The 115,343-nt window shown below is 69.0% G+C and carries 71 protein-coding genes and 1 pseudogene (1 of these 72 running past the window's edge); 49 read left to right on the plus strand and 23 right to left on the minus strand.

The window, feature by feature from the left end; translation table 11 throughout:
• Nucleotides 1–23: 23 nt before the first annotated feature.
• Nucleotides 24–653 (minus strand): hypothetical protein, encoded by a 630-nt coding sequence (locus tag ACFTZB_RS00005; protein WP_378429517.1) that lies wholly within the window; start codon nucleotides 651–653, stop codon nucleotides 24–26.
• Between the two features lie 87 nt (nucleotides 654–740).
• Entirely contained in the window at nucleotides 741–1,292 is a 552-nt protein-coding gene (locus ACFTZB_RS00010; protein ID WP_378429518.1) for a DinB family protein, read from the minus strand.
• 184 nt (nucleotides 1,293–1,476) lie between these two features.
• Between ACFTZB_RS00010 and treS the strand changes: the two genes are divergently transcribed.
• Together treS and ACFTZB_RS00020 are read left to right on the plus strand one after the other, a co-directional pair.
• Nucleotides 1,477–3,333 (plus strand): maltose alpha-D-glucosyltransferase, encoded by a 1,857-nt coding sequence (treS, locus tag ACFTZB_RS00015; protein WP_378429519.1) that lies wholly within the window; start codon nucleotides 1,477–1,479, stop codon nucleotides 3,331–3,333.
• The gene (locus ACFTZB_RS00020) at nucleotides 3,330–4,733 is read left to right on the plus strand and encodes a hypothetical protein (RefSeq protein ID WP_378429520.1); all 1,404 of its coding nucleotides are present in this window, start codon (nucleotides 3,330–3,332) and stop codon (nucleotides 4,731–4,733) included. The genes treS and ACFTZB_RS00020 overlap by 4 nt, the downstream gene beginning before the upstream one ends.
• Here the strand turns inward: ACFTZB_RS00020 and ACFTZB_RS00025 are convergent.
• The 5 genes and pseudogenes from ACFTZB_RS00025 to ACFTZB_RS00045 all read right to left on the minus strand — a co-directional run bounded on the left by ACFTZB_RS00025 (nucleotide 4,714) and on the right by ACFTZB_RS00045 (nucleotide 10,338).
• Nucleotides 4,714–6,612: an ABC transporter ATP-binding protein gene (locus ACFTZB_RS00025; RefSeq protein ID WP_378429521.1), complete on the minus strand. Its 1,899-nt coding sequence runs from the start codon at nucleotides 6,610–6,612 to the stop codon at nucleotides 4,714–4,716. The genes ACFTZB_RS00020 and ACFTZB_RS00025 overlap by 20 nt on opposite strands.
• 102 nt (nucleotides 6,613–6,714) lie before the next feature.
• Entirely contained in the window at nucleotides 6,715–7,317 is a 603-nt protein-coding gene (locus tag ACFTZB_RS00030) for a hypothetical protein (RefSeq protein ID WP_378429522.1), read from the minus strand.
• Between the two features lie 24 nt (nucleotides 7,318–7,341).
• Nucleotides 7,342–7,770 (minus strand): YchJ family protein, encoded by a 429-nt coding sequence (locus tag ACFTZB_RS00035; protein ID WP_378429523.1) that lies wholly within the window; start codon nucleotides 7,768–7,770, stop codon nucleotides 7,342–7,344.
• Nucleotides 7,767–9,329: a long-chain-fatty-acid--CoA ligase gene (locus ACFTZB_RS00040; RefSeq protein WP_378429524.1), complete on the minus strand. Its 1,563-nt coding sequence runs from the start codon at nucleotides 9,327–9,329 to the stop codon at nucleotides 7,767–7,769. Before ACFTZB_RS00040 ends, ACFTZB_RS00035 begins: the two co-directional genes overlap by 4 nt.
• 72 nt (nucleotides 9,330–9,401) lie before the next feature.
• Nucleotides 9,402–10,338 (minus strand): annotated as a pseudogene (locus ACFTZB_RS00045) (hypothetical protein).
• 124 nt (nucleotides 10,339–10,462) lie between these two features.
• On the opposite strand from ACFTZB_RS00045, the gene ACFTZB_RS00050 reads away from it, so the two are divergent.
• The 4 genes from ACFTZB_RS00050 (at nucleotide 10,463) to ACFTZB_RS00065 (ending at nucleotide 15,831) form a co-directional block, all read left to right on the plus strand.
• Nucleotides 10,463–11,236, plus strand: a complete 774-nt coding sequence (locus ACFTZB_RS00050; RefSeq protein WP_378429525.1) for an ABC transporter ATP-binding protein — start codon at nucleotides 10,463–10,465, stop codon at nucleotides 11,234–11,236.
• A gap of 4 nt (nucleotides 11,237–11,240) precedes the next feature.
• Nucleotides 11,241–13,772 carry an ABC transporter permease gene (locus ACFTZB_RS00055; RefSeq protein ID WP_378429526.1) on the plus strand — a complete coding sequence of 844 codons (2,532 nt, stop codon included), beginning with the start codon at nucleotides 11,241–11,243 and terminating at the stop codon, nucleotides 13,770–13,772.
• 71 nt (nucleotides 13,773–13,843) lie between these two features.
• Nucleotides 13,844–15,025: an NAD(P)/FAD-dependent oxidoreductase gene (locus tag ACFTZB_RS00060; RefSeq protein ID WP_378429527.1), complete on the plus strand. Its 1,182-nt coding sequence runs from the start codon at nucleotides 13,844–13,846 to the stop codon at nucleotides 15,023–15,025.
• A gap of 32 nt (nucleotides 15,026–15,057) precedes the next feature.
• The gene (locus ACFTZB_RS00065; protein ID WP_378429528.1) at nucleotides 15,058–15,831 is read left to right on the plus strand and encodes a glutamate racemase; all 774 of its coding nucleotides are present in this window, start codon (nucleotides 15,058–15,060) and stop codon (nucleotides 15,829–15,831) included.
• Here the strand turns inward: ACFTZB_RS00065 and ACFTZB_RS00070 are convergent.
• Both ACFTZB_RS00070 and ACFTZB_RS00075 read right to left on the minus strand, forming a co-directional pair.
• Nucleotides 15,819–16,472, minus strand: a complete 654-nt coding sequence (locus ACFTZB_RS00070) for a TetR/AcrR family transcriptional regulator (RefSeq protein ID WP_378429529.1) — start codon at nucleotides 16,470–16,472, stop codon at nucleotides 15,819–15,821. The genes ACFTZB_RS00065 and ACFTZB_RS00070 overlap by 13 nt on opposite strands.
• 86 nt (nucleotides 16,473–16,558) lie before the next feature.
• Nucleotides 16,559–16,924 (minus strand): SPW repeat protein, encoded by a 366-nt coding sequence (locus ACFTZB_RS00075; RefSeq protein WP_378429530.1) that lies wholly within the window; start codon nucleotides 16,922–16,924, stop codon nucleotides 16,559–16,561.
• A gap of 161 nt (nucleotides 16,925–17,085) precedes the next feature.
• On the opposite strand from ACFTZB_RS00075, the gene ACFTZB_RS00080 reads away from it, so the two are divergent.
• Together ACFTZB_RS00080 and ACFTZB_RS00085 are read left to right on the plus strand one after the other, a co-directional pair.
• Nucleotides 17,086–17,814, plus strand: a complete 729-nt coding sequence (locus ACFTZB_RS00080) for a DNA alkylation repair protein (RefSeq protein ID WP_378429531.1) — start codon at nucleotides 17,086–17,088, stop codon at nucleotides 17,812–17,814.
• A 25-nt stretch (nucleotides 17,815–17,839) separates the two neighbouring features.
• Nucleotides 17,840–18,436, plus strand: coding sequence for a CHAP domain-containing protein (locus ACFTZB_RS00085; protein ID WP_378429532.1), 597 nt, complete (start codon nucleotides 17,840–17,842; stop codon nucleotides 18,434–18,436).
• Between the two features lie 8 nt (nucleotides 18,437–18,444).
• Here the strand turns inward: ACFTZB_RS00085 and ACFTZB_RS00090 are convergent, their stop codons facing one another.
• Complete coding sequence (locus tag ACFTZB_RS00090; RefSeq protein WP_378429533.1) at nucleotides 18,445–19,500, minus strand: 2Fe-2S iron-sulfur cluster-binding protein; 1,056 nt, start codon at nucleotides 19,498–19,500, stop codon at nucleotides 18,445–18,447.
• Nucleotides 19,501–19,821: 321 nt separating this feature from the next.
• On the opposite strand from ACFTZB_RS00090, the gene mdo reads away from it, so the two are divergent.
• The 9 genes from mdo (at nucleotide 19,822) to ACFTZB_RS00135 (ending at nucleotide 31,422) form a co-directional block, all read left to right on the plus strand.
• Entirely contained in the window at nucleotides 19,822–21,093 is a 1,272-nt protein-coding gene (gene mdo, locus ACFTZB_RS00095; protein ID WP_072948386.1) for an NDMA-dependent methanol dehydrogenase, read from the plus strand.
• 103 nt (nucleotides 21,094–21,196) lie between these two features.
• The gene (locus ACFTZB_RS00100; RefSeq protein WP_378429534.1) at nucleotides 21,197–22,303 is read left to right on the plus strand and encodes an AAA family ATPase; all 1,107 of its coding nucleotides are present in this window, start codon (nucleotides 21,197–21,199) and stop codon (nucleotides 22,301–22,303) included.
• Between the two features lie 2 nt (nucleotides 22,304–22,305).
• Nucleotides 22,306–23,841 carry a VWA domain-containing protein gene (locus tag ACFTZB_RS00105; protein ID WP_378429535.1) on the plus strand — a complete coding sequence of 512 codons (1,536 nt, stop codon included), beginning with the start codon at nucleotides 22,306–22,308 and terminating at the stop codon, nucleotides 23,839–23,841.
• Nucleotides 23,842–23,972: 131 nt separating this feature from the next.
• Complete coding sequence (locus ACFTZB_RS00110; RefSeq protein WP_378429536.1) at nucleotides 23,973–25,160, plus strand: iron-containing alcohol dehydrogenase; 1,188 nt, start codon at nucleotides 23,973–23,975, stop codon at nucleotides 25,158–25,160.
• A gap of 4 nt (nucleotides 25,161–25,164) precedes the next feature.
• On the plus strand, nucleotides 25,165–26,505 hold the full coding sequence (locus ACFTZB_RS00115; RefSeq protein WP_378429537.1) for a histidine kinase: 1,341 nt from the start codon (nucleotides 25,165–25,167) through the stop codon (nucleotides 26,503–26,505).
• Nucleotides 26,502–27,188 carry a response regulator transcription factor gene (locus ACFTZB_RS00120; RefSeq protein WP_276135876.1) on the plus strand — a complete coding sequence of 229 codons (687 nt, stop codon included), beginning with the start codon at nucleotides 26,502–26,504 and terminating at the stop codon, nucleotides 27,186–27,188. The genes ACFTZB_RS00115 and ACFTZB_RS00120 overlap by 4 nt, the downstream gene beginning before the upstream one ends.
• A 71-nt stretch (nucleotides 27,189–27,259) precedes the next feature.
• Nucleotides 27,260–28,195, plus strand: a complete 936-nt coding sequence (locus ACFTZB_RS00125) for an ATP-binding cassette domain-containing protein (protein ID WP_378429538.1) — start codon at nucleotides 27,260–27,262, stop codon at nucleotides 28,193–28,195.
• A complete protein-coding gene (locus ACFTZB_RS00130) occupies nucleotides 28,192–29,856 on the plus strand; it encodes an ABC transporter permease (RefSeq protein ID WP_378429539.1) in 1,665 nt (554 codons plus the stop codon). Before ACFTZB_RS00125 ends, ACFTZB_RS00130 begins: the two co-directional genes overlap by 4 nt.
• 243 nt (nucleotides 29,857–30,099) lie before the next feature.
• Complete coding sequence (locus ACFTZB_RS00135) at nucleotides 30,100–31,422, plus strand: HNH endonuclease (RefSeq protein ID WP_378429540.1); 1,323 nt, start codon at nucleotides 30,100–30,102, stop codon at nucleotides 31,420–31,422.
• Between the two features lie 5 nt (nucleotides 31,423–31,427).
• Here ACFTZB_RS00135 and mftM read toward each other — a convergent pair whose 3' ends face one another.
• The gene (gene mftM, locus ACFTZB_RS00140) at nucleotides 31,428–32,252 is read right to left on the minus strand and encodes a mycofactocin oligosaccharide methyltransferase MftM (RefSeq protein WP_378429541.1); all 825 of its coding nucleotides are present in this window, start codon (nucleotides 32,250–32,252) and stop codon (nucleotides 31,428–31,430) included.
• 38 nt (nucleotides 32,253–32,290) lie between these two features.
• The gene (gene mftR, locus ACFTZB_RS00145) at nucleotides 32,291–32,914 is read right to left on the minus strand and encodes a mycofactocin system transcriptional regulator (protein WP_378429542.1); all 624 of its coding nucleotides are present in this window, start codon (nucleotides 32,912–32,914) and stop codon (nucleotides 32,291–32,293) included.
• A 133-nt stretch (nucleotides 32,915–33,047) separates the two neighbouring features.
• Between mftR and mftA the strand changes: the two genes are divergently transcribed.
• The 19 genes from mftA (at nucleotide 33,048) to ACFTZB_RS00240 (ending at nucleotide 55,611) form a co-directional block, all read left to right on the plus strand.
• A complete protein-coding gene (gene mftA, locus ACFTZB_RS00150) occupies nucleotides 33,048–33,143 on the plus strand; it encodes a mycofactocin precursor MftA (RefSeq protein WP_005573048.1) in 96 nt (31 codons plus the stop codon).
• A 2-nt stretch (nucleotides 33,144–33,145) separates the two neighbouring features.
• Nucleotides 33,146–33,448: a mycofactocin biosynthesis chaperone MftB gene (mftB, locus tag ACFTZB_RS00155; protein WP_167372162.1), complete on the plus strand. Its 303-nt coding sequence runs from the start codon at nucleotides 33,146–33,148 to the stop codon at nucleotides 33,446–33,448.
• 35 nt (nucleotides 33,449–33,483) lie between these two features.
• The gene (mftC, locus tag ACFTZB_RS00160) at nucleotides 33,484–34,701 is read left to right on the plus strand and encodes a mycofactocin radical SAM maturase (RefSeq protein ID WP_087558512.1); all 1,218 of its coding nucleotides are present in this window, start codon (nucleotides 33,484–33,486) and stop codon (nucleotides 34,699–34,701) included.
• Between the two features lie 30 nt (nucleotides 34,702–34,731).
• Nucleotides 34,732–35,913 (plus strand): pre-mycofactocin synthase MftD, encoded by a 1,182-nt coding sequence (gene mftD / locus ACFTZB_RS00165; protein ID WP_378429543.1) that lies wholly within the window; start codon nucleotides 34,732–34,734, stop codon nucleotides 35,911–35,913.
• Nucleotides 35,914–35,929: 16 nt separating this feature from the next.
• A complete protein-coding gene (locus ACFTZB_RS00170; RefSeq protein ID WP_378429544.1) occupies nucleotides 35,930–37,891 on the plus strand; it encodes a mycofactocin system FadH/OYE family oxidoreductase 1 in 1,962 nt (653 codons plus the stop codon).
• Nucleotides 37,892–37,899: 8 nt separating this feature from the next.
• Complete coding sequence (locus ACFTZB_RS00175; RefSeq protein ID WP_378429545.1) at nucleotides 37,900–38,712, plus strand: mycofactocin-coupled SDR family oxidoreductase; 813 nt, start codon at nucleotides 37,900–37,902, stop codon at nucleotides 38,710–38,712.
• Nucleotides 38,709–40,670: a mycofactocin system FadH/OYE family oxidoreductase 2 gene (locus ACFTZB_RS00180; RefSeq protein ID WP_378429546.1), complete on the plus strand. Its 1,962-nt coding sequence runs from the start codon at nucleotides 38,709–38,711 to the stop codon at nucleotides 40,668–40,670. Before ACFTZB_RS00175 ends, ACFTZB_RS00180 begins: the two co-directional genes overlap by 4 nt.
• A gap of 50 nt (nucleotides 40,671–40,720) precedes the next feature.
• Nucleotides 40,721–41,443 (plus strand): mycofactocin biosynthesis peptidyl-dipeptidase MftE, encoded by a 723-nt coding sequence (gene mftE, locus ACFTZB_RS00185; RefSeq protein WP_378429547.1) that lies wholly within the window; start codon nucleotides 40,721–40,723, stop codon nucleotides 41,441–41,443.
• A 106-nt stretch (nucleotides 41,444–41,549) separates the two neighbouring features.
• Nucleotides 41,550–42,950, plus strand: coding sequence for a mycofactocin biosynthesis glycosyltransferase MftF (gene mftF / locus ACFTZB_RS00190; RefSeq protein WP_378429548.1), 1,401 nt, complete (start codon nucleotides 41,550–41,552; stop codon nucleotides 42,948–42,950).
• A complete protein-coding gene (gene mftG / locus ACFTZB_RS00195) occupies nucleotides 42,950–44,422 on the plus strand; it encodes a mycofactocin system GMC family oxidoreductase MftG (protein ID WP_378429549.1) in 1,473 nt (490 codons plus the stop codon). The genes mftF and mftG overlap by 1 nt, the downstream gene beginning before the upstream one ends.
• Nucleotides 44,423–44,487: 65 nt before the next feature.
• On the plus strand, nucleotides 44,488–45,804 hold the full coding sequence (locus ACFTZB_RS00200) for a transcriptional regulator (RefSeq protein WP_378429550.1): 1,317 nt from the start codon (nucleotides 44,488–44,490) through the stop codon (nucleotides 45,802–45,804).
• Nucleotides 45,805–45,882: 78 nt separating this feature from the next.
• The gene (gene adh, locus ACFTZB_RS00205) at nucleotides 45,883–47,406 is read left to right on the plus strand and encodes an aldehyde dehydrogenase (protein ID WP_015889872.1); all 1,524 of its coding nucleotides are present in this window, start codon (nucleotides 45,883–45,885) and stop codon (nucleotides 47,404–47,406) included.
• The gene (locus ACFTZB_RS00210; RefSeq protein WP_015889873.1) at nucleotides 47,406–47,948 is read left to right on the plus strand and encodes a DUF779 domain-containing protein; all 543 of its coding nucleotides are present in this window, start codon (nucleotides 47,406–47,408) and stop codon (nucleotides 47,946–47,948) included. Before adh ends, ACFTZB_RS00210 begins: the two co-directional genes overlap by 1 nt.
• Nucleotides 47,949–48,101: 153 nt before the next feature.
• Nucleotides 48,102–49,556, plus strand: coding sequence for an ethanolamine permease (gene eat / locus ACFTZB_RS00215; RefSeq protein ID WP_378429551.1), 1,455 nt, complete (start codon nucleotides 48,102–48,104; stop codon nucleotides 49,554–49,556).
• Nucleotides 49,553–50,965: an ethanolamine ammonia-lyase subunit EutB gene (locus ACFTZB_RS00220; RefSeq protein ID WP_378429552.1), complete on the plus strand. Its 1,413-nt coding sequence runs from the start codon at nucleotides 49,553–49,555 to the stop codon at nucleotides 50,963–50,965. The genes eat and ACFTZB_RS00220 overlap by 4 nt, the downstream gene beginning before the upstream one ends.
• Nucleotides 50,962–51,729 carry an ethanolamine ammonia-lyase subunit EutC gene (gene eutC / locus ACFTZB_RS00225; RefSeq protein WP_378429553.1) on the plus strand — a complete coding sequence of 256 codons (768 nt, stop codon included), beginning with the start codon at nucleotides 50,962–50,964 and terminating at the stop codon, nucleotides 51,727–51,729. Before ACFTZB_RS00220 ends, eutC begins: the two co-directional genes overlap by 4 nt.
• A 78-nt stretch (nucleotides 51,730–51,807) precedes the next feature.
• Nucleotides 51,808–52,353: a hypothetical protein gene (locus tag ACFTZB_RS00230; protein ID WP_378429554.1), complete on the plus strand. Its 546-nt coding sequence runs from the start codon at nucleotides 51,808–51,810 to the stop codon at nucleotides 52,351–52,353.
• 119 nt (nucleotides 52,354–52,472) lie between these two features.
• Nucleotides 52,473–53,813 carry an MFS transporter gene (locus ACFTZB_RS00235; RefSeq protein WP_378429555.1) on the plus strand — a complete coding sequence of 447 codons (1,341 nt, stop codon included), beginning with the start codon at nucleotides 52,473–52,475 and terminating at the stop codon, nucleotides 53,811–53,813.
• Between the two features lie 160 nt (nucleotides 53,814–53,973).
• Nucleotides 53,974–55,611: an AMP-binding protein gene (locus ACFTZB_RS00240; RefSeq protein ID WP_378429556.1), complete on the plus strand. Its 1,638-nt coding sequence runs from the start codon at nucleotides 53,974–53,976 to the stop codon at nucleotides 55,609–55,611.
• An 11-nt stretch (nucleotides 55,612–55,622) separates the two neighbouring features.
• Here the strand turns inward: ACFTZB_RS00240 and ACFTZB_RS00245 are convergent, their stop codons facing one another.
• Complete coding sequence (locus ACFTZB_RS00245; protein WP_378429557.1) at nucleotides 55,623–56,120, minus strand: ankyrin repeat domain-containing protein; 498 nt, start codon at nucleotides 56,118–56,120, stop codon at nucleotides 55,623–55,625.
• A 12-nt stretch (nucleotides 56,121–56,132) separates the two neighbouring features.
• The gene (locus ACFTZB_RS00250; protein WP_378429558.1) at nucleotides 56,133–56,717 is read right to left on the minus strand and encodes a heme-binding protein; all 585 of its coding nucleotides are present in this window, start codon (nucleotides 56,715–56,717) and stop codon (nucleotides 56,133–56,135) included.
• A 164-nt stretch (nucleotides 56,718–56,881) separates the two neighbouring features.
• Here ACFTZB_RS00250 and ACFTZB_RS00255 point away from each other — a divergent pair, with 164 nt between their 5' ends.
• The 3 genes from ACFTZB_RS00255 (at nucleotide 56,882) to ACFTZB_RS00265 (ending at nucleotide 59,123) form a co-directional block, all read left to right on the plus strand.
• Nucleotides 56,882–58,084: a sensor histidine kinase gene (locus ACFTZB_RS00255; RefSeq protein WP_378429559.1), complete on the plus strand. Its 1,203-nt coding sequence runs from the start codon at nucleotides 56,882–56,884 to the stop codon at nucleotides 58,082–58,084.
• Nucleotides 58,081–58,707 carry a response regulator gene (locus tag ACFTZB_RS00260; protein WP_378429560.1) on the plus strand — a complete coding sequence of 209 codons (627 nt, stop codon included), beginning with the start codon at nucleotides 58,081–58,083 and terminating at the stop codon, nucleotides 58,705–58,707. Before ACFTZB_RS00255 ends, ACFTZB_RS00260 begins: the two co-directional genes overlap by 4 nt.
• Before the next feature lie 146 nt (nucleotides 58,708–58,853).
• Nucleotides 58,854–59,123 (plus strand): GlsB/YeaQ/YmgE family stress response membrane protein, encoded by a 270-nt coding sequence (locus tag ACFTZB_RS00265; protein WP_378429561.1) that lies wholly within the window; start codon nucleotides 58,854–58,856, stop codon nucleotides 59,121–59,123.
• Nucleotides 59,124–59,173: 50 nt separating this feature from the next.
• Here the strand turns inward: ACFTZB_RS00265 and ACFTZB_RS00270 are convergent, their stop codons facing one another.
• On the minus strand, nucleotides 59,174–59,791 hold the full coding sequence (locus tag ACFTZB_RS00270; protein ID WP_378429562.1) for a TetR/AcrR family transcriptional regulator: 618 nt from the start codon (nucleotides 59,789–59,791) through the stop codon (nucleotides 59,174–59,176).
• Between the two features lie 116 nt (nucleotides 59,792–59,907).
• Between ACFTZB_RS00270 and ACFTZB_RS00275 the strand changes: the two genes are divergently transcribed.
• The 7 genes from ACFTZB_RS00275 to ACFTZB_RS00305 all read left to right on the plus strand — a co-directional run bounded on the left by ACFTZB_RS00275 (nucleotide 59,908) and on the right by ACFTZB_RS00305 (nucleotide 103,034).
• Nucleotides 59,908–61,497 carry a carboxyl transferase domain-containing protein gene (locus ACFTZB_RS00275; RefSeq protein ID WP_378429563.1) on the plus strand — a complete coding sequence of 530 codons (1,590 nt, stop codon included), beginning with the start codon at nucleotides 59,908–59,910 and terminating at the stop codon, nucleotides 61,495–61,497.
• A 14-nt stretch (nucleotides 61,498–61,511) separates the two neighbouring features.
• A complete protein-coding gene (locus ACFTZB_RS00280; RefSeq protein ID WP_378429591.1) occupies nucleotides 61,512–63,512 on the plus strand; it encodes a biotin carboxylase N-terminal domain-containing protein in 2,001 nt (666 codons plus the stop codon).
• The gene (locus ACFTZB_RS00285; RefSeq protein WP_378429564.1) at nucleotides 63,509–64,669 is read left to right on the plus strand and encodes an acyl-CoA dehydrogenase family protein; all 1,161 of its coding nucleotides are present in this window, start codon (nucleotides 63,509–63,511) and stop codon (nucleotides 64,667–64,669) included. Before ACFTZB_RS00280 ends, ACFTZB_RS00285 begins: the two co-directional genes overlap by 4 nt.
• A complete protein-coding gene (locus ACFTZB_RS00290) occupies nucleotides 64,666–65,151 on the plus strand; it encodes a MaoC family dehydratase (protein WP_378429565.1) in 486 nt (161 codons plus the stop codon). The genes ACFTZB_RS00285 and ACFTZB_RS00290 overlap by 4 nt, the downstream gene beginning before the upstream one ends.
• Complete coding sequence (locus ACFTZB_RS00295; protein ID WP_378429566.1) at nucleotides 65,148–65,981, plus strand: HpcH/HpaI aldolase/citrate lyase family protein; 834 nt, start codon at nucleotides 65,148–65,150, stop codon at nucleotides 65,979–65,981. Before ACFTZB_RS00290 ends, ACFTZB_RS00295 begins: the two co-directional genes overlap by 4 nt.
• A 60-nt stretch (nucleotides 65,982–66,041) precedes the next feature.
• Complete coding sequence (locus ACFTZB_RS00300; RefSeq protein ID WP_378429567.1) at nucleotides 66,042–67,982, plus strand: acetoacetate--CoA ligase; 1,941 nt, start codon at nucleotides 66,042–66,044, stop codon at nucleotides 67,980–67,982.
• 1,335 nt (nucleotides 67,983–69,317) lie between these two features.
• Complete coding sequence (locus tag ACFTZB_RS00305; protein ID WP_378429592.1) at nucleotides 69,318–103,034, plus strand: non-ribosomal peptide synthase/polyketide synthase; 33,717 nt, start codon at nucleotides 69,318–69,320, stop codon at nucleotides 103,032–103,034.
• Nucleotides 103,035–103,104: 70 nt separating this feature from the next.
• Here the strand turns inward: ACFTZB_RS00305 and ACFTZB_RS00310 are convergent, their stop codons facing one another.
• The 5 genes from ACFTZB_RS00310 to ACFTZB_RS00330 form a co-directional block, all read right to left on the minus strand.
• Nucleotides 103,105–104,040, minus strand: coding sequence for an RNA polymerase sigma-70 factor (locus ACFTZB_RS00310; protein WP_378429568.1), 936 nt, complete (start codon nucleotides 104,038–104,040; stop codon nucleotides 103,105–103,107).
• Between the two features lie 107 nt (nucleotides 104,041–104,147).
• On the minus strand, nucleotides 104,148–105,107 hold the full coding sequence (locus ACFTZB_RS00315) for a diiron oxygenase (protein ID WP_378429569.1): 960 nt from the start codon (nucleotides 105,105–105,107) through the stop codon (nucleotides 104,148–104,150).
• Complete coding sequence (locus ACFTZB_RS00320) at nucleotides 105,104–106,024, minus strand: prephenate dehydrogenase/arogenate dehydrogenase family protein (protein ID WP_378429570.1); 921 nt, start codon at nucleotides 106,022–106,024, stop codon at nucleotides 105,104–105,106. The genes ACFTZB_RS00315 and ACFTZB_RS00320 overlap by 4 nt, the downstream gene beginning before the upstream one ends.
• Nucleotides 106,021–108,093: an aminodeoxychorismate synthase component I gene (gene pabB, locus ACFTZB_RS00325; RefSeq protein ID WP_378429571.1), complete on the minus strand. Its 2,073-nt coding sequence runs from the start codon at nucleotides 108,091–108,093 to the stop codon at nucleotides 106,021–106,023. The genes ACFTZB_RS00320 and pabB overlap by 4 nt, the downstream gene beginning before the upstream one ends.
• Complete coding sequence (locus tag ACFTZB_RS00330) at nucleotides 108,093–108,536, minus strand: chorismate mutase family protein (RefSeq protein WP_378429572.1); 444 nt, start codon at nucleotides 108,534–108,536, stop codon at nucleotides 108,093–108,095. The genes pabB and ACFTZB_RS00330 overlap by 1 nt, the downstream gene beginning before the upstream one ends.
• A gap of 229 nt (nucleotides 108,537–108,765) precedes the next feature.
• Here ACFTZB_RS00330 and ACFTZB_RS00335 point away from each other — a divergent pair, with 229 nt between their 5' ends.
• A complete protein-coding gene (locus tag ACFTZB_RS00335; RefSeq protein ID WP_378429573.1) occupies nucleotides 108,766–109,701 on the plus strand; it encodes an esterase/lipase family protein in 936 nt (311 codons plus the stop codon).
• 27 nt (nucleotides 109,702–109,728) lie between these two features.
• On the opposite strand, the gene ACFTZB_RS00340 is transcribed toward ACFTZB_RS00335, so the two are convergent.
• Together ACFTZB_RS00340 and ACFTZB_RS00345 are read right to left on the minus strand one after the other, a co-directional pair.
• Complete coding sequence (locus ACFTZB_RS00340) at nucleotides 109,729–110,424, minus strand: GntR family transcriptional regulator (protein ID WP_378429574.1); 696 nt, start codon at nucleotides 110,422–110,424, stop codon at nucleotides 109,729–109,731.
• Between the two features lie 47 nt (nucleotides 110,425–110,471).
• Nucleotides 110,472–111,614, minus strand: coding sequence for an acyl-CoA dehydrogenase family protein (locus ACFTZB_RS00345; RefSeq protein ID WP_276135839.1), 1,143 nt, complete (start codon nucleotides 111,612–111,614; stop codon nucleotides 110,472–110,474).
• A 158-nt stretch (nucleotides 111,615–111,772) separates the two neighbouring features.
• On the opposite strand from ACFTZB_RS00345, the gene ACFTZB_RS00350 reads away from it, so the two are divergent.
• Nucleotides 111,773–113,314 (plus strand): aldehyde dehydrogenase family protein, encoded by a 1,542-nt coding sequence (locus ACFTZB_RS00350; RefSeq protein WP_378429575.1) that lies wholly within the window; start codon nucleotides 111,773–111,775, stop codon nucleotides 113,312–113,314.
• 18 nt (nucleotides 113,315–113,332) lie between these two features.
• A complete protein-coding gene (locus ACFTZB_RS00355; protein ID WP_378429576.1) occupies nucleotides 113,333–114,247 on the plus strand; it encodes an oxygenase MpaB family protein in 915 nt (304 codons plus the stop codon).
• Nucleotides 114,248–114,284: 37 nt separating this feature from the next.
• Here ACFTZB_RS00355 and ACFTZB_RS00360 read toward each other — a convergent pair whose 3' ends face one another.
• Nucleotides 114,285–115,343 carry the 3' portion of a TetR/AcrR family transcriptional regulator gene (locus tag ACFTZB_RS00360; RefSeq protein WP_378429577.1) on the minus strand. 180 nt of this gene lie beyond the right edge of the window, so the window shows 1,059 of its 1,239 coding nt (coding positions 181–1,239); its start codon lies off the right edge, out of view — the gene reads right to left on this strand; the stop codon is at nucleotides 114,285–114,287.

Here is a 115,343-nt window from a genome sequence, read left to right on the forward strand (position 1 = left end):
GCCCTGACCGGGGTCTCCGGCGGTTACGCCGGGGGAGCGGGAGCCGGGGCGGGGTGTGCCGCCTCGGCAGGAAGCGGGCCCTCCTCGGGAACGAAGAACGAACCGACGGTCGGCAGCACGTAGCAGGTGGCGTTGGTGTAGCCGACGGTCCCGAAGATCGATGCGACGACGGTGCCCGCGCCCGTCGTCACGATCTTGTTGAGCGCGGGGTAGCCGCCTTCCGTGAGCCCGTCGAGGGGCAGGATTCCGCTGGCGCCGGTGCTGGTGTTGATCCACGCGACGTTCAGACCCGACGACTTCACGACACCGGGGTAGGCGGAGAGCGCCTGGAAGCTGATCTCGTTCGCCTTCACCGCGGCGGTCGGGCCGGTGGTGCCCGACGCCAGCGTCAGCGTGACCGGTGCGACGGTGCCACATCCCACGGTGGGTGCGGTGTACAGGAACGGCGTGTACTCGCCCGCGACGTCACGCAGCACGGTCGACGTGGCCAGCGCCTCGACCGCGGCCTTCTCCTCGGGACCCACGGCCTGGGTGCGGAGTTCGGCGAGTCCGGGGACGTCGGGGGTGGCCGGGTCTGCCGCTGCCGTGCCCGCGAGGCCGAAAGCCGCGATACCGACCGTTGCCACCGCGATCGTGCGTCGCATCACGCTCATACCGTCCACCTGAACTCCTCGTTGTCTCGTTCGGGCAGCTCTGCAGCGCCGCCCGAGCGGAGAATTTACCCGAGAGCGGGGATTCGGTCAGGACCAGCTGCCGCCGCCGGCCAGCGTATCGGCCCGCGCGCCGTCGAGGGACTGCCGAATGACGTCGGCGTGACCGGCGTGCCGCGCGAGTTCCTCGATCTGGTGCAACAGCATGTAGCGGACCGTGAACACGACCCCGGACGCCATCCACTGCGCGACGTCGGCGGGCAGGTCGACGTCGCGGTCCAGGTCGGTTTCGGCGGCGACCGCGGCCTCGGTGGCGCGCTGCGCGGCGTCGAAGCGGGCGAGGAGGACGTCGACGGTCTCGTCCTCGGCGACGTTCCATGCCGCCATCCACGCGGCCACCGGATCGTCGCCGACACTGCGCGGGGTCCCGGTGATGCGAGCGGTCATCGCCTCCTCGCCGTCGATCACGTGTTTGAGGACGGACGCCAGACTCATTTCGCTGGCGCTGGGCACGCTGCGGACCTGTTCCTCCGTGAGGCCGGACACCGCATTGCGGAACGCGGTGCGCTGGTTGTCCAGCATGAGGAGCAGGAGGCCGCGCTCGTCGGATATGGGGGCCGGGGTGCTGGGTGTCTCGTTCATGTAGTCAGTGTCGCGCGAATAGCGGACACCTACTGTCCTCGATCGGGAAGTTGCCGGGATCTTCGATGGGCGGCGTGCCCGGCTGGGCGCGTTCCCAGCGGTCCGGGCAGGACCGACCTACGATCGAGGCACGTGTCCGGGGAACGTCCCTGTTCCTGTGATCGAGTCGCGAACCGAGGTGCTTATGCCCCTGGAAGATTCGTCGTCCGCCCACGTCGACCCGTCCCGCGCGGGTGCCGTCGCGCCGGAGCACGACCTGGAAGGCCACATCATCGAGGCCCGGTCCGAGGACTTCTTCCACGCCAGAGAACTGCAGGTCGACAACGAGTGGTTCAAGACCGCGGTGTTCTACGAGGTGCTGGTGCGCGCGTTCTTCGATTCCTCGGGGGACGGCACGGGCGATCTCCGGGGTCTGACGTCCAAACTCGACTACCTGTCCTGGCTCGGCGTCGACTGCCTGTGGTTGCCGCCGTTCTACGACTCGCCGTTGCGCGACGGCGGCTACGACATCCGCGACTTCCGTGCCGTGCTGCCGGAATTCGGGACGGTCGAGGATTTCGTCCAGCTCTTCGATCAGGCGCATCGCCGCGGCATCAGGGTCATCACCGACCTGGTCATGAACCACACGTCCGACACGCACGCCTGGTTCCAGGAGTCGCGCAACGACCCCGACGGTCCGTACGGCGACTTCTACGTCTGGTCGGACCGCGACGAACGGTATCCGGACGCGCGGATCATCTTCGTCGATACGGAGACGTCCAACTGGACGTGGGATCCGGTGCGCAAGCAGTACTACTGGCACCGCTTCTTCTCCCATCAGCCGGACCTGAACTACGACAATCCCGACGTCCAGGACGCGATGATCGACGTGCTGCGGTTCTGGCTGGACCTCGGAATCGACGGATTTCGGCTCGACGCGGTGCCCTACCTGTTCGAACGGGAGGGCACCAACTGCGAGAACCTGCCCGAGACCCACGCGTTCCTCAAGCGGTGCAGGGCCGTCATGGACGCCGAGTACCCGGGGCGGGCGCTGCTCGCCGAAGCGAACCAGTGGCCGTCGGACGTCGTGGAGTACTTCGGGGAGCCGGACGTCGGCGACGAATGCCACATGGCGTTCCACTTTCCGCTGATGCCGCGCATCTTCATGGCGGTGCGGCGGCAGAACAGGTTTCCGATCTCCGAGATCCTCGCGCAGACCCCGCCGATTCCGAGTTCGTGCCAATGGGGCATCTTCCTTCGGAACCACGACGAGCTGACGCTCGAAATGGTGTCGGACGAGGAGCGCGACTACATGTATTCCGAGTACGCGCAGGACCCGCGGATGAAGGCGAACATCGGCATCCGGCGGCGCCTCGCGCCGCTGCTCGAGAACGACCGCAATCAGCTCGAGCTGTTCACCGCGCTGCTGCTGAGCCTGCCGGGTTCGCCCGTCCTCTACTACGGCGACGAGATCGGGATGGGCGACAACATCTGGCTCGGCGACCGGGACTCGGTGCGGACGCCGATGCAGTGGACGCCCGACCGCAACGCCGGATTCTCCCGTGCCGACCCGGCGCGAATGTATCTGCCGGTCATCATGGATCCCACGTACGGCTATCAGTCGGTGAACGTCGAATCGCAGATGAACTCGACCAACTCGTTGCTGCACTGGACCCGCCGGCTGATCCAGGTCCGCAAACAGCACCCGGCGTTCGGGACGGCCTCGTTCACGGAACTCGGCAGCGCGAACCCGGCCGTCCTGTCTTATGTGCGGGAGACCCCGCCGAACCAGGAACGCCCGTACAGTGACGTCATCCTGTGCGTGAACAACCTGTCCCGGTTCCCGCAGGCGGTGATCCTGGACCTCACCCCGTTCGCCGGCCGAATCCCCGTGGAGCTCACCGGCTCCGTTCCCTTTCCCGTGATCGGGGACGACGGGTACATGATCACACTGCCCGGTCACGGCTTCTTCTGGTTCGCGCTGCAACCGGACCCGAAGGCCGACGGCGCGGTGAGCGGACACCCGGTCAGCAGTGAAGCGGAACAGGCGGTGCAGCAGTGAACGAACCCACCAGTGGACGCATTCCCGACGAGACCCTCGAGCGGCAACTCGTCCGGTGGTTGCCGGATCGGCGGTGGTTCGCCGCCAAGGGCAACACCATTTCGGCGGTGCGGATCCTGCTCCGCCACGAGCTGACGTCGGTCTCCGGGTTCTCCGCCGAGCACCTGCTGGTGTCGGTGGAATTCGAGGTGGGCCCGGCGCAGGTGTACCAGGTGCCGCTGGGGTACCGCAGTCATCTGCCCGAGGACCTCGAACCGTGGGCGTTGCCGGGCGGCGACGGCAACGCCGTGATCGCGTACGACGGCCTGCACGACGCCGAGGTCATCACGCTGTACGCGGATCTGCTGGCCGAGGCGCAGGGTTCCGGGCCGGTGCAGTTGAAGACCGTGCCGGGCACGGTGATCGAGCCGGGGCTGCGTGGGCGGACTTTGGGCGCGGAGCAGTCGAACACGTCGGTGGTGCTGGGGGAGAAGTTGCTGATGAAGATCTTCCGCCTGGTCACTCCCGGGGTGAATCCGGACGTGGAACTCCATCTGGCGCTCGCCGGCGCGGGCAGTGAATACGTGGCCACGCTGCGGGCGTGGATGGAGACCGATGTGTCCGGGATTCTCACCACGCTCGCGATGGTGCAGGACTTCGAGGCCAACTCGGCGGACGGGTGGAGCATGGCGCTCGGCAGCGTCCGCGACCTTCTGATGGAGGCAGATCTCCATGCCGCGGAGTTGGGGACCGACTTCGCCGGGGAGTCCCATCGCATGGGCGCCGCGGTCGCCGAGGTGCACTCCACGCTGGCGGACGCGCTGGGTGCGGAGCAGCGGCAGGTGGCGTCGACGACGGTGGAGGCGATGACCCGCAGGCTGGACGCCGCCACCGCGGTCGTTCCCGAGCTGGGGGAGGTGGCCGCCGCCGTGCGGGACAAATTCGCCGAGGCGGAAGCGCTGGGCGCCACCGCCGTCCAGCGGATACACGGGGACCTGCACCTCGGTCAGGTGCTGCGGACGCCGGAGCGGTGGCTACTCATCGACTTCGAGGGCGAGCCCGCCAAGACGCTCGACGAGCGCCGGGAACGGGACAGTCCGTTGCGGGACGTCGCCGGGATGCTGCGGTCCTTCGACTACGCCGCCCACCACCTGCTGGCCGATTCGGTGCCGATGGGGGCGACGGGAGCGGCGTCGCAACGGGACTTCCGGGCGCGGGAGTGGGCCCAGCGCAACGCCGACGCCTTCTGCGAGGGCTACGCCTCGGTGTCGGGCACCGACCCGCGGGAGGCGGCGGCGTTGCTCCGGGCCTATGAACTCGACAAGGCGGTGTACGAGACGGTGTACGAGGCGAGGAACCGCCCGAACTGGATCGGGCTGCCCCTCTCCGCCATTCGCCGACTCACCGCAGCACCTCGGTGAGGGCCGGGAGCGGGATCGTGCCCGTGTCGAACTGAGTGCGGTACAGCTCCTCGTACCGGCCGCCCGCGGCGAGCAGTTCGGAGTGGGTGCCGCGTTCGACGATGCGCCCGGCCTCGACCACGAGGATCAGATCGGCTGCGCGCACGGTCGACAACCGGTGGGCGATCACCACGGCGGTGCGGCCGGTGAGGGCCTCGCCCAGCGCTTCCTGGACGGCGGCCTCGGACGTGGAATCGAGGTGAGCCGTCGCCTCGTCGAGGATGACCACCCGCGGATGCGCGAGCAACAGTCGCGCGATGGTCAGCCGCTGGCGTTCGCCGCCGGACAGTCGGTAGCCGCGTTCACCGACCACCGTGTCGAGGCCGTCAGGAAGGGCGGCGACGAGGTCGGTGAGCCGGGCGCGGTCCAGGACCTCCGCGAGTTCCGCCGGCGTGGCGCCGGGCCGGGCGAGCAGGAGGTTGGCCCGCACGGTGTCGTGGAAGAGGTGCCCGTCCTGGGTCACCATTCCGACGGTGGCCCGCAGGGAGTCGGCGGTCAGGTCCCGCACGTCGATCCCGCCGAGTTTCACCGAGCCCGCGTCCGCGTCGTAGAGCCGGGGAACCAGTTGGGCGATGGTGGACTTGCCGGCCCCGGACGATCCCACCAGGGCGACCATCTGCCCGGGTTCGGCGCGGAACGACAGTCGGTGCAGCACGTCGACGCCGCCGCGGGTGTCGAGGGTCGCGACCTCTTCGAGCGACGCCAGCGACACCTTGTCGGCCGACGGGTACGCGAACTCCACCGAATCGAACTCGACGGACACGGGGCCGTTGGGCACCGCGACCGCGTCGGGCTTCTCGGCGATCAGCGGTTTCAGGTCGAGGACCTCGAAGACGCGCTCGAAGCTCACCAGCGCGCTCATCACGTCCATGCGTGCGCTGGCCAGCGCGGTGAGGGGCGAGTACAGGCGGGTGAGCAGCATCGCCATCGCGACGACGGCGCCCGCGTCGAGTTGCCCGCGCAGTGCGTAGAACCCGCCCAGTCCGTAGACGAGGGCCAGTGCGAGCGCCGAGACGAGCGTGAGCGCGGTGACGAACACCGACTGCAGCATGGCGGTGCGGACGCCGATGTTCCGCACTCGCCGCGCGCGGACCGCGAACTCGGCGGACTCCTCGGACGGACGGCCGAACAGCTTGACGAGCGTGGCACCCGGCGCCGAGAACCGCTCCGTCATCTGGGTGCTCATCACCGAGTTGTGGTTGGCCGCCTCACGATTGAGTTGCGCGAGCCGCGCGCCCATCGTCCGGGCGGGCAGGACGAAGATCGGCAGCAGCAGCAGTGCGCACAGCGTGATCTGCCAGGAGATCCCGATCATGACGATCAGCGTGATGCCGAGCGTGACCAGATTGGACACCACTCCCGACAAGGTGTCGCTGAACGCGCGCTGCGCGCCGATCACGTCGTTGTTGAGGCGGCTGACCAGCGCGCCGGTGCGGGTGCGGGTGAAGAAGGCGATCGGCATCCGCTGCACGTGGTCGAACACGGCGGTGCGCAGGTCGAGGATCAGGTCCTCGCCGATGCTCGCCGACAACCACCGCGTCCACAGCGCGAGCGCGGATTCGAGGACGGCGATGACCGCGATGAGCGCCGCGAGACGCACGATCACGGACACCGCGTCGCCGCCGACGATGGCGTTCACGACGCGGCCCGCCAGCACCGGCGTGGCCACGGCCAGTGCGGCGGTGACGACGCTGAGCAGCAGGTACCACGCGAGATTGCGGCGGTGCGGCCGGGCGAAACGGGCGATCCGCCGCAACGTCGTCCGGGAGAAGGGGCGTCGATCTTCCTGGGCGTGCATCGCGTTGTACATCGCGTTCCACGCCGTGACTTCCATGCTCATGCCGGCGGCCTCCTGTCGCTGTCCCCCCACGGTAGAGCCGGGGTATGACACGACGGTAGAACCTCAACTTAACTCGAGGTCAAGTCGCGGGCGAGGGAAGTGTCACTGCGCGACGTCGACGACCACCCGCGTCGGATCGGTCAGCGTGGACACCGTGAACGGACGGCCGGGTGCGGTCACGCCGATGAACGACTGGGTGACGCCTTCGAACACGAGCGCACCGTTGACCTCGGTCACCGTGCCGCCGGGGACACCGGGCACCGGGTTGGGGCCCGAGTAGCCCTCCACGTCGCTGTCGAACGGGTACGCCGAGCCGTCGATCTGCACCTGCAGGATGCCGTTGCCCGACACGGGGATCGTCTTGCCGCTGCCGTCCTGTACGGCCTGGTCCACGTATTCGACCCGCCAGCCCGGGGTGCCCTTGCCGCCGAGTTCGTACACCACGCGGTCGAATCCCTCGTGCCCGCCGACGCGGACGTCGGTGACGGTGAGCTTCGCCGACTCGGACGCCGCGGACGACTTCGGCGCCGCGTCCGTCGGGATCGGTGCCGACTCGGATTCGAGTGCACTGCTGGTGGTGGCCGCGGCAGCAGGCGACGTCGCCGCGACACTGCTGGCGGAGTTCGACTCCGAGCATCCGGTGAGCGTCAGGGCCAGCGCGCAGGCGGCGAACGCGGCGAGGGGACCGATCCGGTGGTTGATCATGATCCGATCGTAAGCCGGGGCCGATCAGAGACGCGGGAGCCCCGGGCGTGGCGTCGCGATCGCGTCCAGGTACAGCCAGTTGCCGTCCTCACGGACGAATCGGCTGTTCTCGTGCAGCGATTCGCGGCGGCCCTCCAGAACATAGTGGGCACGGAACTCGACGGTGCCGGTGGTGTCGAGCAGACCGCCGCCGGTCGTCCCCAGGATGTCGAGTCGGGTCCAGCGCTGCTCCGGATCGAGGTCCAGATCCGCGGGCCGCGTACTCGGATGCCACGTCGCGAGGAGATAACCGGCGTCCAGCACCGCGAACGCGCTGAACCGGGATCGCATCAGGCGCTCGGCCGTGGGCGCCGTCGCCTCGCCGCGGTGATACCTCCCGCAGCACTCGTCGTACGGTTCACCGAGCAGGCAGGGGCATCGACCGGTCACGGTCCCAGTATGGACGGCGGTCACACGAGCTTGTGGGTGCGGTCCTTCCAGTACGGCGCGCGCAGTTCCCGCTTGAGGATCTTGCCGGTCGGGTTGCGCGGCAGCAGGTCGACGACGTCGACCGTCGTCGGGCACTTGAACTTCGCCAGGCGCTGACGGGTGTAGTGGATCAGTTCGTCCGGCTCGATGCTGATTCCGGTCACCGGCACCACGACGGCCTTGACCGTCTCACCCCAGTGCTCGTCGGGCACGCCGATCACCGCGACCTCCGCCACCGCCGGGTGCTCGACGAGGACCCGTTCGATCTCGGGGGAGTACACGTTCTCGCCGCCGGTGATGATCATGTCCTTCAGCCGGTCCTCGATAAACACGAAACCGTCGGCGTCCGCGCGGCCCATGTCGCCGCTGCGCAACCACCCGTCGGCGGTGATCGCCTCCGCCGTCGCCTCGGGTTTGCCGAGATAACCGGGCGTGCGCTGGTCCGACCGCCACCACAACTCCCCGGTCTCACCGGTGGCGACGTCCTCGGCGGTGGCCGGATCCACGATGCGCATCTCCACCCCCGGAATGGGCCGTCCCGCCGACGCCATCCTCGCCTCCTGCGACGGGTCGCGATGCACGTCCGGCAGCAGTGCGGTGACCACACCCGCGCATTCGGTCATTCCGTACACCTGCACGAACTCCGCCTCCGGCCAGGCGGCGAGCGCGCTGCGCAGCAACGGCAGCGGCATCGGGGCGGCGCCGTACGTGATGCGGTGCAGCGAGCCGAACGCGGCCACGGCTTGCTCGCCCGCGGCGAGCACCCCGGCGATCACCGGCGGCACGAGGAACGCGATATTCGCACCGGCCGCGAGCGCACCGAACAGCGACGGCGCGTCGGCTTCCCTCGTGAAATGGCAGCGGGCGCCGGCGTGCACACCCATGATCGCGTAGCAACTGCCGCCGACGTGGAACAGTGGCATGGCGACGAGCAGACAGTCGTCGTGCCGTGCGGGCAGGATGTCGAGCACCGCGGCGCTGTGGGCGATCAGGTTGCGGTGCGTCAGCTGAACACCTTTGGGCCTGCCGGTGGTTCCCGAGCTGTACAGGATCAGCGCGGTGGCCTCCGCGGCCACGTCGGGCCTCGACGGCAAGACGGCCGCCTCGGCGAGCCACGGCTCGAACTCGTCGTGCTCCCCGCCGACGGTGACGATCTGCTCGATGCCGGTCAGCCGGTCCCGCAACGCCATGACCTGCTGGAGAAACTCGTTGCCCACGAACAGGATCCGGGCCCGGCAGTCGTTGATCACGTAGTCGAGTTCCTCGCCGGCCAGTCGCCAGTTCGGTACCGCGGCGGCAGCGCCGAGGAGGGAGGCGGCGTACGTGACCTCGAGGCAGGACAGGTGGTTCTTGTCGACGAACGCGACCGTGTCGCCCGCCCCGATTCCGCTTTCCGCCAACGCGCCCGCGATGTGCAGGATCCGGTCGTGCCACCCGGACCACGTGTACTCGGCGTCCTGGAATTGCACGGCGACGTCGTCCGGTCGGACCTGCGCCCAGTGCGCGAGTCGGTCGAAGATGATCTCGTTCTCGGCGTCCGACATGCGCCCACCTCTCGTCTGTGACGTCAGTCACATCAGGCTAGTAGCCGGTGCTCCGATCAGTGACGTTTTGCCTCATGCGGTCGAACTGCTGCGGCTCTGCGCGCCCGCGCGTCGCAACGCGGCGCTCCCGACGGCGCCGACCACGATCAGCGTGATGCCCAGCCAGTCGGGGTCGTTGTCGGTGACGAGCATCGCGATCCCCACGCCGATCACGTACGGCGGCAGGAAGTCGAACAGCTTGACGAGCGGCGGTGCCACCTCCTCCGGCTCCCCGGGTTCCCGCGGAGCCTGCGCGCTCGCGACGTCCGGGTACCACTCGGTGAAGGACAGCGCGAACAGCAACGCCCCGATCGGAATGATCCAGCCCGTCCAGAAATTGTCCGGCTGGTCGAGGACGAGGTCGCCGTACAGTCCGGATGCCGCCGACACCGTGAAGGACAGCGCCCACACCAGGGTGATGAGCTGATTCACCTTCAGGAACAGTGGCGAGGTCCAATACTCCTCGGGGGTGGTCTCTTTCGCGTACGGCAGGGTGAACGGATTGCGCAGCAACAGCGAGCCGAACGCGAACGCGACGAGCGCCAGACTCGACATCTCGCCCGACCACTTCTCCAGCCAGGTGATCAGGTCGTCGGAGGCGAACAGTCCGATCACAGCGAGGCAGCCGAAATAGACGATGTCGAACACTTCCATGGGTTTGAGGCTTCCGCCGCGGCGGTGGCTGAGGAACAGGAACAGGATCGACAACCCGAGAGCGGTGGCGACCGATTCCTCGAACCGCCCGGGGCCGGACAGCAGCGACATCACGATCCACGGCGCCAGGCCGGCGAACGGTGATTGGAGGAACGCGTCGAGGAAACGCGATCCCGCCCGGGGTGTGGGGGGTTCGATGGCCATGAGGGCTCTCCTTCGCACCGGCGATACCGGAATTCTCCCAGGTCGGCACATCCGTTGTGGGCGTTTCCGGCCGGTCGCCGTGTCCGGGATCACGTCCCGGCTCACCGAAGATCAGGGTGGTCCCTGATGGCGAGCCGGTGCGGGTGTCGACAAGATGGAGGAGTGCGCCGCGCGTGCACCGTCCCGGCCCGTCACCACGGGGCCGGACCGCCACGAGAGAATGACGAAAGGCGATCATGAGCACGCATGCCCCCGCTGTCGCTGCCCGTGCTGTCGAGCTGTCCAAGACGTACGGCACCGGCGACACCCAGGTCCACGCGCTCAGCGCGGTATCCGCGGAGTTCGCCCGTGGTGAGTTCACCGCGATCATGGGACCGTCCGGCTCCGGCAAGTCGACGCTGATGCACTGCCTGGCCGGGCTCGACGCGGCCAGTTCGGGTTCCGTCCTCATCGGCGACACCGAGCTGACGACACTGACCGACAAGCAGATGACCCAGCTGCGACGCGACCGCATCGGCTTCGTGTTCCAGGCGTTCAACCTGGTGCCGACGCTGACGGCGCTGGAGAACATCACCCTTCCGCTGGACATCGCGGGCCGCAAGCCGGACGCCGCGTGGCTCGAGAACGTGCTGACCACACTCGGGCTGCAGGATCGTCTCGAGCACCGCCCCGGCGAGTTGTCCGGAGGTCAGCAGCAGCGCGTCGCGTGTGCCCGCGCCCTCGCCGGGCAGCCGGAGATCATCTTCGGCGACGAGCCCACCGGCAACCTCGACTCGAAGTCCTCGGGCGAGGTGCTGTCGATCCTGCGGGCCGCGGTGGACGAATTCCACCAGACCGTCGTCATCGTCACGCACGACCCCCGCGCGGCCGCCTACGCCGACCGGGTGGTCTTCCTCGCCGACGGCAAGATCGTCGACGAACTGCGTGACCCGACGGCCGATTCGGTCCTCGACACCATGAAGCGACTCGACGAGCCCGCTCACGCCCTCGCGTCCGACGCGGCGGTCTGACCGCATGGCGTCCACATCCAGTGCCCCGATGCGCAAGGTGTCGCTGCGCAACCTGGCGGCACACAAGGTCCGGCTGGCACTGACGGTGCTGTCCGTGGTGCTCGGCACCGCGTTCGTCGCCGGTTCCTTCGTCTTCACCGACACCCTCCAGAAGACGTTCGACTCGATCTTCGAGAACACCGCGCAGGGCGTCGACGTCCGGGTGTCGAGCGAGGAACGCAACTCCAGCGGGGTGCCCCTCGAGAACCTCGACACCATCGCGGCTCTGGACGGGGTACGCGCGGTGGCACCGGCGGTCAGCGGGCAGATCGTCCTCATCGACTCCGACGGCGCCGCCGTCCAGACGGGCGGTGCGCCGAGCATCGGCGAGTCGTACCTGCCGCCGGGTCAGGCGCTCGGTGAACCCGACGAGTACGTGCAGGGAACCCCGCCCGCCCAGGCGGGTCAGATCGCCGTCAACGCCAGTGCCGCCGAACGCGCGCAACTCGCGGTCGGCGACACCACCAAGGTCCTCGTGCCCGCCCGCGGCATGATCGACGTCACCGTGTCCGGCATCTACGACACCGGCAACGAGACCGGGGGATTCATCGGTGCCACGTTCGTCGACTCGCAGGCCCGCGAACTGTTCACCGACGGCAAGCACGTCGAGTACATCGACGTCGCCGGGACGGGTGTGTCGCAGGGCGACCTGCGCGACGAGATCGCCGCGGCGCTCCCCGACGCGAAGGTCCAGACCGGCGACGAGGTACGCGAGGAGACCAAGGCGCAGGTGACGGAGGCGCTGAGCTTCATCAACTACTTCCTGCTCGCATTCGGGGCGATCGCGCTGCTCGTCGGCACGTTCATCATCTACAACACGTTCTCGATGATCGTCGCCCAGCGCCTGCGTGAACTCGCGCTGCTCCGTGCCATCGGCGCGAGCCGCAAGCAGGTGGGGCGTTCCGTGGTCTTCGAGGCCCTCGTCGTCGGCGTCATCGGCAGCGCGATCGGAATCGCCGCCGGTGTCGGCCTGGCCTACGGACTACGCACCCTGCTGAACACGTTCGACGTCGGACTGCCCGAGGGGCCCCTGCAGGTGGGTCCGCGCACGATCCTCATCGCTCTGGTGGTCGGCGTCCTCGTCACGACGGTCAGCGCGTACGCGCCCGCCCGGCGCGCCTCCACGGTGCCGCCCGTCGCGGCGATGCGCGAGGAATTCGCGTCCACCGGCGACTCACTGCACGTGCGCACCATCGCCGGTGCGGTCCTCGGTGTCCTCGGTGTCGTGGGACTCGTGATCGGTTCACGGGGAACCGGTGGCGGTGCGGCCGCCGTCGTCGGCGCAGGCGCGCTCGGTCTGATCCTGGCCGTGCTGTTCGCCGCCCCCGCGTTGTCCCGGCCGATCGTCGGGGCGCTCGGAGCGGTACTGGCCAAGCCGTTCGGCCCGGTGGGGCGTCTGGCCCGCACCAACGCCGTCCGCAATCCCCGACGCACCGCCGCCACCGCGTTCGCGCTGACACTCGGACTGATGCTCGTATCCGTCATCGGGGTGTTCGGCGCGTCCGCGAAGGCCAGCGTCAACAAGCTCGTCGACTCGGGGGTGTCGGCCGACTACGTGCTCACCGGACCCAACCAGATCGGTGTGCCCAGCGGCGCGGCCAGGGCTGTGCGGAACCTCGACGACGTCCAGAGCGCCGTCGCCCTGCACCCGGTGTCCGTGACGGTCGACGACGAGCGGGAGCAGGGTGCGTCGCTGGACGGCCCCCTGGACGGAGTCCTCGACTACACGCTCGTCGAGGGCGGCGCCGACCTCACCGGCAACCACCTCGTCGTGTCCCAGACCACGGCCGCGCAGAAGGGCTGGACGCTGGGGACGACGGTCCCGATGACGAGCGCCGACGGGAAGGTCGTCGACGCCGAGGTCACCGGTGTCTTCGAGGACAACCAGCTGGTCGGCGACTGGCTGGTGTCGGACGACGTGTACCGGCAGGTCATGCCCGCCGCGACCATCCCCGATCTGGCGGTGCTCATCGACGCGAAGCCGGGTGCGGACCTGACGCAGCTGCGCGCCGACCTCGAATCCGCGACCAAGCAGTTCGTCGTGGTCCAGGTGCAGGACCGCGAACAGTTCAAGGGAACGCAGGGACAGCAGATCGACACGCTCCTCGCCATCCTCTACGGGCTGCTCGCACTCGCCGTCGTGATCGCGATTCTCGGCATCATCAACACGCTCGCGCTGTCGGTGGTCGAGCGCAGGCGGGAGATCGGCATGCTCCGCGCGGTCGGAATGCAGAGGTCCCAGATGCGCCGCACGATCTACCTGGAGTCGATGCTGATCGCGGTGTTCGGTGCGGCCGTCGGGGTGCTGCTCGGCATCGCGTTCGGCTGGGGCTTCGTGAGCACACTGAAGGACCAGGGTCTCGATCAGGTGACGGTGCCGTGGGGGCAGGTGGTCGCGATGCTCCTCGGGTCCGGTGTGGTGGGTGTGCTGGCCGCGCTGTGGCCGGCGAGCCGGGCCGCCCGCACCCGTCCGCTGGAGGCCATCGCCGATCTCTGACCCGTGAGTACTTGTCAGCCGCCCGCGGTTGAGAAGTACTCACGGGCGCGCGCAGCGCCTAATGTGTTGGCGTGCAGAAAATTGTGATCGTCGGGGCGGGTCTGTCGGGCCTGCGCACCGCGGAGGAACTCCGGCGGGCCGGATACGAGGGTGATCTGATTCTTCTCGGAGGTGAACCGCACCTTCCCTACGACCGCCCGCCGCTGTCGAAGGAAGTGATGCGCGGGGAGAAGAGCGACACCACGCTCAAGCCGCGTGAGTTCTTCGACGAGAAGAACATCGAACTGCGGCTGGGGGTCGAGGCGGTCTCGGTGGACACCGAATCCCGCATCCTGAGACTCGCCGACGGCAGCGCACTCGGCTACGACGAACTCGTGATCGCCACCGGTCTCGTGCCGCGGCGGATCCCGGGACTGCCGGACCTCGCGGGCGTTCACGTTCTCCGGTCCATCGATGAGAGCCTGGCGTTGCGCGCGGACCTCGCCGAGGGCAGGCGGGCACTGATCGTCGGGGCGGGGTTCATCGGCTGCGAACTGGCGGCGAGCATGCGAGCCGGCGGGCTCGACGTGGTGCTGGTCGAGCCGCAGCCGACGCCGCTCGCGTCCGTGCTCGGGGAAAAGATCGGGGGGCTCGTCGCCCGGTTGCACACAAACGAGGGAGTCGACCTGCGCGCCGGTGTCGGGCTCACCTCACTGGTGGGCACCGACCGGGTCACCGGGGCCGTCCTCGGTGACGGAAGCGAGGTGGACGTCGACGTCGTGGCGATCGGGGTCGGCTCGGTCCCGGTCACCGCGTGGCTCGACGGGTCGGGTGTCGAACTGGACAACGGTGTGGTGTGCGACGGCGTCGGACGCACGGCGGTCCCGCACGTGTGGGCGGTCGGCGACGTGGCCGCGTGGCAGCTGCAGGTGGGCGGCCGCCGGCGGGTCGAGCACTGGAGCAACGCCGGGGAGCAGGCGAAGATCCTCGCCGGGGCGCTGACCGGCACCGGCGACGAGAACGCCGCAGCTCAGGTGCCGTACTTCTGGAGCGACCAGTACGACGTCAAGATCCAGGCCCTGGGCACGGTGGCGCCCACCGACGAGGTGCACGTGATCAAGGACGACGGCCGCAAGTTCCTCGCCTACTACGAGCGGGACGGCATCCTCGCCGGCGTCGTCGGCGGCGGGATGGCGGGCGGTGTCATGAAGATGCGGGCCGAGATCGCGGCGGGAACTCCGATCGGTGAGGTCCTCGAGGCCGCGTCGGCGTGAGAGCCGGGGCGGGAGCGCGATAGATTCTCCAGGTGATTGTTGCGCTCATCGACTCGGGTCTCGGCATGCTGCCGACGGCGGCGTGGCTGCGCAAGTTGCGACCCGAACTGGATCTGATCCTCGCCCTCGACCCGGACGGGGCCCCGTGGGGTCCCAAACCGGAGCAGTGGGTGATCGACCGTGTTCTCGCGACCGCGCAGCGCAGCGTCGACCGCGGCGCCGAGGTGATCGTGCTGCCGTGCAACACGGCGAGCGTCACCGCGCTCGACCACGTCCGGGAGCTCGTCGGACCGCAGGTTCCGGTCGTCGGGACGGTGCCGGCGATCAAACCGGCCGCCGCGGCGTTCGGGTCCGTCGCCGTCTGGGCGACCGCCGCGACGACGGCGAGCCGGTATCAGGCCGATCTGATCGAGAAGTTCGGGAACGGGAGTTCGGTGGTGGGGGTGGCGTGCCACGGGCTCGCGGAGGCCATCGACCGGGGTGAGCGGGAGGCCGCGATCGCCGCCATAGCGTCGGCCGTGGAGCGGACGCCCGGCGACGTCGGCGGGGTGGTGCTGGGCTGCACCCACTATCCGCTGATGGTCGACGAGATCGCGGCGCGGCTGCCGGCCGGGGTGCAGTTGTTCGACAGCGCCGAGGCGGTGGCGGCGCAGACGCTGCGCCGCATCGACGCGCTGAACCGGCCGGGCACGGGGGAGGGCACCGTCGAGGTGTTCCTCAGCGGCAGGCCCGGACGGCTGCCCGCGAGCGCGGAGGCGTTCCCCGCCGGTCAGCTGCTGGCCGCGGGAACATCTCAGCCCAGCTGAACCATCCCGGCCGCCACCACCCGTGCGACGCTGCCGAGTTCCTCGCCGTGTTGCCGCGGCAGGTCGTCGAGGTCGTGCAGGCGGTCGTTGCCCGCGACGGAGAACATTGCGGCCACCCACGCCGTCGCGCAGGCCCGCAGCGTCCCGGGTTGCACGGGGTACGGCGAACTGGCCTGCAGCAGTCGCTCGGTGATGTCGCTGAGGTAGTCGCGGAACCGCCTCAGGTGGGCGCGGACGTCCGGGTGGGTCTCGGCCTCGCGCCAGATGATCACCCGCATCACCGACGAGTGGTGATCGTGCAGATTCAGTGCGGTGTCGAGGTTGACGAGGCTGGCGGCGGGGTCACCCGGAGTCACCAGGGGGCCCACGTCGCCGAAGGGTTCGGTCGGCAGTCTCTCGGACAGCAGGGCCAGGAGGATGTCGGTCTTGGAGGGGAAGTAGTAGAACACCAGTCCTTTCGGGACGTGCGCGGCAGAGGCGATCGATGCGGTGGACGTGGCATCGAATCCGTGTACGGCGATGAGGGATTCGGCGGCGTCGAGGATCAGTTCCCGGGCGTCGCCGTCGATCTTCGCGCTGCGCCGCCGCCGGCCTTTCCGCGGTTGGGGGCCACCGGACTTACCGAGATGGGGTGCTGGCATGGGCCTTTCCCGACGTGAACGGCGGGACGCAGGCCGTAAGCCTGCGCCCCGCCCGAATCGATGTTCTCGGTGCTGTGGTTCACAGATCAGTGATGTGCTGCCAGCCCTCCGTGTCCGTGCATCCGGGAACTCATCACCGGCATCCCCGTGACAGCCACGACGACTGCCAGGACACCGACCACCCATGCGGTCCACGATGCGCCCGTGAATGCGTCGAAGTTCATCACCCACGGGGAGAGGAACAACAGCACTCCGAAGACGGCCATCGCGTACTCGGCCACAGTCATCTCCGGGCGGGCCATGTGGACGAGACCGGAGAGGGCTACGAGTACACCGAGGACGATGAGTGACCACATCGCGGCGTTGTTGGTGTCGAGCCACAACGGCGAGAGTGCCGCGAAGGCTCCGATCACGATCGCCACCACATCTTGCATACGACTCCACGATCTCATGTCCGGCCTCCTCGAAATGGATTGTGTCCACTTCGAGTACACGCCTGATTGACCGCCCGATCAATACCCGACCCGTTGCATTCGGATAACGCGAACCCCAGGTCGGAGCATGTTTCGTGATCTCCGCTCCGGCTGTCGGTGAGGTGTGCGACAGTGCCTTCGTGACTTCGACCGCAGACGATGTGAAGCGCGCTCTCGACGAGGTGTCGGACGAGGCCGACGCCGTCACTCTGGCACGGTTCTTCAAGACCGGTCCGGGGGAGTACGGGGAGGGCGACGTCTTCATCGGCGTGCGGGTTCCCGGGACGCGCAGTGTGGTTCGTGCTCACGCCGATCTGGACCTGCCGGAGGTGACGGTGCTGCTCGACAGTCCGGTGCACGAGCACCGACTGGCGGGGCTGCTGGTTCTCGTCACGCAGTTCGACCGGGCGACGAAGGCGGGCGACGACGCCCTGCGCGAGAAGATCGCGGCGTTCTACCTCGACCTGGTGATGCGGGGACGGGTGAACAACTGGGATCTGGTGGACTCGTCCGCCGACCGGATCCTGGGCGCGTGGCTGTTCGACCGGCCGCGGGACCCGGTGTACGAGCTGGCCGCGGACCACGACCTCTGGCGGCGCCGCGTCGCGCTGCTCACCACGTTCGGGTTCATCCGGCGGGGTGATGCGTCCACGACGCTCGAGGTCGCGGAGTCCGTCCTCGGTGATCGCCGCGACCTCACCCAGAAGGCGACGGGATGGATGCTGCGCGAGGTCGGCAAGCGGGTGGACCGCGCCCAGCTGACCGGTTTCCTCGACCGGAACGCCGCGGCGATGGGACGCACGGCCCTGACGTACGCGTGTGAGCACCTCACCGCCGAGGAGCGTGCGGGTTACCGCGCGATGCGCTGACCGGATTCCCGCTACATTCGGTGGCATGACTGCTCCCGCGCCCACGCGCCGCCGCCGCCGTACCGGGCCGATCCTCGCCGTGGTCGTCGCGGTGGCGGCCGTCGTGGCGGGAGGGGTGCTGTGGCTGGCCCCGGACCGCTACCTGCCGTGGGACACCGCCGAGTTCCCGGGCATCGACACGACCGCGCTGTCGCCGCGGCAGGCGCGGATCGTCGGGCTGCTGGAGGCCGAGCACGGCACGCAGCGGCCGGGGACGTTCTACTCCGAAGGGGTCGAGGAGCCCTGGTGCGCGGACTTCGTCAGCTGGATCATGCGGGAAGCGGGCCTGCCGCTGTCGAATCCGAACTCCGGGCACTGGCGGATCCCGGGTGTGTACACGTTGCAGGAGTACTACGAGTCGCAGTCGCGGTTCGAGGAGATCGGCGACGGGTACCGCCCGGCCGTCGGGGACGTGGTGCTCTACGACAACAGCAGCTGGGTCGGCCAGCACACGAACATCGTCGTCGCCGTCGACGGCGACACCGCTACGACGGTCGGCGGCAACGAGTTCGGCCGGATCCGCGTGCACACGGTGGACTGGGCGAGCGACTCCGCCGTCGTCGGTTTCGGCCGGATCGGCTGAGCGGCCCTTCAGAATTCGATCTTGAGGTGGTCGGTGACCGGCCGGGCCTGGCAGCCCAGGATGTAGCCGCTCTCGATGTCCTCGGGGTCGAGGATTTCGCTGTTCTCCATCTCGACCTTGCCTTCGAGCACGGTGCACGCGCACGACCCGCACTCGCCCTCCTGGCAGGAGTAGGGCACGTCGATTCCCTCGGCCAGCATGATGTCGACGAGGGTCTGCTTGCGGGGCCAGCTCAGAGTGTGGATCTCGCCGTCGAGTTCCACCTCCACGGTGGCGGCGTCGGCGGCCTCGTCCTCGGTGACCTCGACGACGTCGGCGTCACGGAACGGGTCGCCGGCCAGCGAGTTGAACACTTCGGCATGTACCTGGGTGCGCGGCATGCCGGCGTCGGCGAGGGCCTTGTGGATGGTGTCCATGAACGGCGCGGGTCCGCACATGAACGCCTCGTGCCCGAGGTATGGGGCGACGGCGGAGGCGAGTTGGTCGACGCCGGGCAGTCCCTGGACCGTCTCGAGCCAGTGGATGGACACGAGCCGTGACGGATACCGGCTCGCGAGTGTGCGCAGTTCCTCCGCGAAGATGACCGACTTCTCGTCGCGGTTGGCGTAGAAGAGGACGACCTTGCCGGACCCCTCGGTGAGGGCGGACTTGAGGATCGAGATCACCGGGGTGATGCCGCTGCCCGCCGCGAACAGCAGGAAGTCGTGGTCGAGTGACTTGGGGGTGAACACTCCCGACGGGGGGAGGACCTCGAGGGTGTCGCCGACGGCGACGTTGTCGCAGAGCCAGTTGGACCCGTACCCGTCGGCGGTCCGCTTGACGGTCACCTTGGGTGCGTCGTCGGTGAACGGCGAGCTGGCCAGCGAGTAGCACCGGGCGACCGATCCCGTGCGGTCGCTCGGGATGCGGAGGGTGAGGAACTGGCCCGGCTTGTAGGCGAACTTGCCTGCGAGGTCGGCAGGGACGTCGAAGACCAGTGACCGGGAATCGGGGGTTTCCTCGACCACGCCCGACACGGTGAGCACCACCGATCGTGAGCTGTGCGGCACCTCGACAGTCGTCATCGTGTGTGCAGTCCTTCCGTACTTCGCAGCGCGGGAACGCTCGCTTGCCTGTCCCAAGAATAGAACAGGTTCTAGTTTTTGCCTAGCTGTCCACTCCGGGCGGAGTGGACAGCCTATCGAGTGCCCACCTCTCCGGCTCTGCCCGGCCGCACCTGCCCGATCGGGCAGTTTGTCCGCCGCGGTCGGACGGTTCGGGCTCGCAGGCCTGTAACCGGGGCTCGAACTAGGTCACAGTGGATTCCAGGTGAGACGCCAATCACATCTACTGCGTCCCCTTCCCCAACGCTTCAGATCCGACATCGACTAATCGAGGAGACGGCCATGGCCATCGAGCTCAACCAGATCTGGGACTTCCCCATCAAGGAATTCCACCCGTTCCCGCGGGCACTGATGGGAGTGGGCGCCCACGACATCATCGGCGTCGAGGCGAAGAACCTCGGATTCAAGAGGACCCTGCTCATGACCACCGGCCTGCGTGGCTCGGGCATCATCGAGGAACTGGTCGGCAAGATCGAGTACCAGGGCGTCGAGGTCGTGCTCTACGACAAGGTCGAGTCCAACCCCAAGGACTACAACGTCATGGAAGCGGCCGCGCTCTACCAGAAGGAGAAGTGCGACTCGATCATCTCCGTCGGCGGCGGTTCGAGCCACGACGCCGCGAAGGGCGCCCGCGTCGTGGTCGCGCACGACGGCCGCAACATCAACGAGTTCGAGGGATTCGCGAAGTCCACCAACAAGGAGAACCCGCCTCACATCGCCGTATCCACCACGGCCGGTACGGGTTCGGAGACCTCGTGGGCGTACGTCATCACCGACACGTCGGACATGAACAACCCACACAAGTGGGTGGGATTCGACGAGGCGACCATCGTGACCCTCGCGATCGACGACCCGCTGCTCTACTACACCTGCCCCCAGCACTTCACCGCGTACTGCGGATTCGACGTCCTCGCGCACGGCAGTGAGCCGTACGTGTCGCGCCTCGACTTCGCGCCTTCTCTCGGGAACGCCCTGTACTCGGTGGAACTCGTCGCGAAGAACCTGCGGGAGGCCGTGTTCGAGCCGCGCAACCTCAAGGCCCGCGAGGGAATGATGAACGCGCAGTACATCGCCGGGCAGGCCTTCAACTCCGGTGGCCTCGGCATCGTGCACTCCATCTCGCACGCGGTCAGCGCGTTCTTCGACAGCCACCACGGCCTGAACAACGCCATCGCCCTGCCCCGCGTCTGGGAGTACAACCTGCCGTCGCGGTACGAGCGCTACGCCCAGCTGGCCGGCGCGCTGGGGGTCGACACCCGCAACCTCACCACGGTGCAGGCCGCGGACGCGGCGGTCGAGGCCGCCATCCGCCTGGCGAAGGACGTCGGCATTCCCGACAACTTCGGTCAGGTGCGCACCGACTCGTACGAGAAGAACCAGATGAACACGAAGAAGTACGAGGGTCGCGGCGACACCATCCGCGGTGACGAGAAGACCGTGCGCGCCATCTCCGAGCACATCCAGGGCGACTGGTGCACACCGGGCAACCCGCGCGAGGTGACGGTCGAGTCGATGATCCCCGTGGTCGATCACGCGATCAACAGCGCGTACTGACCGCCTGAAAACTCGCGTCCGGGGCGGGCGCCTCACCCCAGCCCGGCCCCGCCCCGGATGCGTTCCCACCACCACCTGCTGACGAAGGACGGATGCCCCGATCATGACTGCACCGCACACAGCCCCGGAACCGGAGGACGTCCGCTTCGCCGACGGCGCGGAACTGAAGGAGGCGTTGCGCGAGGTCGACTACATCGCCGACGACGAGTTCGCGGTGGTCGTCCACCTGGCGACCGCGCTCGAACGCCCGCTGCTGCTGGAGGGGCCTGCCGGCGTCGGCAAGACGGAACTGGCGAAGTCGCTGGCCGAGGCGTCGGGGCGCAAGCTCGTCCGGCTGCAGTGCTACGAAGGTCTCGACGACAACCGGGCGCTGTACGAGTGGGACTACGCGAAACAGCTTCTGCACGTGCAGATGCTGCGCGACCGCATCGGGGAGAAGCTGGCCGCGTTCGACGACATCGCCGACGCGTCGAAATTCCTGGCAGCCCAGGATTTCGGGCTGTACTCGGAGCACTTCCTGTCGGTGCGCCCCCTGCTCGAGGCGATCCTGTCGCCGGAACCGGTGGTGCTGCTCGTCGACGAGGTGGACCGCACCGAGGAGTCGATGGAGGCGTTGCTCCTCGAGGTTCTCGCCGAGGGGCAGATCACCATTCCCGAAGTGGGGACGTTTACCGCCCGTTCGGCGCCGTGGGTGATCCTGACGTCCAACGACACTCGCGAACTGTCGCCGGCACTCAAGCGTCGCTGCCTGCACTACCACCTCGGCTATCCGACGCCTCAGCGTGAGCGGGACATCGTGACGGCCAGGGCCCCCGAGGTCGAGGACGCCGTCGCGGCGGACGTGGTGGATCTGGCGCGCACGCTGCGGGAGTTGCCGCTCCGTAAGAGTCCGTCCATCGCGGAAGTCATCGACGCGGCCCGTGCGGCCGTGGTCCTGAAGTCGACCGGGGTGGCCGTGAGCGCGCAGGCCGCGGTCCGGGACATCCTGCTCACCGCCCTGCTCAAGTACACCAGCGACGTCGAATTGGCCCGCACCCGGCTGTCCGGCGAACAGCCGCTCTCGCCGGACGACGCGGACACCGCTCCGGCCGGGCCCGCGGAACGGGTGACGGTCGCATCGCGGCCGGCCAACACGACCACCGCCGTGTTCCGCGGACACGGTGGCCGCGACCGCGGCGGCATCGGCGCGGGCCGCCAGGGCAGGCGCTGACGATGCTCCACCCGGCCCCCGATCCCTCCCCGTCCCTTCCCTCGCAACTCCTCGACGTGCTGGCGGCGGCGTTCGGAAAGGTGTTGCGCCGCTACGGCGTCGCCGCGTCCCCCGCCGAGGTCATCGAGGTTCGCCGGGTCTTCGGGCTGGTCGAGGGCCGGGACACGGCCACCCTGCGGGCGTCGCTGCGCGCGGTGTGCGCGAAGTACACGTACGAACAGCAGGGTTTCGACCGTGCCTTCGACGTGTTCTTCGGGTCGGTCGCCGACGCGGCCCCCGGCGCGAGGCCGCCGTCCCGGGCCGAGTTCGCGGAGGGCCTGCCGTCCGCGCTGGAGGTGGCGGACAACGCGGAGACCGCCCGGTACGCGGAGTACAACGAGCGCGCCGCCGAGGTGGGCGATCACTTCGACACCCCCGAGGCGCAGAAGGGGTTCAATCCCCACAAGGACGACGACGACGTCAGCATGACGTCGAGCGACGCAGACCTGTCCGTCGATTCGGAGGCCGAGTCCGGACGCCGCGGTGTCACGTACACGGTCGAGGTCGAGCGTGCGGCGAGTACCGCCGTCGGTGACCTGGCGTCGTCGACGAGCGGAGCCGTCGTCGGATCGCTGTCCTGGGACGATCCGGAGTCGATTCTCGCGTGGCTCGACGCCTACGACCCGAGCAAGGTCTACGCCGATTCCGGCGGGGCCGAACCCCTCAGCGCGGCCCAGCTGAACCGGTTGGCGGAGGCGGTGGAGGCGTTCGTCGGTGCGCTGGCGGACGCCCGGGACCTGTCTGCCGGACCCGCAGATGCACCGGTGACCGCGAGCGGTCCGGTGGCGGCCACGTCGCGCGCCGAGGTGAATCAGGCGTGCTACGAGGTGCTTCGGCGGATGCGCGGGCCGTCACGTCCCCGCCCGCGCGAACTGGCCCGGGGCCGCCTCGACATGCGCCGCACGGTCCGCGCGAGCCTGCGCACCGAAGGCGTCCCGTTCCACCTGATGGTGAAGGCGCCGCGGCCGGACCGGGTGCGGGTGCTGATCCTCGCGGACGTGTCGCTGTCGGTGCGCCCCGTCACCGCGTTCACGCTCCGGCTGGCGCAGGCCATGCACCGCCGGGCGAGCCGCTGTCAGGTGCTGGCGTTCGTGGACCGGCCCGTCGACGTCACGGACACTCTCCTCGCCGGCACCGACGACGACGCGCTGGCCTCGGTGCTCGCCGACCCGCGCATCGATCTGGAGGCGAGCAGCGACTACGGTCGGGTCTTCTCCGACGTCCTGACCGAGTTCGGCACCGACGTGAACACCCGCACCTCGGTGATCGTCGTCGGCGACGGGCGGTGCAACGGACTGCCGCCGGGCGTCGACGAGTTCGCCGAACTGCGACGCAAGGTGCACCGGCTGGCCTGGATCACGCCGGAACCCGAGCGGTACTGGAACCAGGCGTCGTGCGCGATGCCGGAGTACGCGGAGATCTGCGACCGCGTCGTCGTCGCGCGCGATGCCGCGCAGCTGATGTCCCGCGCCGCCGAACTGGGACACGCGCTGCGGTGAGTACCTACCCGATCGGGTAGGTACCGTGCCTGTCCTTCGGTGGGTGTGAAGCCCTCTCCCGGTCCGTAGGGTCGAGTCCAAGGTCTTGTAATCTGGATCACATGCACACAGGTGTCGGGAGGAGTGTCGACTTGTCCGTGTCCTATCCGTCCACCCGCACCACCGCCCCCGGCAGGCTGGTGAAATTCCACGCACCCGAGATCGTGTTCGGTATCGGGTCGATGGTCGAGGCCGCGCACGCGGTCCTGCGCCTCGGCGGGGCACGGCCGATGCTCGTCACCGATCCGGGTCTGATCGAAGCGGGCTGGGCGTCGGAACTCGAGGGTCAGCTCCGCGAACAGGGCCTCACCCCGGTCGTGTGGAGTGCGTTGACACCCAACCCCAAGGACCACGAGATCGCGGCCGGACACGACGCGTACCGCGAGGGCGAATGCGACGTTCTGGTCGCCCTCGGCGGCGGCTCGGTCATCGACGCGACGAAGGGCATCGCGGTGCTCGCCGCGAACGGGGGCAACATCCTCGACTACGAGGGCGTGGACCAGGCGACCAGTCCGATCCCGCCGCTGGTGATGGTGCCGTCGACGTCGGGCACGGGCGCCGACGTGTCGCAGTTCTGCATCGTCACCGACACGAGGCGGGGCACCAAGATCACCATCATCGGCCGCGCGCTCGTCCCGGACGTGACCGTCATCGACCCTCGGCTGCTCACTACCATGCCGGAGTGGCTCAACGCCGCGACCGGACTCGACGCCCTCACCCACGGCATCGAGGCGTTCGTGTCGCTGGCCCACAACCCGCTCACCGACCACCATGCGCTCCGGGCGGTCGGGCTGGTCACCGACACCCTCGTCCGCACCATCGAGGAACCGATGGAGATGGAATCGCGGGCCGTCATGGCGCAGGCCAGCCTCGAGGCCGGCCTCGCGTTCACCAACGCCATCCTCGGTGCCGCGCACGCGATGAGCCATCAGGTCGGGGGATTGCTCGACCTGCCGCACGGAGTCATCAACGGCATCCTGCTCCCGCACGTGATCCGGTTCAACGCCACCGACGACGCCACACCCTTCGTCGCCATCGCCGCCGCCCTCGGTCTCGAGGAACGCCGCGGAACACCCGAGGAAGCCGCCCTGGCCGTGGCAGACCGGGTCGAACGCCTCGCCCGGGAGGTCGGGGTTCCGAAAGGTCTGGGACAGTTGGGTGTTCGCGAAACCGATCTGTCCCGGCTGGCCGAGTTCGCGCTCCGCGACGCGTGCATGTCCACCAACCCGCGCACGGCGACGCAGGAACAGATGGTGGCACTGTTCCGGACGGCGCTGTGAGCAGATGAACGCCCCGGACCTGTCGACGCTCACCGGACTGCGGTCCGGCAAACCGACGTTCTACCCCCAGTACCGTGGCGCCGCGGAACGCCTCGAACGTGTCGTCCACGCACTCGAACTCATCTCGCGGGCCCTCGTCCGCACCGTCGAAGGGCCCGAAACGCTCATCTGCGCCGTCGCCGAGGCGGCACGGGCGCACCTGGACGCGCGGTGGATCGCATTCGCCCTCGCCGACGGCATGCTGCCCGACGCAGGCCCGCGCCGGCTGGTGCTGGGGCCGGACGCGACGCCGTTCCTCGTCGACAACGTCGAGGGCCCACCGCTGCCGGACGAGGTGGTGACGTGCCTGGCCGACATCCGGTCCGCGCGCACCGGCGGCGCTCCCGTCATCGACGCGCACCACGCGTTCGTGCCGATCGTCCTCGAAGGCGGTGTCGTGGGAGCGTTCGCGGCCTGGACGGGTGAGCACCGCACCCTCGACACCACCGACGGCGCGGTCCTCAGCATCCTGGCGAGTCAGACCGCCGTGGCACTGCAGAATTCGGCGCTGTACCAGCGCGGCCAACTGCTGCTCGAGCGGGCCGAGCACGCGTACTCGGAGGCCCGCCGCACCGCGTCCGACCTCGCGGTGCGCAACGCCGAACTCGAAGCCACCCAGCGACAACTCGGGGCGGCCCACCGGCACCAGGTGCTCGACGAGGAACGGCACCGGATCGCCCGCGAACTCCACGACAGCGTCACGCAGGCGGTGCTGTCGGCGGGCATGCAGATCGAGGTGTGCCGGAGCGGCGTCCCGGACGAGGAGCGCAGCGAGAGGCTCGATCTCGCGAAAGAATTGACGCGTCGCGCGGTGGAGCAGTTGCGTTCGGCCATCTACGCGCTCAATCACTCCGGCGGTTCCGACCGGACGTCGCTTCCCGAGATGCTCGAACAACTCGGGGTGGTGCACATGCCCGACGAACTCGCGGTCACCGTCCGTGTCGGCGGCACACCCGCCGAGCTGTCCAGTGAACGGGAACACGCGCTGCTGCGGATCGCCGGCGAGGCGCTGTTCAACGCGGCCGTCCACGCCAACGCGACGCGCGCCGTCCTGCGGCTGACGTACGCGGCCGATTCGGTACTGCTCTCCGTGGCCGACGACGGGAACGGAGACCCCAAGCGGATGCGCCTGATGCTGCGGATGGCGGCGAACAACGACCTCGACGGGCACCACCGCGGGTTGGCGAACATGCAGGCCCGGGCAGCGGAGTTGGGCGGGACACTCGAGGTGGCGCGGGCCAGGATCGGCGGAGTCCGGGTGGCTGCCCGCATCCCGTTACATTCCGACAGTGAGGTGGACCGATGACCCTACGAACCTCGGTGCGTGACCAGACCGGGTCCGCCCGCCCCACGTCGGTGGTGAAGCTCGTGCTCGTCGACGACCACGCGATTCTCCGGCAGGGCCTGCGCTCCGTTCTCGAACGGGAACCGGATCTCGAGGTGGTCGGCGAGGCCTCGTCCAGTCAGGAGGCGCTGGCCGTCGTCGGTGACGTCGCCCCCGACGTCGTGCTGATGGATCTGAAACTGTCGGCGGCCTCCGACTACGAGGGGCTGGCGCTGTGCGCGCAGCTGTCCGCCGCGGACGGCACGATGGGGTTGCTCGTGCTCACCACGTTCCTCGACGAACAACTCGTCGTCCGCGCCATTCACGCCGGCGCCCGTGGATACGTCGTCAAGGACGTCGACACCACCGAACTGGTGCGTGCCATCCGCGCCGTGTCCCGCGGCGAGAGTGCCTTCGACTCCCGCAGCGCCTCCGCGGTGATCCGCTCGCTCAACGGTCAGACGACACCACGCGAAGGGCTCACCGAGCGCGAACTCGAGGTCCTGCAACTCCTGGCCAAGGGGTTGTCGAACGCGAAAATCGGGGAGAGGCTGTTCATCTCGGCCACGACGGTGAAATTCCACGTCAGCAACATCATGCGCAAACTCGACGTCGGCCGGCGCGCCGAGGCCGTTTACGAGGCAGGGAAGCTCGGTCTGATCTGATCCGGCACCGCCGCGGCCGCGACCGCGGAAACCCGTCGTGACCACCCGCGAACCGGCGTAGCGTCCCCACCATGGCTGCGATCTCGGTGGAGAATCTCGTCAAGACGTTCGGTCCGACCCGCGCACTCGACGGCCTCGACCTCGAGGTGGGAACGGGGCAGGTGCACGGATTCCTCGGGCCCAACGGGTCCGGCAAGTCGACGACCATCCGGGTACTGCTCGGCCTGCTGCGCGCCGATTCGGGCACCGCCACCCTCCTGGGCGGCGACCCGTGGCACGACTCGGTGGCGTTGCACCGGCGGCTCGCCTACGTACCCGGAGACGTGAACCTGTGGCCCAACCTCACCGGCGGTGAGGCGATCGACCTCCTCGCCGGGTTGCGTGGCGGGCTGGACGAGCCCCGGCGCGCGGAACTGCTCGAGCGGTTCGAACTCGATCCGACGAAGAAGGCGCGGACGTACTCGAAGGGCAACCGGCAGAAGGTGGCGCTGGTGGCCGCGTTCGCATCGGACGTCGAACTGTACGTCCTCGACGAACCGACGTCGGGGCTGGATCCGTTGATGGAGTCGGTGTTCCAGGATTGCGTCGAGGAGATGTCCGACGCAGGGAGGACGGTCCTGTTGTCGAGTCACATCCTCGCGGAGGTCGAGGCGCTGTGCGACCGGGTGAGCATCATCCGTGAGGGCCGCACCGTGGAGACCGGCACGCTCGCGGAACTGCGTCACCTCACGCGCACGTCGATCACCGCCGAGACGCAGCGTCCGGTGACGGGATTGGACGCCGTCGAGGGCGTGCACGATGTACGCGTCGACGGCCTGCACACCCGGTGCGAGGCGGACACCAGTGCGATCGAGGGCGTGCTGCGCCACCTGCTGTCGTTCGGGGTTGCGTCGCTGACGTCGACGCCACCGACACTGGAAGAGTTGTTCCTGCGCCATTACGGGGACGAACTGGCCCGGGAGGGCGAGAACCACCGGCGAGCCGAATCCGGGACACGGACGCGATGAGCACCGTGACGGCGCCGGAGGCCACCGGGCGCGGCCAGTACGCGGGAACCCCACGGCTCGTCCGGCTCGCCCTGCGCCGCGACCGCATCCAGCTTCCGGTGTGGTTGCTCGCTCTCGCGGCACTGCAGGCATTCTCGGCGTCCAGTGTGCTCGGCCTGTATCCGACGGAACCCGATCTGCGCAGTTTCGCGATGGCCACTGCGGCGTCGCCGGTCGCGCTGGCCACCAACGGTCTCGTGTCGGGGTACAGCGCCGGCGCCGTGCTCGCCTGCCAGATCGTCATGCCGATGTCGCTGGCGGCTTGCCTGATGACCACCCTGCTGGTGGTGCGGCACACCCGTCAGAACGAGGAGACCGGCCGCGCCGAACTCGTCGAGGCGGCCGTCGTGGGCCGGAAGGCGCTGCTCACCGCCGCGCTGGTCGTCGCGGTCGGCGCCAACCTGATCCTCTCTCTGCTCAACGTGGTGGTGCTGGTGGCGGCGGGGCTGCCGCTGGACGGGTCGGTGGCGCTCGGCGCGGCGATCGCGGGTGCCGGCATCGCGTTCGCGGCGATCGCCGCGGTGACCGCGCAGGTGACGGACAGTGCCCGCACCGCCAACGGACTGGCCGGGGCCGCCCTGGGCATCGCATTTCTGCTGCGCGCCGTCGGCGACATGACGGGCACGGTGACGGAAAACGGCACCCGCGTCGTCAGTGGCTGGCCGACGTGGCTGTCACCGATCGGCTGGGCCGAACAGATCCGCCCCTACGACGACAACGCGTGGTGGGTGCTGGCGTTGCCCGCCGTTTTCGCGATGGTGGTCGGTTCCGTCGGGTTCGCACTCACCGAACGCAGGGACGTCGGCTCCGGTCTCGTGCCGACCCGCCCCGGCCCTGCCCGCGCGTCCCGCTCGCTGCCGACGGCGATCGGATCGGCGTGGCGCATGCAACGGGCGATCCTGTTCTGGTGGGCATTCGGGATCGCCGTGCTCGCCGTCGTGTACGGCGCGATCGCCGACCAGATCGACGACTTCCTCGGCGAGGGGCAGCAGGTCGCCGACATGATGGAACAACTCGGTGGCGGCACCACCGACATGGTCGACGCCTACTTCGCCGCCATCTTCGGGATGATGGCGATCGCGGTGGCCGGCTACGCCGTGCAGGCGCTGCTCCGGATGCGCGGTGAGGAAACGGCAGGACGGCTCGAACCCGTTCTCGCGACGGCGGTCTCGCGTCCCCGGTGGATGCTGGCGCACGTCGGGCTGGTCACGACGGGCATTGTCGTCCTGCAGGTTCTGACCGGCGCGGCGACCGGCCTCGCGTACGGGCTCGTCACCGACGACGTGCCGGGGAAGGTCGTGAGCCTCGCGGGTGCGGCCCTCGTCTTCGTGCCGGCGATCGGGGTGGTCGCAGCATTGGCGGTGCTGGCGTTCGGCGGCGTGCCCGCCTGGTCGGCCGGGTTGTCCTGGGGCGTGCTCGCGCTCTGCCTGATCTTCGGATACCTCGGATCGCTGCTCGGGCTGCCGCAGATGGTCCGCGACCTGTCGCCGTTTACTCACGTCCCCGCACTGCCGGCCGCGGAAGTCACGGCCGCTCCGCTGATCTCGCTCGCGGTGATCGCCGTCGTGGTGGGTGCGGTCGGAGTGTTGCTGTTCCGGCGGCGAGACCTCACGAATTCCTAGCGACCGGGTGTTGGGGATCTGCGATCCGGCGCCACGGCAAGGTGTACGTCGTGATGCTCCGTTTGCCTACCCTTCCGAGCCAAGATCACAGCGCTCCACCGCTATTGGTTCGACACCGGCATCCCACTCGTCATCCCACTCGGACGCCACTGAGAGCACGACGCCGCGCGCGACGATTGTGCGAGGCGTGGTCGACTGCTAGAGTCGAACAAAGTTTCGAACAACCTCGGGGGAGGGCTGGTCGTGGGGGATGTGGTGGCACCGGATCTGGAGGAGTTGCGGGCGTTCACGGCGCGGTTGCGGTGTGTCGGGCCGTGTGGTGATGCGGGGGTGGGGATCGAGTGGCTCGATGCGGTGGAGTCGTTGAAGTCGGTGGGGTGTGCGGTGCAGGCGGTGGTGACCGCCGATGTCGCCACCTGTGTGCGGGAGGATCGGAAGGTTCGGGGGTTGCCGCGGGCGGAGTGGGGTCGGGGTATCGGGTCGCAGATTGCGTTGGCGCGCAGGGAGTCCCCGAACCGTGGTGGTAGGCATCTGGGGTTCGCGCAGGCGCTGGTGCACGAGATGCCGCACACGTTGGCGTTGTTGCGGTCGGGGCGGTTGAACGAATGGCGGGCGACCCTGCTGGTGCGGGAGACGGCGTGTCTGTCGGCTCAGGATCGGGCGGTGGTGGATCGCCGGTTGTGTTCGGACCCGGCTGTTCTCGACGGGGTCGGGGACCGCGGGCTGGTCGCGAAGGCGAAGGCCCTCGCGGTGGAACTCGACGCGGCCGCGGTCGTCCGGCGGCATCGCAAGGCCGTCTCGGAGCGGCGGGTGACGACGCGGCCGGCGCCGGATTCGATGGCGTACCTGAGTGTGCTGCTGCCGGTGGAACAGGCAGTGTGTTTGCAGGCGACGCTGGGTAGGGATGCGGACAGCCTGATCGCGACCGGGGAGGGTGGTGGCCGGACCCGGAATCAGCTGATGGCGGACTTGTTGTTCGACCGCGGCACCGGGGCCTCGGTCGCCGATGGTGTGCCGGTCGCGGTGAATCTGGTGATCTCCGACGAGACCATGTTGGCGGGTGAGGGTGAGGCGGCGCAGCTTCAGGGGTTCGGGCCGGTGCCGGCGGGGATCGCCCGGCAACTGGTCGCCGACGCCCTTGATGGTGATACCGCGGTGACCTTACGAAACGTGTACTCGTGCCCGGTGTCGGGGTCGTTGACGGCGATGCAGTCGCAGTCGCGGACGTTCCCGAAGAGCTTGCGAAAGTTGATCGATCTGCGGGATCGGACGTGCCGCACCCCGTGGTGTGATGCCCCGATCCGCCATCATGATCACATTCTCTCGCGCCGCAGCAAGGGTGCCACCACGGCTCATAACGGGGCGGGGTTGTGTGCGGCGTGCAATTGCGCGAAGGAGGGCGACGGCTGGACGGCCCGCCCGGTGCGTCGGCCCGATCGCCGTCACGTTCTCGATCTCCGCACCCCGACCGGGCACCACTACCGGTCCGTGGCCCCACGATTGCCGTCCGCGGCGCGGCGGTCGGAGATCGAGGCGATCCTCATCGCACACCTCCGAGCGTCATGAGGAGATCAGCAGTCGATGACGAGCCAGCCGCCGTGGTGCTCGAACACCTTGAACGGGCGTCCCGTCGATTCGCCGAGTTCGGTGAGCGACGGGGTGTCGAAGGTGCGGATGTGCCCGTGGCAGGCCGTTGCCTCGTCCTCGTAGGGGACGGCGACGACAACCCGCTCGCGGGCGACCCGGAGGGACTCGGATATCACTGCGGCGCCGATGTTTTCGTCGACGTGCTCGAGGAGGTGGATGGCGGTGACGGTGTCTGCGCTGTCGTCGGGGACCGGCACGTGCGCGGCGTCGCACACGAGGGTGCGCAGTTCGAGTCCGAGTTCCGGTGCCACGGCGTCGAGGAGGGTCATGGTGCCGGGGAGGATGTCGGTTGCCGTGACGGACCGACCGGCGCGGGCGAGTCGCAGCGGGAGGAAGCCGAAGCACGACCCGAGGTCGAGGACGGAGCCGCGAACCAGTTGTTCCGCCTTCTCGTGAATCGGTGCGAAGTCGGCGGTGCCGTCGAGCAGTTCGTTCAGGGAGTTGCGGTAGTAGACGGTCCACGCGTCGAGTGCACCGTCGACCGTGGAGCGCACCAGTCCGACCATGGTCGATTCGAACTCGCCCTGACCGAAGTCGGCGTCCTCGATGGACGCGGTGACCGAGGCGACGAGTCTCTCACTCAGATCCGCGGGCGTCAGGGCGTGCGTGACTCGCAACCGGTCGCCGTCTCGGGTGAGGGTGAGCGGCCCGTCCGCGACCCGCTCGACCGTGACGTGCCCGTGTGACCACAGCCCGGGTTCACACGGAGCGAGAGAGTCGAACGCGGGTGTGTCGAAAGTGGAAGTCATTCGAAGCAACCTTGCCGAGAGGTGATGGCGGGAGTGGGTCAGGTCCGGGTGTCGGGCTCGCCGAGGGAACTCAGCCCATCGTAGAGCGATTGCATTCCGCTGGCGAGTAGTTCGTGCAGTTCGAGCGAATCGTCGTCGAGCCATTGTTCGTACGCCGACATCGCAACGCCGAGTAGAAGATAGCCGACGGTCCGCGGAACGTGGTCGGTCGGGGAGATTCCGAGCCGGCTCGCGACGTACTCGGCGATGACGTTGCGCCACCCTTCGTACATCACCACCGAATACGCCTGCAGCGCGGGCACGCGCAGGATCAGTCCCATGCGTTTGCGGTGGTTGACTTCCTCGCTCTCGGGAAACGCGTTGAACTGCAGGAGTGCTGCGGTGAGTCCGTCGACGATCGGGATGTCGCCGGGTTGCGCGGCGAGTTGGGCGCGCATCTCGGCGAGATGGGCGTCGAAGTCGCCCCACGGGATCGCGTTCTTGGACGGGAAGTAGCGGAACAGGGTGCGGCGGGCGATGCCGGACGCTTCGGCGACTTCGTCGACGCTGGTGGCGTCGAACCCCTGTTCCGTGAACAACTCGATCCCGACGGTGCTGATCCGATCCTGCGTCGTGGACGGGCGTCGCCCTATCCGACTGGATGGTTTTCGACGACTTCTCAACTTTCGTTCCCTCCCGAGCTGTCATTCTGCACTCGATGCCATTACAGTGGTGAGGCGAGTCACAGGAATGGTCACCTATGACGGGGAACATCCCTCCGGCTCGCGCCGTATCACCGAACAGTAGGAGGAAATCATGTCGGATCGCGACAACAACGTGCTGGAAAACGACTTGGTCGAGGAATCCCTGGTGGAAGAGGTCTCGATCGACGGCATGTGCGGCGTGTACTGATCATGTCCGCTCCAGCATCTGCTTCAGTGACCGGCAACGCCGGTATCGATCTCGATGTGGGCTGGAAGCTTCATCCGCAGGTGGCGCTGCGTCCCGAACCTTTCGGGGCGCTGCTCTACCACTTCGGGACCCGCAAGCTGTCGTTCCTGAAGAACCGCACGATCGTCGCGGTGGTCGAATCGCTTCCCTCACACGCCGACGCCCGGTCCGCACTGCGGGCGCAGGGTATCGGGGACGACGCCGCGGCGCAGTACGCGCGAGCGCTCGGCACGTTGGCCGAGTCGCACATGATCGTCCCCGCCTGACCAGCTCTCTTCCCCCGTACCAGAGGACACAGCCCATGACCTCCATGCTCGAAAGGCCTTCCGCCCCGGTCGGCCGCCTCGTCGACCAGTTCGAACTCGGTCTCGACGCCCCGATCTGCCTGACCTGGGAGTTGACCTACGCGTGCAACCTGTCGTGTGTGCACTGTCTGTCCTCGTCGGGCCGGCGTGATCCGCGGGAGCTGAGCACCGAGCAGTGCAAGTCGATCATCGACGAACTGCAGCGTATGCAGGTGTTCTACGTGAACATCGGTGGCGGTGAGCCGACGGTTCGCTCGGACTTCTGGGAGCTGGTCGACTACGCGACCGCCCACCAGGTGGGGGTGAAGTTCTCCACGAACGGGGTGAAGATCGACAAGAAGGTCGCCGCCCGGCTCGCGGCGAGCGACTACGTGGACGTGCAGATCTCCCTCGACGGTGCGACGGCCGAGGTCAACGACGCCGTCCGTGGTCCGGGTTCGTTCGCGATGGCGGTGCGGGCGCTCGAGAATCTGTCGGAGGCCGGTTTCAAGGACGCGAAGATCTCCGTGGTGGTCACCCGGCACAACGTGTCCCAGCTCGACGATTTCAAGGCGCTGGCCGACAAGTACGGCGCCACCCTGCGCATCACCCGGCTGCGACCGTCGGGGCGCGGCGCGGACGTGTGGGACGAACTGCATCCGACGCAGGCGCAGCAGCGGGAGCTGTACAACTGGCTGGTCGCCAACGGCGAGGGTGTGCTCACCGGTGACTCCTTCTTCCACCTGTCCGCCTACGGCGACGCGTTGCCCGGCCTGAACTTGTGTGGTGCCGGACGGGTTGTGTGCCTGATCGACCCGATCGGCGACGTCTACGCGTGCCCGTTCGCGATCCACGACCAGTTCCTCGCCGGAAACATCGTGGCGGACGGCGGTTTCCAGCAGGTGTGGCAGACGTCGGAGCTCTTCCAGGAGCTGCGGTCGCCGCAGACCGGCGGTGCGTGCAGCAAGTGCAACCATTACGACTCCTGCCGCGGCGGGTGCATGGCCGCGAAGTTCTTCACCGGCCTGCCGATGGACGGCCCGGACCCCGAATGTGTGATCGGCAACGGCGAACTGGCGTTGGCTGCCGCGGGGGAGATCCCGAAATCCAGTGTCGACCACTCCCGCACCGGCCAGCGCCGGACTCCGCGGGCGCCGGTTCCGTTGACGCTGATGGTGCGTCCGCCGGCAAAGATTTGTGACGAGAATCCGCTTGCGGGCATGGACCAGACGTAACGACGTCTGCCGGGTACGAGAGGTATTTCCATGGGTAAGAATCCGTTCTTCGAGACGGTGGCCGAGGCTCAGCGACGCGCGAAGAAGCGCCTGCCGAAGTCGGTGTACGCGGCGCTGATCGCCGGGTCCGAGCGGGGCGTGACGGTCGACGACAACATCGCGGCGTTCGGTGAACTGGGGTTCGCCCCGCACGTCGTGGGGCTGTCCGACAAGCGTGAGCTGTCCACGACCGTGATGGGACAGCCGATTTCGCTGCCCGTCATCATCTCCCCGACCGGTGTGCAGGCCGTGCATCCCGACGGCGAGGTCGCTGTCGCGCGTGCGGCGGCGGCACGGGGAACGGCGATCGGTCTGAGCTCGTTCGCGAGCAAGTCGATCGAGGACGTCACTGCGGCCAACCCTCAGACGTTCTTCCAGATGTACTGGGTCGGCAGCCGGGAGGTGCTGATCCAGCGGATGGAACGGGCCCGCGCCGCCGGGGCGACCGGACTGATCATCACCACCGACTGGTCGTTCTCGTACGGTCGTGACTGGGGTAGCCCGGCCATCCCCGAGAAGATGGATCTGAAGGCGATGCTCCAGTTCGCGCCGGAGGGAATCACCCGGCCGAAGTGGTTGTACGAGTTCGCGAAGACCCGCAAGATCCCGGATCTGACCACCCCGAACCTGGCGCAGCCCGGTCAGGAACCGCCGACGTTCTTCGGTGCCTACGGCGAGTGGATGCAGACGCCGCTGCCGACGTGGGACGACATCGCATGGCTGCGTGAGCAGTGGGGCGGGCCGTTCATGCTCAAGGGCGTCATGCGGGTCGACGACGCCAAGCGGGCCGTCGACGCCGGCGTCACCGCGATCTCCGTGTCGAATCACGGTGGCAACAACCTCGACGGCACCCCGGCGCCGATCCGCGCGCTGCCCGCCATCGCGGAGGCCGTGGGCGACCAGGTCGAGGTGCTCCTCGACGGCGGCATCCGCCGCGGTAGCGACGTCGTGAAGGCCGTCGCGCTCGGCGCGCGGGCGGTGATGATCGGCCGCGCGTACCTGTGGGGCCTCTCGGCGAACGGTCAGGCCGGCGTCGAGAACGTCCTCGACGTCCTGCGTGGCGGTATCGATTCGGCGCTGCTCGGGCTGGGCCACTCGAACATCCACGACCTCACCCCCTCCGACGTCGTGATCCCGCCCGGATTCGCTCGCGTACTCGGCGCCGAATCCTGAACCACGAACGGCGTAGATGTCTGCGCAACTGACAGACCCGATCACCCTGGCCGGACGCCACGCCCGGTCCAGGGTGCTTCTGGGTCCGCACCCCACCAATCTCGGTGCCGGGAGAACGCTGTCGCCGCGTCACGTCGCGTATTACGAGCGCCGGGCGCGGGGCGGTGCGGGGATCGTCGTCACCGAGGTGGCGTCGGTCCATGCCTCCGACTGGCCGTACGAGCGGGCTCCGCTGGCGTCCGACTGCGTCGCCGGGTGGCGGGACGTGGTCGCGGCCTGCCGCCCGCACGGCACGCTGGTGCTGGCCGGGTTGGGGCACACCGGACTGCAAGGGTCGAGCGCCTACTCGCAGTCGGTGCTGTGGGGACCGTCGGGGATCGCCGACGTGGTTTCCCGTGAGATGCCGATGCAGATGGAGCGGGCGGAGATCGACGGCCTCGTCGAGGGCTTCCGGGCCGGGGCCGCCGCGGCCGTCGCGGCGGACGTGGACGGTGTCGAACTCGATGCTGGGCCGAGAGCGCTGCTGCGGCAGTTCCTTTCGGACCTCACCAACGTGCGCGAAGACGAGTACGGCACCGACCCGCTCCGGCTCATGCGCGAGGTCCTCACCGCCGTCCGCGAAGAGCTGGGACCAGGCCGGGTTCTGTCGCTGCGCCTGAGTTGCGACGAGGAGACGTCCTGGGCGGGGATCACGCCGTCGATCGCCGCCGGACACGCACGGGCCCTGGCCGGCGCACTCGATCTGCTCGTGGTGGTCCGGGGCGGGCCGCTGTCGCCGAACGCGTACCGCCCCGACTTCCACCGGCCACCTGCGTTCAACACCGAACTCTGCCGCCGCATCCGCACGGCGGTCGCCGGCGCGGTCCCGGTCGTTCTGCAGGGCAGCGTCGTCGATCCGGCCGACGCCCGGCGGGCGCTCGGCGACGGTGTCGCCGACGTCGTCGAGATGACGCGTGCCCAGATCGCCGATCCCGATCTCGTCGTCAAGATTCGCCGCGGTGCGGTGCCGCGGCCGTGCGTCCTGTGCAACCAGACGTGCCAGGTGCTCGACCCCCGCAATCCCGTCGTCACGTGCGTCGGAAATCCCACTGCCGGGCACGAGACCGTCGATCCCACCGAGGACGCCGCTGCGGCCGCCGGCACGGCACTGGTGGTCGGTGGTGGCCCGGCCGGGCTCGAGGCGGCGAGGGTGCTTTCGCTGCGGGGTCACCGGGTCACCGTGGCGGAGACGTCGGCACGGCTCGGCGGAATGGTGCGGGCCGCCGTCGGGGCACCGCACCTCCGGGCGCTGACCGACTGGCTGGAGAACGAATGCCGCGGTCTCGGAGTCGAATTCCGTCTCGGCGCCACGGTGTCCGAAGCCGAACTCGACGCCGCGGAACGAGACGGCGTGACGGTGGTCCTCGCGACCGGCAGCACGCCCCGGCCGCTGCCGTTCCCCGTCGGGGGACGTGTCCGGTGTCTCGGCGTCGCGGATCTGCGGGACGGTGACGTGCCTGCGGAGGGGCCCCACGTCGTGTTCGACCCGGTCGGCGGACCGGTCGGCGTGGCGGTCGCCGAATGGCTCGCGGCGCGGGGACGGGACGTGAGCATCGTGACCCAGGATTCCGTGGCCGGCTCGCGACTCGGTATGACCGGCGACCTCGCCGACGCCAACACCCGCCTGCAACGGGCCGGTGTGACGCGGCACCTCGACAGCCGCATCGTGTCGATCGACGGCGACGGAATGCGGTTGCGCAACCGGTACACCGCCGAGGAGTCGGTGGTGCGGTGCGCCGTGCTCATCGACTGTTCGCCTCGTCTCCCCGAGGACACGCTCGGCTCGACCCGCCCGGACGCGGTGCGGGCCGGCGACTGCGTGGCCCCCCGCACACTGCTCGAGGCGGTCCGCGAGGGCCGCACCGAGGCGCTGGCCGCGACCGCCCACCTGCGGTCCGAGTTCGATCACCATCCGTTCACCCTCGTCACCGAGAGATAGGACATTTCATGGGACAGTTCGACGACAAGGTCGCATTCATCACCGGGGCTGCCCGTGGTCAGGGGCGAACGCATGCGGTGCGGCTGGCGCGCGAAGGTGCGGCGATCATCGCCGTTGACATCTGTGGGCCGGTGTCGGAGTACAACAGCTACGAACCGGCGACGGCGGACGACCTCGCCGAGACGGTGCGGCTCGTGGAATCGGAGGGCGGCAAGATCCTCGCCGAGCAGGCGGATGTGCGGGACAGCGCGCAACTGAAGGCTGTCGTCGACAGGGGAGTCGAACAGTTCGGCCGTCTCGACATCGTGATCGCGAACGCCGGGATCTGCAATTGGAACCGTTTCTGGGAGATGCCCGACGAGCAGTGGGAGACGCTGATCGACGTCAACCTCACCGGCGCGTGGAAGACGCTGAAGGCTGCGGTCCCGGCGCTGATCGAGTGTGGCCGCGGGGGGTCGATCATCGTGATCAGCTCCGTCGCGGGCATCAAACCGCTCCCGGGGCAGGCCAATTACGCCGCCTCCAAGTTCGGGCTCGTGGGACTCACCCAGACCGCGGCCAAGGAACTGGGCGAGTACGACATCCGGGTCAACTCCATTCACCCGTACGGAGTGAAGACCCCGATGGGCACCGATCCGGGCAGCCTCGTGATTCTCGAGAAGCACCCTCACTACCTGTCGAGCTTCGGCACCATCCTCACCGAACACCCGTTGGCCGACACCGACGACATCACCGACGCCGTGCTGTGGCTGGCCGGTGACGGGTCGAAGCGGGTCACGGGCAGTCAGGTCGCCGTCGACATGGGCAACACCAAGGTGTGAGCACCTCCGCGCACCGCCACCTGTTCACCCCGCTGCGCCTGGGACCTCTGACTCTGCGCAATCGGGTGGTCTTCTCGGCGCACCTCACGGGGTACGCCGTCGACGGTCTCCCCACTGCCCAGCACGCCGCCTACTATGCGGCGCGCGCGAAGGGCGGTGCGGGCCTGATCATCTCCGAAGAGCACGCCACCCACCCGGGTGACTGGCCGTACGAGAAGGTGATCGCCGGTTACCGGCCGGAAGTCGTCCCGGGATACCGGCGGATCACCGACGCGGTCCACGCACACGGAGTCCCGATCCTCGCTCAGGTCAACCACAACGGCGGCCAGGGATCGAGCATGTATTCGCGGCGGCCACTGTGGGCGCCGAGCGCCGTCCCCGACCCCCTGTTCCGCGAAGTCCCCAAGGCGGTCGATCAGCGGGAGATCCGGGCCCTCGTCGACGGGTACGCGCGCGTCGCCGAGCACTGTGTCCGAGGCGGATTCGACGGCATCGAACTGCAGTGCTCGCACTCGTCGCTGGTGCGCAGTTTCCTCGCCCCTGCCACGAATCAGCGCACGGACCGCTACGGCGGGTCGCTGGCCAACCGTTCCCGGTTCCTCCTCGAGGTCGTCGAAGCGGTGCGCGCGGCGATCGGCCCGGACCGCGCGCTCGGGGTGAGGCTCGCGGGGGAGGACCTGTTCGACGGTGGCGTACACCTCGACGAGGCGGTGGAGGTGGCCGCTCTGCTGGAGGCGGACGGGCGGGTCGACTACCTCAACACGTCCATCGGGATGGCCACCGAGACGCTGCACATGATCGAGGCGTCCATGGCCGTCCCGCGTGGGTACGCACTGTTCGTTCCGAATGCCATCCGGCAACGGGTCGGACTTCCGGTGGTCGGTGTCGGCCGGTTCTCAGATCCGCATCAAGCCGACCGGGCTCTCGACGAGGGGCATTGCGACCTGATCGGGGTGGTGCGCGGCCAGATCGCGGACCCGGATTTCGCGGCGAAGGCACTGGCCGGCGAAGAAGGAACCATCCGATCGTGCCTGGCGTGCAATCAGGAATGCATCGGACGCATGGGTCTGGGCCGGTGGCTCGGCTGCGTCGTCAACCCGCGCGCGGGCAGGGAATCGGTTCTGCTGCCCGAACCCGCCGTCCGCGGCAGACGGGTCGTGGTGGTCGGCGGCGGACCTGCCGGGCTGAAGGCCGCCGCGACCGCCGCGCAGCGGGGACACCGGGTGACGCTGTTCGAACGCAACACCGTCCTCGGTGGTCAGGTGCGGACGGCCGCCGTCGTCCCGGGGCGCCGCGAGTTCCTCGATCTCGTCGTCGACCTGGAAGCGGAGTGCGTCCGGCGCGGCGTGGACGTGCGGACCGGCACCGAGGCGACCGCCGAGGCGCTCGCGCAGGGACGTCCCGACGTGGTGGTGCTCGCGACCGGAGCGCGTCCGCACCGTCCGCGCTGGGCGGGTGCGTCGGACCGGGTGGTCGATGTGCGCGACGTGCTGGAGGGTCGCGCGCATCCGTCCGGGACGGTGCTGGTGGTCGACGAACTGGGATTCCACCAGGGCACGTCCGTCGCCGAATTCGTCGCCGACGCCGGGTGTGCCGTCACGATCTGCACGCCGGGGATGATCGTCGGCCAGGATCTCGGGATCACACTGGATCTCGAGGGATGGAATCGGCGGGCGCACGGCAAGGGCATCACGCAGGTGACGGACGTGGTGCCGACCGGGTGCGACGACGCCGGCGGGGGCCGGATCGCCGTCACGCTCCTGCACCACCCGACCGGCGTGTCCCGCCGGCTCACTGTCGACTGGGTGGTGTCGTCAGCGCACCAGCAATCGGAGGACGAGCTCTGGAAACAACTGGCCGACAGCGGCATCGAGGTCCATCGCATCGGCGACGCCCTGGCTCCGCGCCGCGCGCATTCCGCCGTCATCGAGGGGGAGCGGGTCGCGCTCGCGCTCTGACGCAGGCAGTCACGGCCCGGGTCGAATCCGCGGTCGCCTAGCATCGGAGGATGCCCCATTCCGGACACCTCGACGACGCGGTGTGGCCCGACCTCGTGTCCCACGTGTCGACGGTCGTGGTGCCCGTCGGCTCCCTCGAACAGCACGGACCGCATCTGCCGCTCGACACCGACACCACCATCGCTGACGCCGTGTCCCGCGCGCTGCCGCACGTGCTCGTCGCGCCCCCGCTCGCGTACGGCGCGAGCGGTGAGCACGAGGGGTTTCCCGGGACCGTCTCGCTGGGGGCGGAGGCCCTCGAAACGGTGCTCGTCGAATACGGCAGGTCCGTGTGCCGGTGGGCGGACCGCGTGCTGTTCGTCAACGGGCACGGAGGAAACGGACCCGCATTGGTCAAGGCTGTCGCCTTGCTTCGATACGAGGCCCGCGACGTGGCCTGGGTGCCGTGCGCAGTCCCCGGTGCCGACGCCCATGCCGGACGTACGGAAACGTCCTTGTTGCTACACCTTTCACCCGGTCGAGTGAGGTTGTCCAGGGCCGAGCCCGGTAATACGGAACTTGTCGCGAGGTTGATGCCAAGACTGCGTGAAGGCGGTATGGTCGCCGTGTCGGCCAATGGGGTGCTCGGTGACCCGACGGGTGCAACGGCCGCGGAGGGGGCGCAGATCTTCGGCGTGCTCGTCCACACAGTCACCAAGGCACTGGCCCGGTGGGAACCGGGCCCCGATGGACGGCTCCGGTGCGAACCGGGCGCCGATGGGAGGCTCCAATGACCCGCACGGGCGCCCTCGAGTTGCCGAGGGCGGATTTTCGGCACATCCTTGCGGCTGATTTCCGGCATGCCCTGCCGGCGCTGTCCGATCCGCATACGATCGACTGATGCGCCAAGCTCGACTTCCCGATGGATTCGGGATCCGAATCGACCCCAAGGTACGCGCATATTCCGGAGGCCGAGTGCTCATCGGCGGTTCGCCGACCCGGATGCTGAAGCTGGCGCCCACCGCGGCGGCCATGATCGGAGACGGCTACCTCGAGGTCGTCGATCCGCAGTCCGCCGTCGTCGCCCGCCGGCTCCTCGACTCGGGGGTCGCCAACCCGCGCCCCATGAGCACGCCGTCCCCGCAGGACGTCACCGTCGTCATTCCGGTGAAGAACAACGCGTCCGGGCTGCACCGGGTGCTGGCCGCGCTCCGCGGACTCGAGGTGGTCGTCGTCGACGACGGCTCCGACGTCCCGATCGTCGCCCCCGCGCTGCGGAACGGGTGCGGCGGCCGCGTCACCGTGCTGCGCCACGAGACGGCCAAGGGGCCTGCCGCGGCCCGCAACACCGGTCTGCGTTACGCCGCAACTCCGTTCGTGGCGTTCCTCGACTCCGACGTCCTGCCGCGCACCGGGTGGATCGAGGTCATGCTCGGCCACTTCAGCGATCCCGCGGTCGCGCTGGTCGCCCCGAGGATCGTCGCGCTCGAACCCGAGGCCAGTACGCTCGCGCGGTACGAGCACGCCCGATCCTCCCTCGACCTCGGGCGGAAGGAATCCGCGGTCCAGTCCGGCGGCCCGGTGTCCTACGTTCCGAGCGCCGCGATGATCGCCCGGCGTGAGGTGCTCGACGAGTTCGGCGGGTTCGACGAGTCCATGCACGTGGCGGAGGACGTCGACCTGTGCTGGCGACTCCAGGAGTCCGGCTGGCGACTGCGGTACGAGCCCGTGGCCCACGTCGCGCACGACCATCGCGTGACGTTCGGAAAGTGGTTCGACCGCAAGCTGTTCTACGGCACCGGTGCGGCACCCCTGGCGGCGAGGCATTCGGGCATGGTCCCACCGCTGTCGATGTCGCCGTGGACGTTCTTCGCGTGCATCGCCGCGGCCACCTGCACCCGGCTGGGTCTGCTCGGCGCCGTCGCCACGCTCGCGATGATGCTGGTGCGCCTGCGCCGCATGTTCACGGGACTCGATCAGCCGACCCGCATCGCCGCCATCCTCGCCGCCCAGGGCTTCGCCGGTGGCGCCTGGCAGTTGGCGTCCGCGATGTGCCGTCACTACTGGCCCGTCACGCTGCTGGCGGTAGTGCTCTCGAAACGGATTCGCCGGATCGCGCTCGCGATCGCCGTCGCCGAGGGGGTCGCCGACTGGGTCACCCACCGGGAGCCCGGTGGGCTGGGACCGGTGCGGCACACGGTGTTCAAGCGGCTCGACGACGTCGCGTACGGTGCCGGGCTCTGGAAGGGCGCCGTCGCCGCCCGCGACTTCGACGCATTGAAGCCCCGGTTGAAGTCGTAGTGACCGATCCGATTCGCGCCGCCGACGTCGTGGTCGTCGGCGGCGGTTCGAGTGGATGCGTGGTGGCCGCGCGGCTCAGCGAGGATCCGGGGCGATCGGTCCTTCTCCTCGAGTCCGGACCCGGTTACCGGTCGGCCCTCGACTGTCCCGTCCTCGACTACCGGACGCTGCCGGTCGGCCCGGGCAGCGCATACGCGCAGACGTACGGCGTGGAGTTGGCGCCGAGCGTGCCCTCGGCCATGGTGCGCGGTCGCGTTCTCGGCGGGTCGGGCGCCGTCAACGGCGCCTATTTCGTCCGCGGGACGGAAGCGGATTTCCGGCACTGGCCCGTGTCGTGGTCGTACGAGAACGTGCTGCCCACCTTCCGGGCACTCGAGCGCGACGCCGACTTCGACGACTCCCGGCACGGCACCGCCGGTCCGATGCCCGTGCGCAGGCAGCCCGCGGAACAGCTGAGCGAGATCAGCGCGGCGTTCCGCGCCGCGGCCCTCGGCGCCGGACATTCCGAGGAACCCGACAAGAACGGAGCGGGCGCCGGCGGGATCGGCCCGGTGCCGCTCAACGTCGACGGTGGCCGCCGGGTCAGCACCGCCGTCGCGTATCTGCTGCCGGCGTCGGAGCGGCCCAACCTGACGGTAGAGGCGAACTCCGACGTCGTGCGAATTCTGTTCTCCGGTAACGAGACGGTGGGGGTGGAGGTCGAGTCGGGCGGCGCCCGCCGCACGGTCCGCACCGGCCGGGTCGTACTGGCGGCGGGTCCCGTCGAAACCCCGGTGCTGCTGATGCTTTCGGGAATCGGTCCGGCAGAACATCTGAGGGACAACGGCATCGACGTCGTCCTCGACGTGCCCGGTGTAGGCACCGATTTCAGCGATCACCCCGAAGTCGCTCTGCCGTACCGAGTCCGCGGCACCCTCCGTCGCAGTGACACGAGTCCGGTCGTCGAAACGGTACTGAACGTCGGCGATCTCGAGATCCGTCCGTACACGGCGCCGTTCGACGTGCTCGTCCCCGGATCGGGGCAACCCGACCCGGTTCTCGGGATCGGACTCATGGTGACGGAGAGCCGGGGCGACATTCGGCTCACGTCGAGGCACCGCCGGGACCGTCCCCGGATCGAGTACCGGTACGCGCAATCGGCCGCCGACCGCCGGGCGCTGCGCGAAGGGCAGGCCATCGCACTGGACCTGCTGCGCTCGCCGGAACTCGGCCCGCTGGTCCGGCCGCTGTCCGGCGAGGTGTCCGACCGCTCGGTGCTCGCGCACCTGGGGACGTCGCTGCACCTGTGCGGCAGTTGCCGGATGGGCGGACACACAGACGCGGGTGCGGTGGTGGACAAGCGGTGCAACGTCCGCGGCATGGACGGTCTGACCATCGCGGACACCTCGGTGTTCCCGGTGGTCCCGAGCCGTGGGCCGCACGCCACCGCGGTCATGGTCGCCGAGCGGGTCAGTACCTTCCTGAGACAGTGACGAGGGCGGAACCCGGCGCCGTGTGACCCGGGTTACAGTAGGCAGAGACGCCGTGGAGGAGTTCGATGCACAGTCAACCGCCCACAGGGGGCAATCCGTGGGTCGCCGTGCGCCCGGGAGACGACGTCGCGATGCTGGCGCGCAGGGTGTCGTCGGCGCATCAGTTGTTCGTCGAGCGTCACGCCCCCGCAGGCCGGGACCAGGCAGGCGACGGAAATTCGGTGCGGTCCGTCATCCTCGATTCGTGGATGCGCAGCACGAGCAAGGGTGTGAGCCCGGACGGATCCGCCCGCGCGGTCGACCTGGCGGCCGCGGATCTCGCCGTGTACCGGGCGTCCCACCCGATGTCGATCATCCGGCCCGTGGTCCGCAAACTCCTCGTCGAGGACGCCGCCGACACCGGATTGCTCGTGGCCATCACCGACGAGAAGGGCCAGTTGCTGTGGGTCGAGGGCGATTCGTCCGCCAAGGACCGCGCACTGGAGATGAACTTCGTCGAGGGCGCCGACTGGAGTGAAGACACCGTCGGCACCAACGCCCCGGGCACCGCACTGGCGCTCGACCACTGCGTGCAGATCTTCGGAGCCGAGCACTTCAGCCGGTCGGTGCACGACTGGAGTTGTTCGGCGGCGCCCGTCCACGACCCGGCGACGGGGCTGATCGTCGGCGCCATCGACATCACCGGTGGACCACGGGTCGCGGTGCCCGAGGTGCTGTCGCTGATCCGGGCCACCGTCGCGGCCGCCGAGGCGGAACTGCGGCTGCACCTGCTGCGCTCACCGCAGCCGCTGGTCGAGACGGTGCTGCGACTGGAGGTGCTGGGGTCGGGACGACCGGCTCTGGTGCGCGGGGTCGAACGCGTCCCGCTCTCGCAGCGGCACGCGGAGATCCTGCTGCTCCTGGCGGAGCACCCGGAGGGCCTCAGTTCCGACCGGCTTGCGGTGCTGCTCGACGAGAACGAACTCGACGCTGTCACGATTCGTGCCGAGATGTCCCGCCTGCGCAAGGTTTTCGGTCCGGCGAACCTCGGTTCACGGCCGTACCGGCTGCTCACCGAATTGACGTCGGACGTCCGGCAGGTGCGCGGGGCGCTGGACCGCGGTGAGCTCGCTGCCGCCCTCGACGTGTACTCGGGTCCGGTCCTTCCCGGGTCGGAGGCCCCCGGCGTCGAGGACCTGCGCGGCGAACTGCGTGCCCGCGTCCAGGCGGCGTTGCTGCGGGAGGGTGATCAGCGGTTGCTCGCCAAGTGGACCACGTCCGTCCACGGCCGCGAGGACGTCGCCGCGTGGGAGGCGTACCTCGCGGGACTCGATCCGCGTTCCCCGTTGTATTCCCAGGTCAAGTCGCGGATCGATCTGTTCGATCAGCAGTACGCAACGTAGTTGCAACGGTACGGTCCCTAGTGTTGTGAGTCACACCGAGAAAGTTCCACCGAGTTTCACGACACCAGGGAGTTATCGATGACCGTGTATGCCCGCCCGGGTTCGCCCGACGCCGTCATGTCCTTCCAATCGCGTTACGACAACTGGATCGGCGGCCAGTGGGTTGCGCCCGTCAAGGGCCAGTACTTCGAGAATCCGACCCCCGTCACCGGGCAGCCGTTCTGTGAGGTCGCGCGGTCGACGTCGGAGGACATCGAACTCGCTCTCGACGCCGCCCACGCCGCGGCTCCGGCCTGGGGCAAGACGTCGGTGGCCGAGCGCGCCATCATCCTGAACAAGATCGCGGACCGCATCGAGGAGAACCTCGAGTCCATCGCGCTCGCCGAGTCCTGGGACAACGGCAAGCCGATCCGCGAGACCCTGAACGCCGACATTCCGTTGGCGATCGACCACTTCCGCTACTTCGCCGGCGCGATCCGCGCGCAGGAAGGCGCCCTGTCGGAGATCGACTCCGACACCGTCGCCTACCACTTCCACGAGCCGCTCGGCGTCGTCGGCCAGATCATCCCGTGGAACTTCCCGATCCTGATGGCCGTGTGGAAGCTCGCTCCCGCGCTCGCCGCAGGCAACGCGGTCGTTCTCAAGCCCGCCGAGCAGACCCCGGCGTCGATCCTGCACCTGATCTCCGTCATCGGCGACCTGCTGCCCGCCGGTGTGGTGAACATCGTCAACGGCTTCGGTGTCGAGGCGGGCAAGCCGCTGGCCTCGAGCCCGCGGATCCGGAAGATCGCGTTCACCGGTGAGACCACCACCGGCCGGCTCATCATGCAGTACGCGTCGCAGAATTTGATCCCCGTCACCCTCGAACTCGGCGGCAAGAGCCCCAACATCTTCTTCTCCGATGTGCTGTCGTCCAATGACGACTACCAGGACAAGGCGCTCGAGGGCTTCACGATGTTCGCCCTCAACCAGGGTGAGGTGTGCACCTGCCCGTCGCGGTCGCTGATCCAGGAGGACATCTTCGACGAGTTCCTCGCGATGGCGGCCATCCGCACCAAGGCCGTCCGCCAGGGCGACCCGCTCGACACCGACACGATGATCGGCGCGCAGGCCTCCAACGATCAGCTCGAGAAGATCCTGTCGTACATCGAGATCGGCAAGGGCGAGGGCGCGAAGGTGATCACCGGTGGTGAGCGCGCCGAACTCGGCGGCGACCTGTCCGGCGGCTACTACGTGCAGCCGACCATCTTCACCGGTCAGAACAAGATGCGGATCTTCCAGGAGGAGATCTTCGGTCCCGTCGTGTCCGTCACGTCGTTCAAGGACTACGACCAGGCCATCGAGATCGCGAACGACACGCTGTACGGCCTCGGCGCCGGCGTGTGGTCCCGCGACGGTGGCGTCGCCTACCGGGCGGGCCGCGACATCCAGGCCGGCCGCGTGTGGACCAACACGTACCACCAGTACCCGGCGCACGCCGCGTTCGGTGGCTACAAGCAGTCCGGCATCGGCCGCGAGAACCACCTGATGATGCTCGAGCACTACCAGCAGACGAAGAACCTGCTGGTCAGCTACGCCCAGAAGGCTCAGGGCTTCTTCTGATGGACGCAGCCCGGGCGCCGCAGCGCCTGAAGGCAACCGCCGGGGCGGTGGAGCTTCTCCGCCGCCTCGGCGGTACCCACGGGGCGCTGATGATGCATCAGTCCGGCGGATGCTGCGACGGGTCCGCGCCGATGTGCTATCCCGACGGCGAATTCATCGTCGGTGACCGCGACGTGCTGCTCGGTGTCCTCGACCTGCGTCTCGGCGTGGGGGAGACCCCGTCCACCCGGCCCGAGGGTGCCGACGCCGTGCCCGTGTGGATCTCCGGTTCGCAGTTCGAGGCGTGGAAGCATACCCAGCTGGTGCTCGACGTGGTGCCCGGTCGCGGTTCGGGCTTCAGCCTCGAAAGCCCGGAAGGCATGCGCTTCCTCAGCCGTGCGCGTGCCTTCACCCCGGAGGAGAACACCAGCCTCGCCGCGGAGGACGTCATCGTGGGCGAGCGGTGGGAGCAGGGCTGGAGGCCCGCACCGTCACCCGAACCGCAAGTGGTCGCCGAAGCCGTCGACGCATGTCCCGTGCCCGCTCGCCGCCCGGGCCCCTAGCGCCCGAAGTTCACTGCGACCGCGGTTTTTACGTCGTGGTCACGTTTTGCTGACACGACGTGTACACAGCTCATTCACCATTGGCCTCGGCCGTTCGGCACCGCTCTCGCGCGCCGTCGGCGAGGCAACATTCGGATCGACGTAGGGGACGGAATGTCACTCGTAGAACCATCCAAGAATTCCGGAACCGGTAAACACCACGATGCTGCCGATTTCCACTCGGAAGACAACAGTTATCTGGAAAAACGCACGCTCCGTAAGGGTTCGGCGGGCTGGGTGCTGCTCGCAGGCCTCGGCGTCAGCTACGTGATCTCCGGCGATTACGCCGGATGGAACAACGGCCTCGCCGAGGGCGGATTCGGCGGACTGCTGATCGCCGGTGTCGTCATCGCGGGCATGTACCTGGCCATGGTGCTCGGGATGGCCGAGATGTCCTCCGCTCTGCCCGCCGCGGGCGGCGGTTACACGTTCGCCCGCCGGGCGCTCGGACCGTGGGGCGGATTCGCCACCGGCACGGCCATTCTCATCGAATATGCGATCGCGCCCGCCGCCATCGCGACATTCATCGGCAGCTATGTCGAATCACTGAACCTGTTCGGCATCACCGACGGGTGGTGGGTGTACCTGGCGGTCTACGCGATCTTCATCGGAATCCACCTGACCGGCGCCGGCGAGGCGCTCAAAGCCATGTTCGTCATCACGGCGATCGCACTCGTCGGGCTCGTGATCTTCGCGGTCTCCGCGATCGGGCTGTTCGACGCGGGCAACCTCACCGACATCGCCGCGACGGATGCGGCGGGGGCATCGAGTTTCCTGCCGTTCGGCGCTTTCGGCATCTGGGCGGCCGTCCCGTTCGCCATCTGGTTCTTCCTCGCCGTCGAAGGCGTGCCGCTGGCCGCCGAAGAGGCACGCGAGCCGGAGAAGAATGTACCGCGCGGAATCATCATCAGCATGCTCGTCCTCATCGTCACGGGGGCCACGGTCCTGTTCCTCGCGACGGGAGCACTGGGTGCCGAGAGCCTGTCGACGTCCGGGAATCCGCTGGTCGAGGCGCTCGGTGACGGAACCGCGGCGAAGGTCGTCAACTACATCGGCCTGGCCGGCCTCGTCGCCAGCTTCTTCTCGATCATGTACGCCTACTCGCGGCAGACGTTCGCGCTGTCCCGCGCCGGTTACCTGCCGACGAACCTGTCGGTCACCAACTCGCGGAAGGCCCCCACGCTCGCACTCATCGTGCCGGGTGTCATCGGGTTCGTACTCTCGCTCACCGGGGAAGGCGCGATGCTGCTGAACATGGCCGTGTTCGGCGCGGCCGTCAGCTACGTGCTGATGATGGTCAGCCACATCGTCCTCCGCAAGCGCGAGCCGGAGATGAAGCGGCCGTACCGCACACCCGGCGGCATCGCCACCACGTCGTTCGCGCTGGTCATCGCGGCCGCCGCGGTGATCGCCACGTTCCTCGTCGATCCGGTCGCCGCACTGTGGACGCTGATCGCGTTCGCGGCCTTCATGGCGTACTTCGGCCTGTACAGCCGCCATCACCTCGTTGCCAATTCGCCCGACGAGGAGTTTGCTGTTCTTGCAAAGGCAGAGGAAGAATTGGAATGACCACCTACAGTCACGGAGTCGCGGGAACCGGGTACACGTTCGACGGTCTCGTGGACCTCATGGCCAAGGCGACACCACTGCGCAGCGGGGACGAACTCGCCGGCTGCGCGGCGTCGTCCGACGCCGAACGCGCCGCCGCGCAGTGGGCGCTGGCCGATGTCCCGCTCGGCACGTTCCTGAACGAACTCGTGGTGCCTTACGAGGACGACGAGGTCACGAGGCTCATCATCGACTCGCACGACCGGGTCGCGTTCGGCGAGATCTCCCACCTCACCGTCGGCGGCCTGCGCGACTGGCTGCTGGACGTCGCCGCGCGGGACCGCGCAGCCGAGACGTTCCGCCGCGTCGCGCCGGGGCTGACCCCGGAGATGGTCGCGGCGGTCAGCAAGATCATGCGCAACCAGGACCTCATCGCGGTCGCGCGGGCCGTCACCGTCACCGCGGGGTTCCGGACCACGCTCGGCGTGCCCGGCCACCTGGGAACCCGGCTGCAGCCCAACCACCCCACCGACGACCCCCGCGGGATCGCCGCCGCCACCCTCGACGGACTGCTGCTCGGCTGCGGTGACGCCGTCATCGGCATCAACCCGGCCACCGATTCGCCGCACGCCACCGCGGAACTGCTGCACCTGCTCGACGACATCCGTCAGCGCTTCGACATTCCCGCGCAGTCGTGCGTGCTGTCGCACGTGACCACCACGATGGGCCTGATCGAGGACGGCGTTCCCGTCGACCTCGTGTTCCAGTCGATCGCCGGAACGCAGGGCGCCAATTCCAGTTTCGGCGTCGACATCTCGCTGCTGCGGCAGGCGAACGAGGCAGGCCGGTCGCTGAAACGCGGCACCGTCGGCGACAACGTGATGTATCTGGAAACCGGGCAGGGGTCGGCCCTGAGCGCCGGGGCACACCTCGGCACGGGAGGCAGGCCCGTCGACCAGCAGACCCTCGAGACCCGGGCGTACGCGGTGGCCCGCGACCTCGAACCGCTACTGATCAACACGGTGGTCGGTTTCATCGGACCCGAGTACCTGTACGACGGCAAGCAGATCATCAGGGCCGGGCTCGAGGACCATTTCTGCGGGAAACTCCTGGGCCTGCCGATGGGTGTCGACGTCTGCTACACCAACCACGCCGAGGCCGATCAGGACGACATGGACACGCTGCTCACCCTGCTCGGTGTGGCTGGCGCGGCCTTCGTCATCGCGGTGCCCGGAGCGGACGACGTCATGCTCGGGTACCAGAGTCTGTCGTTCCACGACGCGCTGTACGCACGTCAAGTGCTCGGACTCAGACCGGCACCGGAATTCGAGGTCTGGATGCGCCGTCTCGGGATGGTCGACGACGCCGGTCGTGTGCTGCCGGTCGACGCCGCGGCGTCGCCGCTTCGAGCGCTGACGGGGGCACGATGACCGATCCTGTCGCACAAGACTTCTGGGCCGAACTGCGAGCCACGACGCAGGCGCGTATCGGACTCGGCCGCACCGGGGACGCGCTGCCGACGCAGCGCGTCCTCGAGTTCCGGTCGGCGCACGCCGCGGCCCGCGACGCCGTCCACCAGCCGCTCGACGCGCAGGCGCTGGCCGAACAGGTCGAGGCGGTGGGCCTGGGCAGACCGGTGGTCGTGACGAGCAAAGCGTCGGATCGGAGCGAGTACCTGCGCCGGCCCGATCTGGGGCGCACACCGGCAGATCTGTCCGGTGTCCCCGCGGGGACGGCCGAGGTGGGATTCGTCCTCGCCGACGGGTTGTCGCCCCGCGCGCTCACCGACCACGGGGTGTCGCTGCTGTCCGCGCTGGTCGACGAGTTCGGCGGCACGTACTCGCTGGCGCCGCCGGTGATCGCGACCCAGGCCCGGGTGGCGCTCGGCGACCACATCGCGCAGGCCCTGGGTGTGCAGACGCTCGTCCTGCTGATCGGCGAGCGGCCGGGACTGTCGGTGGCCGACAGCGTCGGCGTCTACCTCACGCACCTCCCGCGCCCCGGACGCACCGACGCCGACCGGAACTGCGTGTCCAACATCCACCCACCCGAGGGGCTCGGCTACGAACTCGCCGCCCGCGTCGTGGCGGGACTCGTGTCCGGCGCCCGGAAACTGGGCCGGTCCGGAGTGGACCTGAAGGACACTTCCCGCGCGGATGCGCTGGCAGCCCCCTCGGAGATCCTCGAACTGTAGTCGTGTTATCTAAAGGGCGGCAGGTCCGACCGGGCCTGCGGAGAACCGCCCTGGACGGGGTGTGACGAGGAGAGATCTATGGCCTTCGCTGGCAATGTGGACGAATTGGCCCTGCTGCAGGCGGTCCGGTTGAAAGAGCAGGTCAGCGCGGCGGTACTCGCCGAACATCTCGGTGTGAGCGCCGCGTCCGCGCAGGCCGCGTACGACGCGCTGCTCACCCAGGGCAAGGCGCAGGAGGTCTCGGACGGCCGGATCACGCTCACCGACGCCGGGCTGTCGGAGCTCGAGGACCAGCTCGACGCCGAGCGGGTGTCCATCGACGAGGACTCCATCGCCGAGGTGTACGAGAGCTTCGTGCCGTTCCACGAGGAGTTCGTCGGACTGATCGACACGGCCGACGCCGATCAGCTCGCCGACCTGGACCGCCGCGCGTCGGTCGTGTTCGACGACCTGTCGGCGTTCGTGCCCCGGCTGTCCCGCTACCAGGACCTGTTCGCCGATGCCCTCGCGAAAGTCGCTGCGGGGGAGACGAAGTGGATCTCGGAGCCCGTGATCGACTCCTACGCCACCGTGTGGACCGAGCTGCGCAGGGAGCTGATCGGCGCGTCCGGCGCCACCGAATGACGTGAGCCGCGTCACCACCCCCCATTCGGGGGTGGTGACGCAGTGAGCCGGATCACTACTTTTCCTCTCATCCGGGATACGCCCACCAGGGCGTTCCCCACGGACCACGGAGGAATCGAGTGACCACAGTCTCCAACTCGGGTGCGGGCGCCCCCCACGCTCCCACGCCGGTGCGACAGGGCGGTACCAGCGTCCGCAAGGTGGCCATTGCCAGTGGCATCGGCACGACCATCGAGTTCTACGACTTCTTCATCTACGGCACCGCCGCAGCGCTGGTGTTCCCCACGGTGTTCTTTCCCGCCCTCGGCTCCACCGCCGGCACCGTCGCCTCCTTCGCGACCTTCGCCGTCGCGTTCGTCGCCAGGCCGGTGGGCGCGATGCTGTTCGGCCACTACGGTGACCGGATCGGGCGGAAGAAGACCCTGATCTCCACGCTGATCCTGATGGGCGTCTCGACCTTCCTCATCGGCCTGCTGCCCGGCGCCGAGACGATCGGCGTCGCGGCCCCGATCCTGTTGGTGCTGCTGCGTTTCGGGCAGGGATTCGCCGTCGGTGGCGAGTGGGCGGGCGCCACGCTGCTGACGGCGGAATACGCACCCCCGGGCAAACGCGGCCTCTACGCGATGTTCCCGCAACTCGGGCCCGCGGTGGCCTTCATCCTCTCCAGCGCCACGTTCCTCGTCACCGGCACCCTGCTCGGCGACACCAACGAGGTCTTCCTCGACTACGGGTGGCGGATTCCGTTCCTGTTCAGCGCCGTCCTCGTCGGCATCGGTCTCTACATGCGCCTGGCGATCGAGGAGACCCCGGTGTTCCGCGCCGCGCAGCAGGCCGACCGGGCCGACGCGGCCCCGCGCACCCTTCCACTGATGGACGCCTGGCGCTACCAGACCAAGGAGATCCTGCTCTCGGCAGGCGCGCTCGCCACCCTGTTCGCGTTCTTCTACATGGGCACGGCGTTCCTCACCAGCTACGGCACCAAGACCCTCGGGTTCAGCCGCCCGTTCGTGCTGACGGTCGGGATCGCCTCGGCGGTGGTCTTCGGATTCACCATCGTCGTCTCGGCGCTGTACTCGGACCGGATCGGACGCCGACGGGTCATCATGATCTCCTGCGGCCTGGCCGTCGTATGGGCGCTCGCGCTGTTCCCGCTGCTGGACACCGGTTCGCCCGTCGCATTCACGATCGGTGTGATGGTGACGCTCGCGATCTTCGGAATCGCCTACGGTCCCTGCGGCGCCCTGCTCCCGGAAATGTTCCAGACGCGGTACCGCTACACCGGCGCGGGCCTCGGCTACAACCTCGCCGGCGTGCTCGGCGGCGCGGTTCCGCCGCTGATCGCCGCGCCCCTGGCGTCCGCGTACGGCAGCGTCGCGATCGGCGTGCTACTCGCCGTCCTCGGTGTGTTGAGCCTGCTGTGCACGAAGGCCCTGGTGGAAACGAAAGACGACGCGCTCTGACGTCGCAGGCGGGGGTGTCCGGACTTCGCACAGTTACCGGCACCCCTCGCCGTGCAGTATGCCCTGGATCACAACAACCAAGAGTAAGTTCGACCGCGGAAGGGCCTTCCGGTCTGCCCGTCCCGTAGGCGCCCGAACGGGCTCCTGGAGAGGAAGAGTGATGACGACCCCGCTTCCCAGCTACACCCACGGCGTGTGGGACGCCCCGATGCTCGGCGACACCATCGGAGACAACTTCGATCGGACCGTGGCCGCCCACGCCGATCGTGACGCCCTGGTCGACCGGCCGTCGGGTCGGCGGTGGACGTACGCCGAGCTGAAGCGGGACGTCGACGCGGTGGCGGCCGGTTTGCTGAAGCGGGGCATCGCGAAGGGCGACCGGGTCGGAATCTGGGCGCCGAACTGCCCGGAGTGGACGCTGATCCAGTACGCGACCGCGAAGATCGGCGCGATCCTCGTCAACATCAACCCCGCCTACCGGGCGCACGAATTGAAGTACGTGCTCGACCAGGCCGGTGTCCGGCTGCTCGTGTCGGCTCCGCAGTTCAAGTCGTCGGACTACGCGGCGATGATCGAGGAGGTCCGGCCCGAGTGCGACGACCTCGAGATGGTCGTGCTGCTCGGGAGTGCCGAATGGAGCAGGCTGGCGTCGGACGGCATGGCCGCGCATGCCGCGGATCCGGCCCGGCTGCCCGCGGCGCAGGCCGCGCTGTCGCCCGACGACCCGATCAACATCCAATACACCTCGGGGACAACCGGGTTCCCGAAGGGGGCGACGCTCAGCCACCACAACATCCTCAACAACGGGTACTTCGTCGGCGAGCTGTGCCACTACACCGAGAACGACCGCGTCTGCATCCCCGTGCCGTTCTACCACTGCTTCGGCATGGTCATGGGCAACCTCGCGTGCACGAGTCACGGCGCGACCATGGTGATTCCGGGTCCCTCGTTCGATCCGAAGGCGACGCTGCAGGCCGTCGAGGCGGAGAAGTGCACGTCGCTGTACGGGGTGCCGACGATGTTCATCGCCGAACTCGCCGACCACGACTTCGAGTCCTTCGACCTGTCCAGTCTGCGGACCGGGATCATGGCCGGATCGCCCTGCCCGGTCGAGGTGATGAAGCACGTCATCGAGCTGATGGGGATGGCCGAGGTCTCCATCTGCTACGGCATGACCGAGACGTCGCCGGTGTCGCTGCAGACGCGGGCGGACGACACCATCGACCAGAAGGTCTCCACCGTAGGCCGGGTCGGCCCACATCTCGAGGTCAAGATCGTCGATCCGGCAACAGGATTGACCGTTCCGCGGGGCGAGCCGGGGGAGCTGTGCACCCGCGGGTACTCGGTGATGCTCGGGTACTGGAACAACCCGGAGAAGAGCGCGGAAGCGATCGACGCCGGACGGTGGATGCACACCGGCGACATCGGTGTGATGGATTCCGACGGGTACGTCGCGATCACCGGGCGGATCAAGGACATGGTGATCCGCGGCGGCGAGAACGTCTACCCCCGGGAGATCGAAGAGTTCCTGTACACCCATCCCGACATCCTCGACGCGCAGGTGATCGGCGTGCCGGACGCGAAGTACGGCGAGGAACTGATGGTGTGGGTGCGGATGAAGGAAGACACCGAACCCCTGGACGCGGCGAAGGTGCGCGAATTCTGCACCGGCAAGCTGGCCCACTACAAGATCCCGAAGTACGTGCACGTCGTCGACGAGTTTCCGATGACCGTGACGGGCAAGGTGCGCAAGGTCGAGATGCGTGAGCAGTCCCTCGACCTGATAGGGCACACCTGACCCGCCCCCCGTCACCCGGTCCGCAGTAGCGCCGCGACGGCATCCTGTCCGCGTCGCTGCGCGTGCTGCAGTGCCGTCCGGCCGTCGGCGTCCTCGATGGCCGGATCGGCGCCCGCGTCGAGGAGCAGTCGGACGACGTCCTGGTAGCGGGCGGAGCCGTCGCCGTAGACCACGGCCTCGAGCAGTGCCGTCCAGCCCGGATCGTTGACGTGGTTCACCGGCACACCCGCCTCGATCAGCATCCGCACGGTCTCGACGTGGCCATGCTCGGCCGCCGGGATCAGCGCGGTTCCGCCGAACCGGTTGGTGCTGGTCACGTCGGCGCCGTGGTCGAGGGTGAGCGCGAGAATCTCGTTCAGCCCCTCCGCGCCCGCATACAGGAACGCCGAGTCCTCGCGGGCGTTCTTCGCGTTCACGTCGGCCCCGGCGTCGAGCAGCGCGCGCACCGCCGACGCGTCGTCACGGGCGACGGCGTCGAACAGCGCATGCTCGAGTTCGGGTGTCGACACGGGGGCGGCTCTTCAACCGACGGCGCCGGCGATCGCGTCGAGACCGGCGGCCGCGCAGGCCTGATCCCGCATTCCGTCGGGGGCGCCGCCGACGCCGATACCCGCGATCGACCCGCTCGCCGATTTCACGCTCACGCCGCCCGCGAGGAACAACGTGCCGGGAAGGTCGGCGACCGTCGCGCCGTCGCCCTTGGCGCGTTCGCTCAGGTCGCTGGTGTTCGCGCCGAACGCGGCGGCGGTGTACGCCTTCTGCCGGGCCGCCTCCACGGTGTGCTGCGCGGCATTGTCGCCCCGCAACATGGCCTGCACGTTGCCGTTGCGGTCGACCACCGACACGGTGACGAAGCCCAGTCCGTCGGCCTGGCACTTCGCGAGCGCCGCCTGCGCGGCGGTCTGCGCCGCCCCGACACCGAGACGGTTCTGGCTGACCAGGCCGTCCGCACCGTCGACGGGGGCGGGTGCGGCGGCCGTCGCGACCGGAGTGGACGCCGCCGTCGCCTCGTCCGTCGTGGAAGCGCCGCACGCAGCGGTCGCGACGATCGCGGCCAGCGGGACGGTGATCGCCAGAATGCGGGGCAGGCGGTGGAAGGTGCGCATCGGAAGGCCTTTCGGGGAAGTGACGAGCTGACGTGACCAGCCTGGCCCGCAGGCACCGGTGATCGCATCGGGCCGACGGCGCTCCCGGACTCATCCGTCCGGCTGCGGCAGATCATCCGAACGGTGGATCCGCGACCTGCCGCACGTCCGTAGGATCCACAGACGTGACGGGACCCGTGGACGGAGTGGACAGAGCGGCCGGCGAGAGTCTGCGCGGCCCGCTCGGTACGGCCATCCATGTCTCCTTCTACGTTCTCCTCGCGACGTCGACGGCGCGGTACCTCACCTACCACGGTGTCAGCGGGCAATTCGTCGTCGTGGTCGCGTTGATCGCGGCGCTCGCCGCGCTGTACACGTCGACCGTGGTGGTGGCGCGGCGGGGCGGTGCGTGGGAACCCTGGGTGTGGCCGGTACTGACGACGTGGGCGGTACTCGTCTGGCTCGCGCCGAGTTTCGCCTGGTGCGCGTTTCCCATGTTCTTCCTGTGCACGAGGGCTTACCCGAGCCGTATCGCGTATCCCGTCGTGGCTGTTCTCGCCGTCCTCACATCGCTGGCGTTCTTCACGTTCTCCGGGCGCACCGAGTGGGCGGTGCTGGTGGGACCGCTGTGCACCGGGGCGCTGATCGTCATGGCGTACAGCCAGATCGAGCGGGACGGCCGGGAGCGGGTGCGGCTGCTCCGTCAGGTCGCAGAGACGCGGTCCCGGCTCGCCGAGACCGAGCGGGAGGCGGGCGTCCTCGCCGAACGCGAACGACTGGCCCGCGAGATCCACGACACCGTGACGCAGGGACTGACGAGCAGCCTCCTCCGGCTCGAAGCCGCCGAGCAGATCTGGGCGCAGGAAGATCCGCGGGCGGAGGCGCGGGCCCGCGAGGACGTCCGCGTGGCGACCGGAACACTGCGCGAGAACCTGGCGGAAACCCGCAGTCTCGTGCACTATCTCGCAGCGCCCAACCTGGAATCCCAGCCGCTCGACGCGGCACTGCTCGCCGCCGCGCGTGCCCACCACCCGCGGGCGGAACTCCGGATCGTGGGCACTCCGATCGCGATTCCTGCGGAGGTGGCGCACGCGCTGCTGCGGATCACCCAGAGCGCGGTTTCCAACATCACCCGGCACGCACGGGCCGAGACCGTCGGTGTCACCCTGACGTACCTTCCGGACGCCGTCGCACTCGACATCTACGACGACGGCGCCGGTTTCGACCCTGCACCCACCGGACCTCCCTCGGACCGCGGCGGATACGGCCTGCGTGCGATGCGCAGTCGCGTCGAGCAACTGGGCGGCACGTTCACCGTCGAGAGCGCACCGGGCGAGGGCACGGTGGTGGCCGCGCAGATACCGTGCGCGAGAGGAGCCGCGGGATGACGAGCGTGACCGTGCTGCTGGTCGACGATCACGCGGTCGTGCGCGCGGGACTGCGGGCGCTGCTCGACTCCCAGCCGGACATCGAGGTGATCGCCGAGGCGGGCACGGGGGAGGAGGCCGTCGACGCCGTGACCGCCCACCGGCCGCGGCTCGTGACGATGGATCTGGCCCTCGGGTCCGGCATCGACGGGGTGGAGGCGATCCGCCGGATCCGGCAGGTCGACCGGGACCTGCCGGTGCTGGTGTTCACGACGTACGACACGGATGCCGACGTCGTCCGCGCCATCGACGCCGGCGCCATCGGGTACCTCCTGAAGGATTCGACGCCCCAGGAGATCTTCGCCGCCGTCCGCGGAGCGGCGGCAGGCCAGAGTGTGCTGTCGCCGCCCGTCGCGTCGCGGCTGCTCCAGCAGATGCAGCGACCCGAAGAGGCCCTCACGCCGCGGGAGGCCGAGTTGCTGACCCTGCTGGCCAAGGGGATGACCAACAAGGAACTCGGCAAGGCCCTGTTCATCAGCGAGGCGACGGTCAAGACGCACCTCGCCCACATCTACTCGAAGCTCGGTGTCGACACCCGGGCCGCGGCCGTGTCCGTGGCGCTGCGGCGGCAGGGCATCCGCTGAACCGGGGATTCGCGGTGGTCCACCGCGTGAACCTTTTGGCAACGATTTGCCGAAGCCCTGTCGAGCGGCTGTCCAGGTGGTTATGTTCGAAATGAGCGGTGACCTTCCGCTCGCACCATGAATTGCGTGTTGAGAGGACAAGGGCCATGGTCGGCAACATCATCGGCACCATCATCTTCGGTGCGGTCATCGGCGTTCTGGCGCGTCTCGTGATTCCGGGAAAGCAGGCGATGGGGTGGGTCATCACCGTCGTCCTCGGCATCATCGGTGCGCTGATCGGGTACTGGGTGTGGGAGGGACTCCTCGACAAGGGCGACACCGGCGGGATCGACTGGATCCGGTGGGTCATCAGCATTGCCGCGGCGGCCGTGCTGACGCTGGGGTACACCGCGATGACGAGCAAGAACAGGGTGTAGCCACCCGAGTAGTGCCTTGCGGCCCGTGAGTACTTATCAACCGCCCGCGGTTAAGAAGTACTCACGGGCCGCAGGCATGAGAACGTCATGTCGCGCAGCACTTTCCGGGTGCGCGACGGGGTGGCGGGGTCGGCGCTGTGCGGGGTCGAGTTGATGAGCCCGAACGTGGCGTGCGCCTTGGTGCGGGCATCCGTCTCGTCCAGCGACGAATCCACCTGCAGCAGCACCTTCACCCAGATCTCCACGTAACGCCGCTGCGTCTGCCGGACCTCCCGGCGCGCGTCGGCGGGCAGGCTCTCCAGGTCTCGGTCCTGGATGCGAATGAGGTCGGGTTCCCCGAGTGCGAAGTCGAGATGGAAATCGATCAGACCTTCCAGCGCCGCGTCCGGGGATTTTGCCTCCGCGGCGACGAGCGACCCGCCTTCGAACAGCCGGGTGCTGATCCCGACGAGCAGTTCGACGAGGACGGCGTCCTTGTTGGGGAAGTGCCGGTACACGGCGGGGCCGCTGATTCCCGCCGCGGAGCCGAGGTCCTCGAGGCGTACTCCGAGGAAGCCCCGTTCGGCGATGAGCCGGGCGGCGGCGTCGAGCAGCTGGCGCCGGCGGTCCGCCTTCATCTGCTCGCGGCGTGTGATCGGGGTCTCGGTGCCGTCGACGTCTGCAGTCATCGCCTTGCTCTTTTCCGCGGTGTGGTCTGGACAACTCAGTTAATCACAGTTATCTTAGTTTCAGTTATCGAGCATTAACTCACTCGGCACGGGCGTCAAGAATAGAAGGCGGCAGGATGGCACTGGGCGGAACCACTGCACGGGAGGGCTACCGGGCAGAGCACACGAAATTGGTCGACGAGCTGAAGTCGCGGCTGGCCGTGGCCGCGCGCGGCGGCAGTGAGAAGTCGCGGGAGCGGCACGTGAGCCGGGGCAAGTTGCTGCCCCGCGATCGGGTGGACACGCTGCTCGATCCCGGCAGCCCGTTCCTGGAGATCTCGCCGCTGGCGGCGAACGGCCTGTACGACGACGAGTGCCCCGGTGCGGGCGTCATCGCCGGCATCGGCCGGGTGTCCGGCCGGGAATGCGTGATCGTCGCCAACGACGCGACCGTCAAGGGCGGCACCTACTACCCGATGACGGTGAAGAAGCACCTGCGGGCGCAGGAGATCGCGCTGCAGAACCAGCTTCCCTGCATCTACCTCGTCGACTCCGGCGGCGCGTTCCTGCCCCGGCAGGACGAGGTGTTCCCCGACCGCGAGCACTTCGGGCGCATCTTCTACAACCAGGCCACGATGAGCGCGCAGGGTATCCCGCAGATCGCGGCGGTCCTCGGCTCCTGCACCGCGGGCGGCGCCTACGTGCCAGCGATGAGCGACGAGGCGGTCATCGTCCGCAACCAGGGCACCATCTTCCTGGGCGGCCCGCCGCTGGTGAAGGCGGCCACCGGTGAGGTCGTCACGGCCGAGGAACTCGGCGGCGGCGACCTGCACTCGAAGGTCTCCGGTGTCACCGATCACCTCGCCGAGGACGACCAGGACGCGCTGCGGATCGTGCGGAACATCGTCGCGACCCTCGGCCCGCGCGCCGAACATCCGTGGGACGTGGTCAGCGCCGTCCCCGCGTCGGCGCCGCAGACCGACCTGTACGACGTGGTCCCCACCGACCCGCGCACCCCGTACGACGTCCACGAGGTCATCGACCGCATCGTCGACGGCAGTGAGTTCCAGGAGTTCAAGGCCGAGTACGGCAAGACCCTGGTCACCGGTTTCGCGCACATCGAGGGCCACCCGGTCGGCATTGTCGCCAACAACGGTGTGCTGTTCGCCGAGTCCGCGATGAAGGGCGCGCATTTCATCGAGCTGTGCGACAAGCGCACGATCCCGCTGCTGTTCCTGCAGAACATCGCCGGTTTCATGGTCGGCCGCGACTACGAGGCGGGCGGCATCGCCAAGCACGGCGCGAAGATGGTGACCGCGGTGGCGTGTGCGCGGGTGCCGAAGCTGACCGTCGTGATCGGCGGCTCCTACGGGGCGGGCAACTACTCGATGTGCGGGCGGGCGTACTCGCCGCGGTTTTTGTGGATGTGGCCGAACGCCCGGATCTCGGTGATGGGCGGGGAGCAGGCGGCGTCGGTGCTCTCGACGGTGCGCAGCGAGCAACTCGACAGCGCGGGCAACCCGTGGTCGGCCGAGGACGAGGAGGCGTTCAAGGCGCCGATCCGTGAGCAGTACGAGGCGCAGGGCAACCCGTACTACTCGACCGCGCGGCTGTGGGACGACGGCATCATCGACCCCGCCGATACCAGAACTGTTCTCGGACTGGCGCTCTCGGTGTGTGCGAACGCACCGGTCGAGCCGGTCTCCTACGGCGTTTTCCGGATGTGAGTGCAATGACTGAAATGACTCGGATCGATACCGTCCTGGTGGCCAACCGCGGCGAGATCGCGGTGCGCGTGATCCGCACCCTGCGGGCCATGGGCATCCGTTCCGTCGCCGTGTTCAGCGAGGCGGACCGCGGTGCCCGGCACGTCCGCGAGGCCGACACCGCGGTGCTGCTCGGCCCGGCCGCGGCGCGGGAGAGTTACCTCGTCATCGAGAAGGTGATCGACGCGGCCCGCGCCACCGGCGCGCAGGGCATCCATCCCGGATACGGGTTCCTGTCGGAGAACTCCAAGTTCGCCGGGGCGTGCGCCGACGCGGGGATCGCGTTCCTCGGCCCGTCCGCCCACGCCATCGAGGTGATGGGCGACAAGATCACCGCCAAGAACGCGGTGGCGAAGTTCGACGTTCCGGTCGTCCCCGGCATCGCCCGGCCCGGCCTGTCCGACGACGAGTTGATCGCGGCCGCCGAAGACATCGGATACCCGGTGCTCGTCAAGCCGTCGGCGGGCGGCGGCGGCAAGGGCATGCGCCTGGTGGAGGAGCCGGGCGCACTGGCCGAGGCGCTGGCCAGCGCGCGACGGGAGGCGGCGTCGGCATTCGGCGACGACACCCTGTTCCTCGAGCGGTTCGTGCTGCGGCCCCGGCACATCGAGGTGCAGATCCTCGCGGACGGGCACGGCAACGTCGTCCACCTCGGGGAGCGCGAATGCAGTCTGCAGCGCAGGCACCAGAAGGTCATCGAGGAGGCGCCGTCGCCGCTGCTGGACGAGGCGACCCGCGCCCGGATCGGGGAGGCCGCCTGCAACACCGCGCGCAGCGTCGACTACTCCGGTGCGGGAACGGTCGAGTTCATCGTCTCCGCCGACACACCCGACGAATTCTTCTTCATGGAGATGAACACCCGGCTGCAGGTCGAGCACCCGGTCACCGAACTCGTCACCGGTCTGGACCTCGTCGAGTGGCAGGTACGGGTCGCCGCCGGGGAGCCGCTCGGGTTCACCCAGGACGACATCACCCTCACCGGCCACGCCATCGAAGCCCGCGTCTACGCCGAGGACCCCAGCCGCGGCTTCCTGCCCACCGGTGGACTGGTGGCCGACGTGGTCGAACCCGCCGGCCCCGGTGTCCGCGTCGATTCCGGGTTGCAGCCGGGCACGGTGGTGGGCAGCGATTACGACCCGATGCTGGCGAAGGTCATCGCCCACGCCGACGACCGCGCCGGCGCGCTGCGGAAACTGGACCGGGCGCTGGCGGGCACCGGTGTGCTGGGAGTGGTCACCAACATCGAGTTCGCGCGCTTCCTGCTCGCCGACCCGGACGTGGTGGCGGGCGATCTCGACACCGGTCTGCTCGACCGGCGGCTCGAGGACTTCGCCGCCGCCGAGGCCACCGACGGTGCCCTGATCGCCGCCGCCGCGTACCGCTGGTTGCAGCGCTGGCCCGAGCGGGCGCAGGCCGATCCGTGGGACGTTCCCAGCGGCTGGCGGGTCGGGACGCCCGCGCCGACCAGCATCCGGTTGTCCTCGGCCACCCGCACCGACCACGTGCGGATCACGGGCAGCCCGGCCGAGGCCACCGCGCAGGTCGAGGACGGCGACACCCTGTCGCTGACCGCGGCGCTCGACGGGACCACGCTCTCGGTGGTGATCGACGGCCGGCGCGAGACCTACCGGGTCGCCCAGACCGACGGGCACATCTGGCTCGCCGGGTCCGACGGCACGACGATGCTGCGGGAGGTCCGCGAACTCAGTGTCCGCACCGGCGACGTCCACGCCGGTGAGGCGGAGATCACCAGCCCCATGCCCGGAGCCGTCATCGCGGTCGGCGTCGAGGCCGGTGCCCACGTCACCGCGGGCCAGAGCCTCGTCGTGGTCGAGGCGATGAAAATGGAGCACTCGCTCACCGCGCCCGTCGACGGCGTCGTCGACATCCTCGTCGCGCCCGGTGACCAGGTGATGGTCGACCAACTACTCGCCCGAGTCACCCCGCACACCGACACGAAAGAAGATGCGTCATGACCGAATTCCTTGCCACCGGCCAGCTTCCGGACGAGTACCAGCAGTTGGCGAAGACCGTCGCCGACTTCGCCAAGAACGTGGTGGCACCGGTCGCGGCGGAACACGACGCCAACCACACCTTCCCGTACGAGGTGGTGTCGGGGATGGCCGAGATGGGCCTGTTCGGCCTGCCGTTCCCGGAGGAGTACGGCGGAATGGGCGGCGACTACTTCGCCCTCTGTCTGGCACTCGAAGAACTCGGCAAGGTCGACCAGAGCGTCGCGATCACCCTCGAGGCCGGCGTGTCGCTGGGTGCGATGCCGATCTACCGGTTCGGCAACGAAGAGCAGAAGCAGGAGTGGCTGCCGCAGTTGACGAGCGGCAAGAGCCTGGCCGCGTTCGGGCTCACCGAGCCGGGTGCCGGAAGTGACGCCGGCGGCACGAAGACCACCGCGAAGTTCGACAGCGGTGAATGGATCATCAACGGCAACAAGCAGTTCATCACCAACTCCGGAACCGACATCACCAAGCTCGTCACCGTCACCGCCGTGACCGGGACGAAGGACGGCAAGAAGGAGATCTCCACCATCCTCGTGCCGACGTCGACACCCGGCTTCACCGCGGAACCGGCGTACAACAAGGTCGGCTGGAACGCCTCCGACACCCACCCGCTCACGTTCTCGGACGTACGGGTTCCCGAGGAGAACCTGCTCGGCGAGCACGGCCGCGGGTACGCAAACTTCCTGCGGATTCTCGACGAGGGCCGCATCGCCATCGCCGCGCTCAGCGTCGGCGCGGCCCAGGGATGCGTCGACGAGTCGGTCAAGTACGCCAAGGAACGGGAGGCGTTCGGACGGCCCATCGGACACAACCAGGCCATCGCGTTCAAGATCGCCCGCATGGAGGCGCGGGCACACACCGCCCGCACGGCGTACTACGACGCCGCCGCCCGGATGCTGTCCGGCAAGCCGTTCAAGAAGCAGGCCGCCATCGCCAAGCTCGTCGCCTCCGAGGCGGCGATGGACAACGCCCGCGACGCCACTCAGATCCACGGCGGCTACGGGTTCATGAACGAGTACACGGTGGCGCGGCACTACCGGGACAGCAAGATCCTGGAGATCGGTGAGGGCACCACCGAGGTTCAGCTGATGCTGATCGCGCGGGAGGCGGGCCTGTGACCGCCACGACCGAACCGAACCGAATCGTTCAGCGGGGACTGTGGTTCGAGGAGTTCGAGCTGGGTGCGGTGTACGAGCACCGCCCCGGCCGGACCGTCACCGAGGCCGACAACGTCCTCTTCACGACGCAGACGATGAACACCCAGGCCCTGCACCTGGACGCGGCGTACAGCGAGAACACCCAGTTCGGTGAGCGCCTCGTCAACTCGATGTTCACCCTCTCGACTCTGGTCGGACTGTCGGTGGCGCAGCTGACGCAGGGGACCATCGTCGCGAACCTGGGGTTCTCGGAGATCAGTTTCCCGAAGCCGCTGTTCCACGGCGACACGCTCTACGCGGAAACGAAGATCGCGGACAAGCGCGAATCGAAGAGCCGTCCCGGCGAAGGGATCGTCACGCTCGAGCACACCGGCCGCAACCAGCACGGCGACGTGGTGGCCGTCGCGGTCCGCAAGACCCTCGTCCAGAAGAAGCCGTCATGAGCTGGGAACTGCCCGGTCCCGCCTGGCTGTTCTGCCCGGCGGACCGGCCCGAACGGTATGCGAAGGCGGCCGCGGCCGCCGACGTCGTGATCCTCGACCTCGAGGACGGGGTGGCGGCCGGCGACAAGGAAGCGGCCCGGATCGCCCTCATCGACACCCCGCTCGATCCCGACCGCACCGTCGTGCGGGTCAACCCGGTCGGCACCGAAGACCACGAACGCGACCTGCTGGCGCTCGACGGCACCCGCTACACCCGGCTCATGCTCGCCAAGTGCGAGTCGCCCGACCAGGTGCTGTCACTGACGCCGCGAGAAGTGATCGCCCTGGTCGAGTCGCCGCTCGGTGCGCTCGCGGTCACCGAGATCGCGTTGGCAGCCGGCACCATCGGTGTGATGTGGGGCGCCGAAGACCTCGTCGCCGCGATGGGCGGCAACTCCAGCCGCCGCGACGACGGCAGCTACCGCGACGTCGCCACCCAGGTGCGGTCGTCGACGCTGCTGGCGGCCAAGGGGTATCACCGGCTCGCGCTCGACTCCGTCTACCTCGACATCAAGGACCTGGACGGGCTCCGCGCCGAGGCCCTCGACGCCGTCGCCGTCGGATTCGACGTCAAGGTCGCCATCCACCCCAGCCAGGTCGCGGTGATCCGCGAGGCGTACGCGCCGTCCGACGCGGACGTCGACTGGGCGACGCGGGTTCTCGCCGCCGTCGCCGACCAGCGCGGGGTCTTCGCGTTCGAGGGAAAGATGGTGGACGCGCCGGTCCTGCGTCACGCCGAGGCGATCCTGCGCCGCTCACAGACCGGTGCGGCGGGGGACGCGCCGGTCTGAGGGCGGCGGTAGGCGGCGAAAGAGCGCGGAACGGCCGCGCTCTCGGGGAAGATGGTGCCCATGGCTGCCGATCCGCAATGGGTTCCCACCGAAGCCGACGTGCGCGACGCGGTGATCACCGATTTCGCCACGTTCGTCACGCGGCGCCACGGTGTCACGGTCGACGACTACCGGTCGCTGTGGCGCTGGTCGGTGGCGGCGGTGGGGGAGTTCTGGCAGGACGTGTGGGACTACTTCGAGTTCCGGTCCGCCACCGACCCCGGGCCCGCCCTCGCCGACGCCGCGATGCCGGGCGCCGTCTGGTTTCCGGGGGCCACGCTCAACTATGTCGACCACGTCTTCCGGAACGCCCGCCCCGGCAGTCCGGCGATCCTGTACGCGGGTGAGGGCTGCGCCGACGTCTCGATCGGGTGGGACGAGTTGCGGTCCGCGGTGGCGGGACTCGCCGCGACTCTCCGCGAGCACGGGGTCGGGGTCGGCGATCGCGTGGTCGGCTACCTTCCGAACATCCCCGAGGCGGTCGTCGCGTTTCTCGCCACGGCGTCGCTCGGCGCCGTGTGGGCCGCGTGCGGGCAGGACTATTCCGCGCCGGCCGCGCTCGATCGGCTGGGTCAACTGGAACCGGCGGCGCTGATCACCGCGGACGGGTACCGGTTCGGGGGCAGGGAACACGACCGGCTGGGGGCAGTGGCCGAGTTGCGGGCCGGATTGTCGCCGGCCCTCACGGTGGTGGTGCCCCACCTCGATGCGGACGCCGCCGTCGACGGTGCCCTCACCTGGGCGGAGGCGACCGCCGGGGGCGGCGCACTCGAGCCCGTTCCCGTCCCGTTCGACCACCCGTTGTGGGTGGTGTTCTCCTCGGGGACCACCGGCCTCCCGAAGGGCATCGTGCACGGTCACGGCGGCGTTCTCCTCGAACACGTGAAGTCGCTGGCGCTCCACCTCGACCTCGGCCGCGAAGACATACTTTTCTGGTACACCAGCCCCAGTTGGATGATGTGGAACTTCCAGACGGCGGGCCTGCTCGTGGGAGCCACGATCGTCTGCTACGACGGAAGCCCGTCCTATCCGACTCCGGATGCGTTGTGGGCCTTGGTGTCACGACTGGGTGTGACGGTGGCCGGTACCAGTCCCGGCTACGTTCTCGCGTGCGACAAGGCGGGGGTGATCCCCGTCCGCGAGCACGATCTGAGCGCGCTCCGGGCGGTGGGAGTCACGGGGTCGACGCTGCCCGCGGCGTCGTCGCTGTGGCTGTCGGAGAACGTCGGTCGCGGCGTACCCGTCGTGTCGATCACCGGGGGGACCGACGTGGTGTCGGCGTTCATCGGGGGTGCGCGCACCGTTCCGGTCTGGCCGGGAGAGCTGTCCGCCCCCTGCCTCGGGGTCGCCGTCGACGCCTTCGACGAGTCGGGGCGGCCGGTCCGAGACGAGGTCGGCGAACTCGTCGTCACCGCGCCGATGCCGTCCATGCCGGTGTCGTTCTGGAATGATCCGGACGGAAAGCGTTACCGCGAAGCCTATTTCGAGGTGTTTCCCGGAGTGTGGCGGCACGGGGACTGGATCACGATCACCGATCGCGGGACCGTCCTCATGCACGGGCGGTCCGATTCGACGTTGAACCGCAACGGAATCCGGATGGGCAGCGCCGACATCTACCAGGTGGTGGAGAAGCTCCCGGAGGTCGCCGAGGCGCTCGTCGTCGGGGTCGATCTGGCGGACGGCGGATACTGGATGCCGCTGTTCGTGGTGCTCTCGGAGGGCGCGGCGCTCGACGACGCGCTGAAGCAGCGGATCCGCGGAGCGATCCGGGAGCAGGCCTCCCCGCGGCACGTGCCCGACGACATCATCGAGGCGCCCGGCATCCCGCACACCCGCACCGGCAAGAAACTCGAGGTGCCGCTCAAGCGGATCTTCCAGGGCGCGGACGCGGCGCGGACGGTGGACCGCAGCGCCGTCGACGACCCCGGCCTGCTCGACTGGTTCGCGCGGCACGGACGCTGAGCAGCAACTCCGCCGATCTCAGTGTCGTTGGGCGCCAACGATTAGGTTAGTCTTACCTTCGTTACTGGCTGCGAGAGATCGACCTGCCGACGGCCGGGTATCCGCGAATGTGAGATATCTCCCGCCCGCCTCCGATTGGTCGCGCCGCAGAAAATGCGACTAATCGGACACCGGGGGTGCGGAGTTTCGGGAGCGCGTTCCAGATGCTGGGATGCGGCCGCGATCTCGCTGGTTCGCCCGTCCTCGCCGCGGTAGTGCCTGCGCTTCTCCGTGGCAGGTCAGCGGGCGATCTGCCCCGACCTGGATGCGCACAGCGCAGTGGTCGGGCGTCCAGTATTCCGCTCGATATGGACGGGCGACGGACCTGGTCGGTTATTCCCCGCGCGCAACCTCGGGTGCTCGTCGTTTTGAGACCTGCTCGGGGCTTTGGTAGACACGGTGGTTGGCAAAAACTGCGGTCACGGGGGGCAGTGGGTGTTCAACGCCGCGGTCGATCACCTGGTCGGCCGCACCGTGCGCGGACGACAGTCAGGAGGCGGAACATGAAACTGGATACGACAGTTGTACACCCAGCGAAATTCCGACTCTCGGTACGGTATCCGTGCTCTGGTTGGACGCGATACCCGGAATGTGGTTCTGCCTGTTGAATATGAGCGCGTCGAAGATCGAATTCAGGCCTGGTTCTGGAAGTATCGAGGGTTGGGTACGTCACACCAGCGCCGGTAACGGTACTGGATCTGACACCGATGTAATTCCCGGCGTTGCCGCGGAACCGTACGAACCGAGATTGTCACCACCGAGCGAGAGGAGGCCGAAGCGATGATCGCGACGATGTTTCGTTCCTTCACCAGCGCCGTAGACTCGGCTCTCGACTCGGAGGATGACGAGCACCGATTGGGTGGCCGCTTGTTGGATCGATGAGAGAACGGAGCCACGTATGAACCCGCTCACCGCAAGTAGTTCGGGATGTAAGGGCCTTGGAGTGTTCAGCGTCGCAGGCAATCGGTTTTCGGACGATCGTCTGACATCGACTCCGAGTGTGGTGGAACTCTTCGATCAGCGCAGGTCCTCCCGCGTTCGGCACGTCCCTGTTCCGCGAAAAGCTTCGAACCGGCAAGGCCCGTTCATGTGATGGCGTTCATCGGAAGACCGGCTCGCGGCGCAGTCCGTGGGACCGAGAGCTACGAATCACCAAAGACACAGGCGGCAGTCGCCACGCGTTCGAGAACGGAGTAACCCTTGGGGTCGGGACATGCAGCGGGTAGTAGCGGTGCTCCGGAAGGAGCGTTTCCGCTGTCGGCTGCGCAGCGTGGCATCTGGTTCGCGCAACACGCGATGGGCGACGTTCCCCTCACTATCGCCCAGTACATCGAGCTTCGCGGCGACATCGACCTCGACCTCCTGACCGAGGCCACCGTCCGCACCGGCCGGGAGTTCGGCTCCGGCTTCCTCCGGCTCGTCGAGATCGAGGGGATGCCGCACCAGTACGTCGACAAGTCCCTCGACGACGCCATCACCTACGTCGACCTGCGAGGCGAGGACGATTCCGTCGACGCTGCCGAGAAGTGGATGCGGGCCAACTACAGCGCCCCGGTCGACCTCCTCGAGGACCGCCTCGTCGTGGTCTACCTGCTCCACGTCGGCGAGAACCACTACTTCTGGTTCTGCCGCATTCACCACATCGCGCTCGACGGCTTCGGCGCGATGGCGCTGATCGCGCGCATCGCCGAGATCTACACCGCACTCGTCGAGGGCGCCGAGCCGCCGGCCTGCCGCGCCGAGGACCTGGTCCGGATCGTCGAGGACGAGCAGCGATACCGCAATTCCGACCGCTTCGCGAAGGATCGCGAATACTGGGCCGAACGCACCGCGCACCTGCCCGAGGCGCCGAGCCTGGCCGGTCGTGCCGCGATGGTCGGCAAGTTCGCCCGGCTCTCCTCCGAAGCACTGCCCGAGTCCACCGCCACCCTTCTCGACGAGGCACTGGGCGGCAGCAACGCCAGTTCGGCGCCCATCGTGGTGGCCGCGTTCGCCGCGTACCTGGCCCACATGACCGACCGAACGGACGTCGTTCTCAGCCTGCCGGTGTCGGCCCGCACCACCGCCACGTTGCGGCGTTCCGGCGGAATGGTGTCCAACATCGTTCCGCTCCGCCTCCAGATCACCCCGGAGATGACCGTCCCCGAGCTGGTCAAGAGCGTGCAGATCGAACTCACCGGAGCCCTGCGCCGCCAGCGCTACCGGCACGAGGACATCCGCCGCGACGCCGGCGCGCCCCAGGGACAGCGCGGATTCTTCGGGCCCTCGATCAACATCATGATGTTCCACAGCGAGATCAAGCTGGGAACGGTCACCGGGCACCAGAACGTCCTCACCACCGGGCCGGTCGAGGACCTCTCGCTCAACATCTACCAGGGTGTGGCAGGCAGCAAGATCCACATCGACTTCGAGGCCAACCCCAACCTGTACTCGGCGGACGAACTGGACCGTCACCACAGCCGCTTCTTCGACTTCTTCGAGCGCTTCCTCGGCGCCGGCGACGACGCCTCGGTGTCCGACCTGGCCACGATGAGCGGTGAGGAATACGAGCAGGTCGTGACGCGGTGGAACGGCGACGTCGTGGCCCCGCCTGCGGGCACCGTCGTCGACCTGTTCGACGCCCAGGTCGCGCGCACGCCCGACGCGACGGCACTCGTCTTCGAGGGCGAGGAGCTCACCTACGCCGAGTTCGACGCGCGGGTGAACCGCCTCGCCCGGACACTGATCGGCCGGGGCGTGGGTCCGGAGACCAAGGTCGCCCTCGCGATCCGCCGCTCGCTCGACTCCATGGTCGCGATGTACGCCGTCGTCAAGGCAGGCGCCGCATACGTGCCCCTCGACCCCGACCATCCCGCCGAGCGCACCGCATACGTGCTGGAGAGCGCGCGCCCGCTGTGCATCCTCACGGTCGCGCGGGACGGTCTCGTCTTCCCCGCCGATCACGACGTCGTGCAGATCGACGCCGTGGATGCGAGCGGCATCCCGGCGGGCCCGATCCGCGACGAGGAGCGGACTGCCGGCCTTCGGGCCGCCAACCCGGCGTACGTCATCTACACGTCCGGCTCCACCGGGCGACCGAAGGGCGTGGCGGTGAGCCACGCTGCCGTCCTGAACCAGGTCACGTGGATCGCGTCGCGCTACGGCCTCGACGCGAACGATGTCGTGCTGCAGAAGACGCCGACGACGTTCGACGTGTCGGTCTGGGAACTGTTCGCCGCACTCGCCTCCGGGGCGCGCGTGGTGATCGCCGCGCCCGAGGGGCATCGCGATCCCGCCTACCTCGCCGACGTGATCGCGCGCGAGAACGTCACGGCGACGTCGTTCGTCCCGTCGATGCTGTCGGTGTTCGTCTCCGAGGCCGACCGCGAACAACTCGTCAGCCTGCGCGTCGTTCTCGTTGCGGGAGAAGCGTTTCCGCCTGCGGTCGCAGCAGCGTTCCGGGCGAAGTCCGGCGCCGAGTTGCACAACCTGTACGGCCCCACCGAGTTCACCGTGCACGCCACCGCCGGCGAGGTGGACCGGGAGTCCGCCCACACGATCCCCATCGGTACTCCGGTGTGGAACACCGAGGCGTACGTGCTCGACGGTCACCTCCGGCCCGCACCCATCGGATCCGCGGGAGAGCTCTATCTCGCGGGCGCCCAGGTGGCCCGCGGCTACGAGGGCAGGCCGGAGCTGACGGCGGAACGCTTCGTGGCCAATCCTTTCGGCGCCGCGGGGACCCGCCTGTACCGCACCGGCGACCTCGTCAAGTGGCGCGTCGACGGCAGCATCGAGTACCTCGGCCGTACCGACTTCCAGGTGAAGGTGCGCGGCCTGCGGATCGAGCTGGGCGAGATCGAGTCGGCGATGTCCTCGTATCCTCATGTGGCGCAGTCGGTCGTGGTCGTGCACGACAGTTCCCTCGGGCAGCGGCTCGTCGGTTACGTCGTTCCCGAGCCCGGTTCCGCGGTGGACGTCGACGATCTGACGGTCCACGTCGGCCGCGCGGTGCCCTCGTACATGGTTCCCGACGCCGTCATGGTGCTCGCCGAGATGCCGGTCGGCGCGAGCGGCAAGCTCGACCGGAAGGCGCTGCCCGAACCCACGTTCGCGGCGGAGTCCAGCGAGTACGTGGCGCCCCGCAGCACCATGGAGGAGTCGATCGCCGGCCTGTTCGCCGAGGTCCTCGGTCTGCCGCGCGTCAGTGTCGGCGACTCGTTCTTCGCGCTCGGCGGCGACAGCATCGTCTCGATCCAGCTGGTGTCCCGCGCGAAGGAAGCCGGCGTCCTGTTCACCGCCCGGGACGTCTTCGAACGCAAGACCGTTGCCTCGCTCGCCGAGGTCGCGAAATCCGCATCCGATTCGGCGACGGTGCACGTTCTCGAGGAACTGCCGGGTGCCGGAATCGGCACGATGCCGCTCACACCGGTCGTGCACTGGATGACGGAGCTGGGCGGCGACTTCCACCGGTTCTCCCAGTCCATTCTCCTCGCGCTGCCGCCGAAGGTGGAGCGTGAGCGCCTGGTGCGCACGCTGGCGGCCGTCGTCGATCGCCACGACGCCCTGCGTTCGTCGTTGCGGCGCAACGACTCTCCGGCCGGGTGGTCGCTGGAGGTCGCTCCGATCGGCTCGGTCGACGTCGACCGCCTCGTCGATCGCGTCGAGTTCACCGACGGTCCCGGCACCGGCACGTTCGAGGCGCTGGCAGCGCACGCCCTCGAGCGCACCGTGGACAGGCTGAACCCGGCGACCGGCAGTGTGGTGCGGTTCGTCTGGTTCGCGCCCGCCGAGGACTCCGCCGAACCCGCCCCTCGCGACGACGCGGACGGCGACACCGCGGAGGCAGAGAGCGCCCCGCGGACGGGACGCCTGCTCGTGGTGATCCACCACCTCGCGGTGGACGGCGTCTCCTGGCGAGTGCTGGTGCCCGACTTCGCGTCCGCCTGGGGGCAGATCGCCGCCGGGGCCGACCCGCTGCTCCCGGCCGTCGGAACCTCGGTCCGCCGCTGGGCGCACGGCCTCGCCGACAACGCGCGCAGTGCCCGGCGCGTGCGCGAACTCGACTACTGGCGCACCACCCTCGACGGTGCGGACCCGCTGATCGGTTCACGGGCCCTCGACGGCCGCGACACGGTCTCCACCACCGGCCGGGTCCGCCTGGAAGTCTCGGCCGACGTCACCGACGGTCTGCTGACCGATGTGCCGCGCGCCTTCCACGGCGGCGTGAACGACGGACTTCTCACCGCCCTCGCGGTCGCCGTCGCGGCGTGGCGTGCGGAACGCGGCATCACCGAGTCCTCCACGCTCGTGCACCTCGAAGGCCACGGCCGCGAGGAGACGGTGCTGCCCGGCGCCGACCTGTCCCGCACGGTGGGCTGGTTCACCAGCATGTTCCCGGTCCGGTTGTCGGCGCCCGGCGTCGACGTCCACGACGCCCTCGCCGGCGGGGCGGCGGCAGGTCAGGCCGTCAAGTCGGTGAAGGAACAACTCGCGCGCGTACCCGAGCACGGCATCGGCTACGGCATGCTGCGGTACCTCAACGCCGAGACCCGCGCGGTCCTCGCGGCGCTGCCGAGCCCCCAGATCAGCTTCAACTATCTGGGCCGCGTGTCGGTCGGCGAGATTCCCGCCGCGTTCCGGGCGGCGGGCTGGGTCCCGGACACCGACACGATGGAGCTGACCGGCACCCGCAACAGCGAGATGCCGGTGCACTTCGCCCTCGACATCAACGCGATGATCGTGGACGTCGAAGGCGAACAACGACTTTCGGCCACCGTCGACTTCCCGCAGGGCGTCCTCACGGACACCGAGGTGGGGGAACTCACCGGCCTGTGGACGCGCGCGCTCGAAGGGCTCGTCGAGCACACGAAGCGTCCCGACGCCGGCGGCCGGACGCCGTCGGACCTCGACCTCGTTCGCCTGAGCCAGAGCCGGATCGACACCCTCGAGAGCGACTACCCCGCGCTCGCCGACGTCTGGTCGCTGGCCCCGCTGCAGGTGGGCCTGCTGTTCCACGCGTCGCTGGCCGGTGCCACCACCGACGTGTACACCACCCAGCTGGTCATGGACCTGGGCGGATCCGTCGACACCGGCCGGCTCCGCCGCGCCGCGGAATCGCTCGTCGCCCGGCACCCCAACCTGCGCACCGCCTTCGTCGCGGGCGACGACGGCACCGGCATGCAGGTGGTCGTCGACCGGGTGGACGTGCCGTGGACGCACGTCGACCTCTCGGCCGCGTCCGAGCACGACCGGGACGCCGAACTCGATGCGCTGATGCTCGCGAACCGCACGGACCGGTTCGACATGACGGCCCCGCCGCTGGTGCGATTCCTGCTGGTCGAGGAGGGTGCGGACCGCTACCGGTTCGCCGTCACCAACCACCACATCCTGCTGGACGGCTGGTCGCTGCCGATCCTCATCCAGGATCTGCTGACCCTGTACGCGGTGGACGGCGACGCGCTCGCGCTGCCGCAGCCGCGTCCGTACCGCAGCTACCTCGAGTGGCTGTCGGCACAGGATCCGCAGGTGTCGGTGGACGCGTGGGCGAAGGCCCTCGGCGGTGTCGAGGAACCCACCCTCCTCGCGCCTGCGCACACGGAGACCGCACCGGCGCTCACCCCCGGTGAACTCGTCATCGATCTGCCGGACGACCTGCTCGCCGACATGACCGCCCGCTCGCGCGAACTCGGCGTCACCATGAACACGCTCGTCCAGGCCGCGTGGGGAATCGTGCTGGGCAGGCTGACCGGACGGGACGACGTGGTGTTCGGCACCACCGTCTCGGGCCGTCCGCCGCAGGTGCCCGGCATCGAGTCGATGCTCGGGCTCTTCATCAACACCCTGCCGGTGCGGGTCCGCGTACGGGCAGGCGACGTCGTGCGCACCCTGCTCGACCGCATCCAGCACGAGCAGACCGAGTTGCTCGACCACCATCACGTCGGGCTCACCGACATCCAGCAGGGGCTCGGCCTCGGAGCGCTGTTCGACACCCTGATGGTCTACGAGTCCTACCCGCTCGACCGTGAAGCCCTCACGAAGAACAGCGACATCGAGGGACTCCGCGTTCTCGACGTGACGTCGAACGACGCCACGCACTACCCGCTGGCGATCGTCGCGATGACCGACCCGCGGCTGCACCTGACCGCCAAGTTCCTTCCCGAGCTGTTCGAGGCCGCCGAGGTCGAGGAGATCATGGCGCGGGTCGTCCGGGTGCTCGGTGCACTGGCCGGGGACGTCGACACACGCGTCGCCGACATCGACATCCTCGCGCCCGACGAGCGGGCGTCGCTGCTGGCGGCGCACGGCACCGACGCCGCCGCACCACTGACGCTGCCGGAGATCCTCGCCGCGACCGCGGCGGAGAACGGCGAGCGGACCGCGCTCGTCGCGGACGGCGAGTCGATGACCTACGCGGAACTCGACGCCCGCTCCAGCCGGCTCGCACGCGTGCTCATCGACCGCGGAGTCGGACCGGAAACGTCCGTGGCACTCGGGATGACGCGCTCGCGGCACTCGGTGATCGGAACGTGGGCCGTGGCCAAGGCCGGCGGCATGTTCGTGCCCGTCGACCCCCGCTACCCGTCCGAGCGCATCGCACACATGGTCGCCGACTCCGGCGCGATCCTCGGCCTCACCGTGTCCGCTCAGCGGGACGACCTTCCGTCGGGCGTCGACTGGCTCGCGCTGGACTCGTCCGAGTGCGAGTCGCTGTGCGCGGCGAAGTCGCCGGAGCCGGTGACGGATGCCGAGCGGACCACGTCGGTCCGGCTCGAGCACGCGGCCTACATGATCTACACGTCCGGCACCACAGGTCTGCCCAAGGGCGTCGTCGTCACCCACACGGGTCTGGCCAACTTCTCCGCCGAACAGCGCACCCACTACGGGGTGAGCCCGTCGGCGCGAACACTGCACTTCGCGTCCCCGAGTTTCGACGCGTCCGTCCTCGAGCTGCTGCTCGCGTTCGGTTGCGGCGCGACGATGGTCGTGGCCCCCGCCGACCTGTACGGCGGGGAGGAACTGCGACACTTCCTCGCGGACAACGACGTCACCCACGCCTTCGTCACGCCCGCCGCGCTCGCGTCGGTGGAGCCGGCCGGACTCGACCGGCTCGAGGTCGTCGTCGTCGGCGGCGAGGCGTGCCCGCCGGAACTGGTGGAACGCTGGGCGCCGGGCCGCCGGATGTACAACGGCTACGGTCCCACCGAGGCCACCGTCATGAGCAACGTCAGCAACATGCTGGTGCCCGGGAACCGGATCGAGATCGGTGGCCCCGTCTGCGCGGTCACCGTCTACGTTCTCGACGCACTCCTGCGCCCGGTACCCGTCGGCGTGGCAGGGGAGTTGTACATCGCGGGCCCCGGTCTCGCCCGCGGCTACCACGACCGTCTCGGCCTCACCTCCGAACGATTCGTCGCGAACCCGTTCGGTGAGAACGGCAGCCGGATGTACCGCACGGGCGACATCGTCCGGTTCGTCGTCGACCCCGGGCACCGCGCCGGTTACGGGGTGGAGTACGTGGGCCGCAGCGACTTCCAGGTGAAGGTCCGCGGCTTCCGCATCGAACTCGGCGAGATCGACGCGGCACTGGTGGCGCACCCGAACCTGGAATTCGCGGCCACCCTCGGCACGTCGCTGCCGTCGGGATCGACCGCGCTGGTGTCGTACGTGCTGCCCACCGCGGGCGCCACGGTCGACGTCGCCGAGGTGACGCACTTCGTCGGCGACACGCTGCCGGCGCACATGGTCCCGAGCGCGATCGTCGTTCTCGACGAGATCCCGCTCACCACCGCAGGCAAACTCGATCGGAAGGCTCTGCCCGAGCCCGATTTCGACGCCCTGCAGGGCGAGATGGTCGAGCCGCGCACACCCACCGAGGAACTGGTCGCCGGTGTCCTCGCGGACGTGCTCGGGCTTCCGAAGATCAGCGTCGCCGAGTCGTTCTTCGACCTCGGTGGCAACTCGCTCGTCGCGACGAAGGCGGTCGCGCGGCTCAACGCCGCCGCAGGCACCCGTCTGGGCGTGCGGGAGTTGTTCGAGGCGCCGACCGTGGAACGGCTCGCCGTCAAGGTCGCCGAGCAGGCAGGCACCGGCTCGGACCGCCCGGCGCTCGTCGCGCGGCCGCGCCCCGAACGGGTTCCGCTGTCGATGGCGCAGCAGAGCATGTGGCTGATGAACCGGTTCGACACGGCGTCCTCGGCGTACAACATCCCGCTCGCCGTTCGCCTGTCCGGTGCACTCGACATCGACGCGATGTCGTCGGCCGTCTCCGACGTACTCGCACGGCACGAGTCGCTGCGGACGGTGTTCCCGGACTCCGCCGACGGGCCGTACCAGCAGGTCGTCGACGTCGCCCAGGTTCCGTTCGACCTCATGCCCGTGCCGGTGCCCGAGGCCGAACTCCCCACGGCCCTCACCGAATTCGCCACCGAGGGATTCGACGTCACGGTCGCGCCCCCGCTGCGGATCCGGCTGTTCGCCACGAGCGAGAGCGAGTTCCTGCTCGTCCTCGTGGTGCACCACATCTGCGCCGACGGTGCGTCGATGGCGCCGCTCGCGCGGGACGTCATGGTCGCCTACAGCGCGCGCACCGCGGGCGCGGCCCCGCTGTGGCAGCCGCTGCCGGTGCAGTACCCCGACTTCGCGCTCTGGCAGCGCGACGTCCTCGGCGACCCCGCTGACACGCAGTCGCTCGCGGGCAAGCAGATCGCCCACTGGGCGGACACCCTCGCCGGGGCGCCCGAGCTGATCGACCTGCCGCTGGACCACGTACGCCCGGCCAGGCAGTCGATGCTGGGCGACTCGATCGACTTCGCGATCACCCCGGAGTTGCGGCGCGGGCTCGAAGCGGTCGGCAAGAACCACGGAGCGTCCCTCTTCATGGTGACGCACGCGGCGCTGACGACGCTGCTGTCGCGGCTGAGCAACAGCGACGACATCACCGTCGGCACCCCGCTCGCCGCACGCGGCGACCAGGCGCTCGACGACCTGGTCGGCATGTTCGTCAACACCCTCGTCCTGCGGACCCACGTGCGGCCGGGAGATTCGTTCTCCGGTCTCGTCGACCGGGTCCGCGAGGGTGACCTGGCGGCATTCGGCAATTCCGACGTGCCGTTCGAGAAGATCGTGGAGGCGCTGCGGATCCGGCGCTCGGCGGCCTATTCGCCGCTGTTCCAGGTGATGCTGTCGTTCCAGAACAACCGGATGGACGCGCTCGAGCTGCCCGGGCTGACCGTGCGCGTGATCGACGACATGGCGCAGGGCGCCAAGTACGACCTCACGTTGACGATCACCGAGAAGGCCGACGAGTCGGGTCGGCCCGCGGGTCTGGGCGGGCGGTTCACGTTCGCCACCGACCTGTTCGAGCGCGGCACCGCCGAACGTATCGCGGAACGGTTCGTCAGGATCCTCGAGGCCGTCGTCACCGATCCTGGTGTCGCTGTAGGCGACATCGACATTCTCACCGAACACGAGAGAGCAAAGTTGAGCCAAGCGCGACCTGCCCGCACGATGACGGTTCGCGAGCTTCCGCAGCTTCTGGCTGCTGCGGTCGACGTCGCCCCCGACGCCGTGGCCGTCGCCCACGACGGCATGCAGGTGACGTACCGCGAGTTCGACGAGCGCCTGCGCCTGATGTCGGCTCCGCTGTCCGAGCGGGGCATGGGCCCCGACGCGATCGTGTCCGTCGTGCTGTCCGGTCTGGTTCCCACCATCATGATGGCTCCGCCGTCGGAGGACGGGAAGGACGGCTTCGGCACGATCCTCGACCAGGTCATCGCGGACGCGCACGCCCTGGTCGGTGACATCGAGATCGTGGCACCCGCACCGGAGATCGTCGCCGCACCCGAGGCGGAGACGGAGGGCTGGCCGCTCGAACTCTTCGTCACCCGATGGCAGGAGTGGGTCGAACGCGACCCGCAGGCTCCCGCCGTCGTCGCCGGGGGTGTCTCGACCACCCGCGGTGACGTGAACCGTCGCGCCAACCAGCTCGCCCGCGAACTGGTGTCGCGCGGGGTTCGCCCCGACGACGTCGTCGCGCTCGTCATCCCCCGTTCCCTGGAATGGGTGATCGGGATGATCGCCGCATGGAAGGTCGGCGCGGCGTACTCGCCGTTCGACCAGAAGTGGGGGATCGACCGGATCACGGGACTCGTCGAAGACAGCGGAACGCGGGCCGTGGTGGCCACCCGGTCCTGGAGCGGGCTCACCGGCGCACCCACCGGGAACGCGGCGCTCGACCATCCGATCGTGCTCGACGATCCCGAGACGGTGCGTCACCTCGCCTCACTCGACGACACCGATTTCCCGCACGACCCGTGGTCCGACGAGCACGCGGGCAAGCGCCTGGGGCACGTCATCTCGACGTCCGGCTCGACCGGACGGCCCAAGCCGACGATGGTCCCGATGCTGGGTCTGTCCAACAACTACCAGTCGTACCAGGGCGACCTCCGGGTGAAGGACGGCACCGGACTGCTGATCGCGAACTCCCCCCTGTTCGACCAGACGCAGAAGAACATCTGGGTGGGACTCGCGTACGGCGGCGTGCTCCACCTCGCCGACGACGGCTTCGATCCGGGACCGATTCTCCGCATGATCGGCACCGGCGACGTCCAGATCACCAACCTCGCGCCGAGTGCGTTCGAGGTGCTCACCGAACTGGACACCGAGGGTGTCCTGCCCAACCTGAAGGTGATTCTCCTCGGCGGCGAGATGCTGCGGCCTGCGGCGTGCACGGCGCTGATCGGCACGGACTCGCGCCTGCTCAACAATTACGGTCCGACCGAGGCCTCGGTCACGTGCTCCTCGTACGAACTGGACCTCTCCACCGCGGACGCCGAGAAGTGGCCGGTCCCGTTCGGCACCGCGTTCCGCGGTGTCCGGTACCACGTGCTCGACGGCCGGATGCGCCCCGTGCCGCCGGGAGTGACCGGTGACCTGTACATCGGCGGCCAGGTCCTGGCCCGCGGTTACGGCAACATGTTCGGCACCACCGCGTCGCGGTTCGTGGCGAACCCGTTCGAGGGGCCCGGCGCCCGCATGTACCGGACCGGCGACCGTGTCCGCGAACTCGACCACGGTGGGCTCGTGTTCGTGGGCCGCAGCGACTTCCAGGTCAAGATCCGCGGTCTCCGGATCGAACTCGGCGAGATCGAGGCCGCCCTCACCGCGAACTGCGCGGTGCAGAAGTCGGTGGTGGTGGTGCACGACAGCGAGCAGGGCCCCCGGCTCGTCGCGTACGTCACCGCGACCGCGGGCGCGGAACTCGACGTCGACGCGACCGTGGACGCACTGCGCGACGTGCTGCCGTCGCACATGATCCCGGACACGGTGATGGTCCTCGACGAGATGCCGCTCAACGCGAATCTCAAGGTCGATCGCAAGGCTCTTCCGGAACCGGTGTTCACCACCGGCACCACAGAATTCGTCGCACCGCGCACGGCGCTCGAGGAAGTCGTCGCAGGCATCTTCGGTGACGTGATCTCCGCTCCGCGGGTGAGCGTCGACGAGTCGTTCTTCGACCTGGGCGGCAACTCGCTCAGCGCCACCCGGGTGGCTGCCCGCGTCACCTCGGCGACCGGCACCGAGGTCGGGATCCGGGACCTGTTCGAGGCGCCCACGGTCGCGACCCTCGCGAAGGTCGTCGAGGATCGGGCCCACAACGGCACCCGCCGCCCCGCACTGGTCGCGGGACCGCGGCCCCGGGCGTTGCCGCTGTCGCTCGCGCAGCAGCGGATGTGGTTCCTCAACCGTTTCGATCCGTCCTCACCCGCGTACAACGTTCCGCTCACCGTGCGGCTGCGCGGCGAACTGGACGTCGAGGCCCTGGCCGCGGCGCTGTCCGACGTTCTCGCGCGGCACGAGGTGCTGCGGACCGTGTTCCCGGACTCCGATTCCGGTGCGCACCAGGTGATCCTGCCCGCCACCGACGTCGACCTCGCCCTCGAACCGGTCGACGTCCGCGAGGAGGACCTGCGGGACCGGATGTTCGAGTTCGGGTCCACCGGCTTCGACGTCACCGACACGATCCCGGTCCGGACCCGCCTGTTCCGGCTCGGCGCGAACGACCACGTCCTTGTGCTCGTCATGCACCACATCGCGTCCGACGGCGCCTCCACGCTGCCGCTCGCCCGCGACGTCATGACGGCGTACGCGGCCCACCGGGAGGGCACGGAGCCCGCCTGGCCCGTGCTGCCCGTCCAGTACGCCGACTACGCGCTGTGGCAGCGGGACGTGCTCGGATCCGAGGACGACCCCGATTCCCTGGCCGCCGCGCAGATCGACTTCTGGTCGAAGACCCTCGCGGGTGTCCCCGACGTCCTGGCTCTCCCCACCGACCGTCCCCGCCCCACGGTGCGGTCGATGGCAGGCGCCTCCGTCGGCTTCTCCGTCGACGAGGACGTGCACCGTCGTCTCGGCGAGGTCGCGCGGGCGCACAACGTGTCTCTGTTCATGGTGCTGCACGCCTCGCTGTCAGTGCTGCTGGCGCGGCTCAGTTCGAGCACCGACATCGCCATCGGCGCCGCGGTGGCCGGTCGCGGCGACGAGGCGCTCGAGAACCTCGTCGGCATGTTCGTCAACACGCTGGTGCTGCGGACCGAGGTCGAGCCCGGAACCTCCTTCGCCGAACTGCTCGAGCAGGTCCGCGCCCAGGACCTCGCCGCATTCAGCAACCAGGACGTTCCGTTCGAGCAATTGGTGGACGCCCTGAATCCGACCCGGTCCACGGCGTACTCGCCGCTGTTCCAGGTCGTGCTGACCCATCAGGTCAACGGCATCCCGTCGCTCGAGTTCGCCGGGCTCGAGGCGACACCCGGTGCCGTGGACGTCGAGTTCAGCAAGTTCGACCTCACCGTCGACCTGCGCGAACTGTGGTCGGACGAGGGTGCGCCCACCGGGATCACCGGTGTTCTCGGGTACGCCACCGAGATCTTCGACGCGGCCACCGTGCAGGGATTCGCGGACCGCTTCGTGCGGATCCTCACCGCCGTCGCAGGCGGCGGAACCGACGTCGCGGTTGGGGACATCCCCATTCTCGACGCCGCGGAGACCGAGGAACTGACACCGGTCCGCGGTATCGAGGGCGTCGCGCCCACCACGCTCGTCGAACTGCTCGAGGCTGCGGTCGCCGCGAACCCGGACGGGGACGCGATCGTCTCGGGCGGCGACAGCATCACCTACCGCGAACTGGACGAGCGCTCGAACCGGTTGGCGCGCATCCTGATCGAACGCGGGGTCGGCGCGGAAACGTTCGTCGGGCTCGGCATCACCCGCTCGATCCCGTCCATCGTCGGCATCTGGGCCGTCGCCAAGAGCGGCGGCGCGTACGTGCCGATCGACCCCGGGTACCCGGACGAGCGCATCGCCCACATGGTCACCGATTCCGGTGTGGCACTGGGTCTTTCCGTGAGCTCCGAGGTCGGCAGGCTTCCGCAGGGCATCGACTGGCTGATCCTCGACAGCGACGACTTCGTGGACGCCTCGGCGCGCTACTCCACGGCTCCCGTCGCGGAGGCGGAGCGCCGGACGGCGGTTGCGCCGGCCAACAGTGCCTACGTGATCTACACGTCCGGCACCACCGGGCAGCCCAAGGGCGTCGTCGTCACGCACCGGGGTCTGGCCAACTTCGCCGCCGAACAGCGTGAGCGCTACTCGGTGACGACCGACTCGCGGACGCTGCACTTCGCGTCGCCGAGTTTCGACGCGTCCGTTCTGGAGCTGCTGCTCGCGGTCGGCGCCGGCGCCACCATGGTGATCGCCCCCACCGACGTGTACGGCGGACCCGAGTTCGCGAACTTCCTGCGCGAGCACCGTGTCACGCACGGCTTCGTCACGCCGTCGGCGCTGGCCTCCGTGGACCCGTCCGGGCTGGACGACTTCCAGTTCGTCGTCGCCGGCGGCGAGGCCGTCCCGGCGGAACTCGCGGCCCGCTGGGCGCCGGGACGTTCGCTGTTCAACGGCTACGGTCCCACCGAGACCACGATCATGACCAACATCAGCGACCCGATGGCCGCCGACGGCCCGGTCACCATCGGTGGTCCGATCCGCGGCACCAGCGCGCTGGTCCTCGACGATCGGCTCCGACCCGTCCCGGTCGGTATCGCAGGTGACCTCTATCTGTCGGGCCTCGGACTGGCCCGTGGCTACCACCGGCGCACGCCGCTGACCGCGGGACGCTTCGTGGCGAACCCGTACGGTGAGCCGGGCGACCGGATGTACCGCACCGGCGACGTCGTGCGCTGGACGAAGGACGCGGACGGCGCGCTGACCGTCGAGTACGTGGGCCGCTCGGACCAGCAGGTGAAGGTCCGAGGGTTCCGCATCGAACTCGGCGAGATCGACGCGGTGCTGGCGAAGCATCCCGCCGTCGACTTCGCGACGACGTCGGTGCTGCCCGGGCCGTCCGGGGATTCGGTCCTCGTCTCGTACGTGCTGCCGGCGCCGGGCGCCGAGGTGGACGTCACCGCGGTGCTGGACTTCGTGGGCGAGTTCGTTCCCACGTACATGGTGCCGTCGACGATCGTGACGCTCGACGCGATCCCGCTCACCCCCGTCGGCAAACTCGACCGCCGGGCGCTGCCCGAGCCGGAGTTCCTGGCGGAGGACCGCGAGTTCCGTGCTGCGGGAACCGCTCTCGAACAGCGGGTCGCCGCGGTGTTCGCGGAGGTGCTCGGTGTCGACCAGGTCGGCGCCGACGACTCCTTCTTCACCCTCGGTGGCAACTCGCTCGCCGCCACCCGCGTGATGGCGCGGATCAACGAGGCCGTCGGAATCGACGCGCCGGTCCGCGAGATCTTCGAGGCCCCCACGGTGGCGCAGCTGGCCCGCAGGCTGGAAGCGCTCGGCGTGGACGGCGGCGCCCGTCCGCCCGTCACCGCCGGACCGCGCCCGGAGCGTCTGCCGCTGTCGCTGGCGCAGCAGCGGATGTGGTACGCCAACCGATTCGACCCCGAATCGGCCGAGTACAACATCCCGCTGGCGCTCCGGCTCACCGGCGCACTGGACGTCGATGCGCTGCGGACGGCGATCACCGACGTCGTGGCCAGGCACGAATCGCTGCGCACGGTGTACCCGGATTCCGTCGACGGCCCCTACCAGGTCGTCCTGTCCGCGTCCGACACGCAGTCCGCACTCGACGTGGTCCGCGTGGCCGGCGAGCAGGAACTGCGGGAGCGGGTCGTCGAGCTGGCGTCGGCAGGTTTCGACGTCACCGCCGACGTCCCGGTGCGCGCCGCCCTGTTCGCGCTCGGGGAACGCGACCACGTCCTCGTGGTCGTCGTCCACCACGTCTCGGCGGACGGTTCGTCGATGGCCCCGCTCGCGCGGGACCTGTTCGGCGCGTACGGCGCACGCGTGCAAGGGGAGGGGCCCGGCTTCTCGCCGCTGCCCGTGCAGTACCCCGACTTCGCCCTGTGGCAGCGCACTCTCCTCGGCTCCGAGGACGACCCGGAGTCGCTCGCGGGCAAGCAGATCGCGTACTGGGCGCACGCCCTCGGCGATGCGCCGGAGGTCCTCGACCTCCCGGCCGACCGGCCGCGCCCGGCGGTCCGCAACCCGCAGGGCGGGCTGATCGAGTTCGAGATCGGGCAGGACGTGCACCGGTCCCTGAACGAACTCGCGCAGACCCACCAGGCGTCGCTGTTCATGGTGGTGCACACCGCGCTCGCCGTACTGCTCGGACGACTGAGCAGCACCAGCGACATCTCGGTCAGCACGCCGGTCGCGGGCCGCGGTGACCGCGCGCTCGACGACCTCGTCGGGATGTTCGTCAACACTCTGGTGTTGCGCACCGACGTCGACCAGAACGCCCGCTTCAGCACGCTGCTCACGCAGGCCCGTGAGGTCGATCTCAACGCCTTCGCCAATGCCGATGTGCCGTTCGAGCAGATCGTCGAGGTGCTCCGGCCGTCGCGCACCGCCGCGTACGCACCGCTCGCGCAGGTGATGCTGAGCTTCCAGAACCTCGAACGGCCGAAGCTCGAACTCGCCGGGCTGACCGTCGAGGTCCTCGAGAGCGGTCTCACCACGAGCAAGACCGATCTCGGTGTCGCCGTCGAGGAACGGTTCGACGAGGAATCGGTCGCGAACGGCATGCGGGGCTGGTTCTCCTACGCCACCGATCTCTTCGACGAGGCCACGGTCCGCGGTTTCGCCGATCGTTTCGTCCGTGTGCTGGAGGCCGTCACGGCCGACGCGGACGCCGTCGTCGGCGACATCGACATCCTGACCGAGGACGAGAAGGCCGGGCTCGCCGTACCGGACGAGGGCGGACAGTCCCTGTTGTCGCACTCGATCTCGCAGGAGCTGGCGGCCACCAAGTCGCTGCCCGAACTCCTCGACGGCGCCGCGTCGATCAACCCGGACGGAATCGCGCTGTCGCACAACGGTACCGATGTCACGTACGTGCAGTTGCGGGACAAATCCGCGGAACTCGCGCGCACGCTCGCCGGCGTGGGCGTCGGCCCGGAGGCCGCGGTCACGGTGGCCCTGTCCACCCTGCTGCCCGGACTGCTCGACGGATCGTCGGGCGAAGGCTTCGCCGACACGTTCGCCGGTGTCCTCGCCGGCGTGATCGCCGACGCGACGTCGGCGACCTCCGCCACCGACGCGGAGGAGCAGACCGTCGTCGGCCTGTTCGACGAGCAGGTCGCGCGGACGCCGGACGCCGTGGCCCTGGTGTCCGGCGACGAGTCGCTGACCTACGCCGAGTTCGACCAGCGTGTCAACGCCCTCGCGCGAACCCTGATCGAGATGGGTGTCGGGCCGGAGGTCCGGGTCGCGCTCGCGATCCGGCGGTCGATCGACTCGATGGTCGCGATGTACGCGATCGTGAAGGCGGGTGGCGCGTATGTTCCGCTCGACCCCGACCATCCGGCCGAGCGCACGTCCTACGTGCTCGACAGCGCCTCGCCGCTCTGCATCCTGACGGTTGCGCGAGATGCTCTCGACCTTCCCGCCGGGCACAACGTGGTGGAGATCGACCGGCTGTCCGTCGACATGCCGGCCGAACCGCTGCGCGACGAGGAGCGCCGGGGGACTCTCCGGCCGTCGAACCCCGCCTACGTCATCTACACGTCCGGTTCGACGGGTCGGCCGAAGGGCGTCGCGGTGAGCCACGCGGCGGTCCTGAACCAGATCTCGTGGATCGTCGACGAGTACGGACTCGGCGCGCACGACGTCGTGCTGCAGAAGACCCCGGCGACGTTCGACGTGTCGGTCTGGGAGTTGTTCGGCACGCTCGTCGCGGGTGCCCGCCTGGTGATCGCGACGCCCGACGGTCACGGTGACCCCGAGTATCTCGCGGCGTTGATCGCGCGCGAGGGCGTCACGGCGACCTCGTTCGTGCCGTCGATGCTGTCGGTGTTCGTCGGCGAGGCCGAACGGCACGACCTTCTCAGCCTTCGAATCGTGCTCGTCGCGGGCGAGGCGTTCCCGCCCGCCACCGCCGAGGCGTTCCGCGGACTGTCGGACGCCGAAGTGCACAACCTGTACGGTCCGACGGAATTCACCGTGCACGCGACCGCCGGGCAGGTCGACCGCGATGTCCGCGGCACCGTGCCCATCGGTAGTGCGGTGCGGAACACCGATCTCCACGTGCTGGACTCACGCCTTCGCCCGGTGCCGGTCGGGGTTCCCGGCGAGCTGTACCTCGCGGGGACGCAGTTGGCCCGCGGATACGTCGGACGGAGCGATCTGACCTCCGATCGGTTCGTCGCCAACCCGTTCGGCGGGTCCGGGCAGCGGATGTACCGCACGGGCGACGTCGTTCGCCGGCGCGCCGACGGGAACCTCGAATACATCGGACGCAGCGACTTCCAGGTCAAACTGCGTGGATTGCGGATCGAACTCGGCGAGGTCGAGGCCGCGTTGCTGACGCACGAATCCTTGGCGCAGGCAGCGGTGACGATCCATCGAAGCGAGTCGACCGGCGAGAATCTCGTCGCCTATGTGGTGCCGCGGTCCGGCGCCCGCGTCGACACGAAGTCGGTGCAGGACGCGGCGGCGCAGGTGCTGCCCGCGTACATGGTGCCCGCACGCATCGTCGTCCTGGACAGTTTTCCTCTCGGTGCCAGCGGGAAGCTGGACCGGAAGGCCCTGCCGGAGCCCGAGTTCGCCACCGTCGCGGTGGAATACGTGGCCCCGCGCACGCCGATGGAGACCGTCGTGGCGAGCGTGTTCGCCGACGTTCTCGGTGCCGAACGGGTCGGGTCCGCCGACTCGTTCTTCGACCTCGGCGGAAACTCGATCAGCGCGACCAGGCTCACGGCCCGCCTCCGGGCGGCGGTCGGCGCGCACCTCTCGGTGCGGGAGTGCTTCGAAAATCCGACCGTCGCGGAACTCGCGGCGCTGCTCGAGGCGACGTCGGGGGCCGCGGAGCAGCGTCCCGCGCTCGTCGCCCGACCGCGGCCCGACCGCATCCCGCTGTCGCTGGCCCAGCAGCGGATGTGGTTCGTCAACCAGTTCGATCCGACCTCCCCGGCGTACAACCTGCCGTTGGCGGTGCGGTTGACCGGCTCGATCGACGCGGCGGCGCTGAATGCGGCGTGGGCGGACGTCGTCGAGCGGCACGAGTCGCTGCGCACGGTCTTCCCGGTCGGCGACGAGGACGCGCACCAGGTCGTGCTGCCCGCAGCGGACGTGGTGTCCGACCTGACCCCGACCCCGGTCGCGGACGAGCAGGACCTGTTCGCGCGTCTGCGTGAACTCGGTGCCACCGGATTCGACGTCACCGAGACGGTCCCGGTGCGGGTCGCCTGCTTCGAGGTGAACCCCACCGACCACATCCTGATGATGGTCGTGCACCACATCTCGGCCGACGGTGCGTCGCTGGCACCGCTGTTCACGGACGTGATGACCGCCTACGCGGCGCGTGCCGCCGGCAGTGCCCCCGGCTGGGAACCGCTGCCCGTCCAGTACGCCGATTACGCTCTGTGGCAGCGTGAGTCGCTCGGCAACGAGTCGGACCCCGACTCGCTGGCCGCCCGCCAGCTCGGTTACTGGCAGCAGGCGCTCGGCGGGCTCCCCGAGGTGCTCGAATTGCCGACCGACCGGCCCCGGCCGCCGGTGCAGTCGCTGCGCGGCGCGTCGGCACGGTTCACGATCGACGCGCAGACCCACCGCGGGCTGCTCGCGATCGCCCAGGAAACGAACACGACCCTGTTCATGGTCGTGCACGCCGCGCTCGCGGTGCTGCTCGAGCGGCTGTCGTCGCAGACGGACGTCGCGATCGGCACGCCGGTCGCCGGCCGCGGCGAGCAGGAACTCGACAGGCTCGTCGGCATGTTCGTCAACACCCTCGTGCTCCGCGCGTCGGTGCGTCCCGACGACACCTTCGCCGACCTGCTGGCACAGGTGCGCGCCACCGACCTGAATGCGTTCAGCCACAGCGACGTTCCGTTCGAGCGCCTCGTCGAAGTCCTCGACGTCCCGCGGTCGACGGCGCACCAGCCGCTGTTCCAGGTGGCGTTGTCGTTCGACAACAACGAGTCCGTCCGGATGGAGTTCCCGGGCCTCGAGATCTCCGCGCTCGACGCCCCGCTCGAGGTCGCGAAGTTCGACCTCCAGCTCAGTGTCGGGGAGCGCTACGCCGACGGGGCCGCCGCGGGTATCGCCGCGACGTTCAACTACTCGACCGACATCTTCGACGAGCAGACCGTCCTGAGCTTCGCGGACCGGTTCGTCCGGATCCTCGGCGCCGTGTCGTCCGACCGCGGCGTGGTCCTCGGCGACATCGAGATCCTCGACGCCGCGGAGAAGGCCGCGATCGCCCCGGTCCGCGGGCCGCAGTCGGTCGAGCCGAGCACGCTGCCGGAGCTGCTGCGTTCGGGCGTCGAGATCTCGCCGGAGTCGGTCGCGGTGTCCTTCGAGGGTCGTGAGCTCACGTACCGCGAACTCGACGAGCAGTCGAACCGGCTGGCGCGTGTCCTGATCGATCGGGGTGTGGGGCCGGAGGACTATGTCGCGCTGGCGATCACGCGCTCCGTCGAATCCATCCTCGGGATCTGGTCGATCGCCAAGGCAGGCGGCGCCTACCTGCCCGTCGATCCGAAGCTTCCGTTCGAGCGGATCGGCGAGATGCTGTCCGATTCGGGGGCGGTCCTCGGATTGACGGTCGCCCGCCATCACACCGGCCTGCCCGGCACGGTGCCGTGGATCGTCCTCGACGAGACGGCAGCCGCCGAGGAGATCGCTGCCCGCAGTGCGGCCGCGGTGGTGGACGCCGATCTGCGCCGCGCGCTGACGGTCGACCACCCCGCGTACCTCATCTACACCTCGGGTTCGACGGGCAAGCCGAAGGGCGTGGTGGTCACCCACCGCGGTCTGGCCAACCTCACCCGTGAGGTGCGCGAGCACTACGTCGTGTCGCCGGACTCCCGGTTCCTGCACGTGGCGTCGCCGAGCTTCGACACGTCGGTCGGGGAGATGCTCGCCGCGTTCAGTGCGGGCGCCACCCTGGTGATCTCGCCCGCGGACGTCTACGGCGGCGACGAACTCGCCGACCTGATCCGCCGCGAACAGGTCAACAACGTGGTCATGACACCGACCGCGCTGATGACGGTCGACCCGGACGGCCTCGACTCCGTCACGTCCGTCGTGGTCGGCGGCGACACCTGCACGCCGGAACTCGTGGCGCGGTGGGCGCCCGGCCGCGAGATGCGCAACGCGTACGGTCCCACCGAAACGACGGTCATCGTCACCATCACCGAACCGATGGTGGCCGGTGAACGCGTCACGATCGGTTCGCCGCTGCGTGGCGTCGAATCGCTCATCCTCGATTCGCGGTTGCGTCCGGTGCCGGAGGGCGTGCCCGGGGAGCTGTACATCTGCGGTCCGTCGGTGACCCGCGGCTACCACAACCGTCCGTCCGTCACGGCGGAACGGTTCGTGGCCAACCCGTTCGGCGAGCCCGGCGCCCGCATGTACCGCACCGGCGACGTCGTGCGGTGGGCGGACGGACATCGGGTGGAGTACGTCGGCCGGTCCGACTTCCAGGTGAAGGTCCGCGGATTCCGCGTCGAACTCGGTGAGATCGACGCCGCCCTGACCGCGCAGCCGGACATCGAGTTCGCGGTGACCGTGGGTCGCGAGAACCCCGCCGGGCTGACGACCCTCGTGTCGTACGTCCTGCCCGCGGACGGCGCGGCCGTCGATCCGGAATCGCTGAAGTCGGTTGTCGGCGACACACTTCCGCCGTACATGGTGCCGTCCGTCGTGATCCTCCTCGACGAGATCCCGCTGACCGGCATCGGCAAGCTGGACCGGGCGCGGCTGCCCGAACCCGAGTTCGTGTCCGCGGGTGCAGAGTTCCGTGCCCCGACGACACCCGCCGAAGAGACGATCGCGGGCATCTTCGCGGACGTGCTCGGGCTCGAGCAGGTCAGCGTCGACGACAGCTTCTTCGACCTCGGCGGAAACTCGCTGAGCGCCACCCGGGTCGTGTCGCGTGCCGGACAGGTCTTCGGCCTCCGCATCGGCGTGCGGGAACTGTTCGAGGCCCCGACGGTCGCGGGCCTGGCCGCCCGCATCGCCACCCCGGACGAGAACGTCCGGCCACGGCCCGTCCTCGCACCGCGAGAGAGGTCTGCCTTCGTCCCGTTGTCGCTGGCGCAGTCCCGGATGTGGTTCATCAACCGCTTCGACCCGGACTCGCCCGCCTACAACATCCCGCTCGCGGTCCGGTTGACCGGCGCGCTGGACGTCGACGCACTACAGTCCGCGGTGTTCGACGTGCTGGAACGGCACGAGTCGCTGCGCACGATCTACCCGGATTCGGCCGACGGACCGCACCAGGTGATCCTCCCGGCCGCGCAGGTGCCGATCGACGTCGCACCCGTTGCGGTCAGCGAGACCGAACTGCGTGAGCAGCTGGTGGAGATGGTGTCCACCGGATTCGACGTCACCGCCGACGTGCCGCCGATCCGGGTGCGACTGTTCCAGGCCGGTCCGAAGGACTACGTGTTGGCACTCGTCGTGCACCACGTGTCGACCGACGGCGAATCCACCGCCCCGTTCGTGCGGGACGTCATGGTGGCGTATGCATCCCGGGCGGCAGGCCACGAACCCGGCTTCGCGCCGCTTCCGGTGCAGTACGCGGACTACGCGATCTGGCAGCGGGAACTCCTCGGCAGCGAGGACGACCCGGACAGCCTGATCGCCGCCCAGCTGGGCTTCTGGACGAAGACCCTCGCGGGCGTGCCCGACCTCCTCGAGCTGCCCGTGGACCGGCCGCGCCCGCCCGTGCAGTCGCTGCGCGGGTCGCGGATCGATTTCACCGTCGACGCCGAGGTGCACCGCGGACTGGCCGCACTGGCCCGCAGGCACAACGCCAGCGTGTTCATGGCCGTGCACGCCGCGTTCGCGGTGCTGCTCAGCCGGCTGTCCGGCACCGAGGACATCGCCGTCGGCACCCCGATCGCCGGCCGCGGCGAACGCGAACTCGACGACGTCGTCGGCATGTTCGTCAACACCCTCGCGCTGCGGGTGCAGGTCGACGGGCGGCAGACGTTCGACGAGATCCTCGATCGCGCCCGGGAGGCCGACCTCGAGGCGTTCTCGCACGCCGACGTCCCGTTCGAGCGCCTCGTCGAGGTCCTGAACCCGGCACGCTCGATGGCCCACCACCCGATCTTCCAGGTGGGCTACTCGTTCCAGAACACGACGAAGGCCGAGCTGGAACTGCCCGACCTCACCGTCGCGCCGCTCGACGTCGAGGGCGACACCGCGCAGTTCGATCTGCATCTGATCCTGGGGGACAGCCCCGAGGGTGAGCAGATGTCGGGTGTGTTCACGTTCGCCACCGACCTGTTCGACGCCGCCACCGTTCAGCGTTTCGCGGACATGTTCCGCCGCGTGCTGGCCGCCGCGGTGGATTCGCCGCAGACAGCGGTCGGCGACCTGCCGCTCACCGGCAGCGACGAGCGCGCACTCGTGGTGTCCGGATGGAACGACACCGCGCAGGTATTGCCGGCGACGACGCTGGCGGACATGTTCGCGGCCGCTGCCGCGGAGAACCCGGACGTCACCGCTGTCGTGTTCGACGGCGAATCTCTCACGTACGCCGAATTCTCGGCGCGGGTGAACCGGTTGGCCCGGCATCTCGTCGGCCGCGGTGTCGGCCCCGAAACCGTGGTGGGCCTGGCTATTCCGCGTTCGGTGGAACTGCTGGTCGGAATGTATGCGATCGCCGCGGCAGGCGGCGCGTACCTGCCGATCGACCCGGACCATCCGGCCGAGCGCACCGCGTACGTGCTGGAGAGCGCGCAACCCGTCTGCGTCCTGGCGACCCGCGACGTCGTCGGGGGACTGCCCGGTGGCGTCGACTACCTCCTGCTCGACGAACTGGATCTCGGCGGTATCGACCCGGCTCCGCTGACCGACTCGGAGCGGACCGCACCGCTGCGGCCGGAGAACGCCGCGTACGTGATCTACACGTCCGGCTCGACCGGACGGCCGAAGGGCGTGGCGATCGCGCACGGTGCGATCGCGAACCAGTTGCGGTGGAAGCAGTCGGAATACCCGCTCACGGCCGAGGACTCGGTGCTGCTCAAGACGGCGGCCACGTTCGATCTGTCGGTGTGGGAGTTCTGGTGGGCGCTGACCGCGGGCGCACGGCTCGTCGTCGCCGCACCGGACGGCCACCGCGATCCGTCGTACCTGGCCGGACTCGTCGCCGAGCAGCAGGTGTCGACGGTGCACTTCGTGCCCTCGCTGCTGTCGGCGTTCGTCGCGGTGGCGGAACCGGCGCAGCTGGCGTCGTTGCGGCGTGTGCTGTGCATCGGTGAGGCCCTGCCCGCCGACACGGTGCTCCGGTTCCGGGACGTCTGCGACGCGGACATCTTCAACCTGTACGGCCCCACCGAGGCCGCCGTCAGCGTCACCCACTACCGGTGCGGCGACGAACGCGACGGTTCGGTCCCGATCGGCAGGCCCGAATGGAACACGCAGACCTACGTTCTCGATTCGCGTCTGCACCCCGTTCCCGCCGGCGTGACAGGTGAGCTCTATCTCGCGGGCGAGCAGTTGGCGCGCGGGTACTTCGGCCGCCACGACCTCACCGCGGAACGATTCGTCGCCGGCCCGTTCGGCGAGCCCGGTGCGCGGATGTACCGCACCGGCGACCTCGTGCGGTGGAACCGCGACGGCAACCTCGACTACGTCGGGCGCAGCGACTTCCAGGTGAAGGTCCGCGGTTTCCGCATCGAACTCGGCGAGATCGAGCGTGCCCTCGTGGCGCACCCGGCGGTCGCGCAGGCCGTCGTCGTGGTACACAGCGACCGGCACACCGGCGACCGCCTCGTCGGTTATGTCGTGCCGGAGCCGGGCGGTGCCGTCGACGACGCCGACGTGCTCGCGTTCGCGGGTAGGTCGATTCCCGGCTACATGGTGCCGTCCGCGCTGATCGCGCTCGACGAGCTGCCGCTGAACATCAACGGCAAGCTCGACCGCAAGGCGCTTCCCGAACCCGAATTCGGCGGTGCCGCGGACCATTACCGGGCTCCGCGGACCCCGGTCGAGGAAATCGTGGCGGGGGTCTTCGCCGACGTTCTCGGCCACGAGCGGGTCAGCGCCGACACGAGCTTCTTCGACCTCGGCGGCAACTCGCTGGTCGCCACCCGCGTGGTCGCCCGGCTCAACGCAGCCCTCGACACGTCGATCGGTGTGCGCGAGTTGTTCGAGGCGCCGACGGTGATCGCGCTGTCGGCTCGCGCCGAGCAGTCCGATTCGGCGGGTGCGAACCGGCCGGCACTGGTGCCGCAGTCGCGTCCCGCCCGGATTCCGCTGTCCCCGGCGCAGTCCCGCATGTGGTTCATCAACCAGTTCGACACCGCGTCGGCGGCGTACAACATTCCGCTGGCGATCAGGCTGACCGGCCACCTCGACGTCGCGGCGCTCGAGCAGGCACTCGGCGACGTCGTCGAACGGCACGAGACGCTGCGCACCACCTACCCCGACACCGGTGACGGACCGGGCCAGGTCGTGCTGTCGCGGGCCCGGAGTTTCACGGCCCTGGACGTCGAGGACGTTGCCGACGAGACTGTGCTGCGCGAACGCGTGATCTCCCTCGTCACCGCCGGATTCGACGTCGCGACGGCGGTTCCCGTCCGGGCCCGCCTCCTGCGGATCGACGCCGACCAGCACGTGCTGGTCATCGTCGTCCACCACATCTCCTCCGACGGCGCCTCGACGGCACCGCTGGCACGCGACGTGGTGATCGCCTACAGCGCCCGCGCCGCCGGCTCGGAACCCGCCTGGGCTCCGCTCGACGTCCAGTACGCGGACTTCTCGCTGTGGCAGCACGAGTTGCTCGGTGACGAGAACGCCCCGGATTCGCTGGCCACCCAGCAGATCGACTACTGGCGGACCACGCTGAGCGGTCTGCCGGACGTGCTGCCGTTGCCGACGGACCGGCCGCGGCCGCCCGCACAGTCGATGCGCGGCGCGGGCTTCGACTTCGAGATCGACGCGGCACTGCGCGACCGGCTCGGGGCACTGGCCCGCGAACACAACGCGTCGCTGTTCATGGTCGCGCACGCGGCGCTGTCGGTGCTGCTCGCGAGGCTCAGCGCCACGGACGACATCGCGGTGGGCACCGCGATCGAGGGCCGCGGTGAAGCCGCACTCGACGACCTGGTCGGCATGTTCGTCAACACGCTGGTGCTGCGCGCGCAGGTCGACGTCGACGCGACGTTCGCGGACCTCCTCGCGCAGGTGCGTCAGCACGACCTCGGCGCGTTCACCCACACCGACGTGCCGTTCGAGCGGCTGGTCGAGATCCTGCAGCCGGAACGCTCGACCGCGTTCTCGCCGCTGTTCCAGGTGGCTCTCGCGTTCCAGAACATCGAGCAGGCGCACCTTGAACTGCCCGGCCTGACGGTCGAGGGACTCGACGGTGGGATCAACGCCGCCAAGTTCGATCTGCAGCTCACGCTCGCCGACGCGGCAGGCGCGGACGGGGACGCGCCGATGCGCGGCGTGTTCACCTACGCGACGGATCTGTTCGACGAGCGCACCATCGCGTCGTTCGCGTTCCGCTTCCAGCGCATCCTCGAGGCGATCACCGCCGACGCGTCCGTGCTGATCGGCGACATCGATGTCCTCAGCGAGAACGAGCACTCCGTGCTGGCTCCGGTGCGGGGCGCGGACACCGCCGCACCCGAGCTGCTGTCGGGCATCCTCGGCGCTGCCGCGGCGGTGAACCCGGATGCCGTCGCCGTCGTGTGCGGCGACGACCAGGTCACCTACCGCGAACTCGACGAGCGCTCGAACCGTCTCGCCCGCGTCCTCATCGGCAGGGGCATCGGCGCCGACGACTTCGTGGCCCTCGCGCTGACCCGTTCCGTCGAATCGATCCTCTCCATCTGGGCGGTTGCGAAGACCGGGGCGGCGTTCGTCCCGGTCGATCCGAGCTACCCGTTCGACCGGATCATGCACATGGTCACGGACTCCCGCGTGGAGATCGGTCTCACCACCGGCGCCCATGTCGCCGAACTCCCGGACACCGTGCGCTGGCTCGTGCTCGGCGCGGACGAGATGGACGAGGCGTGCGCGTCCGTGTCGGACGAGGCCGTCACCGACGCGGACCGCATCCGTCCGACCCGCGTCGACGACGCGGCGTACGTGATCTACACGTCGGGATCGACGGGTCTGCCCAAGGGCGTCGTCGTCACCCACACGGGCCTGGCGAACGTCACGACCGAGCAGGTCGAGCGGCTCCGGCTCACCCCGCAGTCGCGGGTGCTGCACTTCGCCTCGCCCAGCTTCGACGCATCGGTATTCGAGTTGCTGCACGCAGTGGCCGCCGCGTCGACGATGGTCATCGCGTCCGGCGTCGTGTACGGCGGAGACGAACTCGCACGGTTGCTGAAGAAGCAGAAGGTCACGCACGCCTTCATCACACCCGCCGCGCTCACCACGGTGGACCCGGCCGGGTTGGACGGCATCGAGGTGCTGTCGGTGGCCGGCGAGGCCTGCCCACCGGAGCTCATGCAGAAGTGGGCGCCGGGCCGCCGCATGTTCAACCTGTACGGCCCGTCCGAGGCGACGATCTGGAGCACGTCGAGCAACCCGATGAAGGCGGATCGGCCCGTCACCATCGGCGGTCCCACCCGGGGCGTCGACGTGGTCGTTCTCGACTCCCGGCTCACGCCCGTCCCGGTGGGTGTCGCGGGTGAGCTGTACGTCGGGGGCCCGAGTGTGGCCCGCGGTTACCACAACCGGTTCGCCCTGACGGCGGAGCGATTCGTCGCCAACCCGTTCGGCGGTCCCGGTGAGCGGCTCTACCGCACCGGCGACGTCGTCCGCTGGGTGCACGACGACGAGACGGGCGACCTGGTCCTCGACTACGTCGGCCGTTCCGACTTCCAGGTGAAGGTCCGCGGATTCCGCATCGAACTCGGCGAGATCGACGCCGAACTCGGCAGGCACCCGAGTGTCGACTTCGCCGTCACGCTCGGCCACCACCGCGAGCAGACCGGGCAGACCGTGCTCGTGTCGTACGTGATGCCTGCGGCGGGCGCGTCGATCGACGTCGCCGAGCTGTCGGCGTTCGTCTCCGAGACCTTGCCCGGGTACATGGTGCCGTCGTCGATCATGGCCATCGACTCGGTTCCGCTGACACCCGCGGGCAAGCTCGACCGCAAGGCGCTTCCCGAGCCGCAGTTCGTGTCGGTCGCCAGTGAGTACACCGCGCCGTCGACGCCGATGGAGAAGGCCATCGCCGACGTCTTCGCGCAGGTTCTCGGTGTCGACCGGGTCGGCGTCGACGATTCGTTCTTCGCCCTCGGCGGCGACAGCATCGTGTCCATCCAGCTGACGACCCGGGCGAAGAACGCCGGGGTGCTGTTCACCGCGCGCGACGTCTTCGAGCGCAAGACCGTGGCGGCGCTGGCCGAGGTGGCCGCGTGGGCCACCGAGGTCGACTCGGTGAAGCTCGAGGAGTTGCCGGGCGGCGGCGTCGGAACGATGCCGCTCACCCCGATCGCGCGCTGGCTGGTGGAGACGGCCGGATCCTTCGAGAAGTTCTCGCAGGCCGTGCTGCTGACCACCCCGCCTGCCGTCACGCGAGATCAGCTGGCGGACACGGTGGACGCCATCCTGGCGCGCCACGACATTCTCCGCTCGCGGCTCACGCGCGTCGGGGACGACTGGTCGTTCGAGTCGCTGTCCGTTCGACGCGCGTTCGACGCGGACGAGCTGATCGAGCAGATCGAGTTCACCGACAAGCCGGGCACCGCCGAGTTCGAGCGGCTGGCCCGCGCGGCGCTCAGCCGTGCCGCAGACCGGCTCGATCCGGCGGCCGGCCGGATGACGCAGTTCGTGTGGTTCGCCCCGGCGGAGTCGTTGCCGGGTCAGAGCGGACGCCTGCTGGTGCTCGCGCACCACCTCGTCGTCGACGGGGTGTCCTGGCGAGTGCTGTTGCCGGACTTCGCGACCGCGGGTTCGCAGATCATGGCGGGAGCGCCCGCGCAGCTCGAACCGGTCGGATCCTCCGTCCGGGCGTGGGCGCACGGACTCGCCGAGGAGGCGAAGTCTCCGCACCGCGTGGCCGAACTCGACTTCTGGCGCGGCATGCTCGCGGGAACCGATCCGCTGATCGGACGGCGAGCATTCGATCCGGAACGCGACGTGATCTCCCGGACCGACCGTCTGAGCATGACGTTCTCGACGCAGGTGACGCAGGCGCTGCTGACCACGATCCCGCAGTCCGTGAACGGCGGCGTCAACGACGGCCTGCTCGCGGCGCTCGCCCTCGCGGTGTCGCGCTGGCGTGAACGCCGCGGCGGCACCACGGATCGTTCCGTGCTGATCAACCTGGAGGGACACGGCCGCGAAGAGTCGACCGTTCCCGGCGCCGACCTCGCCCGCACGGTGGGCTGGTTCACCAGCCTGTACCCGGTGCGGCTGGACGTGTCGCGGGCCGACCTCGCGGACGCGTTCGACGGCGGCACCTCGGCGGGTTCGGCGTTGAAGGCCGTCAAGGAACAGTTGCTGGCCGTGCCCGACAAGGGCATCGGCTACGGCCTGCTGCGCTACCTCAACGACGAGACCGCTCCGGCTCTGGCGTCGCTGCCGACTCCGCAGATCGGGTTCAACTACCTCGGCCGGGCGGGTTCGGTGGATCTGCCCGCCGAGATCCGGGATCTCGGCTGGATTCCGGACAGCGACTCGGGTGAGTTCGGCGGCGCCATGGACGACGAGATGGTGGCGCCGGCGGTGCTCAGCATCAACGCCGTGACGTCGGAGACGGCGTCGGGCCCGCAGATCGAGGCCAAGATCGCGTTCGCCACCGAGATACTCGACGAGGCGGACGTGTGGGAGTTCGCGGAGCTGTGGCACGCCGCGGCGACCGCGCTCGCCGAGCACGCGTCCGGGCCGAAGAGCGGCGGTCTCACGCCGTCCGACGTCCCCCTCGTGACCGTGACGCAGGACGACCTCGAGGCGCTCGAACGGCGCTACCCTGCCGCGACCGACGTGTGGCCGCTCGCTCCGCTGCAGTCCGGAATGTTCTTCCATTCCGTTCTCGCCGAGGACGCGGTGGACGTCTACACCGCGCAGGTGGTGCTCGACTTCCGGGGCGTCGTCGACACCGGCCGCCTCCGCTGCGCGGCAGAAGCGTTGATCGCGCGGCACGCGAACCTGCGCACCGCCTTCGTCCCCGACGATTCGGGGACCGCGGTCCAGGTGGTCGTCGACCACGTTGCGCTGCCGTGGGAGGAACTCGACCTGTCGGCGCTGTCCGAGGCCGACCGTGAGGAGCGGATCGGTTCCGTTCTGAGCGAACACCGTTCGGCGCGGTTCGACATGGGCCGTCCGCCCCTGATGCGGTTCCTGCTGATCCGCACGGGGGAGAGCAGCTACCGGTTCTCCATCAGCAACCACCACATCCTGCTCGACGGATGGTCGATGCCGTTGCTGATGAAGGATCTGCTGGTGCTGTACGCGACCCGCGGAGACGGCTCGGTGCTGCCGCGTGTCCGCGGCTACCGTGACTTCCTCGGCTGGCTGTCCGAACGCGACGCCAACGCTTCGCGCAGCGCCTGGGCGCACGCGCTGGCCGGGCTGGACGGGCCGACCGTCCTCGCCCCGGCGCCCGCCGGTGAGGTCCGTCCCGAGCCCGCCGAGATCGCGCTGCATCTCGGCGAGGTGGTGAGCGAGAACCTGGCCCGCATCGCGCGGGATCGCGGCCTGACGATGAACACGATCGTCCAGGCGGCGTGGGGTCTGCTGCTGGCCCGGATGACGGCGTCCGACGACGTCGTCTTCGGCGCCACCGTGTCGGGTCGCCCACCGGAGGTCGCGGGGATCGAGTCGATGGTGGGTCTGTTCATCAACACCATCCCGATCCGGGTGCGTGTCGATCCCCGCGAGTCGATCCTCGGGTTGCTCGAACGGTTGCAGGCGGAACAGTCCGCTCTGTTCGACCACCATCACATCGGTCTCCCCGAGATCCAGCAGATCGCCGGAATCGGCGGGCTGTTCGACACGTTGACGGTGTTCGAGTCGTACCCGGTGGACCGGGCGGGACTCACCGAGGACAGCGACATCGACGGCCTGCGGGTCGCCGGGGTGCAGATCAGCGACGCCTCGCACTACCCGCTGAGCCTGCTGGCGCAGTCGGACAGCGAACTGCAGTTGGTCCTGAAGTACCTTCCGGACGTGTTCGGCGCCGACACCGTCGAACGCCTCGGTTCCCGGCTGAACCGGATCCTGCAGACCATCGCGGCCGGAAGTTCCACTCTGGTGGGGGATCTGGATCTGCTCACGCAGGACGAGCGCGACCTCGTCCTGTCCGGATGGAACGATTCCCGCCGCGACGTCGCGGAAGAATCCGTGGTGTCGATGTTCGGCGCCCAGGTGGCGCGCACACCCGATCGGACCGCCGTGGTGGCGGACCACGTGCGGCTCACCTATGCCGAGTTCGATGCGCGGGTCAACCGCCTGGCGCGGCACCTGATGGCGATGGGTGTGGGACCGGACACGGTGGTGGGCATCGCGATGCGGCGCTCGCTCGACATGCTGACCAGCCTCTACGCCGTTTACGCGGCGGGCGGCGCGTACGTGCCGATCGACCCCGAGCATCCCGCCGACCGGACGTCGTACGTGGTGGACAGCGCCGCTCCGGCCTGCGTGCTGAGTTCGGCCGACGACATCGCGAACCTGGACGTGGAGGTCCCGGTGTACCTGGTCGAGGACTTCGACCTCACCGGGTACGGCGACGGCCCGATCGAGGACACCGAACGGCTCGGCGACCTGCGCCCGGACAACCTGGCGTACGCGCTGTACACGTCGGGTTCGACGGGACGTCCGAAGGGTGTGGCGATCCCGCACTCGGCGCTGGCCAACCAGTTGGCGTGGATGCGCGACGTCTATCGCATCGATGCGCAGGACGTGGTGCTGCAGAAGACACCGTTCACGTTCGATGCCTCCGTGTGGGAGCTGTTCCTGCCGTTGGTGGTCGGCGGAACCCTGGTGATGGCCTCACCGGACGGTCATCGCGATCCCGAATACATGGCCGCGACGGTCGACACGGAATCGGTGACGGTGATCCAGTTCGTCCCGTCCGTGCTCACGATGTTCCTCGACGCCGCGACCGCCGACGGGTGCGGTTCGCTGCGGCTCGTGTTCGCGGGCGGCGAGCCGCTGCCGCAGTCGGCTGCCGAGCGGGTCGCGAGACTCGGCTCCGCGGAGCTCGTGAACCTGTACGGCCCGACCGAGGTAACCATCAACTCGACGGCCCACGTGGTGGAGCGGTCGGGGACGGCCACGATCGCGCCGATCGGTTCGCCGGCCTGGAACACGCGGGCCTACGTGCTCGACGCCCACCTGAATCCGGCGCCGGTCGGTGTGCCTGGCGAGCTGTATCTCGACGGCGCGCAACTCGCCCGCGGCTACGTCAACAGCGCCGCGCTGAGTGCGGAGCGGTTCGTCGCCGACCCGTTCGGCGATCCGGGTGTGCGGATGTACCGCACCGGTGACCTCGTCCGGTGGAACGAGAACGGTGTCCTCGAGTTCGTGGGCCGCACCGACTTCCAGGTGAAGGTGCGCGGACTGCGCATCGAGCTCGGCGAGGTCGAGGAGGCGTTCGTCCGGCACGGGGACGTGGCGCAGGCGGCCGTCATCGTGCACACCAGCGAGGTGGGGGCGCGGCTCGTCGCCTACGTCGTGCCGAGGCCCGGCGTGGTCATCGACCAGGCGGCGCTCGATGCGTTCGTCGCGGAATCGTTGCCCGAGTACATGATCCCGGATTCCGTGATGGTTCTCGCCGAACTTCCGCTGGGCACCAGCGGCAAGCTCGACCGTCGTGCGCTGCCGGTGCCAGACTTCGCGTCGGCGGCCGAGTTCCGCGCGCCGCGCACCGCCACCGAACGGGCACTCGCGACCGTGTTCGGGGAGTTGCTCGGCCGGGAGAACGTCGGCATCGACGACTCGTTCTTCGAGCTCGGCGGCGACAGCATCGTGTCCATCCAGTTGGTCGCGCGGGCCCGGTCGGCCGGTATCCACTTCACCGCGCGAGATGTGTTCGAGCGGCGCACCGTTGCCGAGCTGGCAGCAGTGGCCGATTCGGGCGAGTCCGCGGCGGCGGCACTGGCCGAGTACGAGGGGGGCGGCGTCGGAACGGTGCCACTCACCCCGGTCGCCCGCAAGATGGTCGAGCGCGGCGGCGACTTCGACCGATTCGTCATGCCGTTGCTGCTGACACTGCCCGCCGGGATCGACCGCGAGCAGGTGACCGCGACGATCACCGCGGTGGTGGACCAGCACGACGTGCTGCGGTCGACACTGGTCACGGGCGGTGCCGGGGACGCGCTCGAGATCGCGCCTGCGGGCAGCGTCGACATCGACGCCACCGTGCAGCGGGTGGAGATCGCTGCCGGCGCCGAGCCGGGTTCGCCGGAGTTCGACGCGGTAGCGGGCGCGGCATTCGATGCGGCGCTGGATCGTCTCGATCCGCGCACCGGGTCGATGCTCCAGTTCGTCTGGTTCGACCCCGCGGAGGCGGATCGGCGCGGACGGCTCCTCGTCGTGCCGCACCACCTCGTCATCGACTCCGTGTCGTGGCGGATCCTGGTGCCGGACTTCGCGACCGCAGGCGCCCAGATCGCCGCAGGCACGACGCCGTCGCTCGAGCCGGTCGGAACGTCGCTGCGGCGATGGACCGACGGGCTGCTCGAGGCGGCGGCGACACCGGAGCGGGTGGCCGAATTCGCGGTGTGGGAACGGATGCTGACCGGTCCGGATCCGCTGCTCGGATCCCGTGCGCTGGACCTGCGCACCGATCTGGTCAGCACTCTGGAACGGACCCGGGTGGACGTGCCCGCACCGGTCACCGAGGCGTTGCTGGGCGGCACACCGGGTGCGCTCGACGGCGAGATCGGCGACGTTCTCGCGGCAGCCCTCGCGTTGGCGGTGGCCGCGTGGCGGCGAGACCGCGGAGTCGAGGCCTCGTCGACGGTGGTCACGCTCGAGGGCCACGGACGTGAAGAGTCCGCGGTGCCGGGCGCGGATCTGTCGCGGACGGTCGGCTGGTTCACCACGATGTACCCGGCACGGCTCGATCTGGCCGGGGTCGACATCGCCGACGCCCTGCGGGGCGGTGCGGGCGCCGCGGACGCCGTGCGCGCGGTGCGGGATCAGCTCGGTGCGATCCCGGACCGAGGAATCGGGTACGGCCTGCTGCGGTATCTCAACCCCGACACGTCGCCGGTGATGAGGAACTGGGCGGAACCGCAGATCGTGTTCAACTACATCGGACGCGTCAGCGCCGCCGAGGTTCCCGAGGCGGTCCGCGGACTCGACTGGCTGCCCGACTTCGAATCACCCGTCACGGGTGGGTTCGAGAAGAGCGCGATGCCCGCCCAGGCCGTTCTCGACATCCAGTCGGTGATCTCGGAAACTGCTGAGGGCCTGCAGTTGTCGGCGTTCATGTCGTTCCCGCCCGGCATCCTCTCGGCGCCGGACGTGGACCGGTTCGGGCAGTTCTGGGTGGCGGCGCTCACCGCGCTCGTGGCTCAGGCCGAGGAGCGGTCCGGGAACTGATCTCCGAGCGACCGTGGTGGGAAGGCTCCGCGCCCTCCCACCACGGGATCGTCAGTTCACGGGTCGGCCGTCAACGGCTCACCGCGGTCTCCCGCTCGACCCGCGACAATTTCTCGGGGTTGCGCACGATGTAGAGCCCGGTGATCTTGCCGTCGTCCATCCGCACGGCCACGACGTCGTCGATCTCCCCGTCGAGCCGGACGATCAGCGCGGGGGAGCCGTTCATCTGCACGGGCTCGACCGACACCTCGCCGCCGATCCGGGGCAGGCCGGCCGCGAGCAGGCGGCCCACCTTGTCGGCCCCGACGATGGGCCGCAGCACGGCCTGCTTGACTCCGCCGCCGTCACCGAGGAGGACGACGTCCGGTGCGAGCTGGTCGAGCAGGCTCTGCAGGTCGCCCGTCTCGAGCGCTCGTTTGAACGCGTCGAGCGCATCCCGGGACTCGGCAGGGGAGACGACGCCCCGAGGCCGGCGCGCAGCGACGTGCGCCCGCGCCCGGTGCGCGATCTGACGGACGGCATCCGTGCTCTTGTCGACGGCGGCCGCGATCTCCCCGTACTCCAGAGCGAACACCTCACGCAGCACGAACACCGCCCGCTCGGTCGGTGCGAGTGTCTCCAGCACCAGCATCATCGCCATCGACACGCTGTCCGCCAACTCGACGTCGTCGGCCACGTCGGGCGCGGTCAGCAACGGTTCCGGTAGCCAGGGACCGACGTAGGACTCCCTGCGCCTGCCGAGCGTGCGCAGCCGGACCAGCGCCTGGCGGGTGGTGATCCGCACCAGGTACGCCCGCTGATTCCGCACCGTGCCCAGATCGACGCCCGCCCACCGCAGCCAGGTCTCCTGCAGGATGTCCTCCGCGTCGGCGGACGAGCCGAGCATCTCGTAGGCGACGGTGAACAGCAGATTGCGGTGCGTGACGAACGCCTCGGTGGCGGGATCGGAACGGGCATCGGTGTTCCCGCCGCGATCGTCGGGCGGGGTGTGCGACGTGCCGGCCATGGGTGGCTCCTCTTCGTTCTCGACGGTGTCACACACCAGACACCGGGACCCGCCGTTCTGTGACAACCGGACGGGAGAGGCGCGGGCGAGCCGGCTTTCCTGCGACGTCAGGCCCACTCGTAGGACATCTCGCCCGCGACCCCGAGGTGTTTGCACAGTTTGTGGATGCCACCGAAATCCTGGACCAGAGCGGACCGGCGGGTGTCGTGTTCGGCGTCGTCGATCATCGCCTGACCGCCGTCGAGGTCCAGGATGTCGACGATGGTGTGCCAGGTCGAGTAGTCGTTGCTGCTGAACGCGGTCATCGCGTCGACCAGCCCGTCGAGGAAGAGCCGCCGGTCGCCGGGGTTCAGGGTGTCGTAGACGACGCCCGCGATGTCGTCGGCGATGGAGGCGTGACAGTACTCGTCGCGATTGTGCAGCCGGACCGTCGCCCTGTTCACCGGTTGGATGACGTCGTTCTCGGAGATCAGGTCGAGGTAGGAGCTGATCGAGATCTCCGCCACCGTCATGAAGGCGAACGTCGTGATCGCCCGCTGTCGCGCATCGGCGGCCTCGGCCGTCGCCGCGCGCTGGCGGCGCAACGTCAGGACGTCGGGCAGGGCGCTGTTGGGCATCGCCCAACCGCGTTGCCTGCGGGTGACCGCGCTCGCGTTCAGGTGCATGAGCGTGTGGTACTGCTCGTCCACCATCGCCTGGTGGACGGCCACGGCGAACGTGTCTCCGAGCCCGGTGTCCAGGGCGTCGTGCGCGACGAGGTCGAACCCCGGGTTGACCACGTACTGCTCGATGTCCATGACGTTCTTGTTGAACGCGATCCAGGCCCACGCCCGCAGCTGGTTCCGTTGCTCCTCACCCATGCGGAGGAACCGGTCGTGATCGGCGAAGGGCAGCAACTCGTTCGGGTAGTCCTGTTTGCCCAGGTCGAACAGCGCGTCGAGGTCCGGCTCCGGTTTCTTCACGGTCGCCCGCTGCCCCCAGTTGCGGGCGAGCCGCGTCACGACGGCGCTCTCCACCGGATCGGACGGGTCGTACTCCGGGAGCGAGGGAATGTTCCGGGTCGTCATGACGTCTCTCCGTTCCGCGGCTGTCGGTGAACGAGATCGGTGAAGAGGTCGGCGCACAGCCGGGCGAGGGGTTCGCTCCGGTCGCCGAGGGGCGACGTCGCGCGGGACATGAGCGCGGCGAAATCGTCCTCCGAGCCCTGCTCGACGGTGTCGGTGAGAGTGGCGAGCGCGGCGGCGAGCGCGCGGCGGGCGTCGCCGGCGAAAGGATTGCCGGCCTGGATGTCCCGGTAGACCTCGGGGCCACCGCCGCCGACCCGTGCGAGGAGCGCGAGCGAGACGAGATGCGGTGGGGTGGCCGCCGCGGTGAGTTCGGCGCCGTCGACTCCGAGTTCGGCGAGGGCGAGGCCGAAGGCGAGCACGCCGGCGTGCGTCAGTGCCTGGGTCGCTGCCGTGAGCCGGTCGTGGTGTTCGGCGTCCATGCGGACCACCGACGATCCCCAGCCGGACAGCGCGGACAGGAACCACTCGACCCCGGTGCCGTCCCGGTAGGTCACGGCCGCGACGGGCCGGCCCTCCGGTCCGAGGGACGGCGCGAACATCGGGTTGATGCCCACCGCGCCGCCTCGCAGTGCGCTCTCCCGCAGGGCCGCACCGAACCGGGACTTCACGGACAGCGTGTCGACCAGCAGCGCGTGCTCGGGCAACTCCGCGACGACGAACGGAATCGACTCCAGCGCGACGTTTTCGGGGATCGCGAGGATCACCGCATCGGCGGCACGCACCACCGCCCGCAGCTCCGGCGACGGGTCGGTGACGTCGCCCTTGACCTGATCGGCGTCGGACCGGTCGGTGAACCGGATATCGATGGTGCGCACGGTGTTTCCGTCGGCACGGAGCCGGTCCGCGAGCATCCGGCCGACATCGCCCGAGCCGCCGATCAACGCGACGGTCCTGGCGGATGCGGCCGGAACGTTCACTGCCCGATCTCGTTCGGCCGGTCCGCCGTCACGGACAGCGCCCGCAACATGGTGGCGGCCTTGACCATCGCCTCGTCGAACTCCTCCTCCGGGTCCGACAGCGCAGTGATCGCACCGCCGATGCCGAACGTCACCTCGTTGTCGGTGGCGACGATCGTGCGGATGACGATGGACAGGTCGGCCGTTCCCGTCAGCGAGAAATAGCCGATCGAACCGGAATACACACCGCGCGGCCCGGACTCGAGCCGGTCGATGATCTCCATTGTCCGGATCTTCGGGGCGCCGGTCATCGATCCGCCGGGGAAGGCGGCCCGGACGCACTCGACGACGGAGGCGTCGGCGCTGAGGGTTCCGCGCACGGTCGACACGAGTTGATGCACGGCCGCGTATGTTTCGACGTCGAACAGCTTCGGGACGTGCACCGAGCCTGGGACGCACACCCGGGCCAGATCGTTCCGCGTCAGATCGACGATCATCAGGTTCTCGGCGCGGTCCTTCTCGCTGTCGAGCAGGTCCTGCCGCAGCGCCGCATCCTTGGCGGGGGTGGCGCCGCGCGGACGGGTCCCCTTGATGGGTTTGGACTCCACCACCCGGTCTGCGCCGATCCTCAGGAACCGTTCGGGGGAGGCACTGAGAACGGACAGCCCGGCGAACTGGAGATACGCGCTGTACGGCGTGGGGCTGATGGAGCGCAGCAGTTCGAACGTGTGCAGGGGATCGATCGACTGGTCCACCGTCGCCATGTTGGTCAGGCACACCTCGTAGGACTCGCCGGTCCGGATCTCGCCGAGCGACGACGCGATGTGGTCGAGGTACTTGTCGTGGTCGTGCCGCAGGGCCAGTTCGGCGGATTCGGGTTTCCGGATCGGCGGCACCGCGGTCGGAGGCTGGTCCGGCTCGGCCAGCCGGTGCAGCGCTGTCTCCATCTCGTCGAGCCAGCGGCGCAACTCCGGATCGTCCGGGTGGTCACTCAGGCACAGCGCGTACGTGCGCTCGTTCGAATGGTCGATGACCACCGCGCGGTCCGCGAACACCAGTGCGGCGTCCGGGGTGGGCGACTTGTGTGCCGCCGTGCCACCGGTCTCGGCCTTCAACTCGTAGCCGAGGTACCCCACGTATCCGAGGCCGAACGGCACACCCGGGAGTCCGGGCACCGACCGTGCCTGCAGTTGCCGTTCGAGGTAGTCGAAGAACGGTGCGTGCACCTGTTCGACCGGCAACCCCTCGCGTGTGATCCGGACGATCGCTTCACTGACGTCGTACGTGATGTATTCGGCGCGCGGACCGGAACAGTTGCCCATGATCGTGAAACGCGAAGTCGGTTCCGACGCCGACGTCCCGTCGAGCCAGAACGCGTTGGGCCCGGACGCGAACAGGTCCTCGAACGTGGTGCGGGGGTCGACCTCGTGGTCGACGCGCACCTGCTGGACCACGTACGGCGCGTGGGGGATCGGGATTCTGAGCAGGGAACCGTGGGTGGGTGTTCCGGAATGCGTCCGGGTGAGGTCGCGGAAGTTCGCGAGCAGTTCGTGGCCGAAGGCGGTGCTGATCGATTCGGGGTGGAATTGGACACCCCACAGCGGGCGCGTGCGGTGCCGCACGCCCATCAGGAGTCCGTCGGCCGTCCAGGCGGTCGCCTCGAGGTCGTCGGGGAGATCCTCGACGATGAGCGAGTGGTAGCGGACCGTCGGGAACGGTGAGGGAATGCCGGCGAAGAGTTCGGATCCGTCGTGGTCGACGAGGGACACGCGGCCGTGCATCGGCTCGGGCGCGAGCACCACCTTGCCCCCGAACAGCTGGCACAGCCCCTGGTGGCCGAGGCAGACACCGAGCACGGGGAGTTCGGTCTCCCTGATGATGCGGGCACTGATCCCGAAGTCGCGTTTCCGGTCCGGCCGGCCGGGGCCGGGGGAGATGACGATGTTGTCGAAGTCGGACCAGGGGATCGAACTCCACTCCACGTCGTTGTGCACGACCGTGGGCGGTTCCCCGTTCACCTCGGCCAGCAGAGTGAACAGGTTGTAGGTGAAGGAGTCGTAGTTGTCGACCAGCAGCGTCCGGGTACTCATCACGACTCGACATTCGCAGACGGCACGGAACTGTGGCGAACCTGGTGGTTGCCGGCATGGCCGCCGTTGTGGTTGCCATTGTGGCGGGGTGTCTCGTCGACGGTCTCCGCGTTGATCACGAGGTCCTCGAGCCTGCATGTCTCGGCGATGAGGAGGTCGTAGAGCGAATCGAAGAACTCCGGGGACAGGGAGTGGCTGTCGGCGTACCGGCGCGCCCGTTCGTGGACGATGTGGATCCGTCCCGGCTGCATCATGGCGATGTGCTCGCGGCGCTTGAGTTCGCCGATGCGCAGGCACACTTCCAAACGCTGCCGGACCGTCTCGAGCAGGGTCGCGTCGACGGCGTCGAGTTCCGCGCGCAGACTCTCGAGTGCGTGCTGCGCCGAGGCGTCAGAATGCTCTCCGGAATCGTCGCCGTTCCGCTGTTCTACGGAGAAATACATAGTCGCCCCACTCACTCGATCGGCAGTAGCTTTCTCATCCCGACTATCGTGTGCAGTTGGTGGTTCGTTTCCATGAGCCTTCCGGATGGCCGGGAGGGCCGTGGTCGATCGGCCGAATACGAACCAGGTCGGTGATCACCCCCGAGTCTCGATCTCAGGTTGAGACTTTGATGGACGGTTGGCTAACGTAACCTGAAGTCTATTTCCGCAAACTCAGGATACGAGGAATATGCGTATATCGTCGGCCACTAGGGCTCTGTTGTGCGTGCTGGCAGGCATCGTGATGCTGGGCAGTGCGGCACCCGCGGCAGCGGATCCCGTGGAAGCGGAGCCCGCGCCCGTGGTCGATCCGTCCGCGCTTCCCGGGGCCAACGACTGGAGTTGTAGGCCGTCGGCGGCGCACCCCCGTCCCGTCGTGCTGGTGCACGGCACCTGGACCGGCATGGTGGGGACGTGGAAGGACCTCGCTCCGGAGCTCAGCGCGGAGGGCTACTGCGTCTTCGCCCTCAACTACGGACAGGCCGCCGGTCTGACCAAGGGCAACATGATGCGCATGTTCGGCGGCGCCGACATCGAGGAGTCCGCTCGGCAGCTCGCGGGGTTCGTCGAACTGGTCCGCACCGCCACCGGTGCTCCGCAGGTCGACATGATCGGCCATTCGCTCGGCGGCACGGTGTCCCGCCAGTACCTGCGGTTCGAAGGCGGCGCCGACCGGGCGAACCCCGCACTGAACAAGGTGCACTCGCTCGTCACCCTCGGCGCCACCAACCACGGCAGCAGCTTCGGAGACGTCCAGGCGCTCGGTGCGATCGCGCAGGCGCTGGGTGTGCCGGTCACGACGCTCGCCGGCGTCGCGGTCGGGCCGTCCTACATCCAGCAGATGGTGGGCTCGCCCTTCCTGCAGCTCCTCAACGCGGCGGGCGACACCGACCCGGGCATCGACTACACTGTGGTCGCCAGTCGCAGCGACACGGTGTCCACCCCTCCCGAGAACACATTCCTGACAGCCGGTCCGGGGGCCGCCGTGCACAACATCTGGCTCCAGGACGGCTGCGACACGAACACCGCGGACCACGGCCAGCTGACCACCGATCCGCGGGCCGTGTACATCATCCAGCGGGCGCTGGACCCCACATACGGAGAGCGCAACCCCGCGCCGTGCTGACCGGGCGCGGGTGATCGGCGGCGCTGGTCAGTCCCAGATGCCGACGTCGTCGAGATGTGCGACCAGTCGCTGGGCACCGTCGATGAAGTGGGCCTTGTTCTCGGCACCGACCACGTCGGCCTTCCCGTCGGCGAGTGCGGCGATGAGGCGGCGGTGGCTCTCGACCGCAGCCTCGCCCCAGGCCGGATCGGACGAATAGAACTGCACCGGTGTGTACCGGGTGGCGCTGAGCAGGAACCACGACAGCTTGCTCGCGTCGGCGAGACGGTTGATGACCCGGTGGAACGAGAACTCGAGATCCTCGATGCGCTCGGCCTCGCCGTCCTCGACGGCCCGCCGCAGCTTCTCGTTGATCGCGGTCAGTTCCTCGACGACCTCCGGGGTCACGGACCGCGTCGCGCGGACCGCGAGTTCCTCGGCGATCTGGCCCTGTAGCCAGAAGAGGTCGTGAATGTCGTTCCGGCTGAGCGGGGCGACCACGTAGCCGCGGTGGGGAACCAGTTCGACGAGTCCCTCGCCGCGCAGGGTCAGCAGCGCCTCGCGGACGGGTGTGACGCTGACCCCCAGGTCTGCCGCAGTCTCGTCGAGGCGGATGAAGTCACCCGGGCGAACGCCCCCGGACATGATCAGGTTGCGGACGTGCACGGCGACGTCGTCCGACAACTGGGGTCGGCGGCGCAGGGTGCGGCCCGCTGCGGATCGTGACACGGAGGGCGATGCCATGGAGAACTCCTTCGATGCGGCAAACCAGCATAAACCGCAGTGGATGTTTACAAGCCGTAGGTCTTGCCGATGATGTCGCGCTGAATCTCGTTGGTACCGCCGTAGATGCTCGAGACGATGGTGGAGCGGACGTGCTTCTCCATGTCGAACTCGGTGGCGTAGCCGTACCCGCCCATCATCTGCATGCCCTCGAGCGCGACCTTCTTCGCGGTCTCCGTGACCTTCAGCTTGGCCATCGACGCTTCACGGGCCAGCATCTTGTCGGGGTTCGCGTCGACGTCCCTGGCGACGCTGTACACGAGCAGTTTGCAGCACTCGATCTCCGTCGCGAGATCGGCGATGCGGTGGCGTAGCGCCTGGAACGATCCGACGGGACGCCCGAACTGCTTGCGCTGGGTGACGAAATCGAGGGTGTCGGCGAACGCGCGCTGCGCGGTGCCGAGCATCATGGCCGCGAGGATCAGGCGTTCGAAGTTCAGTCCGGTCATCAGCTGGCGCCAGCCGTTGCCGACGTCGCCCACCACCGCGTCCTCGGGCAGGACGCAGTCGGTGAAGTAGAGGTCGTTGACCTCCTTGCCGCCCATCGTGTCGATGCCGCTGATCTTCAGTCCCGCCGTATCGGCGGGGACGTGGAACATCGTGAGGCCTTCGTGCTTGCCGTCGCCGCGCCCGGTGCGGGCCACGAGCAGGATGTTGTCGGCGAAGTGCGCATTGGAGCACCACGTCTTCTGGCCGTTGATCACCCAGCCGTCGGCGGTCTTCTCCGCGCGGGTGCTGAGGTTGCCGACATCGGAACCGGCCTCCGGCTCGGACATCGAGATGGACTGCGACCGGCCCGCCACGATGCCGCGCAGCACGACGTCCTTCTGTGCGTCGGTTCCGAACTTCGCGTAGGCGCCGCCCGTGATCAGGGTGGGCCCGATCCCGCCGATGGGTGCCATGCCCTTGGCGGCTTCCTCGAGCAGGATGCACATGTCGACGTGGCTCGCGGCCGAGCCGTCGTACTCCTCGGGGATGGTGATGCCCAGCCAGCCCAGCTTCGCCATCTTCTCGTAGAGGTCCTGATTGTGGTTGTGCTCGCCGTGATTCGTCAGCCTGTCGCGTTGCTCGCGGGTGCCGCTCTCGCGCTTGCAGAAATCGGCGATCGCCGCCGCGAAGTCCTTCTGTTCACTGGTGAATTCGACGCTCATGTCCGGGGAACTCCTCGTGGGTGATGCGGTCGGCGAACCGGCCGGCCGGGGGTGACTGTGTGGGGCTTGCCGCGATGGGGTCGGCCGCATACTGTGATGTCCACTACATTACATCACATCACATATATTTGATGTGATCTCGAGGGAGGATATCGACCATGCCACAGCAGGCGGAGACGACCGAGACGACGGCAGGCGCTCAGCCCACGGCTCCGACGGGGCCGGCGGAGTCGGCGCCGAAGACGTTCGCGTCCCTGGACCCGCGCGACGGCACCGTCCTGGCCGAGTACCCGATCGAGGGGGAGCGGGAGGTGCGCGCCGCCGTCGACGCGGCCCGGTCGGCCGCGCAGTGGTGGACCGCCCTCGGCTTCGACGGCCGCAAACAATGGCTCCTGGACTGGAAGAAGTCGATGGCACGGGACGGCGAGCAACTCGCCGCCCTCGTCGCCGCCGAGACCGGCAAGCCCCACGACGACGCGCTCCTCGAGGTGATGCTCGCCATCGAGCATCTCGACTGGGCGGCGAAGAACGCGGGCAAGGTCCTGAAGCGGCGCAAGGTGCCCTCCGGCCTGGTCAGTGCGAACCAGGCCAGCAGCGTCGGGTACGAGCCGATGGGTGTGGTCGGTGTGATCGGGCCGTGGAACTACCCCGTCTACACGCCGATGGGCTCCATCTCCTACGCGCTGGCAGCGGGCAACACCGTCGTCTTCAAACCCAGTGAGCTGACCCCCGGTGTCGCGGTGTGGCTCGCCGACAAGTGGAAGGCACTCATCCCCAATCAGCCTGTCCTGCAGGTGGTCACCGGCGACGGGTCGACGGGTTCCGCCCTCGTCTCTGCCGGCGTCGATAAGATCGCCTTTACCGGGTCCGCCGCCACCGGCAAGCGGGTCATGGCCGCCTGCGCCGAAACGCTCACGCCCCTGGTCGTCGAGGCGGGAGGCAAGGACGCCATGCTCGTCGACGCCGACGCGAACCTGGACGAGGCGGCCGGGTTCGCCGTGTTCGGGGCGATGGGCAACGCCGGACAGACGTGCGCGGGCGTCGAGCGCATCTACGTCGTCGACGCCGTCTACGACGAGTTCGTCCGGCTGGTCGCCGAGAAATCGAAGGTCCTGCGCCCGGGACCGCGGGACGCGGCGTACGGCCCCATGACGATGACCGGCCAGTCCGACGTGGTTCGCAGCCACGTCCGGGACGCACTCGACAAGGGTGGATCCGCGGTGGTCGGCGGACTCGACTCCATCGCGGACGGGTACGTCGGGCCCATCGTGCTGACCGGCGTTCCCGAGGACAGCACCGCGATCCGCGAGGAGACGTTCGGCCCCACGATGGTCGTCAACAAGGTCGCGAGCCTCGACGAGGCGGTCGCGTTGGCCAACGGCACCACGTTCGGCCTCGGCGCGTCCATCTTCACCAAGGATGCGACCAAGGCGATGCAGGCTGCCGGGAAGCTCAGGGCCGGCGTCGTGACGATCGGCTCGGTGCTCGGATTCGCCGGTGTCGCGGCGTTGCCGTTCGGCGGTGTCGGAGACTCGGGCTTCGGCCGCATTCACGGGGCGGACGGGCTGCGGGAATTCAGCCGGGTCAAGTCCATCGCCCGGCAGAAGTTCGCGGCGCCGCTCAATCTGCTGACCATGCAGCGCAAGTCGCGGGACATGAAGATTTCCGCCTGGATGTTGAAGAACCGACACGGACGCTGATCGCGGGAGGGTATTCACATGCTGAGGAAGACCACGCCGGGCGGGGTTCCACGGGGCAGGCACGGCTGGCAGCGCCGGATCGAGGAACTCGACCCGGTCCGGGACCACGAGGAGATCCACCGCATCACGGCCGGCTACGAATTTCCGTGGGACTACCAGCGGTCCCTCGAATTCGCGCTGTTCCGAACGTATTGCGTCCCCACGATTTCGGAACTGCTGCAGCGCACCGGCGAATTCGAGAAGCGGCCGCAGAAGCGATACGACGACACCGCGTTGCTGATGGCCGAACTCGTCGAACACGGCTACGACTCCGAACGCGGCATCGAATCACTGCGCGTCGTGAACCGCATGCACGGCAAGTACGACATCGACAACGACGACATGCTGTACGTACTGACCACGTTCATCTACGAACCGATCGACTGGATCGACCGGTTCGGGTGGCGGCGGCTCACCCCGAACGAGCGTCTTGCGTGCTTCCACTTCTACCGTCAGGTGGGGGTTCGCATGGGGATCAGGAACATCCCCGAGACCTTCGAGGACTTCTACCGGTTCAAGGCCGAGTACGAGCGGACACACTTCCGGTACACCGACGACAACCATCGGGTCGGCACCTACACGCTGACGCTGTTCTGCTCCTGGTTTCCGGCGGCGCTCCGGCCACTCGTCGCGCAGGGGGTCTACGCACTCCTCGACCCGATGATGCTGGCGGCGTTCGGATTTCCCGCAGCCCCGCACTGGTTGCAGCGCGCGTCCCGACGTGTGCTGCAGATCCGGGCACGGTTCGTGCGCCTCCTGCCACCGCGCCGCGAATCGAAGGCCGCACGCGATCCGCGCAACCGGACCTACCCCGGATACCCGGTGGGCTACCGCCCCCGCGACCTCGGTGCGGACAACGACAAGCAACGAGGAGCCCGCCGGCGGGCCGCATGAGAACTGTGCCCCTGGGCGATTCGCCCAGGGGCATGGGCTAGTGACCCAGCAGCACGGCCGTCATCAGGGTGTGGAGTCGGGCACGGGACTCCTCGCGGGTGTCGAAGTGGACCAGTCGGCCGATGTCGAGAACCAGTCCGAGCGCCGCGTGTACCAGGAACCGTGCCTCGGGCGCCGAGAGTTCGGACCGCACGGCGGTCACCAGATGGACCCATTCCTCGACGTGGAGGCGCTGCACGTTCCGGAGGTTGGTCCGTTCGTTCTTCGGGAGGTTCCCGATCTCCGCGAAGTAGACCGACAGCACTTCCGGGTTCCCGAACGACAGTTCCAGGTACGACTCGGCGAGCTTGCGGAGGGCGTCCTCGGGGTCGGCGGCCGTGGACAGCGCCGCCGACGTGGCCACGGCCAGCCGGTCGGACGCGCGGTAGAACACCGCCGCCAGAAGGTCTGCCTTGCTGGGGAAGTGGCGGTAGACGCTCGACGCGTTGATGCCCGCGGCGGCGCCGATCTCCTCGATGCTCGAGTCGTGGTAGCCGTGCCGGTCGAAGATCTTGACGGCCTCGTTGATCAGCAATTCACGCTTGGACGTCACGGCGAGTCCCCGCACCGCGCCGGCGGGGGCGCCCCTGCCCGCGTTCGGGACGGCGGGCGGAAGTGTCGCGTTCAGGATCGACCTGCACGCCGACTTCAGGAGCGTGTCGAGTCTGCGGGTGGCGAGGGTGGTCCGGTGTGCGCTGATGCTGCCCATCACACTCAGCGTCGACGCTCCCAGCGTCGTCGCGTCGACGGCGGTCAGTTCGGGGCGAATCTCGCGCAGCGGCGCGGCCACACACTGCGTGACGTGGACGAAGATGGCACGAATCCGCTTGCGGTCCTCGGCCTCGAGATACCGGCCCTCCCAGCGGTAGAGTCCGGCGACCTTACGGTTCTCGATGCTGTTCGCGACGAGCGCGGAGATCAGGTGTTCGAGTCGGTCGCCGGGTTCGAGTCCGTCGACGCCGTCGAGTGCGCCGTCCGCGGTCGCCTGGAGCGCGTCGGCCGTCGTCGTCGCCGCGTGGACGAACAGGGCGTATTTGTTGGGATAGTGCCGGTACAG

The organism is Rhodococcus sp. NPDC057014 (assembly GCF_042673295.1).
In the GTDB taxonomy this organism is placed as follows: domain Bacteria; phylum Actinomycetota; class Actinomycetes; order Mycobacteriales; family Mycobacteriaceae; genus Rhodococcus_F.

What these genes read in the sequence shown, in the direction of transcription:
- ACFTZB_RS00005 (WP_378429517.1), bottom strand. Translation starts at nt 653, where the DNA reads ATGAGCGTGATGCGACGCACGATCGCGGTGGCAACGGTCGGTATCGCG.
- ACFTZB_RS00010 (WP_378429518.1), bottom strand. Translation starts at nt 1,292, where the DNA reads ATGAACGAGACACCCAGCACCCCGGCCCCCATATCCGACGAGCGCGGC.
- treS (WP_378429519.1), top strand. Translation starts at nt 1,477, where the DNA reads ATGCCCCTGGAAGATTCGTCGTCCGCCCACGTCGACCCGTCCCGCGCG.
- ACFTZB_RS00025 (WP_378429521.1), bottom strand. Translation starts at nt 6,612, where the DNA reads ATGAGCATGGAAGTCACGGCGTGGAACGCGATGTACAACGCGATGCAC.
- ACFTZB_RS00030 (WP_378429522.1), bottom strand. Translation starts at nt 7,317, where the DNA reads ATGATCAACCACCGGATCGGTCCCCTCGCCGCGTTCGCCGCCTGCGCG.
- ACFTZB_RS00040 (WP_378429524.1), bottom strand. Translation starts at nt 9,329, where the DNA reads ATGTCGGACGCCGAGAACGAGATCATCTTCGACCGACTCGCGCACTGG.
- ACFTZB_RS00050 (WP_378429525.1), top strand. Translation starts at nt 10,463, where the DNA reads ATGAGCACGCATGCCCCCGCTGTCGCTGCCCGTGCTGTCGAGCTGTCC.
- ACFTZB_RS00055 (WP_378429526.1), top strand. Translation starts at nt 11,241, where the DNA reads ATGGCGTCCACATCCAGTGCCCCGATGCGCAAGGTGTCGCTGCGCAAC.
- ACFTZB_RS00070 (WP_378429529.1), bottom strand. Translation starts at nt 16,472, where the DNA reads ATGCCAGCACCCCATCTCGGTAAGTCCGGTGGCCCCCAACCGCGGAAA.
- ACFTZB_RS00075 (WP_378429530.1), bottom strand. Translation starts at nt 16,924, where the DNA reads ATGAGATCGTGGAGTCGTATGCAAGATGTGGTGGCGATCGTGATCGGA.
- ACFTZB_RS00085 (WP_378429532.1), top strand. Translation starts at nt 17,840, where the DNA reads ATGACTGCTCCCGCGCCCACGCGCCGCCGCCGCCGTACCGGGCCGATC.
- ACFTZB_RS00090 (WP_378429533.1), bottom strand. Translation starts at nt 19,500, where the DNA reads ATGACGACTGTCGAGGTGCCGCACAGCTCACGATCGGTGGTGCTCACC.
- mdo (WP_072948386.1), top strand. Translation starts at nt 19,822, where the DNA reads ATGGCCATCGAGCTCAACCAGATCTGGGACTTCCCCATCAAGGAATTC.
- ACFTZB_RS00100 (WP_378429534.1), top strand. Translation starts at nt 21,197, where the DNA reads ATGACTGCACCGCACACAGCCCCGGAACCGGAGGACGTCCGCTTCGCC.
- ACFTZB_RS00105 (WP_378429535.1), top strand. Translation starts at nt 22,306, where the DNA reads ATGCTCCACCCGGCCCCCGATCCCTCCCCGTCCCTTCCCTCGCAACTC.
- ACFTZB_RS00115 (WP_378429537.1), top strand. Translation starts at nt 25,165, where the DNA reads ATGAACGCCCCGGACCTGTCGACGCTCACCGGACTGCGGTCCGGCAAA.
- ACFTZB_RS00120 (WP_276135876.1), top strand. Translation starts at nt 26,502, where the DNA reads ATGACCCTACGAACCTCGGTGCGTGACCAGACCGGGTCCGCCCGCCCC.
- ACFTZB_RS00125 (WP_378429538.1), top strand. Translation starts at nt 27,260, where the DNA reads ATGGCTGCGATCTCGGTGGAGAATCTCGTCAAGACGTTCGGTCCGACC.
- ACFTZB_RS00130 (WP_378429539.1), top strand. Translation starts at nt 28,192, where the DNA reads ATGAGCACCGTGACGGCGCCGGAGGCCACCGGGCGCGGCCAGTACGCG.
- mftM (WP_378429541.1), bottom strand. Translation starts at nt 32,252, where the DNA reads ATGACTTCCACTTTCGACACACCCGCGTTCGACTCTCTCGCTCCGTGT.
- mftA (WP_005573048.1), top strand. Translation starts at nt 33,048, where the DNA reads ATGTCGGATCGCGACAACAACGTGCTGGAAAACGACTTGGTCGAGGAA.
- mftB (WP_167372162.1), top strand. Translation starts at nt 33,146, where the DNA reads ATGTCCGCTCCAGCATCTGCTTCAGTGACCGGCAACGCCGGTATCGAT.
- mftC (WP_087558512.1), top strand. Translation starts at nt 33,484, where the DNA reads ATGACCTCCATGCTCGAAAGGCCTTCCGCCCCGGTCGGCCGCCTCGTC.
- mftD (WP_378429543.1), top strand. Translation starts at nt 34,732, where the DNA reads ATGGGTAAGAATCCGTTCTTCGAGACGGTGGCCGAGGCTCAGCGACGC.
- ACFTZB_RS00170 (WP_378429544.1), top strand. Translation starts at nt 35,930, where the DNA reads ATGTCTGCGCAACTGACAGACCCGATCACCCTGGCCGGACGCCACGCC.
- ACFTZB_RS00175 (WP_378429545.1), top strand. Translation starts at nt 37,900, where the DNA reads ATGGGACAGTTCGACGACAAGGTCGCATTCATCACCGGGGCTGCCCGT.
- mftE (WP_378429547.1), top strand. Translation starts at nt 40,721, where the DNA reads ATGCCCCATTCCGGACACCTCGACGACGCGGTGTGGCCCGACCTCGTG.
- mftF (WP_378429548.1), top strand. Translation starts at nt 41,550, where the DNA reads ATGCGCCAAGCTCGACTTCCCGATGGATTCGGGATCCGAATCGACCCC.
- ACFTZB_RS00200 (WP_378429550.1), top strand. Translation starts at nt 44,488, where the DNA reads ATGCACAGTCAACCGCCCACAGGGGGCAATCCGTGGGTCGCCGTGCGC.
- adh (WP_015889872.1), top strand. Translation starts at nt 45,883, where the DNA reads ATGACCGTGTATGCCCGCCCGGGTTCGCCCGACGCCGTCATGTCCTTC.
- ACFTZB_RS00210 (WP_015889873.1), top strand. Translation starts at nt 47,406, where the DNA reads ATGGACGCAGCCCGGGCGCCGCAGCGCCTGAAGGCAACCGCCGGGGCG.
- eat (WP_378429551.1), top strand. Translation starts at nt 48,102, where the DNA reads ATGTCACTCGTAGAACCATCCAAGAATTCCGGAACCGGTAAACACCAC.
- ACFTZB_RS00220 (WP_378429552.1), top strand. Translation starts at nt 49,553, where the DNA reads ATGACCACCTACAGTCACGGAGTCGCGGGAACCGGGTACACGTTCGAC.
- eutC (WP_378429553.1), top strand. Translation starts at nt 50,962, where the DNA reads ATGACCGATCCTGTCGCACAAGACTTCTGGGCCGAACTGCGAGCCACG.
- ACFTZB_RS00230 (WP_378429554.1), top strand. Translation starts at nt 51,808, where the DNA reads ATGGCCTTCGCTGGCAATGTGGACGAATTGGCCCTGCTGCAGGCGGTC.
- ACFTZB_RS00240 (WP_378429556.1), top strand. Translation starts at nt 53,974, where the DNA reads ATGACGACCCCGCTTCCCAGCTACACCCACGGCGTGTGGGACGCCCCG.
- ACFTZB_RS00250 (WP_378429558.1), bottom strand. Translation starts at nt 56,717, where the DNA reads ATGCGCACCTTCCACCGCCTGCCCCGCATTCTGGCGATCACCGTCCCG.
- ACFTZB_RS00260 (WP_378429560.1), top strand. Translation starts at nt 58,081, where the DNA reads ATGACGAGCGTGACCGTGCTGCTGGTCGACGATCACGCGGTCGTGCGC.
- ACFTZB_RS00265 (WP_378429561.1), top strand. Translation starts at nt 58,854, where the DNA reads ATGGTCGGCAACATCATCGGCACCATCATCTTCGGTGCGGTCATCGGC.
- ACFTZB_RS00270 (WP_378429562.1), bottom strand. Translation starts at nt 59,791, where the DNA reads ATGACTGCAGACGTCGACGGCACCGAGACCCCGATCACACGCCGCGAG.
- ACFTZB_RS00275 (WP_378429563.1), top strand. Translation starts at nt 59,908, where the DNA reads ATGGCACTGGGCGGAACCACTGCACGGGAGGGCTACCGGGCAGAGCAC.
- ACFTZB_RS00280 (WP_378429591.1), top strand. Translation starts at nt 61,512, where the DNA reads ATGACTCGGATCGATACCGTCCTGGTGGCCAACCGCGGCGAGATCGCG.
- ACFTZB_RS00285 (WP_378429564.1), top strand. Translation starts at nt 63,509, where the DNA reads ATGACCGAATTCCTTGCCACCGGCCAGCTTCCGGACGAGTACCAGCAG.
- ACFTZB_RS00295 (WP_378429566.1), top strand. Translation starts at nt 65,148, where the DNA reads ATGAGCTGGGAACTGCCCGGTCCCGCCTGGCTGTTCTGCCCGGCGGAC.
- ACFTZB_RS00300 (WP_378429567.1), top strand. Translation starts at nt 66,042, where the DNA reads ATGGCTGCCGATCCGCAATGGGTTCCCACCGAAGCCGACGTGCGCGAC.
- ACFTZB_RS00305 (WP_378429592.1), top strand. Translation starts at nt 69,318, where the DNA reads ATGGGCGACGTTCCCCTCACTATCGCCCAGTACATCGAGCTTCGCGGC.
- ACFTZB_RS00310 (WP_378429568.1), bottom strand. Translation starts at nt 104,040, where the DNA reads ATGGCCGGCACGTCGCACACCCCGCCCGACGATCGCGGCGGGAACACC.
- ACFTZB_RS00315 (WP_378429569.1), bottom strand. Translation starts at nt 105,107, where the DNA reads ATGACGACCCGGAACATTCCCTCGCTCCCGGAGTACGACCCGTCCGAT.
- pabB (WP_378429571.1), bottom strand. Translation starts at nt 108,093, where the DNA reads ATGAGTACCCGGACGCTGCTGGTCGACAACTACGACTCCTTCACCTAC.
- ACFTZB_RS00330 (WP_378429572.1), bottom strand. Translation starts at nt 108,536, where the DNA reads ATGTATTTCTCCGTAGAACAGCGGAACGGCGACGATTCCGGAGAGCAT.
- ACFTZB_RS00335 (WP_378429573.1), top strand. Translation starts at nt 108,766, where the DNA reads ATGCGTATATCGTCGGCCACTAGGGCTCTGTTGTGCGTGCTGGCAGGC.
- ACFTZB_RS00340 (WP_378429574.1), bottom strand. Translation starts at nt 110,424, where the DNA reads ATGGCATCGCCCTCCGTGTCACGATCCGCAGCGGGCCGCACCCTGCGC.
- ACFTZB_RS00345 (WP_276135839.1), bottom strand. Translation starts at nt 111,614, where the DNA reads ATGAGCGTCGAATTCACCAGTGAACAGAAGGACTTCGCGGCGGCGATC.
- ACFTZB_RS00350 (WP_378429575.1), top strand. Translation starts at nt 111,773, where the DNA reads ATGCCACAGCAGGCGGAGACGACCGAGACGACGGCAGGCGCTCAGCCC.
- ACFTZB_RS00355 (WP_378429576.1), top strand. Translation starts at nt 113,333, where the DNA reads ATGCTGAGGAAGACCACGCCGGGCGGGGTTCCACGGGGCAGGCACGGC.